A 114086-nucleotide genomic window follows, 5' to 3' on the forward strand; every position below is an offset into this window, starting at 1 on the left:
CACCAACGTCTTCGGGTGGGCAATGCCCGGTGGCTTCGAGGAGCATCGGTTTTTCTTCCCCAATGGCAGGGAAGACGCGTTCGATTTTGATACTGTGTTCCCAGCCGTCGCCAAAGTCATAAAGATACTTAAACGATTTCGCACCAGTATCCTGAACTGCCGATAGCAGTGAGACCTTGCGTGCATCAATGGGACCGTCGCCCCAACCCTCATCAGGCAAACCAAAACCGACATCACGCATGCGGAATTCGTAAAGATGACTGTTGGTCCAGCCCATCGCCGCCTGCAGGATTTCGTGCAACCGACTGAGCCTGATGGAGAATGGCACGACAACGCGCCGCATTACTGTCGGCTCGACATGATCGAGGGTGACCTTCAGACGGACAACGGAAGCAGCCATCGTCAAGCCGCCAGTTCGACGTTTGCTGCCGATGCCTGTTTCCAGTGCCATGGCAGCAACTCGTACAGGCGTGAGACAGGATGGTTGGCAATGCGGGCGAAGACATCGGCCAGCCATGCTTTGGGATCGACGTCGTTGAGACGGCAGGTCATGATGAAGGTGAGCATGATAGCGGCACGATCCGCCCCGCGCTGTGATCCGGCGAAGGTCCAGTTCCGGCGTCCCAATGCGATACCTCTCAGCGCTCTTTCTGCGGCATTGTTCGTCAGGCAAATTCTGCCATCCTCGAGAAACAGGGCAAAACCTTCCCAGCGTTTGAGCATGTAATCCATGGCTTTTGCCACATCGGACGAACTGGACAACGTAGCGCGCTCCCGTATCAGCCATTGATGCATATCCTCGAACAACGGCTTGCTCTTCTCCTGTCGCACTTTCACGCGTTCTTCAGCACTTAATCCGTTGATCTGGCGCTCAATGTCGAACAGAGCATCGAAACGTCTGACGGCCTCAAGTGCAATCGGCGAGATTGGTTTGCCATTTCGCTTGCGATCCCGCGCACTCTTTTCAATATCGGCCAACTCAAAGAATTTCCGCCGTGCATGCGCATGACAAAAAGCAAAGGTAATCGGCACCTCTTTCCTTTCGGCAATCGCAATTGGTTCAAACCCATTGTAGCAGTCTGTCTGCAAAATGCCGCCATAGCTGGCCAGATGCCTCTGCGGATGTTCGCCACGCCGATTACTCGAAGCATAATAGACCGCCGCCGGTGGTGCCTCGCCCCTGAATGGCTGATCATCGCGTACGTAAACCCATATGCGCCCAGTCGTACATTTGCCTTTCGCACGGATTGGAATGGTGGTGTCATCGCCATGAAGCCGCTCAGCGGCAAAGACGTGGCTCTCAAGCAGCTCGAAGAGCGGCATCAGAGCGGACGTTCCAAACCCGACCTGATCGGCCAGTGTCGAAGTCGACAGATCCATTCCTTCACATTTGAACCGCGTGCTCTGGCGATTGAGCGGAATGTGCATGCCAAACTTGTCGAACAGAATTGTTGCCAGCAGTTGGGAGCCGATAAAACCGCGTGGCGTGACATGAAACGGTGCAGGCGGCTGGCTGATTGTCTCGCAGTCACGACAAGTGAACTTCTCACGCACCGTCTCGATCACCTTGAAGCGGCGTGGAACCTCTTCCAGCGTCTCAGTGATATCCTCACCCAGCTTCGACAGGCGCGAACCACCACAACAGGTGCAAACAGTCGGCGCAGCAATAACAAGGCGCTCACGCTCGATATTCTCTGGCCACGGCTTGCGCACGGGCCGCTTACGCGTGAATGAACGCACGTTCGATGCTCTGGCGCTCGCTGCCTGCGCGGCAATCTCATCTTCACTCGCCGCCATCGCCAGCTCTTCGAGTTGCAATTCCAGTTGATCAAGCAGGCGTGCCGTGCGCTCGGAACGCTGACCGCGCAATTCGCGCCTAAGCTTTGCGATCTGCAGTTCCAGAGCCGCGATCAGGGCATCACTGTCGGAAAGCATAGCCTGCGCATTGGCGGCTTGCGCTACAGCCAAATCGCGTTCAGCCTGCAAAACCTCGCGTTCACAAAGCAGCGCCAAATAGGCGCTGGCAAGATCATCAGGAAGGTCGAATGGCTTTGGATTCATAAAGTTATTTGATCAGAATCCTGCAATATTTTCAATGGAATAATGCTACCCAACCTTCGTCGGTCGCCATGTTTCCTGCGGATTGCGCCAATCAATTCCTGACAGTAAATAACTGAGCTGTGCAGGTGAGATCGCAACAGCGCCACCTTCTGCAGAGGGCCAGATAAATTTGCCACGCTCAAGTCGTTTTGTCAGAAGGCAACTCCCCTGGCCGTCATGCCAGATCAGTTTTATCAGATCACCCCTGCGCCCTCTGAAGCAAAACAAATGGCCACCAAGTGGATCGCGCTTCAGCACTTCCTGCACCCGAAGCGATAATGATGGAAAGCCACAGCGCATGTCCGTATGGCCCGTGGCAATCCACACCCGTACATTCTGACCTGAAGGAAGTGTGATCATCAAAGGCTCTCCAGACCACGGATAAGGCGAACCAGAAGATCTATATCCACGCCATTATCGACGATAACCCGGCGACCATTTGCGCAGATAACCTCAAATCGCCCACAGCGAGCATCCTGCGGAGCGGGGTGGCATTGAGGCGCGGTCGCCTCTATTCGCACCGGGATAAAACCCGTCGCTGAATTTTCTCCATGCCAAATTCCAAAAGCACCTTCACGCGCCAGTTTGCGCCATGAAAATAATTGCGCGGGAAATAAACCGTGGCGTCGAGCCACAGTCGTAACGCTGTCCCCGCAACTATAGCTCTCTTCGACAATCTGCCGTTTCGCTGTCGCGCTGAAACGACGGCGTCGACCTGTGCCTACAATCTCAAGTACGTTCAATTCAGTATAAGTCGTATCGCTGCTCATACGACCTATAATCAGAACAACAATAAGACATCACAAGGCGGTCTTCGGCGGATACGTACTGATCTGAGTGCGAACCAGCTTTCTTACTGGCGCAAGCAGACGCGTGATGGCCGTCTGATCTTGCCAGCAGAGTTGATGCCGTCGGTGCCAGATGCGGACGATTGTGAACCCGCCTTTGTGCCGCTATCGATTGCGGATGAGCCAGAGATGTCTGCGGCAGCCTCGTTGATGCCAGAGACGATGGCCGCGCCAGCAGGGATTGTGACGATAGAGATAGGTGCCGACCTCGTGGTGAAGGTGCCGGGTGATGTGTCTGTGGATCGGGTTGCGGCTCTGGTTGGTGCAATGCGGGGTCTGGCATGATTATCGCAGGGCAACGATTGCCAATCCTGATTGCGACGCGTCCAGTGGACTTTCGCTGCGGTCATCAGGCTCTGGTCTTGATGGTGCAGACTGAACTGAAGCTTGATCCGCATTCCGGGATCACGGTGATCTTCCGGTCGAAGCGGGGAGATCGGCTGAAAATCCTGGTATGGGATGGCACGGGACTGGTTCTGACCTATAAAATTCTTGAAAACGGCAGCTTTGCCTGGCCCAGGGTGCAGGACGGGACGATGCGTCTTTCAAGGGCTCAATATGAAGCTTTATTTGAAGGTCTCGATTGGCGTCGAGTGATTGCGCAGCGCGTAACGCCGCCCTGTGCTGCGGGATAAGCTGTACCTCTGTTTTGTCATTGTTTTATTTGGTTTTTATGCTGCGACATAACCGCCAGATCGCGCAGCAGATAGGGATAGATTTTATGACCAGGCGCAGGCTTCGAGGTGTTTGGTCGACGGTAGATCGCCTCAATGCCCATCTTTTTCATCAACGTGGTAACATGCAACCGCCCAACCTCAAGCCCTTCTCCCTTTAAAAGTCCTTGCAACATCCGACTTCCCGCGAATGGATATTCCAGATGCAGTTCATCAATCCGCCGCATCAGTGCCAAATCGTCATCTGATACCGGGCGCGGTGAATAGTAAACACTACTGCGTCCGCCCTGAAAAAGCTACAAACTCCATTGTTTTCAGGGGTTTCCAACGGGTTTGAAGTATTGCAAACTGCAAGAAACTGCGCGCTGACTGCTCAATTTCTGGTGTTTTTCGATGCGTCCGATCCGTCCATCTTCCGGCAAGCATGACCTTTTCCGCGACCGCCTTGACGCGATGATCAACATGAAACATCCGTTGGTGAAGCTTGCCGAGGTCATCGACTGGGCCGGGTTCGATCAGGCGTTTGGCGGCTTCTACCGACCGGTCGGTCGTCCCGCGAGACCGACGCGGCTGATGGTCGGGCTGCATTATCTGAAGCACGTCCACGACCTTTCCGACGAGGAAACGGTCGCCCGCTGGGTGGAAAACCCCTATTGGCAATTCTTTTGTGGCTTCGAATTCTTCCAACACGAGATGCCAATCGATGCTAGCACGATGACGCGATGGAGAAAGCGTATCGGGCCCGACGGGTTGCAGGACATGTTGAAGGCCAGCGTTGAGGCGGCTCTTAAGACAGGAACGGCTAGGCCGACATCGTTGGAAAGGATCAATGTCGATACGACCGTGCAGCCCAAGGCGATAGCCCATCCGACGGACAGCAAGCTTTATCTGAAGGCGCTGCAAATGCTGGTCCGTCAGGCAAAGAAGCACGGCATCGCGCTCAGGCAGAGCTACACACGGCTGGGTAAGGCGGCGGCGATACGCATCGGCCGTTATGCTCATGCCCGTCAATTCAAACGCATGCGGCGCGAACTGAAACGTCTGCGCACCTTTCTGGGCCGTGTTCTGCGTGACATCGCCCGCAAGATCACCGGTAATGCCGAACTGGAAAAGGCCTTTGCCCGGCTGTTCGGCCTTGTCGAGAGGTTACTCTCGCAAAAGCCGAAGGACAGGAACAAGCTTTATTCATTGCATGCCCCCGAGGTCGTCTGCATCTCAAAAGGCAAAGCCCGTACACCTTACGAGTTCGGATGCAAGGTTGGAATCGCAGCGACCAACCGGGAAGGACTGGTGCTGGCTGCCAGGGCGTTCGAAGACAATCCTTATGACGGGCATACGCTGTCGCGCACCGTCGAGCAGGCTGTTGCCACGGGCGGCGTCAAGCCAGATCGCATCTACGTTGACAAGGGCTATCGCGGTCACGATTACACCGGTCCAGCTTCGGTGATCATTGCCGGAAATCGGCGCGGGCTGACGCCGACCATGCGCAGGGAACTGAAACGACGATCAGCCATCGAACCCACCATCGGTCATATGAAGTCCGATGGCAGGCTGGACCGCAACTTCCTTCTTGGGCATGCTGGTGATACCATCAATGCGCTGCTCGTGGCCGCAGGACACAATCTGCGTCTCATTCTGGCAAAGCTCGCCCTTTGGCGTGCTTTCTTCCTGGTAACCATCACCGTTCTCATGGCGAAAGCCGATACTTCTTCACATCTTCCTAAAGCCCGAAGTTCAATGGCTTAGCCGTTATTCAGCGTCGACTACTGCGGCTAAAGCCGAGAAGCTTCGCCTGTCGTGTGATCGAAAGCTTGTGCGCGCGGTCAATCGTAACGTCCCGATTGCTACCGCCTTTTGCAACAAGGCCTCGTGGCATAAGACACGTGCTTAACGACGTCGTTAGCGACATGTCTTATGTGAGGATTGGATGCGAGTTGAGGTTCTTGGCGCGGAACGGCGTCGTCGCTGGAGCGATGAGAAGAAACTGGCCATCGTTATGTCGGTTGGGATCGGCGGTGCGACGGTCACGGATGTGGCGCAGCGCTACGATGTGACCCGCCAGCAGATTTACACATGGCGACGAGGACTGAAGAAGAAGGGGCTTCTGCTCCCCTCGCGGGAAGCCGTATTTCTTCCTGTTGATATGGATAGTGAGCAGATCACTTCCGGGGTTGGCGATGATGTCGATGCTTCATCCTCAATGATTGAATTGCACTTGCGCTGCGGTCGCAGCCTTCGTTTCACGAGCACGCTGGAGGATACGGTGCTGACGCGGCTGATCCGGACGGTGGAACAGGCATGATTGGACCGGGCACCGGCGTACGGGTTTACCTTGCCTGCGGCGTCACAGATATGAGGAAAGGTATTGAGGGCCTTTCGATGTTGGCGCAGGATGTCTTGCGCCAGAAGCCGACAGGTGGAGCTGTCTTCGCCTTTCGCGGGCGGCGTGGTGATCGGGTGGCCGACGGCGAAAGAAGGTGTTGCGCATCTGACGCATGCACAGCTTTCGATGCTGGTAGAAGGGATTGACTGGCGTCGACCGGCATGGACTTCCGCGCCTGGCAGAATGGGGTAAAGCTTCTGTTTTTATTAGGGAATCCCGCAAAGTTTCTGGTGCTTCCGACGCAAATCAGCTATGTTTGCGGGCATGGAAACAACGCCGTCGGACATTCAGGATGAGCTATTGGCATTGCGCGCGCTCGTCGCTGAACAAGCGGCGAAACTGAGTGCACAAGAAGCCGAAGTCACAAAGCGCGACACCATTATCGACCTTTTGCGTGCACAGCTGGAATTGCTTCGGCATCGCCAGCATGGCGCTTCTTCAGAAAAGATAGACCGCAAGATCGGGCAATTCGAGCTGATGCTGGAGGAGATCGAGGCTTCACGCGCTGAGGCTGAAGCCCATTCTGGAAAAACGCCTTTACCGGAGCTGGATAAAGCGTCCGAAAAGCCGAAGCGTATGCGCTGTCCTGACCCGGATCCAGAGCCATCCAAAACAACGGCTTGAGGAACTGCTGCCGTGGCAGTGGACACCAGTGAAAGAGCTGCAGGAGGCCGCGTGATGGCACGCTCAAGGTTCATCTATACGCTGAATGAAGTCTCCGTCATGATTGGCGAGAACCTCGAATTAATCGAAGAAGTAACCGCCAATTCCGACAATATTGCCGAGGGCGAACTCGTGTATGTCTGCGACGGCAGCGAAGATGGTACAAAAGGCCTGACCGAAGATGGGATTGATGACCTTCAGAGCCTCCTCGCAGATATAAGGACATGGGATGGTGGGATCCGCGAATTCCTCCTCGATCAACTATGCGATCCCGAAATGATCGAGCGTGTCATGGAAGATGAGGCTAAGCGAAGCCCATAGCCTGCACATCTCAACCAAGCGAAAATCCTTTCGCTGGACGCTTACGAACTTTTTTGGGGTTTCGATCATTCGTACGCATGCGGGCAAGACCTTAGGACTATGTTGTCTGCGAAGCTCCATCATGCGGCGACCGCGTGTCGACCGCGAAGGCGACCATGCTCCTGGGAAACAGTTCTATAGCCTCAAGCGTAAAGGCTCATCAGAAAGAAAAGGGCTTGCCAAATGGCCAACGATTGACGACACAATGGTATTGGTATCTTGAACGGGGCGGGGGGCCTTCGAGCAGTGCAGTGGATCGTTTTCCCTGCGGAACGCGACGGCCTTCTTCGCTCGGGAGAAAATTAGAAAATTTTAATACCGTGAGTTCGATAAAAGATCATTGCAGACTGGATAAATATCTTTATATGCCAAAAGCCCTTCTTTGAGGCGTGACCGCCTGCATGAACTACTCGAACTGTCGGCACGTAAGCTATGTTCGCAATCTTGCACACCCTCAATGAGAGATCAAAATCCTCAAAGTACAAAAAGAAATTATCACTGAAGCCTCCTGCTTGTCTTAGAACAGTGCTTCTGAAAAACATGAAGCACCCGCTTACAATGGGGGGATTCCAATAAACAGCGTTCTGTGTTTCATTTTGCATCTCATAGTGCGCTAATCGCGCAGAAAAAAGAGAGCGTACTGATTGGGGAGCAAAGCCTCTAAGTATGAGGTCAAATGCCGCTGGGTATCGTTTGCATAAATATTGCTTTTGCCCATTAGGCCAAACTGCGTGCGGGCTCAACAGGCCGCAGTTTTTATTGGCTCTCATGAATGTTATGGCATTGATTAGTGCATCCGGACTTAGTTGGATATCAGGATTAAGGATGAGGTGAAATTCCCCCAAATGCCGTATCGCGAGATTGTGGGCGCGGCCAAAGCCGATATTTCCTTGACCCTGAATTAGTTTGATGTGCGACTCTGCGTAGCCGCTTAGCAAAAATGAGACAACTTCGTTGCTAAACGAGTTGTCTATAATTGTGATTGAGAAGGTTTCGGGCGCAAGCTTGCGCAATGCGGTTTTCAGACTGTCCAGAGTTTTTTTAAGTTCATCAAAATCGGGATTAAATGTAACAATTGAAATCGTTAGCAATGGCTGCTTATTGCTTTGGGGGGCTGCAGCTAAAACATTATAGGTCATTCTTTGAATTCTCGGTTGGCTAAATAGGCCGGGCGTTGTCAAAACGATGCCATCATATTAGGCATACTACGCGATTATATGAACGAAACAAAAGAAGTAAGACGGTAGGAGCTGAAATCGCATGAAAGGGATTATTCTCGCTGGGGGTAGTGGTACGCGGTTGTTGCCTTTGACAATCGCGGTCTCAAAACAGATTCTACCGATTTATGACAAGCCCATGATTTATTATCCGCTGAGCGTGCTTATGCTCGCGGGGATTCAGGATATCCTCGTCATTTCGACGCCGCACGACCTGCCTCTATTCCAGAAATTGCTTGGCGATGGTCGCGAGTTTGGAGTGAATTTTTCCTATGCCGAACAGGCACACCCGAACGGGTTGGCGGAAGCTTTCATTATTGGTAGAGAGTTTATCGGCGATGATAGCGTTGCAATGATTCTCGGCGACAACATTTATTTTGGTGACGGTCTTTCAAATCTGTCGCAACTCTCCTCCCAGCCCATGAAAGGTGGAACTGTTTTCGCTTATCGGGTGGATGATCCGCAACGCTATGGGGTGGTGGAATTTGATAGCAAGACTGGACAGGCAATATCAATTGAAGAGAAGCCGGGAAAGCCGAAGTCTCATTGGGCAGTCACAGGGCTTTATTTTTACGACAATCAGGTGGTCGATATTGCACGTTCGATCAAGCCGTCCACCCGTGGCGAACTTGAAATCACCACGGTGAATAACGTGTATCTCGAACGCGGAGAACTGAACGTTCAGCGCTTTGGTCGGGGCTATGCTTGGCTCGACACGGGAACGCATGACAGCCTTCATGAAGCATCCTCGTTTGTCCAAACTATTGAAAAGCGCCAGGGCATCAAAATCGCTTGCCCAGAGGAAATCGGTCTGGATAAAGGGTGGCTGAGCAGTGAAGCTGTGCTCGAACGCGCAGCCAAGCTTGGTAAAACTGAATATGCTGCGTACCTTCGTCGTCGTGTTGCAGAATTAGGAAAAGATTGATGCAAGTTCGTCCATTAGGTTTAGACGGCGTATTCGAGGTCAGTCCGCGTAAATTCGGCGATGACCGTGGCTTCTTTTCTGAGACTTATAATGCGAAGGCATTTGCCGAAGCTGGCATTAATCTGACTTTCGTTCAGGACAATCATTCTTATTCGACCGCCAAGGGCGTTGTGCGTGGGCTTCATTATCAGTTGCCGCCATTTGCACAGGACAAACTGGTGCGTGTTACGCGTGGTGCAATTCTGGATGTCGCTGTCGATATCCGCAAAAGCTCGCCAACATTCGGGAAGTGGGTAGCGCTGGAAGTTTCCGCCGAAAAGTGGAACCAGATTCTGGTGCCGAAGGGCTTTGCACACGGCTTCATGACACTCGTTGAAAACACCGAGGTCATCTACAAGGTCACGGATTACTATTCGCCGGAGCATGATCGCTCTATCCGTTTTGACGATCCGGCTATCGGTATTGAATGGCCACTTCCTTCTTCAGGCGTCCAGCTTTCTGACAAGGACCAGAAGGCCTCGCTTTTTGCTGACGCAGAAGTTCTTGCTTGAGGAAATGATATGAATATTCTCGTTACCGGTGGAGCAGGGTTCATTGGTTCGGCCGTCTGTAGACATCTGGCTTCTGATCCGAAGGTCAATGTCGTCAACCTTGATAAGCTAACCTATGCGGGTAATCTGGCGTCTCTCCGCCAGATCGAGAACCACCCGAATTACAGCTTTCTTGAAGCCGATATTTGTGACGACACGAGCGTTCTGGAAGCTCTGCGCGTCCACGAAATCGATGTGGTTATGCATCTGGCGGCGGAAAGCCATGTAGACCGTTCAATCGATGGTCCGGGAGCATTCATCGAAACGAATATCGTCGGAACGTTCCGTTTGCTCAATGCGGCACTTGCTTATTGGCGAGAACTGCCAGAGCTGCGTAAGTCGAACTTCCGCTTCCACCACATCTCGACTGATGAGGTGTTTGGCGATCTGCCTTTCGATAGCGGCATTTTCACCGAAGAAACCCCCTATCAGCCGTCTTCGCCTTATTCGGCTTCGAAGGCTGCGTCAGATCATCTGGTGCGCGCCTGGCATGAAACCTATGGCTTGCCGGTGGTGCTCACCAATTGCTCGAACAATTACGGACCGTTCCATTTTCCGGAAAAGCTGATCCCGCTTGTCATTCTTAACGCGCTCGATGACAAGCCGTTGCCGGTTTATGGGGCAGGGGCAAATGTCCGTGATTGGCTCTACGTCGAGGATCATGCGCGCGCCTTGGCGCTCGTTGCAACAACGGGCAAGCTGGGCGAAAGCTACAATATCGGCGGGCGTGCGGAGCGTACCAATCTGAGTGTCGTTGAAACGATTTGTTCCATTCTCGACAAGAAGCGGCCTCGCGCAAACGGCAAGAGTTATGCTGATCTGATAACCTTCGTGACAGATCGACCCGGCCATGACCGTCGCTATGCTATTGACGCTTCGAAGATCGAGCGCGAATTGGGCTGGAAACCACAGGAAAGTTTCGAGACGGGATTGGAAAAAACCATTCAATGGTATCTCGATAATGCATGGTGGTGGGAACCGATCCGCAGCGGTACATATGCTGGCGAACGTCTGGGTAGCACGTCAGCAAAAGAGGCCAAGGCATGAAAATCCTTGTGACCGGGCGGGAAGGGCAGGTTGTTCAGAGCCTTCTTGAGAAGGCAGTTCAACGTCCCGATCTAGAAGTGATTGCGTTGGGTCGCCCGGAACTGGATCTGTCAAAGCCGGACACGGTGCATAGTGCCATCACGGCGATCAAGCCCGACGTCGTCGTGTCCGCCGCCGCATACACTGCGGTGGATCTAGCCGAGGATGAGCAGGAACTTGCGTTTGCGGCGAATGCCACTGGCGCTGAAGCAGTTGCCGAAGCTGCCAAGGCCTGCGGTGCTCCCGTCATCCATCTGTCGACGGATTATGTTTTTGCGGGCGACGCTGACGAACCGTACGTTGAAACGGATGCTACCGGACCTCGCGGTGTTTATGGAAGCTCCAAGCTGGAAGGCGAGCGTTTGGTTGCACAATCCAATCCGCAACATATCATTATGCGGACGGCGTGGGTCTATAGTCCCTTTGGCAAGAATTTCGTCAAGACGATGTTGAAGCTCGCAGAGACGCGAGATGTTCTCTCTGTTGTTTCTGACCAATGGGGTAATCCGACCAGTGCTCTTGATATCGCCGACGCGATTATCCGGGTGGCGGATCAATTGGCGGCTACGCCAGACTTTTCAGCTTATGGTGTTTACCATCTGGTTGGTACGGGCGATACAAACTGGAGTGGCTTTGCGCGCGCAATATTTAGTGAAAGCGCTACGCTCGGCGGACCGACCGCGAATGTTACAGATATTACGACAGCCGATTACCCGACCAAGGCTACACGTCCTACTAGTTCAAGGCTGTCGACTGCTAAATTCCAGGAAGTATTTAGTTGGTCGGTACCTCATTGGCAATCGTCACTACACGATATGGTGGTCAGATTAGTTTAGTATTTTAAAAGTATTCTTCCTGCTCTTACTGATACTAGTCGAGGCACCGCACTTCCAGCGCGCCGATGTCGTAGGTCGTATTGCCGTCGCCGGGATCAACTCGCAGTTCGGTGCCGAAACCGTCATGGCTATGTAGCAACACGTAGCTCTCAGATCGGCCACTATAGGTGATGGTTTTGGACCGAGTCTCATTGTAGCTCGGGTCCGACGGTGTTTGGTAAAAAACTTGGAGACGATCCGTTCTGCTTGTGAATAAACGAGTTGCAACCTGAATAGTTCTACAAGCAGCCATTTCATCTTTTTGATCAGTGATATCTATAAAAACCATAGGATCTGGTCCCGCGCTCAGATTGAGGCGACCAGAACGCCACGATGCTGAGGCATTTTCTACACGGATGCCATTTATATTGAGAGAAAATAGAGTGGGCTCTGGCGAATCAATTGGAATAGGCTTGTGTCGAATCTTTTCGGCTACGAGATTACTGCCACTTGGGGTTCTAGCCAGACGAACCATGACGACGCTCGCTGCATCATCGATCATAACCGAACCCACAGCTGGCCACACAGGCAGATCTTCCATTAGGTCAATATATTTGCTTTGAGTATCCAGGCTCCCGGCCTGTATATTATCGAAACCGAGAATGGTGAGATAAGGTATGATTCGTTTGGGGTTGCCTCCGTCCCAACCGAAAAAAGATCCGCCGACAGTCGACGATGGCGGTACAGGATAGATTGATTTCTGTTCGATGCCCCCATAAATAACCAGATCGTATTTGCGATCTCGGCTGAAAGTTGGTGATGACATACTGATCCGGTCATACAATCGGGAAGCAAGTAACTGGTCACTGAGGCCAGTGAAGTGACTCGAAGCGGACATTGAATTTGAGAAGACTAGAAACTGGAATATCCCGACCGAAATGGCCATGATGGACGTCAATCGGACAAAGCTCAGTCTGTTGTGCAACGCCAGATAGGCGAAGCACCAGATTACAAAAGGCGCGCTGACAACTGACCTAGTCGGTAAATCTTTTGACACCAGGTCAATGACAAACGGGCTAACTATCAGCATGGATGATAGAAGAAGAATCGTAATTTTATTTGTTAGTGGAGTGTTCCACACGACCGATGCAAGGCCTGCTGCTCCAAGAAATAGAATAGCGGGAACCGACCAGATCAACGTAAGGTATAGATGATTCTTAAACCCATAGATGCCTTGCAAATGTACAACTGCATTTTTCACGACCGCCACAGGATCTGTTAAAAGTGCATCCAGCTGCAGAAACTGATCTACATATTCAGGTTCTATACCCAGAATCGAGAGGAATGTGCGGTCCAGAACTTTGTAAATGCCAAACGATAAAATTAGGCATACCCCCAAGGCGAGCAGGTCTTTTGTCGTGTCTACTTCACGAGTATCAGCACGAATTGCTCTGAATATGAGCACGCCGATGCCAAACGAAAGCATGAGGAACAAGAGTGATTGATATATCGAAACAGCGAAAGCAGCGGCGCAGGCCGCAATCATCACAGCGGCAATTCGCCAGTGAAGTGATCGGTGATGTCGCTGGTATAGAATCCAAATGGCAATTGAACTAAGTGCGACTCCAAACCCTACAGCCGCAGCATTGGAATAAAACTCGATAATAAAGACCCATGTAGGGTACCCGCAGAAAATCCCAAAAGTTACTGTCTGGGAAAAAGACAATCTCCCAATTTTAAGACCCGCGCTCTCTAAAAAAATGACATAAGCGACGACTAGGCCAAGTCCAAAAAGAGCGGCTGGTAGAAACGGAAGGGTAGGTTGTGGAAAGACGAACCTTTCGAACAGATAGGCGCCCCACCGGCCCTGCTGTGCCCAAATAGCTGCAGAACCCGGCGTCAAATGTCGAAAAGCGGCAAGTTCTTCATCGATTGACAGCGGAAAGGAGGCGAGCTCAAAGAAATACATAACTGCGAATATCAGCCACAGTTTTGCGATTGTACCTGATGTAGCTGACCACGCTCTTATTAGGTCATTCTCCAAGGTTACTGGGGGATCACTTCTTCCTGTCGTAGCTTTCGATTCATACATTTCTGAAAATCACGATTTTAAATTGAGCCAGCATATTAAAGACAGAAGTCATTATTGACAGTACGCGCCTCGATAATCCATATGACAAGCAATTACAAGGATACTTGGTTGGAAAAATGGAAATGTTGCCAAGCATACCGTTCAACGATTTGGGGCGGCTGTATAATCGCTTTCGACCCGACTTGGAAGAGGCCGTTTTGCAGGCCTGTAGGTCGGGGTGGTGGTTGAATGGTAAACACGGCAAGGAATTTGTAACGCGGTTTGCACGATTTGTAGGTGTTCAACACTGCATGTTGGTAGCAAACGGAACGGATGCTCTCGCGCTTTCCTTGAGAGCTTTATCCAGTTCGTGCGCGCACCGGGATGAGGTGGTAACTGTTGCAAACGCCGGTGGATACACCTCAACCGCTTGCTATCAGAACGGTTTAACACCGGTTTATGTAGACATAGTCGCCGAGACTCAGTTGGTCGATATTGAGCAAGTGATGACGGCTCTAAGCGAAAAGACTTTGGTGGTTGTGGCCACTCATTTGTACGGCGGTGCCGTCGACATTCCATCGCTTAGAAAAAAACTAGATGGCGCTGGCTATGGGCACGTGACAATTCTGGAAGATTGTGCCCAGTCGCATGGAGCAACCTTCAACGGTGCATTGACAGGCTCAATGGGCGATGTCGCCACCTTTAGCTTCTATCCAACGAAAAATCTTGGGGCTATGGGGGACGGCGGCGCAATCTTGACGTCGGATAGTAAACTCGCCGAGTTGATTGCCAGTATTCAGCAATATGGATGGGGGAGGAAGTATGAGATTTGCAATGCTGGTGGGCGAAACTCTCGAATGGATGAAATCCAGTCTGCCGTCGTGAACGTTCTTTTACCCGAGTTGCAGAATCTCAACGATGAACGAAGGGCGATCTTAAAGCGGTACAAAGGAAGCTCAGCTTCCGGCCTTCGGTTCATCGAGGGGGGGCGTGGGTCGGTGGCGCACCTCGCAACTCTTCTCACAGAAAATCGCGACGAATTTCGTGCGTTTTGTTCAACTCGAAACATCGCAACAGAGGTGCATTACCCCATTCTCGATTGTGATCAGCCAGGATGGTTAAATCTTCCCAAGCGTCTTCCAGATCACGGGCTTCCAGTATCTTCAGAAAGTTCGAAAAAAATCGTGTCACTACCCTGTTTTCCAGGAATGACCGAAGCCGAAATTAGCCACGTTGTTCAGGCCTTGAGTGATTGGAAGAAATGATGCCCAATTTTTCGTTGGTCATTCCTGTCTATAGAAATGAAGAGAACATACCTTCTTTGATGGAGGCGCTTTTGTTCCTTCACTCAACTTTAGACAGTCTAGAGGTTGTTTTGGTTATCGACGGATCGCCCGACAATTCTGGTCATCTGTTGAAGGAAGCGGTCAAAAAAACTGATCTGAACTACAAAATCATCTTTCATAGCCGCAACTTTGGTTCCTTTACGGCTATTCGCACGGGCATGGAGATGGCGACAGGCAAATTTGTTGCTGCGATGGCAGCAGACCTGCAAGAGCCACCTGAACTGATCCTGCAGATATTTTCGCTCCTCGAAAGCGATGAATCCGACGTCGTTTTTGGCCGACGAGTAAGCCGAAATGATCCTTTCGTAAGTCGCGTTCTTTCGTCCTTCTTCTGGAAGGCGTATAGAAAGTTTGTGTTTCCCGAAATGCCTAAAGGGGGGGGTTGATATATTTGGGTGCAATCGGTTGGTTCTTGACACTATATTATCCTTCAAAGAACCGAACAGTTCGTTAGTGGCTCAATTGTTTTGGGTGGGCTTTCGCCGTACATTCGTTCCATACGTGCGCAGGCCGAGGTTGCTAGGAACGAGCGCGTGGAACTTCTCCAGGCGTTTCGAGTATATGATGGACAGTATCCTATCCTTTACTGATCTACCAATCATGATGGCGCTCTGGCTGGGGATTATGGGCTGTTTCGTTAGTTTGGTATTCGGTGCATTTGTTTTCTTTGCGCGTATAACCAGTTACCTGGAGGCCGACGGATATTCATCCATAGTTCTTCTTATTCTGTTCACGGGATCATTAATTCTTACGGTCCAAGGCATCCTTGGGTGTTATATTTGGCGGATAGCTGAGAACACCAAGCGCCGTCCATTGCGTGTTATTAGTCATATAGTTGAGGGTGAAAAATAATGGACGGCGGCAAAACATTTTTCTTGCACAAGAACGCCATTTGCGAGAGCGAAGCGGTTGGCGACGGTACGCGTGTGTGGGCCTTCGCGCATGTCCTTTCTGGTGCTGTAATCGGGAAAAATTGTAACGTATGTGATGGTGTTTTTATTGAGAATGATGTCGTGGTTGGCGATGATGTGACGATAAAGTGCGGCGTCCAATTGTGGGACGGTTTGCGGATTGGTGATCGTGTTTTCATAGGCCCTAATGCAACCTTCGCGAATGACCGCTTTCCGAGATCTAAAGAATATCCCCAGAAATTTTTGCAAACGTTTGTGGAAGCCGGGGCCTCTATCGGAGCCAACGCTACAATTCTACCGGGAATAAGAATCGGACGAGGGGCCATGGTCGGGGCAGGGGCCGTAGTAACGAAGAACGTCCCGGCCCACGCTGTCGTTGTGGGCAATCCTGCTGTTATAGTAGGGTATCAAACCGCGACGCAGCCAGAGGCCGCCACCGCTGTGGCAGCAAGCCCCGGTGCTGAGATTGGATCGAAAGTGAGACTAGGCGTTGGTGATTGCGAGCTAAGGCGGCTTCCTCATTATTCGGATACTCGAGGCGATCTTGTCCCGATAGAATTTTCTAATGACCTCCCCTTTGTTCCCAGCAGGTCCTTTCTCGTATACGGTGTTCCAACTAACAAGGTCCGTGGCGAACACGCTCATCGTATTTGCAGTCAATTTCTAGTGGCCGTGCATGGGGGGGTGTCTGTGGTTGTAGATGATGGGACCGCTCGGGCCGAGGTATCATTGGCCGATCCTACGGTTGGTCTTTTTCTTGCTCCGGGTGTTTGGGGTATTCAGTACAAGTTTGATACCGATACAGTGCTCATGGTCATGGCATCACACCCTTATGACGCCTCCGATTATATCCGAGATTATGATGAGTTTTTGTCGTACGTCGCGGGGCGCGACATTGACTGAGGGTATTACAAGCGATGCCAAGCGTTTCGTGTTCGCGGGGGTTGTCAATACAGCCCTAACATCGGTAGTCTACGTTTTGGCACTCATGATTGTGACTCCTACTGCGGCCTATACTATCGCGTGGATTCTAGGGCTTATTTTCGTTGTTCTTGTGTATCCTGATCGTGTTTTTATTGGTGGAAGCACTCGAGCGAAGGCTAGGTTACATCTGGCATTTTCAACAATTGGGATCTTCGGGTTGGGTGTTCTCGTTCTTCGTCTCCTCGTCTACGCGATGGCTATGCCGCTGCTAGCGTTCGTGCTGACCATCATCGTGACCACTACGGCAAACTTCTATTTGGGGCGCACTATTTTACGCCACAAACGTTAGAGTGCCGATCTGTCTCAATCAGGTCGAAATGCGCTCCAAGGTCCCTAGAGTTTTCGCAAGTGATGGGGAAGCGATCTGTGAGGCAGCTGCGCGCATAATTATGCGCATCGTTGCAGGCAAAAGTCAGGGAAACAGGCTGTAGCGACGGTATTCAAATTACATGTATCGCTTAATAATGTCCGCTTAAAAGCACCCTTGACGCCGTGCGCCAACTGTAGCACAAACCTATGACACATTTGGCAAATGTGAAAAAGTGATTTATTGAAATCATTGAGGAATTTTGTCTGGCTGGGAATCCAAGCGTCTCGGCGGGCAAAAAACACGCTGCTCGGTAACACTCACGAACGTGACAATTTTATTGCCATTGGAGCATCATGCCAAACTCAACAGCAATTGTTAACGTAGACGACGTTAAGGATTTGAAATTGCCTGCATATACGGATTATCACCAGCAATAAGGTGCATATGATTGCACCATTGTGGGGATGATGGTTTTCATGTTCACATTATAAGATGACAAAACTTTTGAGCTGGGGGCGCTCGCAGGGGCGGTCTCTTCGACATTGGAAAAGATCTGGCGGAAAGCATGAGCGGCACATCGCTTAAATTTGGCACAAGCGGTCTTAGGGGACTGGCGGACGAACTGAATGGTTTGCCCGCTTATGCCTATTCCCTTGCTTTCGTCGGAATGCTGTCGGAAGCCGGAAAGCTGCAGAAGGGTGCCAGGGTCTTCGTCGGTCGCGATCTTCGCCCGTCCAGTCCGGCAATCGCAGCACTCTGCATGGCAGCAATCGAAGATGCCGGATTCCAGCCAGTGGACTGTGGCGTTCTGCCGACCCCGGCACTGAGCTATTATGCGATCGCGCAGCAAGCGCCAAGCATCATGGTTACTGGCAGCCATATCCCGGACGATCGCAACGGGCTCAAATTCTATCGCGGCGACGGAGAAATCGACAAGAACGACGAGAGCGCAATCAGTGCCGTCTATGCCGCTCTGCCTGAAAACCTTGCCTTTCGCCATCTGAATAATGCGCACCATAGTGATGATGCGATCGACAGCTATGTGAAGCGCTATGTTGGTTTCGTGGGACCTCAAAACCTTCAGGGGTTGCGGGTTGGTGTCTATCAGCACTCGTCTGTGGCGCGTGACCTGATTGTCCGTATCCTGAGCAAGCTCGGAGTCGAAGCGATACCGCTCGGTCGATCCGATGTGTTCGTGCCAGTCGATACGGAAGCCCTTCGTTCCGAGGATATCGAGCTTCTTGACCAGTGGGCAAAGGAAAGTCGTTTCGACGCTATCGTTTCCACCGATGGGGATGCCGACCGCCCGTTAATCGCGGATGAGAAAGGGCGTTTCGTTCGGGGTGATCTTGTGGATGCAATTACGGCGAGCTGGCTCGGCGTAAAAACGATTGTGACGCCAGTGACGTCCAATTCCGCTCTTGAAGACAATTTCGAGCGGGTCATCAGAACACGGGTGGGGTCGCCCTATGTTATTGAAGGCATGACGCAGGCCATCGACGAGGGCATACAGGCGGTTCTCGGTTTCGAAGCCAATGGTGGCGTGTTGCTGGGTACTGATACCAGACGGGACAATCGCACATTGACTGCGCTTCCGACCCGCGATGCGTTGCTGCCAATTCTCGGCTGCCTTGGCTCCATCAAAGAGCTTGGGAAACCATTATCTGAAATCGCAGCCCGCTTTCATTTCCGTTTTGCTCTTAGCGACAGGCTTCAGAATATCCCGCAGGAAAAGAGTCTCGCATTCTTGTCCCGGCTCAAAAATGACATGGGACGAAACGAACTGTTTGAGATGGATGATCCGATTGTTCGGTCCGAAACGATCGACGGTGTAAAACTCTTCTTTCATTCAGGCAACGTAATCCATTATCGCGCTTCCGGTAACGCGCCGGAACTGCGATGCTATGTGGAAGCTTCAGATGAGAGCCAGGCAGCGAAGCTTCTGGATACGGGACTTGCCATCGCCCGCAACGCAACGAAGGACAACTGAGCAATGAGCTTTATTCCTGTCATTATCAGCGGCGGTTCCGGTTCCAGATTATGGCCGCTTTCGCGCGATGCGCACCCGAAGCCATTCATTGAGCTGCCCGATGGCAGCACCCTGATCGGCAAGACTTACAAGCGCGCGGCCCAGCTCGACGGTGTGGACCACATCCTCACAGTGACCAACCGTGACTTCCTGTTCCTGACACTTGATGCCTATGCAGATGCGAAGGCGCCCAAAGTCGACAATGTGTTTCTGCTGGAGCCGCTCGGGCGCGATACAGCACCCGCAGTTGCCGTTGCCGCGCTCCATGCCGCAGCGACTTACGGCCTGGATGCGACATTGCTTGTCATGCCCGCCGATCATCTGATTGAGGACGAGGCGGCATTTGCTGAGGCGGTATCAAAGGCCCGGCAGATGGCGGAAACCGGCCGTATCGTCACCTTCGGTATCGTCCCGGATCATCCGGAAACCGGGTTCGGTTATATCGAGGCCGAAGGCACCGACGTGCTACGCTTCGTCGAAAAGCCTGACGCACTAACCGCACAGGCATATGTCGAAAGCGGCCGTTACTTCTGGAATTCAGGCATGTTCTGTTTCACAGCCGGAACCATGCTCGCAGCAATGCAGCATTTCGCGCCGGAAATCTTCAATTCCGTGCAGGCTTCGCTCGAACATGCCCGACGCGGCGTCAACGGTGAGACCAAGACTGTAGAAATCGCAAAGGACGATTTTGCGGCGGCTCCTGCTATTTCCATCGATTACGCGATCATGGAAAAGGCCGAAAACATTGCCTGCATTCCGGTGTCCTGCGGCTGGTCTGATATCGGTTCCTGGGCAGCGATGGCCGATCTCATCGCGCCGGACGATGAGGGTAATCGTCTGCGAGGCGAAACGGTTATAGAGGACACAACCGACAGCTTTGTCTTGTCCGAAACCCGGCTGGTCAGCCTTGTCGGTGTTCATGATCTGCTTGTCGTGGACACGCCTGATGCGTTGCTTGTAGCTCATCGCGACAAGGCGCAGGAAGTGCGCAAGGTCTTCAACAAGCTACGGGCAAACGGCCATGAAGCAGCCAAGCTCCACCGCACGGCCCATCGCCCATGGGGCACCTATACGGTTCTCGAAGAAGGTGATGGCTTCAAGATCAAGCGGATCGAGGTGAAGCCCGGACGTCGCTTGAGCCTTCAGGCACATCATCATCGTTCCGAACACTGGATCGTCGTTTCCGGAACGGCGAAGGTCACCAATGGCGATCGCGAGATTCTGCTCACGACCAATCAGTCGACCTATATCCCTTGCGGCTTCCGCCACCGGCTGGAGAATCCGGGCATTCTACCGCTCGTTCTCATCGAGGTGCAAAGCGGCGAATATCTGGGTGAAGACGATATCGTGCGTTTCGATGATGTCTACGGGCGCACATAGGGCCGTCTGACCGGTAGGAAATAGGAGCGGGCTGAACTAATTCGGGAACCATTCGCCGTCGCGGATGTTTGCCTTAACATGCCCAGCAAGGAACAGGACCCGGCTACCGATCTGATCGGTATGCCGGTCATCGACTTTCAAAAACACGCCCTTTTTTTCGATGTGGACGGAACACTGCTCGATATCGCTGCCAATCCCGATGGCGTTATCGTTCCAGTTGGCCTGCAAAAATCGCTTTCGCTCATTTCCGAGCTGCTGTCCGGTGCAATGGCACTGGTCACGGGCCGGGCAATTGCGTTCATTGAAGAACGCTTTCCCGATTATCGCGGCCCCATAGCCGCGTTGCATGGTGCCGAGTTCCGGCACGCATCCGGGTTGGTTGAGCTGATCGAGCCGGACGAACATTTTTTGATTGCAAAGGATTTTCTACGACAGGCTGCACTTCGCGTCAGCGGCTTTCTCGCCGAAGACAAGGGTAGTGCGGTTGCCCTTCATTATCGCGCCGCGCCAGAAAAAGCCGATCTGGCACATGATCTCGTCGGGAAGGCACTGAAGCTCGCCGGGCCGGGCTGGATCGTGCAATCAGGCAAGATGGTTTTCGAGCTGCGCCCGGCAATCAGCGACAAGGGTGCTGCCTTGCGCCGCTTCATGGAAGAAGAGCCATTTGCGGGAAGGGTGCCGATCGCATTCGGCGACGACCTGACAGATTTACCGATGCTTGGCGCGGCGCGCAAGCTTGGCGGTACAGCCGTCGTGATCGGCCGTGCGATCGACCATCCGGGCGCAGCCAGACTGGCAAGCCCGGGTGAGCTGTGGCTTTGGCTTTCTGGGATCGTGAATGAGAATAATACTGAAAGGACTTGACGTATGGGCCGACTGATCGTGGTCTCCAATCGTGTTCCGTTGCCTGATGAGCAGGGCAAGGCGCCTGCGGGCGGCTTGGCAGTTGCGTTACAGGCTGCGCTCAGCGAACGCGGCGGTATTTGGCTCGGTTGGTCCGGAAAGACACTTCCCAATCGCCAAACACAGGAACTGGCGATCCGCGATGTGGGCTCCATTCGCTACGCGCTGCTCGATCTCCACAAGAAGGATATCGATGAATATTATGCCGGCTTCGCCAACCGCATGCTCTGGCCGCTCTGTCATTATCGTCTCGACCTGATCGATTACACGCGCAAGGACATGGCGGGATATTTCCGGGTCAATCGCTTGTTTGCGAAGCATCTTCTACCGATGATCGAGCCGGAGGATGTGATATGGATTCACGATTACCATCTCATTCCACTGGCCGCCGAACTACGCAATCTCGGTGTCACCAATCGCATCGGCTTCTTCCTGCATATTCCCTGGCCTCCCGCTGATATTCTATTCACGCTGCCCGTGCATGAAACGATCATGCGTGGCCTTGCTTCATATGATGTGGTGGGCTTCCAGACCGAGAACGACGTCGATAATTTCATCGGCTGTCTGCGGCGGGAGAAAATCGGCAAGCGTCTCGATGACAACGGTCTGTTCGAGGCTTTCGGACATCAGTTCCGTGCCGAGCGCTTTGGCATCGGTATCGAGACAGCCGCATTCGCCGAGATAGCGAACAAGGCCCAACGCCATCCGACGGTAAAGCGCATGCGCGACAGCATGCTGGACCGCGATCTTATCATCGGTGTCGATCGGCTGGATTATTCCAAGGGCATCACCAACCGAATGGAAGCTTTCGAGCATTTTCTTAAGGTCGATGCCGGCAATCGTGGCAAGGTCACTTTCCTACAAGTCACGCCGAAATCCCGCTCCGAAGTGCCAGAGTACAAGGACATGCAACGCGCGGTGGCGGAACTTGCCGGGCGAGTGAATGGTGCGAACGCTACCGTCGACTGGACACCAATCCGTTACATCAATCGCTCTTTGAACCGGGAAGTGCTGGCAGGGCTATATCGGCTTGCCGCTGTTGGACTGGTTACGCCGTTGCGCGACGGCATGAATCTTGTCGCCAAGGAATATGTCGCCGCACAGGATCCCGAAAATCCGGGTGTGCTGGTTCTGTCCCGCTTTGCCGGTGCCGCACAGGAACTGGACGGCGCGCTTCTGGTCAACCCCTATGATACCGAGGCGATGGCTTATGCCATGGCGCGCGCACTTGCTATGCCGCTTGAGGAACGTAAGGAGCGGTTTGAAGGCATGATGGCTTTTCTGATCACCCACGACGTCAATCACTGGTGCGATGACTTTCTGGACCGTCTTTCCCCTGGTTGACGGGTTACGGTTTGACATCGCCGAGTTTGGCGGCTTCTTCCGCAAGATGTACCGTATAATCGAAGTTGCCCATATCTGACGATAACAGCGGGGCTTTTATCTCACGAGCCTCCTTCGGCGACACGCCAAAACGAGCCTTGAATGCCCTGGTAAACTGTGCGCCGTCATGAAATCCGCAGCGATAAGCGATTTCCTTGAATGACACGTGTCTGCTACGCTCGCCGACCAGAATGCGATAGGCATGATCGAGCCGCTTCTCACGAATGATTGTGGCAATACCACCCTCTGTATCAAATGTCCGGTAAAGGCGTGAGCGAGAGACGCGAAGATTCTGGACGATGAGATTTGGCCCCAGCAGAGGATTGAACAGGTTATCGTCGATATAGGCGAGGATGCTCTTGCGCATGGGAATATTGACCGGAAGGTTCCGTATATCTTCTCTGTCAACGCCGTTGATGCCTGCACCAAGCAGTGTCAACATTGCTTCCTGCGCTGATTTTGCTTCGGCCTTGCCCAGTTTGCCGGTCAACGATTGCAGACTATGGAGATAATCAAAAAGCAGTCGCGTGAGGGGAGCATTCGCTGACAAGATAAGGCCGTGCAAATTACGCCAGCCTACCATCCTCTCCAGTTCATTGCGGGGTATTGTTACTGTGATGCGCGAGCCGGCGGATGCCTGGCTCTCCACGGTCTGTGTCAGATCGATAATAACGATATCTCCGGGCTTTGCCACGACATCGACCCCGTTGAAATCGCCGCGTAAACTGCCTGCTGTAATAAGCTGCAGAACGTAGTGATCAAGCCCACCCTGTGCGATGAGTTTGCGTGTGCGTGAGTAGTTCTGGGTGTTGAAGGAAGTCGTTCCGACATGGAAAGTCCCGAGAGCGCGAGCAGCAATTGTTCCAGAAAACTGGTACTTCCCGTTCTCTGCCACGATTTCATATATGGGTTTGATTGCAGATCGCCAAAAATCATTGCGAAGCTTGTCGTCGACCATGTCGGTCGAGATTGAAATCTCATTAGCCATCACAAGTCATTCAGTCCACGACAGGTTGTTGATATGAAATCGCACGATGTGTGAAATATTGATAGCATGTATTATTATCAATATTTTTGGTTAGGTGCATATTTTATGCATTTTTGTACTTGAACAAATAAATTCTTTTGCATGGGGTTTTGATTTTAGCTAGCCACCCAAAGCGTATATTATTAATCTCTAATATAACTGAAACCTCCCGATTTTGACTTATAAACTCAACCCTGTTGGAACTATCACCATATGTTGTCTGATGCCGAACAGGAACTATTCTCGATAGAATGCCAGAATAGAACTTCTGCTTGTTCGCAGAAGTTTGAACGTCTCGTACAGGGGGGCGCTGTTGAACGCTTGGATAAATCTTCTATCTTTGGTTTCAGTTTGAAGATGTCCCGAATGGCCTTGTCGGTACAAATGGAGCCGGGTTGGGGAGGCGCTTTATAGTCGTGAGCCTGATCGACCTTTGGGCATTTGGCAGTGTTGTTTTGAAAGTGTTTCGATATGAGACTGTTTTTTACCGCTTTGGTGCTTGCCCTGATCAACTGCACCAGTGTTGCGACCTCGGCCGGATTAAACGGTGCTCTCGGAACCGAGTGTCGACGTATTCCCGTTCAGGGGACAGGTGCTTCCGACACGGTGACAAGGCCGTCCTGGGCCATGCCGTTATGGAATTCACCATCGGTTCCAGCCAGCCAACGGTCGCAACGTGCCATCGTCTATCCGCAGGCAGTGCCGTCGCCACAGCTTTACCGCTATGACTGTACGCCGACGCCCGCAGAACCGACTTCAGTTCCGCGGGCCGATTACAGCGGTCAGTAAGGGCTGTCGACCTTGCCCATCTCGACATAGACAGTCTTGATCTGGCTGTAATGAGCGAGTGCGGCGATGCCGTTTTCGCGCCCGATGCCAGATTGTTTGTAGCCACCGAAGGGAACTTCAACTGGCGTCAGGTTATAAGCATTGATCCAGCAGGTCCCGGCCTTGATCTGGCCGATTACGCGATGGCCGCGTGCGATATCGGCAGTGAACACACCCGCCGCGAGGCCGAACTCGGTATCGTTGGCGCGTGTGATCACTTCGTCCTCGTCGGAGAACTCCAGAACACTCATCACTGGTCCGAAGATTTCTTCGCGAGCGATGGTCATTTCGTCGGTCACATCAGTGAAGACGGTCGGTTCGATGAAGAAGCCTTTGTCGAAACCCTGCAGTTTCGGCACACCACCACCGCAAGCAAGCTTCGCCCCTTCTGCCTTGCCCTTTTCGATATAGGACAGAACCTTGTCGCGCTGTGCGCCGTTGACTAGTGGCCCCATCTGAGTTGCTTCATCCAGCGGATCGCCAATGCGAATCTTGCGTGTGCGTTCGACCAGCCGTTCGACAAAATGGTCGTGCATCTTCTTGTGAACGAAAACGCGGGTGCCGTTCGAGCAAACTTGCCCGGTCGAATAGAAGTTGCCGAGCATTGCGCCGCCGATAGCGCTTTCAAGGTCAGCGTCATCGAACACGATAATCGGCGACTTACCACCAAGCTCCATGGTGATGTGCTTCAGGTGTTCGCCCGCCTGCGCCATGATGTGCTTGCCTGTTGGTACGGAACCCGTCAGCGAGACCTTGGCCGTCAGGCGATGATTGACGAGCGCAGCACCGACATCGCCGAAGCCCTGCACGACATTGAACAAGCCATCGGGAAGCCCCGCTTCCTTGTATGCTTCCGCCAATGCAAGCGCTGAAAGCGGCGTGTTTTCGGACGGCTTGAAGATGAAGGCATTCCCCATCGCGAGTGCAGGCGCGGATTTCCACGCGGCGATCTGGATCGGATAATTCCATGCGCCGATACCGACGCAGATGCCGAGCGCTTCGCGGCGCGTATAGGCGAACGAACCGCCAAGCTCCACGAACTCGCCGTTGAAGCCCGAAATGATGCCGCCGAAAAATTCCAGTGCATCCGCGGCCGAAGCTGCATCCGCCACCAGCGTTTCCTGAAGCGCCTTGCCGGTATCAAGTGTTTCGAGCTTCGACAGCTTCTTGTTCTTCTCGCGCAGGATTTCTGCCGTGCGGCGCAGGATGCGCCCGCGCTCGACAGGTTTCAGCGCTGCCCATTCACCTTGCGCTTTCAGCGCTGCGGCATAAGCCGCCTCGATCACATTGGGTGTCGCCGAATAGAGCTTGGCAATTTCCTCGCCGGTTGCCGGATAGATGACCGGCAACGTCTTGCCCGCCTTGTCTTCCATGAATGTGCCGCCGATGAAATGCGAGGCTTTGGGTTGTGCTTTCATTGTTATCCCTTAAATTTTATCAGCGGTCGGAAACTTGCCAGCGCGGATTGATCCAAGGCTCCTGATTGGAGCACGCCAGCGGCGTACGGCCGAGAATATGATCGGAAGCCTTTTCGCCGACCATGATCGACGGGCCGTTGAGATTGCCGTTGGTGATGCGCGGGAAGATGGATGAATCCGCAACGCGCAGGCCTTCGACACCGATCACCCGGCATTCAGCATCAACGACTGCCATTGGATCGTCAACCGCACCCATCTTGCAAGTTCCGCACGGATGGAAGGCGCTCTCGACATGCTCGCGGATGAAATTGTCGATTTCATCGTCGCTCTGAACATGCGCACCGGGCTGGATTTCCGCGCCACGATAAGCATCAAATGCGGCCTGTCCGAAGATTTCACGAGTCAGCCGCACACAATGGCGGAAGTCGGCCCAGTCGTCTTCATGCGACATATAATTGAACTTGATGACAGGCTTTTCACGTGGATTGGCTGAGCGAAGCGTCACGCTGCCACGTGATTTCGACCGCATCGGGCCGACATGGGCCTGAAAGCCGTGCGACTGCGCTGCCGCCTTGCCGTCATAGCGGATAGCTACAGGAAGGAAGTGATACTGGATATCTGGATATTCCACACCAGCTTTCGAGCGCAGGAATGCTGCGGATTCGAAATGGTTGGTGGCACCGTCGCCGGTCTTGAAGAACAGCCATTCCGCGCCGATCTTCGCTTTCGAGAACAGGTTCAGTTTGGAGTAGAGCGTGATTGGCTGCGTGCATTCCTGCTGGATATAGACTTCCAGATGGTCCTGCAGGTTCTGGCCGACGCCGGGGCGATCGGCGACCACTTCAATTCCGTGTTCTTTCAGTTGTGCGGCAGGGCCAATGCCAGAGAGCATCAGGAGCTTCGGCGAATTGATCGACGAGGCGGCAATGATGACTTCACGCCGCGCACGGATGGTCGAGAAGCTGCGGCCCGCCTCGATCTCAACGCCAACCGCGCGCTTGCCTTCCAGCACGATCTTGCGTGCAAGGCCCTTGACCAGCTTGACATTCGGGCGCTTGAGGGCGGGTTTCAGATAGGCGTTGGCGGCAGACCAGCGACGACCGTTGTGGATCGTCTGCTCCATCGGGCCGAAGCCTTCCTGCTTTTCGCCATTATAGTCTTCGGTGACTTCAAAGCCCGCTTCGTGGCCAGCCTCTACAAAGGCATGGAACAGGGGATTGTCGCGTTTGCCGCGCTGGATATAAAGCGGGCCATTGGTGCCGCGCCAGCCTTCCTGGCCACCGCTCGAATTTTCCATCCGCTTGAAATAGGGCAGTACATCTGCATAGGCCCAGCCGCGCGCACCGCTTTCCGACCAGTGGTCGTAGTCGCGTGCATGGCCGCGCACATAGACCATGCCGTTGATTGAAGATGAACCACCAAGCACCTTGCCCCGCGGCGTTACAAGGCTGCGCCCGCCAATATGCGGCTCTGGTTCGGTCGAAAAACCCCAGTCATAGGTTTCCATATTCATGGGGAAAGAAAGGGCGGCTGGCATTTGGATTAACGGACCGACATCGGGCACGCCATATTCGATGACGATCACCGAATAGCGACCGTCTTCAGACAGGCGATAGGCCATGGCGGATCCGGCGGATCCGGAGCCGATGATGACGAAATCCGCTTCCATACTCATTTCTCCCCCATAAGCTGAACCGCGATGTAGTCTTCCACCAACGCAATGGCTGAGGCAGCATTGGGCGCATCGGCGCCAAGTGCGTGACGAATGTAGAGTCCGTCGATCATGGCACCTGCACCCTCGGCAATGCGGCTGGCCCGCTCGCGCGAGGTCAGCTGTTCAAGTGCGAAGACGAGGTTTGAATGCAGGCGGCGTGCATAAATGCGCAAGAGCCGGCGGGTGTCCTCCGACTGTTGTGCATGCACATAGAAGGTAAGCCAGGCGGCAATGGTTTCCTGCGCGAACTGCGATGCGGAAAAATTGACCGCAATGATGGCCGCGATACGTTCCTGCGGCGCCTCGGTCTTTCGGATGGCAGCGTTGAGATCCTGCCTCAGTTCGCGCAGCAGATGGCGCATCGTGGCCAGGATGAGCTTGTCCTTACCGCCGAAATAATGATGCGCAAGCGCTGGCGAAACACCCGCCTCATGCGCGATCTGCGCGACGGTCACGTCCAGCGAACCACGCTGGCCGATGGTACGAATGGCGGCATCGATCAACTCGCGCCGCCGCAAGGGCTCCATCCCGATCTTGGGCATAATCCTCGTCCGTTCTCAGTCTAACTGAGCGGTCAGTTTAACGTTGATTGACTCATCAATCAATAAAAACCGGATATGCAAATCATGCATTTGCCGGCGCAACAGCGGGCGGTCTGCATGACGGGGAGGCTTGTCGGGGAGGTGCCGACCGCTTACATTCAACTAATGAGCAGAGCTTTCACCAAAGAACAGGATGATGCACCGACCGACCTCGGCGAGCGCCCGGTTAGTCCGCATCGCAATCTCGTCACGCCGACGGGCTTGACGATGATCGAGGATGAAATCGCCCGGCTGCAGCGCGAGCTGGCGGACGCCAATGTCGCGGGCGAGCGTTCGGCGATTGCGCGTATCTCACGCGATCTGCGTTACTGGGTGGCGCGGCGTGAAAATGCCGAGCTTTCCGTTCCCGCTCCCGACAGCGATGTCGTGCGTTTCGGCATGACGGTAGATCTGGAAAATCTGGACGACGGCAAGGTTCGCCGCTGGACCATCGTGGGCGAGGATGAGGCTGACCCGTCAAACGGCAAGATTTCCCATGTCGCGCCCGTTGCCATTCTGCTGTTCGGCAAGCCGGTCGGCGATGTCGTGAAAATCAATAATGTCGAGTGGGAAATCGTGTCGCTGAAGATTGTTTAGTCTTCGTCTATAGCGACGGTATGGTCACGGAAAAACGCTGCTGCGCCGGCTTCATCGATTTCACTTTTCGAAACCATCAGGACGAGCTGGATAATGTCTTCTTGTACGGCCTCAAGACTGAAGCCGTTGAAATAAAGAAACAAGTCAGCGGCAGCCAGTCCAGTTCTCTTGTTGCCGTCCACGAAAGGATGGTTCTTCAGCACACCGAACAGATAGGCCGCCGCCAGATCGAAGATATCCGGATCGCCATAGGCTTCCTTTTGCAACGGACGCGCAAGCGCTGAATCAAGCAAACCGGAATCGCGAATACCCGCTGCACCACCATGCAGACGCAACTGCTCCTGATGCAGCGCTTCTATGAAAGCCCGCGAATGAAAGTCGATCATTGAGCGAGCACGCGATAAGCGGTCTCATATTTTTTCATCCGCTCTCGGGCAATCTTCATTTTCTTCTCGAAGACCTCCGGATCTTCCGTGCTCCTGGTCAGTCTCAGTCCATCCTTGTCTGCGGTCAGGACCAGAGTGTCGCCAGTTTGCACGTTCAACTGCTCCAGCATTTCCTTTGGGATGATCACACCGTCGGAATTGCCGATCTTGCGCAGGGTTACGTTCATGGCTGCTCTCCTATGTTATAACGCATGATATAACATGGTGCGCCTGCGTTGTCACCACAAGCTACAGCCAACCCTTTCGGCGGAAATAGTAAAGCGGTAGCAGGGCGGAGGCGATCATCAGACCAAGCGCCATTGGATAACCCCATGGCGATTGCAGCTCCGGCATGAAGGAGAAGTTCATGCCGTAGATGGAAGCCACTAGCGTCGGCGGCATAAAACCGACCGCCGCCACAGAGAAAATCTTGATGATGGCGTTCTGTTCTACCGAAATCAGACCAACGATCGTATCGAGAAGGAATGTGACCTTGTTGGACAGAAAATCCACATAGGCGGTCAGGGATTGCGTGTCGCGTTCCAGCGACTTGATCCAGCTGCGCGTTTCCTTCTTGCCGGCTGCGGGATTGTTGATGGCCGACAGATAGACCAGCATACGGCTGATCCCCGCCAGACTTTCGCGCATTCGCGAGAGAAATGTTCCCTGTCCACCGATCTGGGTCAGTATGTGACGGAAATCCTCCGTCGTCATCGGTCGCGCTTTCGGCTGACGGCGATAGATGGAATGCGAGGCAGCATCGATCTTGCCTGCGACACCTTCAAGAATGTCGGCGAGGCGATTCGTCGTGGCTTCGGTAATACCAAGCATGATCGACAGGCCCGAGCATTTGGGTGATATCAACCCGTTGCCCGGTTTGGTGGAGCGCAGGATATAGGTGCTGAACGATTTCGGATTGGCATAACGAACAGTGATCAGCCGCGAACCATGCAGGATGAAGGTGACGGGCGCCAGCTCCCGATGGTCGAGATCGACCGCGTGCAGGATCGGCACTGTGAGATATTGGGCGCCGGTTTCCATGTAGAAGCGGCTCGATTCCTCGATTTCCGTCATGTCTTCGCGGGTGGGGATCGAAATGCCCATCCATGCTTCGACAATACTGTCTTCATTGACGCCAGGAGCAAACAGGTCGATCCAGATAACATTTTCTGGCAGCGGAGTGCCGGGCTCGACTTCCACTTGTTCGAGGTGGTCTCCGGAAAGGCTGTAAAGTGTGATCATACTGGCACCTGAAGTCTGGCCCGAAATCTCGAGCGGCTGGATTATGGGGCACTGTGCGCGAAAATTGTTAACGGAATGCGGCAGTGGTTTCCAGCCCGCAATCAGCTTTCTTCATGACGGTTGACAGCTCCATTACATAGGTCTAATTCATCAAGTCATCAGATGACTTTGGTGAAGATATGAAGGCGATATCCCGCAAGACTTTGACGGATTCGGCCACGCAGGCATTGCGAGGCGAAATCACGTCGGGACGCTGGACGATAGGCGATCAGCTGCCAAATGAAGCAGCACTCTCTGCAACGCTTGATGTCAGCCGCGGTACGGTACGGGAAGCCGTGCGTGCGCTGGTGGCACAAGGAATGCTGGAAACCCGGCAGGGGTCGGGAACCTATGTCCGTTCCACTGCCGACACGGCACGCAGCCTCGACCGCATCCGCCATACCAGCCTGCGCGACCGCTTTGAGACCCGGGCAGTTCTCGAAACGGAAGCCGCACGTCTGGCCGCCTTACGCATCAAGCCGAAGGGGATTGTGCATCTGGAGAAAATGCTGGCACAACGCGGCAATCGCGATGAACTCGACCGGGCAACTTTTGTGGCCCGAGACTTTGCCTTTCATGAGGCCATCGTCGCTGCCTCGGGCAACAGCGCCCTGATCGAGGTCTATGCTTTTTTCTCCGCCTCCATCCGCGAATCCATAGAAGCTACGCTCGACGGCGAACTGCCCGAGCCAAATCATGAGGCGCACCGCCAGATCGTCGAAGCCATCGCTTCGGGAGATCCTGACCAGGCCGGTGCAACGGTTCGCCGCTTCATGGCACCCCTGATTGAAGAACTTGAAAGGTTGCTGGCATCATGAGCCACACGAACACAGCCCTGTCGCACACGGCGGAAAACGAGGCGATGCTTCAGCCAGAGGCGCTGGTCGACGCTGAGGCGGACAGCGTTCCGCCGCCGCCAGTCCAGCGACCGCCAAGCAAGGCGATGCGCATTTTGCTGGGTCTGAGCCTCGTGCTGATCGCCGCCAATCTGCGACCGGTATTTTCCAGCGTTTCCGTGCTTTTGCCGGAAATCATCGATGCCACCGGCATGTCATCCGTTGCAGCCGGTATCCTGACCACGTTGCCGGTTGTCTGCCTTGGCGTCTTTGCGCCATTCGCACCACGGCTGGCGCAGCGTTTCGGCGCCGAACGCGTTCTGCTTTTCGTGCTGGTCGTGCTGACTGTCGGCACCGCCATTCGCGGCTTCGGTTCGTTCTATTCGCTTTATATTGGCGCAGCATTGGCCGGTGCCGCAATTGCTACTGGCAACGTGCTGCTTCCGGGCGTCGTCAAGCGTGATTTCCCGAAAACTGCGGCCATCATGACCGGTCTTTATACGATGGCGCTATGCGGCGGCGCTGCCTCCGCAGCCGGGTTCACCATTCCCATCAAGGGGATGCTCGGTGGTTCCTGGAACCTTGCCTTGGCTTTCTGGGCTGTTCCGGCGGCAATCGTTCTGCTGTTGTGGCTGCCGCAGGCCATGCGTGCGAAACACAATGTCGCGCATTCGGGTTTCAAGGTGATCGGCTTGTGGAAGGACAAGCTGGCATGGCAGGTGACCCTGTTCATGGGCCTGCAATCCTCCACCGCCTACATCGTTTTCGGATGGCTGGCGCCGATCCTGCGCGAACAGGGCCTGAGCCCGGCAGCGGCCGGCGGTCTGGTCTCTTTTTCGATCCTGGCTCAGGTCATCACCTGTCTCGCGGTACCGTCGATTGCTACCCGCCAGAAGAACCAGAGCCTGCTCAATGTCATTCTCTGCGCTTGTGCGGCCTTGCCGCTGATCGGCTTTCTCTATCTGCCGCTATGGACCTATTGGGGGCTGGCGGTCATTCAGGGCATCGGGCAGGGCGGTCTCATCGCCGCCGCCATGATGGTGATCGTGCTGCGGGCGCCGGACTCACACACGGCGGCGCATCTGTCCGGCATGGCGCAGTGCGTCGGCTATACGCTTGCCGCAATCGGCCCGCTCATCGTCGGGCTGATCCACAGCGCAACGGGCAGCTTTACCGCCTGTGGTCTTTTCTTCGCTGTGTTGGGGCTGGGGGCTGCCATCGCCGGATGGGGAGCCGGGCGCGCGCAACATGTAGGTGTGCAGGTAATCAAGGAATAGCAGCAACAAAAAACCCCGGCAAAACCGGGGTTTTTCTTTATTGTTGTATGAAGGCTCAGGCCTTTTCGTACAGTTCTTCGACGAATTCCCAATTGATGAGGCTATCGACGAAGGCCTCGAGGTACTTCGGACGCAGATTGCGATAATCGACATAGTAGGAGTGTTCCCACACGTCGACGCCAAGGATCGGCGTTGCACCGTGAACCAGCGGGTTTTCGCCGTTCGGGGTCTTGGAGATTTCAAGCTTGCCGTCCTTGACCGACAGCCAGGCCCAGCCTGAACCGAACTGGCCGACGCCAGCAGCGATGAAATCCGCACGGAACTTGTCGTAGCCGCCAAGATCGGACTCGATTGCCTTTTCAAGCTTGCCCGGCAGCTTCTTGCCGCCACCGTTCTTCTTCATCCACTTCCAGAACAGGATGTGGTTGTAGTGCTGGCCGGCATTGTTGAAGAGGCCCTGGTTCTTGCCGTAGCTTTCCTTGACGATCTCTTCCAGGCTCTTGCCTTCGAGGCCGGAGCCTTCGAGCAGCTTGTTGCCGTTGGTGACATAGGCCTGATGGTGCTTGTCGTGATGAAGTTCAAGCGTCTCGCGCGACATGAAAGGCGCAAGGGCGTCATAGTCATACGGCAGGGCGGGCAGTTCGAAAGCCATTGGAAACTCTCCTCTTTTCTTTGAGCTTACATGGGCAGCTTGCGGGCGGGCCGAGCAGATGCTGCCTCAAAACTTGCGTGCGGAATCTACATAGGCCGCATCGGTGCGGGCGGCAATGGCGTGAATGAGCAATTTAGTTTCAAGACAATGAATTATTATTGAAATCACAGTAGGATGGCGCAATTCTAGATTTTATGCTTCGCGATGCGTGGCGGACCCTCACAGGAGGAAACGGTGTCCCACAGTTCTTATGTCTTCGACGCTTATGGCACATTATTCGATGTCCATTCGGCGGTGCGGCGACATGCAGACAAAGCCGGGCCGGACGGTCGGGCATTTTCCGAACTGTGGCGGGCCAAGCAGCTCGAATATTCCTGGGTGCTCAGCCTGATGGGTGCCTACAGCGATTTCTGGAAACTCACCGAGGAATCACTCGATTTCGCATTCGCGCGCTACCCGTCCGTTGATCCGGCACTGCGCAATGACTTGCTCGATGCCTATTGGAAGCTCGATTGCTATCCGGAAGTGCCCGCTGCTCTCAAAAGCCTGAAGGAGAAGGGCGCACGGCTTGCGATCCTTTCCAATGGTTCGCCCGCCATGCTCGAATCCGCAGTCCGTTCGGCAGCGCTCGACGTCCTGCTGGACGACGTGATTTCGGTTGATGAAGTCAGGAAATACAAGACTGCCCCGGCTGTCTATGAGCTCATCACCCTGCAATGGCGGCTTTATCCTTCCGCGATCTCGTTCCAGTCCTCGAACCGCTGGGACGTGGCAGGGGCGGTGCGGTTCGGCATGCGCGGGGTCTGGATTAATCGAACCAACCAGCCCGACGAATATAAACAGTTTGCTCCGGCACTGATTCTGCCAAGCCTCCAGTTGCTTGATTGAGTTCTCACTAAAATTTGAACTTGCCGGGTTTATGGAAAGCTGGCTCCTGCACCCAAAATTGTGTCGCGGCTGCAACACGAGCCATGCTGGTGGGCTTTCGCCACGTTTAGGCCGCATTACGAACGGGCGTACGCCACATTTTTCGGGCGTTTTCCGTGCAACCAAACACCGGAAGCAGCCGTTTACGGCCTTTTCGATGGCTCACTGCGTATCTGCCACAATTGGCCGGGTCGCAATTCGTTAACCCTGAATGTGTATCTGTAACTCCTCCCGTCACTAAACTGGTTTTCATATGCAAACGACCCTTACCCGCCGTTCCTTTCTGACGGCAATGACAGCAACAGCGGCCGCCGGTCTGGCCGGTTGCGCTCAGTTGGGGCAGAATGTTCCAATCATTGATGTGGATCAGTCGGGCAACCCGATCAACCGCACCCCGCAGGCTAATGTCGACTCTTCCTATGGCGGATGGGCGCAGATGTATGCCGCCGTCGAGGATGGCGGCTTCCAGCTTCCGGCAATTCCGATCCAGAAGATGGACAAGCGCTTCCTGCGTCAGGTTGTGCAGGATCCAACAGGCGAACTGCCTGGTACATTGGTCATCGATACGGCCAACCGCTTCTGCTATCTGGTCCTCGAAAACGGACAGGCAATGCGCTACGGCGTGGGCATCGGCCGCGAAGGTTTCGCTTGGTCGGGTCGCGCTGTGATCCAGTACAAGCGCCAGTGGCCGCGCTGGACCCCACCGGATGAAATGGTCGCCCGCCAGCCGGAACTGGTGCAGTACAGCGCCAGGAACGGCGGCATGGCTCCGGGCCTCAAGAACCCGCTCGGCGCCCGCGCCCTCTATATTTTCCAGGATGGCAAGGACACGCTGTACCGCCTGCACGGCAATCCGGAATGGTGGTCCATCGGCAAGGCGGTCTCGTCGGGCTGCGTGCGCTTCCTGAACCAGGACATCATCGATCTATATGATCGCGTTCCGGCGAAGTCGCCGATTCTCGTGATGTAATAGCGATTGTCTGAACGACAGATTGCAAAAGCCCCGGACAGCTGGCTGTCCGGGGCTTTTTCCATTGTGCCGCGCGCCAACTTGCCGCCGCATTGAAAATAAGTCACTTTCCGCGCGGACAAATCGTCGGAACAAGGGGAGGGAAGTCATGTCCGAGGAAAAAGCCACCAAGGAAGTCGTGAAGGGCCCTGCATCCTATTTCCCGTCCATCGAGAAAAAATACGGGCAGCCTGTCCAGCATTGGCTTTCGCTGATCGAGCAGCGAAAGGGCGACAAGCATATGGAAATCGTCAACTGGCTGAAGTCGGAATTCGAGATGGGGCATGGCCATGCCAATGCCCTTGTCGCCTACGCCCTCGCCAAACCGGCGAAGGCGTGACACTGGCACTTTCTACCGTTTGAAGCCGCCGAGAATGCCGCGCACAAGTGCGCGGCCAAGCGAATTACCGACCGAGCGGACAACGGACTTCATGGCCGTTTCCGCGACCGTCTGGCGACCGGAGCGGCGACCAGTACCAAGTGCGGTGCCGACGAGATCGCCAAGGATACTACCGCCGCCTTCTTCCTCTTCCTTGGTCTTTTGCTGGGCTGCTGCAGCATTCTGCGCCTTGCGGGCCAGCATTTCGAAAGCGGAATCGCGATCCAGTACCTGATCGTACTGCCCGGCAACCGGGCTTGCGGCGATGATCTTCGCGCGTTCTTCCGGCGTCAGCGGGCCGATACGCGATGAAGGCGGGCGCATAAGCGTGCGCTGCACGACTGAAGGCACCCCCTTGGCTTGCAGCGTCGACACCAGTGCTTCGCCAGTGGCGAGATTGGTGATCGCCTGAAACGTGTTGAAATCCGGGTTCGGACGGAATGTATCGGCTGCCGTCTTCACGGCATTGGTTTCGCGCGGCGTATAGGCGCGAAGCGCGTGCTGCACGCGATTGCCGAGCTGCGCCAGAACGGTTTCCGGCACATCGAGCGGATTCTGCGTCACGAAATAAACGCCGACACCCTTGGAGCGGATCAGGCGCACCACCTGTTCGACACGGTCGACCAGAGCCTTCGGCGCTTCATCGAAGAGAAGATGGGCTTCATCGAAGAAGAAGACGAGCCGCGGCTTATCGGGATCGCCGACTTCCGGGAGTTCCTCGAAGAGTTCCGACATCAGCCAAAGCAGGAAAGTGGAATAGAGCCGCGGGCTCATCATCAGCTTGTCGGCAGCAAGCACGCTCACTACACCGCGCCCGTCGGTCGTGGTGCGCATCAGGTCTGAAATCTTGAGCGCTGGTTCCCCGAAGAATTTCGAGCCGCCCTGCTGGTCGAGGACCAGAAGCGAACGCTGGATCGCACCCACCGAAGCCTTGTTCACATTGCCGTACTTGCCCGAAAGTTCTGCCGAGCGCTCCGCCATTTCGGCGAGGATGGCCTGCAAGTCCTTCAGGTCCAGAAGCAGCAAGCCTTCTTCGTCCGCCAGGCGGAAGGCGATGTTCAGCACACCTTCCTGCGCCTCGGTCAGGCTCATCAGGCGCGACAGGAGGAGTGGCCCCATTTCGGAAATGGTGGCGCGGACAGGGTGTCCCTGTTCGCCGAAAATATCCCAGAAGATCACAGGCGCGGCGCGCATTTCGTACGGATCGAGCTTCACTTCCGCTGCACGTTTGAGAAGGCCGTCATTTTGAACGCCGATCGCGCCAATGCCGGAAAGATCGCCCTTGATGTCGGCGCAGAAAACCGGAACGCCAGCCGCTGAAAAGCTTTCGGCCAGAACCTGCAGCGTGACCGTTTTACCCGTGCCGGTCGCGCCGGTGACGAGACCGTGCCGGTTGCCGTATTTCAGCGCTAGATATTCCGGCTGCTGGTAGGAGTCGTCAGGCTTGCGGCTCGCGCCAAGAAAAATAGCGTCTTCGGCAGTCATCAGGCAGCTTGCTCCCTCTGTTCAACTATAACTTATGATATAGAGCAAAATCCGGCCGGAGTGAAACGAGGATCGGTAAGATTATGCCGGATCGCGGCCCTCAACGCGCAGGATAGCCGTTTGGGTGCGCCGGAATAGCTTCCAGATAGGCGGCAATGGCATTGCGGTCGGCTTCGGCAAGGTGAGCCATGTTCGCAACCACATCGGTCATAGATCCGCCGAGCGAATCGAAATCCGGGGTAAAGCCGCTCTGCAACGCGTAGGAGATGTCTTTCCCGCTCCAGGCGCCGATGCCCGCTTCATCCGGCGTGATGTTCGGCACGACGCCTTTTTTCCCGTCACTGCCGGTTTCAGGCGACAATGCTCCGGCGAGCCACTTGCTTGTGTCTACCCCCCCAATCGCATTGCGCGGTGTGTGACATTCGCCGCAATGGCCAAGGGCTTCAGTCAGATACTGGCCGCGCTTCACCTGATCGGAAGCATTTGCGATTTCCACCGCAGGCTGGTCGGACAGGTAAAGCTGTTTCCAGAGGCCGAGCCCCCGTCGGACCGTGAAGGGGAAGGAAAGCTTGTGCGGCGCTGCGACATTATCGGAGGGCGGCAATGTTTTCATAAACGCAAAGAGATCGGCCACATCCTGCGGCTGCATTTTGGTATAAGAAGTGTAGGGGAACGATGGATAAAGATGTTCGTCCTGCTTGCCGACCCCCTTCAGCATCGCATTGGCAAAGTCCTGTATGGTCCATGTGCCGATACCTTGCTCTGACGGGGAAATATTGGGCGCGATGAATGTCCCGAAATCTGAAACCAGTTCATGTCCGCCTGCCAGAACCTTGCGTGCATCGCCGGAGGCACCTGGCGCGGCATGGCAGGAGGCACAGCCGCCTGCCCAGAAAACCTGTTCGCCCTTGATGGGATCGCCCGGCTTCATCGCGTCCAACACGGTCGCGTCCACCTTCTGCGGAGCGGTCAGAATCCAGAAGGCAGCGGCTCCAAGGACGACCACGGCGCCTGCGGCATATGCCAGTTTTCGGACCATTCCATCTGTTCCCGTGAGGCGGTTCCAGGACGAGCCAGACCGCTCTTATGACCGTTATTCAGCGTGACAGTTCCAAAGTACAGATGCACTGGAATTGCACCGCACTTTTGCTGCAAATTTTTTGCACACAGAGTGTTTCCGTTCGGTGTGCTCTCTGTCAACAGCGAAGATCAGTTCTTCTTGACGCGATAGGCTTGATGACAGGAACCACAATTGGCGGCGACCTGCTGGAAGGCTGGCTTCAGCGCATCAAGATCCTGCGGTTTGGCAGCCAGTGCCGTAGCGGCGTCGGTCCGGAATTTTTCGACGTGCTTGACGAAGTCGTCTTTGGTTTCCCAGATTTTCGGCGAAGCTTCAGTATCGCCCTGATCCGAACCGGCCGGGAACAACGCATCCACATCCAGCTTCTTGGCATCGGCATCGATCTTTTCCAGCGCAGCAAGTGCGGTGGTGGCGTCGAATGGCTTCTCACCCTTGATCATCGGAGCAATTGACCCGACTGAGCGTCCAAGGTCCTTCATGATTGCCTGACGATCTGCGGTGACGTCAGCCTGTGCTGCGCCGGCGATCAATACAGCTGCAGAGCTGATAGTCAGGAAAAACAAACGCATGCGATCCTCCGCATTTAAAAATTGAACAGACTTCGTCCCTTGGTTCAAATATCCGATACAATCCGGGGCATTGCAATCATTGCGTCGGTTAAATCCCCAGTGCAGCAAGTATCATCCTGAATTTATAGGGATTATTACATAGGCTTCACGTTATCGTGAAAAACATGACTTAAATACTATTGTTTTATACTGAGCGGTGTCATTATTTGTGCCGGTATACTCGGTTGGGTAGCCCAAAACAAAAAGGCCCCGGAAACCGGGGCCTTTTCGAGCATGTAAAGTTTGATCAGACGAACTGGCCGAGGCCCGGAATTGCACCGATGACGGCATCAACTGGTTCGTCACCAGCCTTTTCCTTGGCAAAGCGGATGGTTTCCTTGGCAACGCCGGAAATTTCACCCATGCCCAGACCAGCGCCCATGAGCTGGGAGCCGAGACCCATCACGCCGCCCATCAGGCCGGACAGGAAGCCGCCGCCCTTGACCTGCGCGATTGCTTCTTCAGCGCCGGGGAATGCTGCCAGAAGCTTCTGGACTTCCGCTGCCGGGCCTTCCTTCTGCAGGAAGGCGAGGATCATGCCGACTGCCTTTTCTGCCGTTGCCGCATCGATGCCAACTTTGGAGGTGATGCGTGCGATCAGTTCTTCCATGGAAACTCTCCCAAAAATCTTACGTTTACGTAATATGCATTCTCGCCTTCGCTTTGCAAGCCGCCATGAGCGAAAATATTAGAGCATGATTCCGAAAAGTGGGAACCGGTTTTCGGATAAAATCATGCTCAAACAAAAACTTGGAGCGAAACGACGATACACTTACAAACATCCCGCTCTTGGAGAATATGTCTCGTGATGTGACGAGATAATTACGCTGTTCGAATTTCCTGCAATTCGAGTTCCTCGATCATGACCTGCCGCATGACGAATTTCTGGATTTTGCCGGTCACGGTCATCGGAAACTGATCCACGAAGCGGATATGGGCCGGAACCTTGTAATGCGCGATGCGCTGCCGGCAATATTCAATCAGTTCTTCGTCGGAAAGCTGGCCATCGTTGTGCAGCTTGACCCAGGCACAGATAATTTCGCCGAACTTGCGGTCGGGAATACCGAATATCTGGACATCGCTGATCGCGGGATGGGTGAAGAGGAACTCTTCTATCTCGCGGGGATAGATGTTCTCGCCGCCGCGAATGATGAGATCCTTAATGCGCCCGACAATGTTGCAATAGCCTTCGTCGTCTATCGTGGCGAGGTCTCCCGTGTGCATCCAGCCAGCATCGTCGATGGCGCCAGCTGAACTTTCCGCATCGTTCCAGTAGCCGCGCATGACGCTATAGCCGCGCGTCAGCAATTCACCCTTTTCGCCACGCGGTACCACCTTGCCATCCGCATCGACGATCTTCACCTCCAGATGCGGATGGATGCGCCCGACGGTGGAAACGCGCCGCTCCACAGGGTCAGTCGTCGAGCTCTGGAAACTGACCGGGCTGGTCTCCGTCATGCCATAGGCGATGGTGATTTCGCTCTGGTGCATCTCGCTCACCACCCGCCGCATCACTTCGATGGGGCAGGGCGATCCGGCCATGATGCCGGTGCGCAGGCTGGTGAGGTTGAAACGGCTGAATTCCGGGTGATCGAGCATCGCAATGAACATTGTCGGCACGCCATGGAGGCCGGTGCATTGCTCCTCTTCAACGGTCTGGAGCGTCACGAGCGGATCGAAACTGTCGTTTGGAATTACCATGCAGGAACCATGGGTCACACAGGCAAGATTGCCGAGCACCATGCCGAAGCAATGATAGAACGGCACCGGGATGCAGAGCCGGTCCTGTTCGGAAAGTTGCATCGCCTCGCCGACGAAAAACCCGTTATTGAGGATATTGTGGTGGGAGAGCGTCGCACCCTTCGGGCTGCCGGTCGTGCCACTGGTGAACTGGATATTGATGGGATCGTCAAATTGCAGTTCTTCGGAAAGCTGCGCAAGTTCTTGCCCGGTGACTTCGTCGCCGGATTGGGTGACCTCGTCGAAATTCAACATGCCCGGCGTCTGTTCCGCACCGAGCCGGATCACGCATCGCAGATTGGGAAGCCGCTCGGACATCACATGGCCGGGCCGGGCTTCATCAAGTTCAGGCACGATGCTGCGCAGAATATCGATATAGTTGCTGGTTTTCAGTGACGGCGCGAGGATCAGCGCCGCGCATTCGACTTTCCCCAGTACATATTCCAGTTCATGCGCCCGATAGGCCGGGTTGATGTTGACAAGGATCAACCCCGCTTTTGCGCTGGCAAACTGGGTGAGAATCCATTCGAGATTGTTCGGCGACCAGATGCCGAGACGTTCGCCAGGGCGTAGCCCGATGGCGAGGAAGCCTTCGGCAAGCTGGTCGGTCAGTTGTCTGAGTTCGGAATAGGTCAGCCGGATATTCTGGTGCCGGACAATGACGGCAGGACGTTCGGGATATTTTTCCGCGATCTGGTCAAGATGCCGACCGATCGTATTGCCAATGAGAAGCTTGTCGCTCGCACCATGTACATAACTGGCCTGCTGCATTTCCGATCCTCCTAAACCGAAGATGACGCCCGAAGGCGATGCATCAAGTGATGGGAGGATGCCATTCGTGAGGCTTCGTGAAAACCGCAGTTTTTAAGTTGACGTTCAGCGCTTGGTGCAGCGCACCAGAGTGGCGGCACCGGCATTGGTGTATTTGCTCTGCATCGTATAGAGCCATCCCTTGCATTCAGACATGCTGCTGAAGCACCGGACGCGGTCGATCGCAACCAGACCGTCACCGCCAGTGATGAAGGGCGAGTCGTCCACGCCGCTGAACTGACCGACGATGATGCCGCTGCCTCGTCTCGGCACGTTACAGCGCTGGCCTGCATATTCGCTGACATCCTTGCGTACCTGCGCTTCAGCCGACATCGGCAGTGCAACAAGACCGGAAACCGCAAGCGATGCGGAAGTGAGGCAAACAGCAATGACCTGACGCAACATCGGTCTCTCCTTAAGAAGAATAGATGTAAAACAATATTATAAGTGAAATAGCGCGGTCTTCCAGAGCATGTCTCCCGAAAGTGGGAATTCGTTTCGGGATAAAGACATGTGTAAAATGAAGGAAGCATCGCACCCTTAAAACCTGGATGCGATGCTTGTTGTAAAGGATCAGAGTACACTGCCCGCCTTGCCTGCCACCTTGAGTGCGAAGGCATAGGTATAGGCGACTTCTTCCAGTCGCGAGAAGCGACCCGACGCGCCGGCATGGCCCGCATCCATATTGATACGGAACAGAACCGGATGGCTATCGGTCTTCAGTTCACGCAGTCTGGCGACCCATTTGGCAGGCTCCCAGTAAGTGACACGCGGATCGGTAAGACCTGCCACGGCCAGAATGGCCGGATAAGCCTGGCGGCTGACGTTGTCGTAGGGCGAATAACCGGCAATCGTCCGGTAATCCGCTTCCGATGTGATCGGATTTCCCCATTCGGGCCATTCCGGCGGAGTCAGCGGCAAGGTGTCGTCCAGCATCGTGTTCAGCACGTCTACGAACGGGACTTCGGCGATGATGCCGCCGAATGCTTCGGGCGCCATATTGGCAATCGCGCCCATCAGCATACCGCCTGCGGAACCGCCTTGGGCAACGATGCGGTCATGACTGGTGAAGCCTTCGGCGACGAGGTGGTTTGCAGCAGCGATGAAGTCGGTGAACGTGTTCACCTTCTTGTCTCGCTTGCCGTTTTCGTACCAGGCAAAACCCTTGTCCTTGCCGCCGCGGATATGGGCGATGGCATAGACGAAGCCGCGATCCACGAGCGACAGCCGTGACGTGCTGAAGCTTGCGGGAATGGTGATGCCATAGGAACCATAGCCATAGAGCAGGCAGGGTGCCGAGCCGTCGAGCCTCGTATCCTTGTGGTATAGCAGGGACACCGGCACCAGTTCGCCGTCCGACGCCGTGGCAAAGACCCGACGCGTAACATAGTCCTGGGCGTTGTGGCCGGAAGGAACTTCCTGCGTCTTCAAGAGCTTCCGCTCCCGTGTCCGCATATTGTAGTCGAAGAGCTGTTCCGGCGTTGTCATGGACGAATAGGAGAAGCGGATCACATCCGTATCATATTCGGCGCTGCCATGAAGTCCGAGCGAATAGGCCTCCTCATCGAATGCGATGGCATGTTCCTCGCCGCTTTCGCGATCGCGGATCACGATGCGCGGCAGGCCGTTATCGCGTTCCATCCAAACTAGATGATGCTTGTAGGCGGAGTGCGACAGGATCAGCCGTCCCGGTTTTTCCGCCACAACCTCTACCCAGTTTTCCGGCTGCGGCGAGGCGGCAGGCGCCTGACAAATCTTGAAATCCTTGGCGCCGCCTGCATTGGTCAGGATGTAGAAGACATCACCGCCCGGCGCGATGTCATATTCCGTGCCGGTCTTGCGCTCCATGACGAGCTGCGGCTTTGCCGCCGGATCGTTGGCGGGAAGGAGCCAGCATTCCGATGTTTCATGGTCGTGAATGTCGATAAAGATATAGTCGTCCAGCGCCGAGCCGCCGACGCCGAGGAAAAAGCCTGGATCTTTCTCTTCATAGATCAACGGATCATCCGATTGGTCCGTGCCGACCTTGTGATAGAATACTTTGGATGGACGGTGGTTCTCGTCGAGACGCGTATAGAAGAAGCCCTTGCTCTCCGCATCCCACGCGCCGCCGCCATTCGTATCGGTGACGATGTCTTCAAGGTCTTTCATAGAAGACAGATCACGGACTTTCAGCTTGTAGAATTCCGACCCCTTGTCGTCATATCCCCAGATCAAAAGCTTGTGATCCGGTGCATGATCGGCCGATGCAAGGCGGAAATAGGCCTTGTCCTTGCCTTCGACATCGCCGTCGAGAAGGATGGTTTCCGCGCCACCATCGCGCGGTGTGCGAATGAAATAGGGCTGCTCGCCACCGGTGCGATAAGACACGCCATAGGCGAAAGGGCCATCCTTGGAAGGAACGGAGGAGTCGTCTTCCTTGATGCGCCCGCGCATTTCGGCAAACAGGCCTTTCTGCAGCGCTTCCGTGTCCTTCATCAACGCTGCCTGATAGGCATTCTCTGCTTCCAGATGCGTGCGGATTTCGGGGGCCAGCACCGATGGATCCCTGAATACTTCCTGCCAGTTATCTGCGCGCAACCAAGCATAATCGTCGGTGCGTGTGATCCCGTGACGAGTGTCATTGACCAGATGCTTGGCTGCATGCGGTGGTTGAAGTTGGGAGGAGCTTTGAGACATCCACAATTCCGATGAAAACTGTTTCAATTTGCTGCAAGGCCGGTAAGCCGTGCCTTCTGGCGGGTGATAGTGATATTTATATAGTTGGCCGAAGTGGCGAAAGCGAGTTGATTTCGTTGAAATATATTTGAGCAATGCCTTTTTGAGGCCCGATTCTGTCGCCAAAAGCTACCTAGCGGAAACATGTTAGTCTTGGACTTCGTACAAGAAAACTTGAGGGAGAAAACTATTGCTAACGCAGTTCGAGCAAATTAAAGGAAGCACGGCTGTGAACTGCAGCTTCATCCATATCCTTCAATAAACGGCAGGGGCGGCAACGCGAACACATCGCGATTCAAAGTTTCCCCATCTTAGTAAGGTTGAGTTCGAGTTTTTCTATTTGATGATTCAAGAAGAAAGACTTGTTGTTAATGTAATGTGGTTTGACAATTCTATTGCAAATGACATTATCAACTGGTATTCGCAGCCGGGAACGGATGGGGCAGGGCTTAGGAATACGTAACGACGATGGCAGGCGGGGATCTCCAGTCGTCGATTACGCAACAATAAGAAGTAAAAAGGAAATACAATGGAAAATCTGGACACGCACGACGAAAGCGCGGAACTGCTTCTGAGCCTTACTGCAGACGTTGTCGCCGCATATGTCGGCAATAATTCGATTCGCGCTGGTGAACTGCCGCTGCTGATCGCTGAAGTACACGCTGCTTTCAAGCGTCACGTCGAACGCGAAGAAGCGCCTGTCGTTGTCGAGAAGCCGAAGCCTGCCGTCAATCCGAAGAAGTCGGTTCACGACGACTACATCATCTGCCTCGAAGACGGCAAGAAGTTCAAGTCGCTGAAGCGTCACCTGATGACCCATTACAACATGACGCCGGAACAGTACCGCGAAAAGTGGGATCTCGACCCGAACTATCCGATGGTCGCTCCGAACTACGCTGCTGCTCGCTCGCGCCTGGCTAAGAAGATGGGCCTGGGCCGCAAGCCTAAGGACGCTTAATCGCTCCGACTGTCGAGCGGACCGCGCTTTGCAGTGTCTGTTCTGAGAGCTTTATAGAAATGGCCAGTATCGTTGAGCTTACGCTCCTAGATGCTGGCCATTTTGTTTTGGATTTGAGCACGTCCGGAAGCGCATGGTCTTTTCAACCAATCCGGTCGAATGCTTGTTTTAGTGCAATGTGCCTGTTCAGGTCATAACTCCAGTGACCGCACATTCCTTTCAGGCGCTCCCTTTCCATGAGACGCGTCAAACGCCGTTTGGTCCGTTCCTTCTCTTCCAGCGGGGCCTTGAGAACTTCATCGAGATCGATGCCGGCGATGATCTGCAAGGCAATGCGTTGCATTGCGGTCCGTTGATTCTGTTTTTGCCGGGCAAAAAATAGTGTGCGGGCTTGCTTCATATCCGCGTCCATGGCGATCATTCCTCATTTCTTGATGCGAATGAGCATGAGCCACGCAAAATGTCGTTGGATAATATTCCTAGATTCTTTCTGATTTTTCTGTAAAATGGCCATCAAACGCGATGGATTCAAACGCGTTAATGCCCGTGTTGGCAAGGCTTTAGCCTATGTTTGGGCTGTCGAAACTAACCGCAGACAGCAATTCCTTCTACGAAACTTATCCACACTTGCAATTTTCTAGGTATAAGAAGATATTCCTATTCTGGCGAGGAAAGATGAATGTCTTTGGAACTATCGGATGTCATTCATACACGGGCGGAAGCTTTCGAAGCATTGAAGTTGCTTGCGGTGCGGCATGGGCGAAGCCTTAACCTTGGAAGGGTGGAGGGTGTCGCCGACCGGTCACGGGAGCGGCAGAACATAGCGCTATGCGATGCCCTTATTGATTTGCTGGTGACTGTGTTCGGTGTTTCCGGCGCTGAATTGCGGTCACCGCTGCGGTGCAGGCGAGAGGTGGCGCGTTTGCGGCAGATCGGCATGTATGTCGCGCACACGGCTTTCGGGCTGGCCATGCGTGAAGTGGCTGCCGGATTTGCGCGAGACCGGACAACCGTAATGCATGCCTGCCATCTGGTGGAGGACATGCGCGACGATACGGAGTTCGATGCGATTGTCTCGACATTCGAACGCATTGCGCAAAGTGCTTTCACGGCCTGGAGGTTTGCGGCATGACCACCCAATTGTTAGCGTCCGAAGCGAGAATTATGCGCTTTCTGAAAAATGGCGGCTGCGAGGTTCAGGATTCCATTCGCGCTTCGCATGTCTTGCTTGCAACGGATCAGGTGACCATCGCTGCTTCCCGCGCCGAACTGGAGGCCATGCAGAAAAAGGGATTGCTGTATTGGAATGAGGAACGGCTTGTTTCATCGCAGCCCACTATCAACCGCGCAAAGGAAGGCGGCAAGCCGTTGCGCAACCCGGCAAGAACCTTGCAGACGATTTACTATGAGCAGGGCGAAAAGATTGAGATCAATCCAGAGGAATCGCCTCTTGCGATGCTCTACAGGCGCAAGAATGCGAATGGTTCTTCCTTTATCTCGGAGAGCGAGTTCCTTGCCGGTGAAAGGCTGCGGGCCGACTTCACACGCGGATCGCTGATGCCGTCCGTCACCATGCGCTGGGACACCAGTGTTGGCGGCGGGCGCAGCGGGCCGGGCGGCATGGCAGAGCTGACCGATATCGCGCTGGCCAGCCGCATCCGCGTCGAGCGGGCGCTGGAAGCAGTCGGGCCGGAACTGAACGGCGTTCTGGTTGATGTCTGCTGCTTCCTGAAAGGGCTTGAAACCGTGGAACGTGAGCGGCAATGGCCCGTTCGTTCTGCCAAGATGCTGCTCAAGTTCGGTCTGGCCGCGCTGCACCGGCACTACAATCCTCAACTCGAAAAGGAGCGGGGCAGAGGCGCTGTCCTGCATTGGGGAACAGACGACTACCGGCCGCAAATGCGTCCGCAGAATATGTGAGGTGGCGCACTCATTGACACCTTTCCGGAGCGGGGCTATCGCCTCTTTCTCAAAGGGACTTTGTGTCCGTTGGGGAAGTGGGGAGAAATCACATGAATTCGGTACGGGATCGGCTGGAAAGCATCCTGTCGCGTCTGGAAGCGCGGACAGCAAGCGAACACGTTTTCAGCAAGGTCTATGCACAGCAGGCGCGCGCTGAGGCTGATGCCGCCGATGCGCGTCTTCGTGATGGGCGCGCCCTTGGGCCGCTCGACGGGCGCATTGTTTCGATCAAGGATCTCTTCGATGTTGCCGGAGAGCCGACGCTTGCCGGTTCGGTTATTCGCCGCGATGCTGCCCCGGCGACACAGGATGCCAAGATTGTCAGCCGTCTGCGTGATGCGGGTGCGGTCATTGTCGGCAAGACCCAGATGACGGAGTTCGCCTTCACGCCGGTCGGCCTCAATCCGCATTACGGCGAGCCGGGCAATGCGATTGATCCGACGCGCGTTCCGGGCGGATCGTCGTCGGGTGCGGCAGTTTCGGCAGCTGAAGGAACAAGCGAGATCGCCATCGGTTCGGATACCGGGGGATCGGTGCGCATTCCGGCAGCGCTGAACGGCATTGTCGGCTTCAAGCCGACCGCCCGGCGCATTCCGCTCGACGGTGCGTTTCCGCTGGCGCCGTCGCTCGATTCCGTTGGTCCGCTGACCAGGACAGTAGCCGACGCCATTATAAGCGATGCGATTATGGCAGGCGAAACGCCGGTGTTGCCGAACGCCTTGCCGCTGAAGGGTCTGCGCATTGCACTGCCGAAAGGCTATCTTCTGGCCGATATGGAGCCGGACGTCGCAAAGCAATTCGAAGCAACGGTTGCGCTTCTTGAAAAGGCAGGAGCGATCATCGCCGATCTGGAAGTCGACGATCTGATCCAGCGCCTGCGTGAGGCAACCCGCGTTGGCTCCATCGCCGGGATCGAGGCAAGTCATATCCACGCATCGACCTGGCTTGGCGATCTTGACGCCAATGTCGATATTCGTGTGAAGCACCCGCTGTCCGTCCGCGTCAAGGTTCCGATGGAAACCTATCGCGGGATCATGGAAACACGCGCAACGCTTGTTCGGCAAATGGACGAGCGCCTGAGCGGCTTCGATATGTTCGTAACGCCCGCTACGCCGATTGTTGCGCCGACGATTGCTTCGGTCAGCAATGACGAGGCTGAATATGACCGTGTGGAAGGGCTGCTGCTGCGTGATACGCAGGTCGGAAACCAGTTCGACCTGTGCAGCATCACCGTGCCCATGCCGGGCATGACACTGCCGACCGGCTTCATGCTCAGCGCGCGCGGCGGCACGGATAAAAGGCTGCTTGCCGCAGCCTTGTCGGTTGAGAAACTCTTAGAGCCTGAATCAAAAAGCGGCATGTGAGTGCGAAAATGGTGATTTTCGAGTACCGGAGCGCAATGTACTTTTGGTACATGAGCACCGGAACGCAGGTAAATTGCCATTTGCAGCCGCACAGGGCGACTTTTGGAACGGGTTCTTAGGCTGATTCTTTCGCCAGCTCTGCTTCACGACGGATGCGTGCCACCATGGCGCGCAGGCCGTTGGAGCGCTGCGGCGTCAGATGTTCATCGAGGCCGAGCTTTTTCAGAATGGCTTCCGGGTCCACGGCGAGAATTTCTGAAGCCTTGTGGCCGGAATAAAGCGCCAGCACGATGGCCACCAGACCGCGCACGATATGCGCATCGGAATCGCCGAGAAACTCGATGACCGGATCGTTGCCGTCTTGCGGAAGCGTCTTCAGCCAGACCTGGCTGACGCAGCCCTGAACCTTGTGTGCAGCGTCGCGCGCATCGTCAGGATAGGGCGGCAATTCCTTGCCGAGGTCGATGACATAGCGATAGCGGTCTTCCCAATCGTCGAGAAATTCGAAATCGGACATGATGCTATCGATGGTCGTGGTCATAATACTCGCCTGAAAGAAGTTTCTTGCCGCTTATATAGTCATGAAACGCTGCAAGGTCACGGAAAACTCGAGCGCACCCAGCTGCGTGTCTAAAAAAGCTTTAGCGTTGAATTGAACCAGTCGGGCGACGGTCCAGTGCGCGCAGGGCTTCGTCCCGCGAGGTCGGGATGGGAATGCCGATTGCGGCCTGCACAGGGGTGGCGGCTGCCGGTTCCACTTTTGCAGGCGGTTGCGGCTTGGTGCCGAAACGATCACTCAGATATTCGAGGGCCACGCGGCTTCCTTCCAGAAGGCCGCTCCCGGCGCCGGAAACAAGCGAGGTACCGTTCTGGCAGAAGGATGGGTTGTCGATGCACAGCTTGCCCAGTTCCACGGCGGTTTTGCCATTAGCGAGAAGCTGATCGATTGAATCCGGCTCCCGCTTCGTCTCGGCAATGGCTGGCTTCTCCTGCGGCTTGTTTTGCTCATCCGCAGGGAAGAAGCGCGGCATCACGATGAATGCCAACGACAACCAGAAAACGGATTTGATGAGAAAACGGATCATTGCCATCTTGCGGTTGCGTGCCTTCGGTTTGCGTCAATGTCGGATGAATTGGAAAAGATTCCGTAACTGTTCGGTTTATTGGAGCGCATCGCGAAAAGTGTGAAACGGTTTTCGGACAAGATGTGCGTCATGGTAAAGCTTTTGAACGTCAAAATTGTGCCGCGGCTATGGTTTCGCCACCTGATCGCTACTCTCTGTTTACCATAGGCAGAAAAGCAGACCCGGCGCGTCACTTATCCGCTTTGGGCGGTTTCGTTTTATCGTTTCTTTAAAGCCTCGGCTGCAATCTGTTGCTGGCTGGGAGAGCGTCGTCACGGCGAACGGTTTTCCGGTTTTGACAATGCAAGAGTATCGAGTGAGTACGGCACGTTGAACGCCATTCTTTTGAAAACAGCCGAGACCGTCCGCATGAATGTGCAGGCGATCAGCCGTTTTTACGAACGTTTCTGCCGCCATTGGGTATCCAGTCCCGATGCGGCCTCCATACGTGTTATCGGTTCGGTCATCACCGCGCCGGTCCTGCTTTGTGCGGCCGTGCTCGCTTCGGGTGTGACACCGGGCTTTACGGAATTTGCGATTCTTGCAGCAAGCTTTGCAGGCGTCGCCATGATCCTTTGCGCGCTGTCGCTGATGGGCGTCGCCGCACCTGTTCTGGCTGGCCTGAACTTCGCTGCCTATGGCGTGGGTCTTGCTGCCATTGGCGCTTTTTCTCATGGCAATGCGGTTTTGTGGTTGATGGCGGCTGGTCTGCCGCTTGAAGTCTGGTTTGCGACCCGCAAGCCTGCCGCCGCAGTAGCAGGCGCTGCATTCGCGGCCATGATTCTCGGCTATTTTGCGACGGCAAGCGGTGGCGCCATTTCCGGCGGCAGCTATGTGTCCGTCGCTGTTCTGGTACTTTATGCAGCAAGTCTTGTTGCACGTGGTTACGCGAGCGCCGCCAAGCCCGCGCAGATCAAGGTCACCGCGCCGCAAGTCGCAGTTGCTGCGGGTGACCTGCAGTTCAGCCTCGATTCGGATGGCGTGGTTGCCTCGGTCGATATGAATTCGGCAAAGCTTCTGGGCGTACAGTCCAAAATGCTGGAAGGCACGGCGCTCATCGACCGTGTTCATGTCGCCGACCGTGTAGAATATCTTTCGCTTCTGGCCGATCTTCGCGCCGGTTCCGCTTCCAGCAAGATCGATGTGCGCCTGCGTTCCATCGAAAATGGCGATACGGTCTTCCGCACTTATCGTCTCGAAGGTGCCGCAAGCGCTCGCGCTATCACGCTCGTTGGCCGCTCGCTCGAAGGCGAGCAGAAGCTTCTGGACGAGATTGCAACACTGAAAGCAGAGCTTGAATCGGAGCGCATCGGCAAGGGCCGCCTGCTTGCAGCCGTCAGCCATGAGCTGCGCACGCCGCTCAATTCGATCATCGGCTTTTCCGACATGCTATCGCATGAAATGGGCGGCAAGCTGGCCAATGAGAAGCAGCGCGAATATGCGGGCCTCATTCACCAGTCCGGCCATTACCTGCTGGAGCTCGTGAATGCTGTTCTCGACAATTCGCGTCTGGAAACCGGCAATTACAGCATCGACCCGCAGAACTTCGCTTTCCGTGACGCGGCTGAAATGTGCACTTCTGTCATGCTGCCGCAGGCTGAAAAGAAAGGCGTTGCCTTCTGCCACCGCGTCGGCGCAGGCATTGGTGAGCTGGTAGCGGATCGCCGCGCCATTCAGCAGATTCTGCTCAATCTGGCCGGTAATGCGGTGAAGTTCACACAAAGCGGCGGCTGCGTCACCATCGATGCAAGCCGCGTGATGGCGAGCGGACGCGCGATGCTGGAAATCAGCGTGTCGGATACGGGCATCGGCATCGAGCCGGAAGATATGCAGCGCATCGGCACGCCATTCGTGCGCGCCGACAATAACTATACGCGCGCGCAGGAGGGAAGTGGCCTCGGACTTTCTGTGGTCAAGGGGCTGGTGGAACTGCATCAGGGAAGCATGCAACTCAAGAGTTGCCCCGGCGAAGGCACGATCGTCACGATCCGCCTTCCGGTGGCAGGCCCGCAGGTTGTCATGGGAGAAGACGAATATCAGGAACTTGGCACGGTGATCGACATGCACCGTCACCAGGGGGAAAGGCGTAATGACTGGCAGAACGACGAAGACAACAGCCAAATCCGGGAGCAGAAAGATGCGCAAACCCGCAAAACGGCGTAGTCTCGGCTTGCGGCTCCTCCACTTCTTCTTCACATCGGCTTCGGCACTTGCAATTGCTGCCGGAGATTTCATCGTGCGCAACCCCGTCCTGACTGGCGGGGCAACTGCGTTTCTGGTGGTGATGAGTTTCGTCTCGGCTAATGCGCTCTGGTATCAGCCGGAGGCGCACAAGGCGGTATTCTTCAGCACAAGACCGGACTTTGTGTTCAAGCCGACTCCACGTGCAGTCCTGCCTGGCACGGCGGCGGCAAGTGACAATGCCCCGAAGTCCACCGAGACCGCCTCTGCCGAACCTGCAAACAATGAGACTGCCCAGCCGCTGGAAGCCGCGAGCCTGTCGGCGGACCGGCTGAACATGAGCGCATCGGTTGATGACATGCTGCCGGCACTTGCGCCCAATGCCGATCTCGAAATCGCACGGCTGCAGCAACGTCTTTCGACGCTTGGAATTTACAAGGGACCGGTGGATGGTTTCACCGGGCCGCAGACCCGCGAAGCGGTGGAACGCTGGCGCGCTTTGCAGCAGAAGCTCGGCGTGCAGGAAGCAAATATTCCGGCGCAGTTGCAGGCCGATGCCCAAAACAGTGCCCCGGCTCAGGACGATGTTGCCAAAGTCATCGAGGTAGCAGTTCCGACGCCGCGCCCGCAGCCCGCCGTTTTGAAGACGGAAACAGTTTCAAAACCGAAACCCGCTCTCGCTTCCTATGAAAAGCCCGCGCCGAAAAAGCAGGTGGCGGCAACGCCCGCCGTGCAATCGGTGAAAGTGAGTTCGCAGGATATCATCCGCGTACAGGCCGGGTTGAAAGCATTCGGCAATGACACCGTGCCGGTGAACGGACAGCCGGGCAAGACGACACAAGAAGCGGTGCGCGAATTCCAGAAACTGTTCAGTATGCCGGTAACCGGCGAAATCGATGCGACGCTCATCACCAAGATGCGCGAGATCGGCCTGATAAGCTGATGGGTTTCCGATGCGCCTGACATCCGACTTCTGGGTTTCGGCTTTGATCCGCAATGTTCAGGGCGAGGGCGGCTTTGCCTATCTTGCCCGTCGCGGATCGCCGGAGGCGGGCGCAATCTTCATCAAGGTAAGCTCACGCTTCGGCACCTGCGATCTATATTCGCCTGCGCCGCAAACTTCTTATGAAGAAGATAATGACGGCGAGCGCATGTTCCTGCGCATTCTGCACGATGCCGATGACATGGCGGCAAGTGACCGTATGGCGCGGGAAACCCGCTTCGACCCCGACCTGTGGCTGGTCGAACTGGAAGATATAGCCGATGCGTCGGCACTGTTCTCGATTTCGCAGGACGGAGAAGCTTTCTAAAACTTCTTCCTGATGAACTCTATTTCACCAATCGCTGAAGCGACGGGTGATCGGAATTGGCGGCGTCGGCGAGTGGCGTATCGTCCTCGGCCATTTCACGCAATTTCCCACGCAGCATGGCCGACATGTCTTCCGCCTTCCAGCGCCGCACGAGCGCCATCGCTTTTTCGCGGTCGATGGAGCGATAAATATGCACAAACTCACGCAGGCTGTCGCGGTTGGTGTCGATAGGCCCCAGAATGGCAGTCATGACGAGATAGCATTCTGCAGGCGACAATCCGAGCGCCTTGAGTGCAATCGGCAGATGCGAATCCGGCCACTGTCCGATGATCGCGTCGGACCGTTCAAAGGACAGGTCTAGCGTATCGGCCAGCGCATTGCGGAAAAACTGGCTGTCGATCAGCAGTGCGGTATCGATGAGATGCTGTGAGCCGGTAGTTGCGCCAGCCTCGAAGAAAGGCTGTTGCAACGCGCGTGCCAGTCGTTCGGAACTGTCTTCCTTCATCAGCGGCGCTCTGGCCGCAGAAAGGTCGGGTACATCCGGCCTTTCGAGCGGTTCGGCCTCGATATTGGCGAGATTTTCCTGAAGGGTCAGCGTGCGATCGATGACCGGATCGGCGAAACTGCGCAGCACGCCTTGCAAAAGAACGTCACCGGACTGGCGTCGCGCAATGGCGCGCGCATGGGCAAGACCGTTCTTGCCGATGATCTCGATGAGGTCGGAAGGGCGCAGAAGGGGAGAGCGCAACAGGATCGGTGCGGAGATTTCGACGGGGTCGTCGGCCAGCGTCAGAATGAGGCGGCGCGGTGCGTCTTCCAATTGTGCCAGCGCATTGGCTGCATGACGCTTGCCGCGGGTGGACGCGCATTGCAGTAGCGGCATGGCGAGATCTTCAAGCTGTTGCATGTCCTGCCGTCCGGGGCGCGTGATACCCGCGAACGCCGAAATCGCGGCCGCCAGAAGGTCGTCCGCCTTGCTGCTCCCCGCTTTTGAATTCGACGGGCTCCGGTGGCCTGAAATATCCTCCAGGGCGCGGAACTGATCATTTGTCACGCAGAATACTCCGGTAGGCACACAACTCACCCGTCCCAAATTGCAGATCGCGCATCCGGCAGCAGCCGGTTAATGCGGAAGTGCTCCCCGCATGGGTCGGTATTCCGGATAGTAGCGTTGAAGCCTTAGCAACTCATTAACCGTGCCATAAAGAAACAGCATTTGGCTGGGGTAATGCCTGACGACTTTTGGGGCAGGCAATTAGAGCCCTTCAAACGGAGCGCATTCCGCCTCCGCAAAGAAGCGCTGCACTTCCGTGTTCCACGTCGCGTCAGGCACGAAAACGCGCAGCACGGCGGCACCTTCGCCGATATTCTGCTCAATCAGGATGGAACGTGCATCGGCTTGCGAACCATCCGAGCGCAGACTTGCCATGCCGATGGGATCGGCAAGGATCAGATCGAGCTTGCGTTCGTTGGAAACGCTGTCGTTGAGGCTATAGAGATTGTCTCCGTTGGGCGCATAGATCGAGAGCGACCAATAGGGCACATTTGCCCCGGTCGTGATGTGCACGGGACCATCGGCAAGATCGAAGCGACAGGTGGCTTCCTGTACCAGCGGGTCGCTGTCGCTGACCGGGCCGGTCTTTTCGTCCAGCCTGTGGAAACGGTATGGCTCGCTTCCGGTTTCGATCCGCGACCAGGCGTTCTTGTCGGAATAGAAGGGAACGAGGAAAAGAACTGCGATATGCACAATCGCGGCACCGACGATGCCGAGGAGAACGAGGTGGAGAATTCTAGCCACGGCACGCCCCCTTGTTTGCACCCGGAACACGGGTGAGACCTGGCATCACCAGATCGGAGAGGCCGGAGGATGATGCCGCAGGCGTATCATAGAGCGTCATGACAAGAACGAAATCGCCGCTTCCTTCCACTGGCAACCAGTTGCCGGAAGCTGCATCGGGGCCGATGGTGATCGTGACGCTGCCGTCATCGTCATAAAGCACTTCGCGGGAATGCAGCGCTGCCTGCAGTCCTTCGCGCGGCGGGATCGGTTCGAGATCAGGTGAGGCGGGAAAGACAGTCCAGAATCGGGCCGGTGGCGTCAAGCCACTCTGGCGATAGGTGCAGCCGCGCCGGAGGGTGCGCCCGCTATTGTCGCTGCGCGCATAGAAGGGCAGGCCTTCAGCCGTTCCAAGCGCCAGATAGGCTTTGCGAGCAGCCCGAGCCTTGGAATAGGGGTCGGCATCGGGTGTGCCTGCCGCCGGATAGGCGCTCCAGACCCCGACACGAAGTTCTCCGAAACCCTCAAACCGGTCGAGAACCTTGTCGACGCTCCAGATGCCGCCGCCAAGCGCCAGCACAAGCACAATCGCCGTGTTGAATATCCTTTTGAACATCGCCCCTCAGAGTACCGATATTTTCGTGCGTTCGGCGATCTTAGGCAGAGGCGGAGCCGCAAGGAAGCGGTCATGCAGTTCTTTGATAACTTTTGTCGACATGGGCGAGAGTATGCGCGGCGGTGCTGCCATGGTTTCTTCCGGCTTGGCATTTGCCACTTGCGGCTCGCTCTTCTTGGGCGGCGCCGGGAAAGGCGGAGTAACGCCGGGTATTGGCTTCAACTCGATATTCTGGTGCGCGTAGGCCATCATGCGCTGCCAGGCCATGGCTGGCAGGATGCCGCCGGTCAGGTCTTTCATCGGCGTGAAATTATCATTGCCGAACCAGACAGCCGCCGTGAAATTGCCGGTGAAGCCGACGAACCATGCATCGCGATAGTTCTGTGTCGTGCCGGTCTTGCCACCGACCCGCGTCATCGGCAATGCCGCCCGGCGTCCGGTGCCGCGTTCGGGCACCTGCACCAGCATGGAATTCATTTCGAGTGCGGCCTTTTCCGACAGCGCCCTGTGCGGCTTCGGTGCATCGCGACCAAAGTCCCACAAAACCTTGCCTTCCGACGAAACGATCTGCGTAAATGCATGACGGTTACCGGCCATGCCCGCATTCGGAAACACGTTGAAGCCGGTGGCCTGATCCATCACCGTCATTTCCGATGTGCCGAGCACCATGGTCTTGTGTGACGAGATCGGCGATTCCACGCCCATCGCCTTGGTGAGGGCTACGATGGGGGCTGTGGTCAGATAATCGCGCGCCAGCCGCACCGGTACGCTGTTCAATGAACGGACAAGTGCGGTCGTCAGGTCCACACGACCGGCAAAACTGCGGCCGTAATTACGAGGCGACCAGTTACCCCAGCTGATCGGACCATCCGAAACGATGGTGCTGGGCGTCAGGCCCTTTTCCATCGCTGCCGCGTAGACATAGGGCTTGAAGGACGAACCGGCCTGCCGCAATGCCTTGGTGGCGCGGTTGAACTGGCTTTCGCCGTAGTCCCGCCCGCCAACAAGCGCACGGACGGACCCGTCATTGGCAATGACCACGGTCGCAGCTTCTGCAGCATTATAATCCTTGCCGAACTGGCGCAGATGATACTCCAGTGATTCCTCTGCCGCCTTCTGCAGGTTGCGGTCGAGCGTCGTGCGCACGATCAATGTGTGCTGTGGAATTTTGGCAGCGACCTTTTTCACCTCCTCGAAAGCCCAGTCGAGGAAGTAATCCGGGCTCTCATTCTTGGCGCGGTCGATGACGCTTGCCGGATGACGGCGTGCAACGGCCACTTGTCCGTCGCTCAGGAAGCCGCTTTCAACCATGTTGGAAAGCACGACATTGGCACGCGCACGCGCTGCGGGCAGATTGACATGCGGCGCAAACTTGGCGGGCGCCTTGAAAAGGCCGGCCAGCATTGCGGCTTCTGCCAGCGAGACATCCTTCACGCTTTTGCCGAAATAGAATTCCGAAGCGGCAGCGATACCGAAGGTTCCGCCGCCCATATAGGCGCGGTCGAGGTATAGCTGCAGGATCTCCTTCTTGCTGAGATTGCTTTCCAGCCAGAGCGCGAGGAAGGCTTCCTTGATCTTGCGTTCGATGGTGCGCTCGTTGGAGAGAAAAAGGTTCTTGGCAAGCTGCTGCGTGATGGTCGAGCCGCCTTGCACGACACCATTGGCGCGCATGTTCTGGCTGAGTGCGCGGGTCAGGCCCCAGAAATCAATGCCGTAGTGGTCGAAGAAGCGCCGGTCCTCAGTGCCGAGCACAGCCTTGATGACGTGATCCGGCAATTCGTCGATGGGCACGGCCTGACGATGCAGAATGCCGCGCTGGCCGATTTCATTGCCGTAGCGATCGAGGAAGGTAACGGCATAATCGTCCTGCGCGCGCCAGTCCTTCTTGGTTTCCTCGAAGGCTGGCAGGGCGAGGACGAGCATCAACACCGCACCGCCAACGCCGAGCGTAAACCCTTCATCGAGAACTTCGACCACGAAACGCCGGAAGCCGCGCACGCGAAAACGCCGTGAGAAAATGGTGATATTTTCCCACCACTCGCCGAGATTGTAGCGCAGGCTGTAGAGAGTGGAATCGATCCATGCGTCAAGCCCGATCAGGCGCGATGCCCTGAAGGGTTTGCGCTTCTCGCTTTCGGGGTCTTTATCTGCCGTTTTACGCATGAACACTGACTTCGGCATGGTTGGTTTCGGAGAAAGGCGAAATTACCGTTCCATCATAGCAGATAAATAAGCCACACCTCATGTGAAATGGTTAAGGCGCTCGCAGCTTTTTGGCGTCAGGAATAAAATCAATTATAGGAAAATAATCCTTGACTGCGTAACGCTGCTTTGCTAGGTTTCATATACAATCAAAGAGTTCTGACTAATCAGGTTTATCTCCCTTCGACGCATGCAAACATCACCCTGAAAAGCTGTGGAGGCTTTTCAGGGTGATGTCTTTTGAGGCCACTGGTCGAGGATAAAGTTTTTGCCGCAAAAATCGTAATGAGACATTGGCCAATTTGGGTCTTCTTCTCTTCGGACAACGAAAAGATGATCTCGCGCCGCGCCGCAAGTGCAACAAAACTCCCGATTAAACTCATGAGGCGGAGTTCAGTGGGGCAGTACACTTGCGGAGTAGTTTTCATAGACAGAAAAAATGCGATGCGGTTGGCATCTGGTTCTGCAACATGAAAGGAAACCATCATGATTGACCTTAAGGATGCAATATTTACCTCTGAGGTTACGTGGATCTGGTTCGCCAAGATGGCGGGTGCAATGGCAGGCTCTTTTATGTCGCTCGCCTATATGGCTCCGCGAGGAAAGCGAGAAGCTGCGATCCGTTTCGCGGTCGGCGTGATCTGTGGCATTGTTTTCGGTGGCGCAGCGGGCGTCAAGATTTCAGAAGTATTGGCTCTTGGAGGATTGCTTGGCCGGGAGGAACTGATGTTGATAGGATCCGCGGTTACAAGCTTGGCGGCGTGGTCGGTTCTCGGGGTTTTTCAGCATTTGTCCGAACGACTGAAACATGCGCCTATACCCGGGCTACTTCCTGAAGAAAAAGAAAGGATGACGAATCCTGACGATGGATGAAATCGTAAAATACTGTTCTCGGCGTTCAAGGGGAGTTTGGCAGCCACCTTTCGGGAATCAAGTGTCCCCCTAGCTGTTTTGCTATAGAGGAAGCAAAAAGCAGTCAGACCTAGACACTTGTCGATATGTCAGAAGACAGACCGATCTCGTCCATGGCATTCCTGTTTAGTGTTGTATGGGTCTGGGCAAGGAACGGACATGTAGGTTCAGTCGTCCTCCGCATGTCGACAATAATTCCCCAGAAAGAAAGGCTCATTGGTTGAAATAGAGGATGGCCTTGGTCGATCCTGGTTCAACTGGTTTCGTTTCGTTTCGTTTCGTTTTTTAATCATTCTCTAGTGCTTCCGGAACCGCAACCGTCTTGATCGATCAGGATGCTTTAACGGATATTCTGCTACAACAGGTGACCGCAATTGTCGGAATTGTTACGGTATTCGGTCGTATAGAAGGCACTTCACGCATTTCATAATTTCACAAAGCGTGATAGTCAGGGGCTGAATTTTCCTTTGGGCCCGGAAGAGGAATGGTTGTTCATGCATCGTTCAGCTGTGGGGCGCTATATAAGGCGGCATGATGAAACAAAATTCTGCACTCAAAGTTTTCGCGCTTCTAGCGGTTAGTATTGGCTTGCTGCCGGTCGATGCCGGTGCCTTGCCGATGACTGCGCCGCAGAAATCCAATCTCATTGTCGCTGCCGCCGGAGATTGTGCGGCGGTCGGCGAACAGGTGGCTGCCCAGCAGGGCGGTCAGCTTGCCAAGGCCACCGCCACGACTCAGAACGGGCGTCCCATGTGCGTGGTCGTGGTGCTTGTGCCAGGCCGCGATGGCGAGCGTCCACGCCGCGTTGAAGTGGCTGTTCCCGCTCAATAACTACAGCTTTTGCCGCTGTTTTTCGTAGATTGAGGGAGAATGTCCGCTTGCGTATCCTGATCGTTGAAGACGACAAGGACCTGAACCGGCAGCTTTCCGAAGCAATGGCTGCTGCCGGTTATGTGGTCGACCGTGCCTATGACGGCGAGGAAGGGCATTATCTCGGCGATACGGAGCCCTATGATGCTGTGGTGCTCGACATCGGCCTGCCACGTATGGATGGCATCAGCGTCGTGGAGCGTTGGCGGCGCAGCGGGCGTACAATGCCTGTTCTCATGCTTACGGCCCGCGATCGCTGGAGCGACAAGGTTGCCGGTATTGACGCCGGAGCCGACGATTATGTGGCCAAGCCCTTTCATATCGAGGAAGTGCTTGCGCGGTTGCGCGCGCTGATCCGCCGCGCTGCGGGACATGCTTCGTCGGAACTCGTCTGCGGGCCGCTCTATCTTGATACGAAAACGTCGAAGGCAAGTGTCAACGGCGTTGCGCTCAAGCTTACCTCGCACGAATATCGGCTTCTGTCCTATCTGATGCACCATATGGATGAGGTGGTCTCGCGTACTGAACTGGTCGAACATCTCTACGATCAGGATTTTGACCGCGATTCCAATACGATTGAAGTCTTTGTCGGTCGCTTGCGCAAGAAAATGGGTGTCGACCTGATCGAGACCGTGCGCGGCATGGGCTATCGCATCCGCTCTGAAGAGGGCGGGGACGAAACGAAAGGCGATGACAGCTGAAGCTTCTTAGCGTCTTTCCTCCGCTACGTTCGCTCGCAGTCCGCGTCGTTACTCTTTCGACGATCTGGGTCATCGTGGCACTTGTGGTGGTGGCGACTTTCATCGGCTCACTTTATGGCGAAGCTGCGCGCAGCAATTTTGAACGCCTGTTGACCGCCCACCTGTTCAGTCTGGTCGGTGCCGTCAGCACGTCGGGCGAGGGCTCCTTGCAGGGGCGCCCGGAACTGGGCGAATTACGCTATTCCAGCCCGCTCTCCGGTTGGTACTGGTCCGTCGATCCCGTCACGCCGAACCTGACCGGAAAATTGCAATCGCCATCGCTGATAGGGCGCATCGTACCGGAAATGCCGGTCTCGCAGGCACCCTTCGACAGTTCCTTCATGCGTAGCTACACCTTGCCCGGCCTCAACGGCGAGGAGCTCTTCATCGTTGAAACCGAAGTGGTTCTGGATACTGCCAATCGCGTTGCGCGTTTTCGTGTCATGGGCAATCTCAGCGAGGTTCTGAAGGAGATATCCGATTTCAGAACCAGCCTCGCGACCTATCTGGCGATTTTCGGCATCGGCAGTATCCTCATCAATGCCGCTGTGATCCTGTTCGGCCTGCGTCCGCTCGACAAGGTGCGTCAAACGCTGGCCGATATTCGCGAGGGACGTTCGTCCAAGCTCGATGCGTCGCTGCCTGTCGAAATTGCGCCGCTCGCCAGTGAAATGAATGCGCTGATCGAAAACAATCGCCGTATTGTCGAACGGTCGCGAACGCAGGTCGGCAATCTCGCCCATTCTCTCAAAACTCCGCTTTCCGTGCTGGTCAATGAAGCACGGAGCATGGGTGGTGAACATGGACGCATTGTTCAGGAACAGAGCGAGGCGATGCAGGTGCAGATACAGCACTATCTGCAGCGCGCGCGCATTGCCGCGCAGCGTGACAGTGTGGTGTTCCGTACACCTGTGACGCCGGTTCTCGAACGCATGCAGCGCGTCACGGCGAAACTCAATCCGGCTTTCAGCGTTAACTTCAGGAATGAACTGCCCAATGCGGTCTTTGCTGGCGAAAGGGAAGATCTGGAAGAGATCGTCGGGAATCTGCTGGAGAATGCGGGCAAATGGGGCCGCAAACGTATCAATATCGGGCTTGCCCCTATTTCTGGGGAGCAACGGCAGTTTGAAGTCCTGATAGAAGATGACGGTCCAGGTCTGGCATCAGACAATATCGAGGCAGCGCTGAAGCGCGGCAGCCGCGTCGATGAAACAAAACCGGGAACGGGGCTTGGGCTGGCAATCGTGCAGGATACCGTTCGCGAATATGGCGGCAGCCTGCATCTGGGCAAGAGTGCGTTTGGTGGATTGGGTGTTCGGGTCGTGTTGCCGCTGACGGAAGATTGAAGGTTGTTTTTGGTCGAAAGCCAACTAGAAGATAAACTGAAAAAGTCACATGCCGATATAGTGTGCATGCTAATTGTTCATGAAGGCCGGTTGTTATGATGATGGTATCCAGGTTTTCTCACCCAGTTTCAGTCGCTTCGATGATGCTTGCCGTGGCGCTCGCATTGTCAGCCTGTGGCACGACCGGCAAGGGCACTGGTCTTGCTTCGCTGGGCGGTGGTTCTACGGAACAGAAGCCCGAAACCAGCCTGTTGACGTCTCTTGGAAACGGTCTCCTTGGCAGCGCCGCAAATCAGCTGAACGCAGCCGACCGCAAGAAGGCCCTTGAGGCTGAATATCGTGCGCTTGAATATTCACCGGCAGGCAAGGCCGTATCCTGGAGCGGGAGCGGGTCGAATTCCGGCGACGTGACGGCGGCGCAGCCTTATCAGGTCGGCTCTCAGAATTGCCGCCAGTATTCGCACAGCTTCAACATCGGCGGGTCGCAGCAGACTTCCCGTGGAACAGCATGTCGCAATCCAGACGGCAGCTGGACTCCTCTGACCTAACTCTCGCGTCCTACCTTTGCGGCGAATTGCCCTAGGTAGCAACTTACTGCAGGTAGTAGTTGGTTTTTCCCTTGGCTGCGCTTAAGTCGTAGCCATGGGATTCTGGCTTATTGCAGCATTACTGACATTGGCAGCCACTCTGGCTGTTTTGTTGCCTCTCACGCGGCGCAAGCAGGCATTCTTGCCCGCTGAAAAGAACGATCTTGAGGTCTATCGGGATCAGTTGCGCGAGGTCGAAGCCGACGCTGCACGCGGCATGATCGACCCGCAGAGCGCCGAACAGGCACGCATCGAAATCTCGCGTCGCATTTTGAATGCTGAAAAGTCCGGCAAGGAAGCTGCGGAAGCCGCGGGCAAGGCAGTGCCGGGCCGGATGCTGGCTTTCATCGCCGTGCTTGCAGTGCCGCTGATCGCCTGGGGCATCTATCCGCTTTTCGGCAAACCTGACATGCCTTCCATGCCGCTCGCCGAACGGCTTTCGGCCAGTGCGGATCGCGGCTCTGTCGATGAACTGGTAGCGCGTGCCGAAGCGCATCTGGCGCAAAATCCGGGCGATGTGCGTGGATGGGACGTGCTGGCGCCGATCTATCTGCGGCTTGGTCGCGCCGCTGATGCCGTCAATGCCTATCGCAGCTCCATTCGCATCGCCGGTGAGAATTTCCCACGCGTTTTGGGATTGGGTGAAGCACTGGCAACCGCTTCGGGCGGCACCGTGACCGCCGAGGCTGAAGGCTTTTTCAAGAAAGCTGCCGATCTCGAACCGAATGATGTTCGCCCGCAGTTCTACCTCGCACAGGGCGAGATGCAGGACGGTCGTATGGATATAGCCGCCAATCGCCTGCAGGCGTTCCTCGACAAGGCGCCGGCCGATGCGCCGTGGCGCGGTCAGATCGAACAGGCTATCGCCCGGCTTCGTAACCCTGCTTCCAACGGTGAACAGCAGCCGAAAGGGCCGACAGCGGATGATGTCGATGCCGCTTCGTCGCTCAGCCCGGAGGACCGGCAGGCGATGATCGAAGGCATGGTTCAACGTCTTGATGAAAGTCTTCGCCAGAATAGTGGGGATGTCGAAGGCTGGAAGCGTCTCGTGCGCTCCTATATGATCCTCAACCGTCGCGATGCAGCGCTGGACGCTCTCAATCGCGGCATGACAGCCCTTCAGGGCGAAAGCCGGACGAACTTGCAGAGTTTCGCAGCCGGTCTTGGACTGGAGACAGGGAACGCACAAAAATGAGCGCGACCGCAGAAGACAACGCACGTGGTGCCAAACCGGCGGGTAATTTTGCCCGAACCGTCAGCCAAAGAAAGCGCAAGCGCCTGTTCCTGATCGGCGGCGCACTGGCGGTTCTGGCCGTAGCGGTTGGATTGATGCTGATGGCCTTTAGTCAGGACATTCGCTTCTTCCGTACACCTGCCGACCTGACGGAACAGGATATGGCCTCCGGCTCGCGGTTCCGTCTCGGTGGCCTCGTCGAGGAAGGGTCCGTCAGCCGCGAGGGCAGCGAGCTGCGCTTTACAGTGACCGATACGATCAAGACCGTGAAGGTCGTGTTCGAGGGTATTCCGCCTGATCTCTTCCGCGAAGGGCAGGGCGTTGTCGCCGAAGGGCGCTTCGGAGACGATGGCGTGTTCCGCGCCGATAATGTGCTGGCGAAGCACGATGAGAATTACGTTCCCAAGGACCTTGCCGACAGCCTGAAGGAAAAGGGCGTCTGGGAAGGCAAATAAAAACTAGGGCATTTCGTATCGGACCGGTGGTCCGATACGAAATGCTTGATGGAGACTGCAGATGAGTGTCGAGATCGGCCATTTCGCTCTGGTTCTGGCACTGGCCCTGTCGATTGTCCAATCGATCGTGCCGGTGGTTGGTGCGCATCGCCGGGATACGCAGCTCATGTCAGTCGCGGCGCCGACGGCAATTGCAGTCTTCGCGTTGATCTGCCTTGCATCGGCGGTGCTTGTCCATGCCTATGTCGTGTCGGATTTCTCGGTCCTGAACGTGGTTGAGAACTCGCATTCGCAAAAGCCGCTCCTCTACAAAATCACGGGCGTCTGGGGCAATCACGAAGGCTCAATGCTGCTGTGGGTGTTCATTCTCACCTTTTTCAGTGCGCTGGTCGCTGCATTTTCTGGCAATCTGCCTGAAACATTGCGCGCCAATGTCCTTGCCGTGCAGGGCTGGATCGGTGTCGCATTTCTGGCATTCATTGTGTTCACCTCGAACCCGTTCACCCGCATTTTTCCGGCTCCGATGGAGGGCGGCGATCTCAATCCGATCCTTCAGGATATCGGTCTCGCGATCCATCCGCCGCTGCTCTATCTCGGCTATGTCGGTTTTTCGGTATGCTTTTCCTTTGCCGTAGCGGCACTGCTCGAGGGGCGTCTCGATGCTGCATGGGCGCGCTGGGTACGTCCGTGGGCCCTCGTGGCCTGGATGTTCCTGACTGGTGGCATCGCCATGGGTTCTTACTGGGCCTATTACGAGCTTGGCTGGGGCGGCTGGTGGTTCTGGGACCCGGTCGAAAACGCTTCGTTCATGCCGTGGCTGGTCGGCACCGCATTGCTTCATTCGGCTCTCGTGATGGAAAAACGCTCGGCGCTGAAAATCTGGACCGTGCTGCTTGCGATCCTCACTTTCTCGCTGTCGCTGCTTGGTACATTCCTTGTCCGCTCCGGTGTTCTGACCTCGGTTCACAGCTTCGCCACCGATCCGGGGCGCGGTCTTTTCATTCTGGCGATCCTTGCAATTTTCATTGGCGGATCGCTGTCGCTTTTCGCATTTCGCGTGCAGAGCCTGACGGCAGGCGGCATTTTCCACCCGATTTCGCGCGAAGGCGCGCTCGTCTTCAACAATCTGTTTCTGACGACCGCTGCCGCAACTGTGCTGATCGGTACGCTCTACCCGCTGCTGCTGGAAGTGATGACCGGCGACAAGATTTCCGTCGGCGCACCGTTCTTCAACATGACGTTCGGTCCGCTGATGATCCCGCTTCTTTTTGCGGTTCCCTTCGGCCCGCTGCTCGCCTGGAAACGCGGTGATCTTTACGGCGTGTCGCAGCGGCTGATGACAGCTTTCGCGCTCTCGCTTCTGGCTGCGGCGATCGTTCTGTGGAGCACATCGGCGAAATCGGTTCTCGCTGCCTGCGGTATCGGGCTTGCCGTATGGCTGATTTTCGGCAGCCTGACGGATCTTGTTCTCAAGTCTGGCATCGGCAAGGTATCCGCTGGCAAGGCAGTTGCGCGCTTCAAGGGTTTGCCACGTTCGGTCTTTGGCACGGCGCTCGCCCATATCGGGCTTGGCGTAACGCTGCTCGGCATTGTGAGCGTGACCACGTTTGGCACTGAGAATGTGTTGATCATGCGTCCGGGCGACACGGCCAAGGTGCAGAATTACACACTTCGCTTCGACGGCCTGCGCCCGCTGACCGGTTCGAATTTCACCGAAAACCGGGGCACTTTCACGCTGCTCGATTCCAGCTCGCGCAGTCTCGGGCAGATTGAGCCGTCCAAGCGCTTTTTCCCAGCACGCCAGATGCCAACAACTGAATCGGGCATCAAAACCCTGTGGTTCAGTCAGGTCTATGTCGCGCTTGGCGATGAACCGGGCGATGGATCAGCCGTCGTTCGCATCTGGTGGAAGCCTGACGTGACACTCATCTGGTATGGCGCTCTCGTGATGATGGTGGGTGCGCTGTTTTCCCTTGCAGATCGTCGCCTGCGGGTTGGCGCACCTTCGCGCAGTCGCAAGTCCGCGTCGAAAGAAGCGGAGGCCACAGCATGAGAAAGCACTCGGCATTTGCGGCGCTCCTGCTCGGTGCTGCTCTGGCTATTCAAGGGACGGCGGCGTTCGCAGTCAATCCGGATGAAGTCCTGTCCGATCCGGCGCTTGAAAAGCGCGCCCGAACCATTTCCGGCGAACTGCGCTGCATGGTCTGCCAGAACGAATCCATCGACGATTCCAATGCCGAGCTTGCCCGCGATCTTCGCGTTCTCGTCCGTGACCGGCTGAAAGAAGGCGATAGCGACGAACAGGTCATGGATTTCATCGTCGACCGTTACGGCGAATTCGTGCTTCTGAAGCCGCGTCTCAATGCGCGCACAGTGCTTCTGTGGGGCTTTCCTGTCGCCGTGCTTCTGATCGGTGCGGTCGCGCTGGTTGTTGCCTTTCGCGGACGCAAACAGGCAGGCGAAGCGCCTAAACCGCTCACCGAAAGCGAAAAGGTGGAACTCGCGCGTCTGCTGGACGGAAAATAAGCGCTGGTCGCCTGCGGTTGTTATTCGTAACCTTACGAAACTTTCATGTTGTGGAAACGGAGCGGTAAGGTAGCCCTGACTATCTTACGCTCTATAAAGGTTTCACAGGTCCACGTTTCCTGAAGGATCAGGGACGGCCGGATTGCTGCTCGTAAGGAGAAATAAATGTCCAGAGCCAGGATTTCCAACTATCGCAAAGGCGTTGCCGCGATTGCACTATCGGCTGTTCTCGCCGGTGGTTTTGTCGCGACCGGCCCGCTCGGTGCGCTCAATGACGCCCGCGCGGAAGCCGTGCAGGTAACGCCACCACCGCAGGCTGCGGGTTTTGCCGATCTTGTTGAGAAGGTTCGTCCGGCTGTCGTCAGCGTTCGTGTAAAGAAGGACGTGCAGCAAACTGCTGATCGCGGTGGCAGTGGCCAGTTCTCGGGCCCTCCCGGGTTTGATCAGCTTCCGGACGATCATCCGCTGAAGCGCTTCTTCCGTGATTTCGGCATGGACCCGCGTGGCGATGCACGTCCCGACGCTCGTCCGGATCGCCGCGGCCCCGGCAAGCGTGGCCCGCGCCCCGGTCATGAACGTCCGGTCGCTCAGGGTTCCGGCTTCTTCATTTCCGAAGACGGCTATGTCGTAACCAACAATCACGTCGTTTCCGATGGCGATGCATATAGCGTTGTCATGGATGACGGCACGGAACTTGACGCGAAGCTGATCGGCACCGATCCGCGCACAGATCTGGCCGTGCTGAAGGTCAACGATCCGAAGCAGAAGTTCACCTATGTTGCATTTGGCGATGACAACAAGATTCGCGTCGGCGACTGGGTCGTGGCTGTCGGCAACCCGTTCGGCCTTGGCGGCACGGTGACGTCGGGTATTGTATCGGCTCGTGGCCGTGATATCGGCGCCGGTCCTTACGATGACTTCATCCAGATCGACGCGGCTGTGAACAAGGGTAATTCCGGTGGTCCGGCCTTCAACCTGTCTGGTCAGGTGATCGGCATCAACACCGCCATCTTCTCGCCTTCGGGCGGCAGCGTGGGCATTGCCTTTGCAATCCCAGCCTCGACCGCGAAGCAGGTTGTTGACCAGCTCATCAAGAAGGGCTCGGTGGAACGTGGCTGGATCGGTGTTCAGATTCAGCCGGTGACGAAGGATATTGCTGCTTCGCTCGGCCTTGCCGAAGAGAAGGGTGCAATCGTTGCGTCGCCGCAGAAGGACGGTCCTGCTGCCAAGGCGGGCATCCAGTCCGGTGATGTGATCACGGCTGTCAATGGCGAAACCGTGCAGGATCCGCGCGATCTGGCACGCAAGGTTGCTGGCATTGTTCCTGGCGAAAAGGCGGCACTCACCGTCTGGCGCAAGAACAAGGCCGAGGAAGTCGATATCACCATTGAAGCGATGCCGGGCGATCTCGGCAAGGCAGCCAGCGCCTTGGGCGACAATGGCGGTGGTCAGAACGAGACCCTCGACTCCTATGGCCTGACCGTGACCCCGTCCGAAGACGGTAACGGCGTAGTGGTAACCGATGTCGATCCCGACAGCGATGCCTCCGATCGCGGTATCCGTTCCGGCGATATCATCATGAGCGTCAATAACCAGACGGTGAAGAGCGCCAAGGATATCAACAACGCCATCAGCGAAGCCGCCAAGTCGGGTCGCAAGGCAGTGCTGCTGCAATTGCAGAGCAACGATCAGAGCCGCTTTGTGGCCCTGCCGATCGATCAGGGATGATGACCGGCAGCCCCTTAAGGCTCTGAGCAATTCGATGCCAGGCGGTTCTCCGCCTGGCATCGCCTTATCATCAAACGGTATTATAAGTAGCGCCATGAAGATTCTCGTTATTGAAGATGACCGCGAAGCGGCCCGCTATCTGGAGAAGGCCTTCACCGAGGCCGGACATTCCGCCGATATCGCCGGAGACGGCGAAACCGGCTATACGCTGGCCGAGAATGGAAGCTACGATGTCCTCGTAGTCGACCGTATGCTGCCAAAGCGCGATGGCTTGTCCGTCGTGGCTGGTCTGCGCGCCAGGGGTATGGAAACCCCGGTCCTGATCCTTTCCGCGCTCGGCGAAGTGGATGACCGCGTCACGGGCTTGCGCGCCGGTGGTGACGACTACCTGACCAAACCCTATGCATTTTCCGAACTGTTGGCTCGCGTCGAGGTCCTGCAGCGTCGTTCCAGCCCGCGTGAGGCGGACACGATCTACCGCGTCGGTGATCTGGAGCTTGACCGGCTTGCGCATACTGCGCGCCGTCAGGATGTAGATATCACGCTTCAGCCCCGCGAGTTTCGTCTTCTCGAATATCTGATGCGCCATGCCGGACAGGTCGTCACGCGCACGATGTTGCTTGAAAACGTCTGGGATTATCACTTCGATCCGCAGACCAATGTGATCGACGTGCATATCTCGCGGCTGCGTTCGAAAATCGAGAAGGGCTTTGACGGTCCACTGCTTCATACTGTGCGTGGCGCCGGTTACATGTTGAAGGCAGGGCGAGCGAAACAATCTGCAGCCGCCAAGGTGGATTGATGAGCCGCTTCTCAGCGCTCATGCGCACAACCGCTGTTCGACTATCAACGCTCTATCTGCTGCTCTTCATCGTGGGTGCGATAGCGTTGGTTTTCTACATGACCAATTTATCGGCCTCCATGCTGGCAGCGCAGACCCAGCAGTCGCTGGGCGAAGAAGTCGGCAGCATCGGCAAAAGCTATGCGCGAGGCGGCATCCCGCAGCTCGTGCGCACAATCGACTATCGTTCACGCCAGCCAGGTGCTTACCTCTATCTGGTGGCCGACCCGACGGGCCGCATCCTTGCAGGCAATGTTGAAAGCGTAGAACCCGGTGTTCTGGACACCGATGGCGTTATCGAGCGCGGGTTCAAATATCGGCGCTATGGCGAGCAGGGAACAGAAACGGAACATCGCGCCATTGCAGTCGTGATTGCCTTGCCGAACGGCATGCGGCTTCTGGTCGGTCGCGATCTGGGTGAACCAGAACGGTTCCGCGATGTTATTCGCCAGTCGCTGATGCTGGCGCTGGGCATCATGGGTGTTGGCGCGCTCTTGATCTGGCTGGTAGTCGGGCGCCGTGCATTGAAGCGCATTGATGAGGTTTCGCGGGCGTCGCAGCGCATTATGGATGGCGATTTGACAGGGAGGCTTCCGGTCAATGGTTCTGGTGACGAGTTCGATCGCCTGTCAAGCAATCTCAATGTCATGCTCGGCAAAATTCTGGAACTGAACGAGGGGCTGAAACAGGTCTCCGATAATATCGCACATGATCTTAAAACGCCGCTGACGCGTCTGCGTAACCGCGCGGAAGAAGCTCTTTCCGGCAAGAAGGCGGGGCCTGAATATCGTGAAGCGCTTGAAGATATCATTGGCGAGTCGGATCAACTGATCCGGACCTTCAACGCGATCCTGATGATTTCGCGTCTTGAAGCAGGTTATTCGTCCGAAAGTCTGGAGAATATGCCGGTAGCGCCGATCCTTCGCGACGTGGCCGAAATGTATGAGCCCGTTGCCGAGGACGTGGGCGTGAACCTGACACTTGGCGATCTCGATGAAGTTGCGCTTCATATCAATCGCGAACTGGTCGGGCAGACGATTTCCAATCTCGTGGACAATGCAATTAAATATGCCGGTGGCGATGAGCGGACCGCGACCGTGAGTCTTTCGATGGAACGTGATCCGAACTGGGTCCGCATCATCGTTGCCGATAACGGTCCCGGTATTCCTGAAGAAAAACGCGAACAGGCAACGGAACGTTTTGTCCGTCTTGAGGAAAGCCGCACACAGCCCGGCTCGGGACTCGGTTTAAGTCTTGCCAAGGCTGTGATGAAATTGCACGGTGGCGCACTTCGTCTTGAAGGCAATGATCCGGGCCTGCGCGCCGTGCTGGAGTTCCCGTTGCCATCGGACAAGGTCGAATAATGGCGTGACTTAAGAGGGGATCATGGCGGCAGAAAACGCAACGGCACTATTCTTCGAGAGAGAGATTCGTGCTTTGACGCCGCTTGATCCCCCAAGGGCGGAAACCTTTCTGGCCGACCTTGCGGTGCGCGCCGGAGAAGAGGGACTTACAGGTGTCGTAGCCTTGTTAAAAAAGGCAGAAGCTGAAAGTTTTTTCTCCGCCGTTCTCGATCTTTCTCCATTCATTCGCGAAGCGCTGATCCGTCATCCGCGTATTCTTGATCGCATCGTCGCCAAAGCGCCGGAGGCTGCACTACAGGATATTCTGGCGGAAATCTCCGCCAGTGCTGCGAGCGCGGACGTGACGGAAGCCTCCCTCATGACCAGCCTGCGCGTTTTGAAACGCGAGGCGCATGTCCTGATCGCACTTTGTGATCTCGCTGGCATTTTCAATACGGAAGCAACGACAGGCTGGCTCACCGATCTGGCCGAGGCCTGCACCGGCGCTGCCATCCGGTTTCTGCTGCTTGACGCTGATAGTGCGGGCAAGATCAAACTTCCTGACCGAAACCAGCCCGACAAGGACAGTGGCTGGATTGTTCTCGGCATGGGCAAGTTCGGCGCGCGGGAACTCAATTACTCGTCCGATATTGATCTGATCGTCTTCATCGATGAAACCAGACCGGCTATCGGTGATCCGTATGAATGCGTCGAAACTTTTTCACGGCTGACGCGCCGCCTTGTCCGCATCCTGCAGGACCGTACCGGCGATGGCTATGTCTTCCGGGTCGATCTTCGCCTGCGTCCCGACCCCGGTTCCACGCCGCTCGCCATTCCTGTCGGTGCAGCACTTCATTATTACGAAGGGCGCGGCCAGAACTGGGAACGGGCAGCCATGATCAAGGCCCGTCCCGTTGCGGGGGACCGCGAATCCGGGAAGCAGGTGCTGGCGGAGCTCTCCCCCTATGTTTGGCGCAAGTATCTCGACTATGCTGCCATTGCAGACGTGCACTCGATCAAGCGCCAGATTCACGCCCACAAGGGCCACGGCGATATTGCCGTGCGCGGGCATAATGTGAAGCTCGGACGCGGCGGCATCCGCGAAATCGAATTCTTCGTTCAGACGCAGCAGCTCATCGCTGGCGGACGATTTCCCGAATTGCGCGGCAACCAGACGGTGCCGATGCTCGCACGACTGGCGGAGCAGGGCTGGATCACTGAGAAGGCGCGCGATGCCTTGGCAAAGGAATATTATTTTCTTCGTGACGTCGAGCATCGCATCCAGATGATTGCCGATGAGCAGACGCATATTGTGCCGGAAGACGATGAGGGCTTTGCGCGTGTCGCCCATATGATGGGTTATGCCGATCCGGCGGCCTTTTCCGATGTTTTTCTCGATGCGCTCAAGGTCGTTGAAAGGCACTATGCGGCCCTGTTCGAGCAGGCTCCCGAACTTGGAAGCTCATCCGGCAATCTGGTCTTTACCGGCGATGTGGATGATCCGGGCACGCTGGAGACGCTCGTATCCATGGGCTATGAACGCCCGAGCGATATGTGTCGCGTGATCCGCACGTGGCACTTCGGGCGTTATCGTGCCACACAATCGGCAGAAGCGCGCGAGCGTCTGACCGAGCTTACGCCCGCTCTGCTCAAAGCCTTTGCCGAAACCAAGCGTGCGGATGAAGCGCTCTTGCGTTTCGATGGGTTTCTAAAGGGCTTGCCCGCGGGCATCCAGCTGTTCAGCCTGTTGCAATCCAATCCCCGTCTCCTGAACCTTCTGGTTATGATCATGAGCGCCGCACCTCGGCTTGCTGAAATCATCACCCGTAACCCGCATGTTTTTGACGGTTTGCTTGATCCGGCGATTTTCTCGGAAATGCCGACACGCGCCTATCTGGAAGAACGCCTTCGCGTGTTTCTGGGACCTGCGACCGATTATGAGGAAGTGCTGGACCGGCTGCGCATCTTCGCTGCCGAGCATCGCTTCCTGATCGGTATCCGCTTGCTGACGAGCGCCATTGACGGAGTTCGCGCTGGTCGCGCATTTTCCGATCTGGCCGAACTGATGATCGGTAGGGCATTCGAGGTTGTCGAAGCCGAACTGGAGCGACGCCACGGCAAGGTTAAGGGCGCCAAGGTGGCTCTTCTGGCTATGGGCAAGCTCGGCAGTCGTGAACTCACTGCGGGTTCCGATGTGGATCTGATCTTGCTTTACGATCACGACAAGGAGACGGACGAATCCGATGGCGAAAAGCCACTGGCTCCCTCGCAATATTATATCCGCTTGACCCAGCGGCTCATTGCGGCACTTTCCGCGCCAACGGCGGAAGGCGTGCTCTACGAAGTCGATATGCGGCTGCGCCCTTCCGGCAACAAGGGGCCGGTTGCGACCCATATCGAATCCTTTGGCAAATATCAGCGCAGCGAAGCATGGACATGGGAACATATGGCCCTGACACGCGCGCGCCCGATCCATGGCGACGAGGCCTTTATGGATCACATCAGAAGCGAGATTGACGAGGTTCTTGTCGCCCCTCGCGATGTGAAGAAGATTGCCAAGGATGTGCGCGAGATGCGCGACCTCATCTATCAGGAAAAGCCACCTGCCGATGATTGGGATTTCAAGCTGAAGCCCGGTGGCATTGTCGATCTGGAATTCATCGCTCAGTTTGCCGTGCTGGCCAACAAACTCGACCGGAAGCCGCGTCCCTTGGGTACAGAAGAAATCCTGTCAGCCCTCGACCCGTCCTTTGCTGATCCGGCGCTTGCCGATAATCTTGTCGGCGCCCATCGCCTTTATACCAATCTGAGCCAGACGATCCGTCTGTGTCTTGGAGGCGATGCCAAGCGTGAAGAATTCATACCTGGCATGATCGACCTGCTATGCCGTGCGGCTGACATGCCCGATATAAAACGTGTCGAGCATCACCTGGCGGAAGTCGCCGTTGAAGTGCGGACAAGTTTCGAGAAGCTTTTGAATATTTAGAGCAGTTCCGGCGACTCCGTTTTAACTGGAACAGCTCTAATCAGGCCGCGTGGATTTCCGCACCATGCCCAACGTGACCGCGCTTGCGATCAGGGATGCAGACCGAAACCACGGTGCCAACGCCTTCGGTCGAGCGAATGCGAAGCCAGCCGCCGTGAAGCTCGGCAAGTGAACGGGTGATGGCAAGTCCGAGACCGGAACCGGTATGGGTCTTGGTGAACTGGTTTTCCACCTGCTCGAAGGGCTGGCCGATCTTCTTGATTGCCGATTTCGGGATGCCGACGCCGGTATCCTGAATCGTCATGAAAAGAGCCGAGCCGGTCTTGCGTGCCCGCACCGTGATCTGTCCGCCATAGGATGTGAACTTCACCGCATTGGAGAGAAGGTTGATCAGCACCTGCTTGATCGCGCGCCGGTCGGCATAGAGCTGCATTGCTTCTTCAATGCGCGTATTGACCGCAATATTCTTCTCATCCGCCTGCAGCGAAATCATACGTACCGTTTCATTTATGAGCGGGCAGAGATCGATCTGCTCACGGTCCAGCGAGAAATGGCCGGCCTCGATCTTCGACATGTCGAGAATATCATTGATGACGTTGAGCAGGAAGTTGCCGCTCGTATGGATGTCGTTGATATACTCCTCATAGCGGTCGGAACCGAGCGGACCGAATGTGCCTGCCTGAATCATTTCCGAGAAACCGATGATCGCGTTGAGCGGCGTACGCAGCTCATGGGACATATTGGCGAGGAATTCTGACTTGGCACGGTTCGCAGCCTCGGCGCGTTCCTTTTCCTGACCGTATTTGCGGGCAAGTTCGGACAGCTCACGCACGCGGTCCCGTTCGCCTTTGCGCGCAATCGACAGGTCGTGAATAGTCGCCATCAGGCGGCGTTCGCTGTCGACCAGACGTTCCTGATGCAGCTTGAGCTGGGTAATGTCGGTGCCGATGGAAACAAGCCCGCCATCTTGCGTGCGGCGTTCGTTGACCTGAAGCCAGCGTCCGTCGCTGAGCTGACGTTCGAAGGTCTGGCCACCGGCGCGATTGTGTTCATTGGCCATGCGGCGCTCGAAGGTGAACGGGCGCGTATGGGCATCGACCTCGTTGCGCGGCACGCCGGGTTTCAGCGTCCAGACGGGAAGGCCAGCATATTCACTGAACTTGGAATTCGCCATGACGAGGCGATTGTTGGAATCCCACAGGATGAAGGCCTCAGAAATGTTCTCGATGGCTTCGCGGATGCGCATGTCGGCTTCGGCCGTCTGTTGCGCAAAGCGGTGCTGTTCGCTGACGTCGAAAGCAATGCCGACCAGATGAAGATCGCCTTCGCTGGCGATTTCGGCGCGAACGCGCATCCACACCCATGAACCATCGGCATGGCGCATGCGGAAGACGCGGTCAACGTGCGAGATATCGCCTGCGGCAGCCTGTTCGGCGATGGAATAGAGATCGCCATCTTCCGTGTTGATGATTGCAGCCACATCGCCGAAAGGCAGAACTGCATCCTGCGCTTCGTAGCCCAGCATCTCATACATGGAGCGCGACCAGTAAATGCGACCGCGTGCCATGTCCCAATCCCACAGGCCGCAGCGACCGCGCCCCAGCGCCAGATCGATACGGCGCTGGATCTGGCCGGAAAGGTCGTCGGCCTCGCGAGCTCGCGCCGCTTGGCTGAAATAGGCGTAAAGGATGGCGAACATCACGCCGGTTGTGCCTGCGAAGAGCGTCACATTGAGCGACACTGCCCGGCGCCATTCCGCAAAGATCGTGCTTTCCGGTTCGACGGCGATAACGGAATAGGGCAGGGTCATCGGCTTGGACAAGGCGCCGAAAGCCGGTTCACCTTGCAGCATGACTTTCAGCACGCCTGCACGTTCTGCAAACAGGAATAGCGGCTGCGCTTCGGTAAGGATCGTATCGACCGGCTTGCCGGACAGATCGGATATCGGGCCGGATATTGCGACCACGGAGGATTGCGGGTCGATGACGGCAAGCGTCATGCCGGACGAGGACAGGCCACGCGAACGAAACTCGGCTATTGTGTCCTGAATATCCTTCGCGGCGATCTGTGCGCCCGCGTCGGTGCCGTTAGCAACACGTTCGATCATCTGTGCAAGATTGGCGGTTGCAGCCGACAGAAATGCCTTATGCTGTTGCTCGATATCTTCCCGCCACGCCAGCATCGAAAAGACGCGCGCTACGCCGAGAATAATCAGAAAGATAATGATGAGCGCTGGAACGAGGCGTCGCAGGATAGGCTCGATTGAGATGAACTTGCCATAGGCCGGACCAGCAAGAAGACTGACATGGCCCGAAAGCTTGCCTTTCCTTCTTTTCCGACCGGATTCGCAATGCGTCCCCGCCGGCGCGCCATACGCGTCGGTGCTCGCCATATAATGGTCCCTCGTGAATTCCCTGCGAGTGAAGTGATTCGGAATACGCCACCTCCGAATGTCATCAATGAATCAAAAGTGATTCGCGCTGTCCAGCGAATTCGTTAACGAGGCGTAAAAATCGGGGTTTTCATCAGCCGATTTATTCATGAATCTCAAGCTCTTAAGTGGAATCGATATTGCATCTGATTCGCCTAAAGGCATGAAAAGACTCACGAAAGCTGACTGTCCACCGCCTCTGCGTTCATCAGCATGAAAAGGCTCGTTCCGATTGCCGGTTAAGCAGTCGGAGCGAGCAAATCATCAAGTCGATCAGGATAGGTCGCGAATCAGGCGAGAGTGCGGTCCACGATATCGCGCAGGTCGGTAGACAGTTTGCCCGCGCCCGAAATACGCGCCAGCGCTGCCCTTGCATGTTCGCGGCGTGTATCTTCGAGCGAACGCCAGGAGCGAAGCGCCGTCAGAAGCCGTGCGGCAAGCTGTGGATTTTCCGGATCGATGGACAGGATCGTATCTGCAAAGAACTCGTAGGCTGCACCATCCTTGCGGTTGAAGCCGGTTGGATTGGATGCGGAGAACGAACCAATCACCGAGCGGACGCGGTTTGGATTGTCGAGCGAGAAGAGGGCGTGTTTCGTAAGATCGCGCACGGCCTGCAAGGCTTCGTCGCCGGGACGGCTCGCCTGCACGCTGAACCACTTGTCCATCACAAGACCATCCTTGCCGAACTGGCGTTCGAAACTTGCCAGTGCGTCCTTTGCCTCGTTCGTATCACCAAAGCGGTGTACCAGCACGGCCAATGCCGCGAAGCGGTCGGTCATATTATCCGCATTGGCGAACTGGCTGGTGGCCCGTTTCTGGTTTTTCTCGTGACGGCTCAGATAATCGAGCAGCACGTTCCGCAAGGCACGTTTGCCTGCCGCGCCTGCATCTGGCGAGAAGGCGCCGTCCTGTTTCAGGGCATCGTAGAGCTTGGTGAAATCGCCAGCATAACGGGCGGCAATGGCGTCCACGAAGTGGTTTCGGCTGGCGAGGATCGCATCCGGATCGACATTGCTGCCCATTTCGCGCGCGATGTCGCTTTCGCTCGGCAGCGTGAGGCAGAGCGCGCGGAAGGCTGGATCAAGCGTTTCGTCGGAAGCAACGTTTCCGGCAAGTTCGATGATTTTATCGTCAACCGCCGGTGCATGACCGCCGCGAATACGCTTGGCGCCTTCGAGCAGAACCTGGTTGAAAATTCCGGTCAATGCTTGCCAGCGCGCCACCGGATCGCTGTCGTTCAGGGCCAGGAATGCGCGAGCATCGTCGGATAGGGGCGCCGACAGGTTTACGGGAGCAGAGAACCCGCGCAACAGCGACGGAACAGGGCGTTCCTTGATGCCATGAAAGACGATCGTTTCGGACGGACGATGCAGATGAATAACGTCGCCGCGCACGTCCCCACCTTCGACGGATGTTGGAACCATATCCTCGCCGTCAGTTCCGATAAGGCCGAAAGCTATCGGGATATGCATCGGCTTCTTGACTGTTTGTCCGGGCGTTGCCCCCAGCGACTGTGCCAGTTCAATCGAGAAGGTTTCCTTCGCAGCATCGTAGGAGAAAGCAGCTTCCACCTTCGGCGTTCCGGCCTGATCGTACCAGAGCGCGAACTGTGAAAAGTCCTGACCGGAAACATCGGCGAAGACCTTGATGAAATCCTCGATAGTTGCGGCTTCCCCGTCATGGCGCTCGAAATAGAGGTCCATACCCTTGCGGAACAGCTCAGGCCCAATGATCGTGCGGATCATGCGCACGCCTTCCGAACCTTTTTCATAGACGGTTGCCGTATAGAAATTGTTGATCTCGCGATATTCGCGCGGGCGCACGGGATGAGCGAGTGGTCCGGCATCTTCGGGGAATTGCTGCGCCTTGAGAATTTTCACTTCGGCGATGCGCTTAACCGGGCGCGAGCGCTCATCGGCGGAGAATTCGTGATCGCGATAGACCGTCAGGCCTTCCTTGAGGCAGAGCTGGAACCAGTCGCGGCAGGTGATGCGGTTTCCGGTCCAGTTATGGAAATATTCATGTGCGATGACCGCCTCGATGCCCGCATAGTCAACGTCGGTAGCGGTTTCAGGGTCGGCCAGCACATATTTGTCGTTGAAGACGTTGAGCCCCTTGTTCTCCATCGCGCCCATGTTGAAATCGGAAACGGCAACGATGTTGAAGACGTCGAGATCATATTCGCGGCTGAACTTTTCTTCGTCCCAGCGCATGGAGCGTTTCAATGCATCCATCGCGTAGAGGGCGCGGCCTTCCTTGCCATGCTCGACATAGATCGCCAGATCGACCGGTTTTCCTGACTTCGTGGTGAAGTGATCCTTCACGACGCCGAGCGATCCGGCAACGAGCGCGAAGAGATAGGATGGTTTTGGGTGCGGATCATGCCAGATGGTGAAATGCCGGTCCGGCGTGCCTTCGACCGATCCGCTCTCGACCGGATTGCCGTTGGACAGAAGAATAGGAGCGGCTTGTTCGTTGGCGTCAACCCGTACGGTATAGACTGACAGAACATCCGGGCGATCATAATAATAGGTAATGCGGCGGAAACCTTCTGCCTCGCACTGCGTGCAATAGACGCCGCTTGAACGATAGAGGCCGGATAGCTGGCGGTTGGTGGTTGGATTGATTTCCGTCACGACTTCAAGCGTGAAGCGCTTGCCTTCCGGCAGGTCGCTGATTTCGAGCTGATCGGGCGTTGCGATATAGCTGTTGTCGGCGAGTTGCTTGCCGTCGATGGCGATGCTGACGAGTTTCAGTTCGTCACCATCGAGAATCAATGGCGTACCAGCTGCAGTGCCATCGCGACGCTCAATCGTGAGGGTCGCACGGACGATGGTTTTTTCCGGTTCCAGGGAGAAGTCCAGTTTCGTCTCGGGTATGGCGTAAGGGGTCGGACGGTAATCTTCGAGACGAAATGTCTGGCCGGTTTCAGTACGCATAGCGAAACTCTCTCCCTGAACTCTCATTGAACTCACGATGATAGATTGGTACCTAAAATTGCCGCCAAGGGAAACTCAATTCCAGAACAACCAACTGGCCTTTTGTGGCCGGAGCATTTCCAGCAAAACTGCGAAGCGTCAGCGCGGGGAAATCAGTTCACTGGATTGATTTCCATTCCCGCTTCGATGCGTCGGATAATGCGACAAAACAAACGACAGGCGCTTTGCCAAATAATTTTCAGCTTGAACCTTGTGCTACTGGTGCTGTGTCACAAACAGGAATAAGAAAACAGGCGCTCGAATACTTTGGGCGAACCTGCGTTTCATGTTTTAAGGAATTGCGTTGTGAACGCTCATGCGAGCGCGCCTGTCGAGGCTGCCCATCTTGAAACGAACCCGATGCTCGGCATCGGTCTCAAAATCGCTTCCGTTGCTGTTTTTGTCGCCATGTCCACCTTGCTGAAAGCAGCTGAAGGCGTGCCTGTCGGACAGTTGATCTTCTTCCGGTCGTTCTTCGCAATCTTCGCTATATTGCTCTATCTGGGGTGGCGCGGGCAGCTTTCTGGCGTGTTCCGCACCCAGAACGGTTTCAGCCATTTCTGGCGCGGACTGGTGGGTGTCTGTTCCATGTCGATGAGCTTTTTCGCTCTCACCAAGCTACCGCTGCCCGAAGCAATCGCGATCAACTACGCTTCACCACTGATTACCGTCATCCTTGGTGCGGTCATCCTGCATGAAGTTGTGCGGTTTTATCGCTGGAGCGCGGTTCTCATCGGGCTTGGTGGCGTGATGGTTATCATCTGGCCGCGGCTGACAGTGTTTTCCGGCGGTAGCATGGGGCATGACGAGGCCATGGGTGCGTTCGCCGCTCTTGGTGCGGCTATCTTGTCTGCGGTGGCGATGATGCTTGTACGCCGCCTCGTGCAGACGGAACGCACCTCGACCATCGTGATCTATTTTTCCATATCCGCGAGCGTCATCTCCTTGGTGAGCTTTCCTTTTGGCTGGATCGTGCCGAACTGGTCGCAGCTTGCCATGCTGGTCGGTGCTGGTTTTGCCGGGGGCGTCGGCCAGATTCTTCTGACCGAGTGCTATCGCCATGCGCCGATGTCGACGATTGCTCCCTTCGAATACACGTCGATGCTGCTGGGACTAGCCATCGGCTTTCTGCTGTTCGGCGATATTCCGACCTTCGAAATGCTGGCCGGTAGCGCCATCGTCATGGCGGCAGGCGGTTTCATCATTTACCGCGAGCACAAGCTTTCGATTGCGCCCCACAAGGTCAACGCACCGCAGACGCAATAGAATTCAGCTTTGACCGGGTGTGCCTTCTGCACGGGGATCGAGCTGCATGGTCTCCGGCGTGGACTGGCCGTCCGGCGTATGGAATTTGTACTCGGTCTTCTGGTCGCTGATCGCCGGGCGCTCGAAGCGGCGGATACGCCAGAAGGCATGCAGGCCGTATAAGCCGTAGGCGATGGCCATGGTTACGAAGAAGCCCGATGCGCCAATCATATCCATCAACGGGCCGGAAAGGGCAGGCCCGATGACACTGCCCACGCCGTAAATAATCAGCAACCCGCCGGAGACCTTCACGAATTCGCTGGCATCTGCGTAGTCATTGGCGTGAGCGACGTTGAGGCTGTAGATCGGATAAATCACCGAACCGAACAGAAACATCATCGCGTAAAGCGCATAGGGCGAGGTGGGGTAGAACAGCACCATCACCATCGACAAGGCAAAGCCGATGACACCGGCGATCACCATGACATAGCGACGATCGACAAAGTCCGATCCCCGTCCGAGCGGGTACTGGAAGATAGCGCCACCGATCATGGCGCAGGCAAGCATTGTGGCGATGCCGAAGGTGGAGAGGCCATTCATCTCACCGTAAATCGCGGCGAGGAAGTTCCAGGTACCTGCAACGATACCTGCAATCAGCGAGCCAACAGCCGCAGCAGGTGACCGTCGATAAAGTCCCTTCAAATCGAGCGAAACCTGCGTCAGCGGATTGGGTGACTGCGCGCTTGAAAGGGCGGTTGGAAGCAGTGCGCTTGCATAGATGATGGCACAAATGATGAAGAGCGTCTGCGTTCCCGCATCGCCGAACGGCAGGATGTACTGCCCGCAGAGCAGGCCGAGCATGGTGATGATCATATAGATCGAAAAGATGCGACCGCGCGTTTCATTGGTTACGCGCTCGTTCAGCCAGCTTTCAATAATCATGTAGCTGCCTGCGAGCGAAAAGCCCGCAACGCCACGGAAGATCATCCATGCGACAGGATTGACGACCAGTGCGTGGAAAAGCAGCGCCATCGAAAGCAACGTCGCAAGCGAAGAGAATACGCGCACATGCCCAACGCGCCGCACCAGATGCGGTACTACAATGCAGCCGATCGTGAAGGCGAGGGAATAGCTCGTACCCATCCAGCCGATGGTCGTGGTCGACCAGCCTTCCATGCCGCCCCGCAGGGGCAGAAGAATACCCGCAAGGCCACCGGCGAGCAGCATCAGAAAGGTGCTTGCAAGCAAAGCGGCTATGGGCAGGAGCTGGCCAGCCATGAAAAACTCCACAGTGAAATCCCATGGGGAAACTGAATTTAGGGCTACTTGTCGCCGAAAGGCGGTTTGGCAAGCGGCGAAATAGAACTAGTTTGCGGCATGTTGGTGACAGTGCCGTCTGCGTCGCCTGCCGATGCCACTGAACTAAAAAGATTTCAACTCATCAATTCGGCCAATTTCAGCTTCACAGCCAGAAAATCGCGCCATGCAAAACGCTTTTGTGCCGGTGTCCTGAGAAGATATGCGGGATGCAGGGTCGGCATGACGGGAATTTCGAGGCCGTTGGGCGTACGATGAATTTTCCAGTTGCCGCGCAGGCGCAGGATGCCTTCCGTCGCGCCGGTGAGGGCCTTGCCCGCAGGACCGCCCAGGGCAACCAGAACTTTTGGTGAGGCAAGCTCGATCTGTCGTTCGATGAATGGCCGACAAAGTTCCGTCTCAAGCGGTGTCGGCGTACGGTTGCCGGGCGGACGCCACGGGATCGTGTTGGCGATGTAGACGCTTTCTCGCTTCAGGTCGATGGATTCGATCATGCGATTGAGAAGCTGTCCGGATTTTCCGACAAACGGCAATCCTTCCATATCCTCATCTCGTCCGGGCGCTTCACCGATGAACATGATGTCGGATGACGGATCACCATCGGCGAAACAAAGGTTCTTCGCCGTGAATTTCAGGTTGCAGCCGTCGAATGCCGCAAGCTTCTCCCGCAATTCTTCCAGCGTTGAAGCCTGTGCCGCCGCTTCGCGTGCGAGCGCAATCTGCGCCGTATCGGGAAGGTCGGCTGCGGCTTGCACAGGCTTGCTGGTGGGGGCGGGGGCCGGCGCTGGGCGCGGTTGTTGCTGCCGGGCGCGCTCAGGTGAATTCGGCATCTGCGCGGTTGGCTGCGAAGAGGCAGGGCGTTGAGGCTCTGCAAACCGGTCTATCGGCGTTTCGGAAAGCGGCATGTCAATGCCTGCCTCCGCATAGAAGCGGAGCAAACCTTCAATATCCAGCGGTTCGCGATTATCAGCCATTATCTACCTCACCTCTGAGGTGGCGAATTTTGCAGGTGAATGCAAGAGCCCGGTTTAGATTTAGGGTTCGTTTGGCCTGTTAGTGACAGTTCATACCCTGTTTGATGCGCATATAGCCAGGCAAGGTGCGAACATGGTCCTGACATGACACGAGGACATGCTTCTTCTACCATCACAAACAAATCTTCATCGCGGCTTCTTGAATGGAATGAATTTGACGTTTACGTTAAGGTAAATCAATTTGAGGACGTAGGACGCCTGTTTTGGACAATTGGACGCATTTGCGGCAGTCTCCAACTCTGCGACAGGGTAAGGCAGAATACGGGGAAACGGCGATCTTTTCGTACCGCCAGTGCTGACGGGCAGTCGGTTCATGGGTATTCGCGATTAGATCATGCACAAAAACAATTGGATGCGTCGTCTGGGCTACCTTAGTGAGAAGACGATGTTACACCGGACGGAGGGATGAATGTCTGAAGCCCCAGAATATGCAAACCAGGAGCTTCCCGAACGCGAGAGCATGGAATTCGACGTTGTGATCGTCGGCGCAGGCCCTGCGGGCCTTGCTGCGGCAATCCGTTTGAAGCAGGCGAATCCAGAGCTGTCCGTCGTCGTCCTCGAAAAGGGCGGGGAAGTCGGCGCGCATATTCTTTCCGGCGCTGTCGTTGATCCGGTAGGTATCGACCAGCTTCTGCCGGGCTGGCGCGAGGAAGAGGGGCACCCTTTCAAGACGCCGGTTACTGCCGATCATTTCCTCGTGCTGGGGCCCGCAGGTTCAGTACGCCTGCCGAATTTCGCCATGCCGCCTCTGATGAGCAATCATGGCAATTACATTGTGTCTCTGGGCAATGTCTGCCGCTGGCTCGGCACCAAAGCCGAAGAACTTGGCGTAGAAATCTATCCGGGTTTTGCAGCAACCGAGGTGCTCTACAATGACGAGGGCGCGGTCATCGGCGTCGCCACTGGCGATATGGGCGTCGAGCGCGACGGAACGCATGGGCCGAACTACACGCGCGGCATGGCGCTGCTCGGCAAATATACGCTGGTCGGCGAAGGCGCGCGCGGCTCGCTTGCCAAGCAGCTGATCACCAAGTTCAAGCTCGACGAAGGCCGTGAACCGGCGAAATACGGTATTGGCCTCAAGGAACTATGGCAGGTTGATCCTTCCAAGCACAAGCCGGGTCTGGTCCAGCACTCCTTCGGCTGGCCGCTCGACATGAAGACGGGCGGCGGCTCGTTCCTTTATCATCTGGAAGACAATATGGTTGCGGTCGGTTTCGTGCTGCATCTCAACTACAAGAACCCGTATCTGTCGCCGTTTGAAGAGTTCCAGCGTTTCAAGACGCATCCGGCCATCAAGGATGTCTTTGAGGGTGGCAAGCGTCTTTCCTATGGCGCACGTGCGATTACCGAAGGTGGCTTCCAGTCGGTGCCAAAGCTGTCGTTCCCGGGTGGAGCGCTCATCGGCTGCTCGGCTGGTCTGGTCAACGTGCCGCGCATCAAGGGCAGCCACAATGCGGTTCTTTCCGGCATTCTCGCTGCCGACAAGATCGCCGAGGCAATTACCGCAGGCCGCGCCAATGACGAGCCGGTCGAGATCGAGAACAATTGGCGTTCAAGCCTGATCGGCACGGATTTGAAGCGGGTGCGCAACGTCAAGCCGCTGTGGTCGAAGTTCGGCACGATTGCCGGCGTGGCGCTCGGTGGTCTCGATATGTGGACCAACCAGCTTTTCGGCTTCTCTATCTTCGGGACGCTGAAGCATGGCAAGACTGATGCGCAGTCGCTTGAGCCGGCTGCAAAACACGCGAAGATCGATTATCCGAAGCCGGATGGCGTTCTGACCTTTGATCGTCTGTCGTCGGTGTTCCTGTCGAACACGAACCATGACGAGAACGAGCCTGTGCATCTTCAGGTTCGCGACATGAAATTGCAGCAGACTTCCGAACACGACGTATTCGCTGGTCCGTCGACGCGTTACTGCCCTGCGGGTGTTTATGAATGGGTGGATGCCGACGGCAACTCCGCAGCGGATCCGCAGGCAAAGGATGTGCGGTTTGTCATCAACGCTCAGAACTGCGTGCACTGCAAGACTTGCGACATCAAGGACCCGAACCAGAATATCAACTGGGTACCGCCACAAGGCGGCGAGGGACCTGTTTACGTGAACATGTAATGTTTACGTGATGACACGAGAAAAAGGCGGTCTGGGACCGCCTTTTTTTATTGCAGCATGACGGACTGCGTTTCCGGTTCTTCTTCATCTGGCCGAACGGGTGGTGGAACGGAAAAATCGAGCCGCACTGGCAGATGATCGGAACCAGCATCTTCGCGAGCTGAAACCTTCGCCCCTCCGATTTCAGGGCTTACGAGTATCTGATCAATCGGCAGGCCGATGTAAGGAGCGAGCTTAACAGGCAGTAGGTGCGTCATCCACGTGCCGCCAATACCGGTCATATGGCGGGTGCCGGAGGCACGTTCGACGCGGCGAACGGCATTGCTCCACGGCGCTGCATTGAAGTCACCGGCGACGACCAGAGGACCTTTCAGCTTCTGCAGTTCCGGTTCGATGTAGCGGAGTTGATAAGGCTGCCAGCGCGGCCATGGCCATGAAAAGTGCAGTGCTGCGACATGCACGGTCGTTCCGCCGAAATTGATCGGTGCAATTGCGAGCAAACCATCGCCGACACAGGCCGTCTGTGCATCTTCGCTGAAAGGCCGCTTCGAAAGGATGCCCACGCCCCATGTGTTGGGATCGTCAGCACAATTGAGATGGTAGGGATAGGAGCCCTGGAGAATGGTGAGCCACTTGGTCCATTGGTCGCTTGCTTCCTCATAGGTGATGACGTCCGGCTTCTCCCGCGCGATCATCTGGAGAATGCGTTTCGGCTCGGGATTGTCTTCGCGTAAATTGATCTGGACGAGACGGTAGCGTGCGCCGCCTTGTTCCTGCGCATGGGCGCCCGTGGAGCCGCTCAGGAAATCGCGTGCAGCACCAACAGTCGTGCTTAGAGCCATGACGGCAAAGAGTAGCAGCATCGCCGCCTCACGCCGCATCTTGGTGAAAAGCAAGGGAATGGTCAGCACTGCCAGCAGGACGGACAGATGAGCTCGAAAATGCGAAAAGGAGTCGAGAGCCGGGTGCACCGCTCCAAGAAATCCCAGCACGAGCGGAACCGACAGCGCGACAGCAGCCAGCAGCAACAGGAATGAAAGGTTTTCACGGCTTTTCGACATGAAATGCCTCTAGCTATCGAATACGGCGCGATGATGGAGGTGAAGGCAATTGGGAAGTAGGGGAATAAGGCAGTATGTTAAGAGCATCATCTGTTGCTAACCAACATATCGCTCTACTGCCTTACTACCCTATTCCCCTAGCGTCACTGAAAAGCCGTCTCGTAGAAGCTGCGAAGCTTGCGGGAATGCAGCCGCTCATCCGGCATGGCCGCGATTTTTTCCATCGCGCGGATGCCGATGCGCAGATGCTGCGCCACCTGCCGCTTGTAAAATTCGGTCGCCATGCCCGGCAGTTTCAGTTCGCCGTGCAGCGGCTTGTCGGAAACACAGAGCAGGGTGCCGTAAGGCACACGGAAACGGAAACCATTGGCCGCAATTGTCGCTGACTCCATATCAAGTGCGACAGCACGCGCCTGCGAAAGGCGCTGCACCGGGCCGCGCTGGTCGCGCAGTTCCCAGTTGCGATTGTCGATGGTCGCGACCGTACCGGTACGCATGATCTGTTTCAAATCATAACCTTCCAGACCGGTGATTTCCTCAACGGCCTCTTCCAGCGCAACCTGAATTTCCGCAAGCGCTGGCAACGGCACCCAGACAGGCAGATCGTCATCGAGAACATGGTCTTCGCGCATATAGGCGTGCGCCAGAACATAATCGCCGAGCTGCTGGCTGTTGCGCAGGCCAGCACAGTGACCAAGCATCAACCAGGCGTGGGGGCGAAGCACCGCAATATGGTCGGTTATGGTCTTGGCGTTGGACGGTCCCACGCCAATATTGACCATCGTGATGCCCGAATGGTCGGCCCGCTGCAGGTGATAGGCTGGCATCTGGGGCAGGCGGGGCAGAGGGCTGCCACTGCTTGGCTCGGTCTCGCCCGCGCGGGTGATCAGATTGCCCGGTTCCACAAACTGTTCATAACCGCCACCGCCTTTTGCCATCAGATCGCGGGCATAGGCGCAGAACTCGTCCATATAAAACTGGTAGTTGGTGAACAGCACAAAGTTCTGGAAATGCGCCGGGCTTGTCGCCGTGTAGTGCGCCAGCCGATGCAGCGAATAATCGACGCGCTGGGCTGTGAATGGCGCAAGCGGCATCGGTTCGCCTGGTGCAGGCTCAAAGTCGGCATTGACGATCTTGTCGTCGGTTGCCGCCAGATCGGGCACATCGAACAGATCACGCAGGGGATGTGTGAAGGCGTTGGCGACGGATGCCTCGACATAGGTGCCTTCCTTGAAGGCAAAATGGATCGGGATCGGCGTCGAAGATTCTTTCACCGTCACGGTCACGCCATGATTGCGCATGAGGAGACGAATCTGCTCGTTCAGATAATGGTCGAACAAATCGGGCCGTGTGATGTTTGCGGAATAATCGCCGGGCGTCGAGACATGGCCATAGGCCAGTCGTGAATCCACATGCGCGAAGCTGGACGTGGACAGGCAGATTTCGGGATAATAAGCGCGATAGCGCTGTGGTGGAACCTCGCCGCGCGCAACCTTCTCGAACGCATCGCGCAGGAAGGCGGTATTGCGATCATATAGTTTTTGCAGGGCGGCAACCGCCGCTCCGGCGTCGTTGAAAACCTCCGGGTCAACGGTGGGAGGTGTTTTGATCTCGGTCAAAAATGGATGTTCGATTCGCTGTGTCATGGCCTAGTGTCGTGATCTCGAAGTTCGCCTGTGTTTCGATATCGTAGTCGTAAGCGAACTTCGAGATCGAAACGACACTAGGAAACCAAGCTGCTAGTGTCCTTTTGATTCTGAAATTTGCATCTCGCTTGATATCATTCTCAATGCAAATTTCAGAATCAGGACACTAGTATAGCAAAACCGATGACCGTTACATGACCCAGTTTATGCGGCGCGCTGCAGGCTTACATAAAGTACGAGGCCGACGCCGCTCATCTGGGAATGCTGGCCGATCTGTGTATAGGCAAAGGTCGCTGCCGGACCGGTGAAAATGGCTGTGAAAAGGAAAACCCGAAGGGCGATTGCGGCTATGGTCCGGGTTCTTTTCATGGCCGCTCTCCGACAGGCTTCTGGGTGAATGCGGAGACAGGTCCGATTACCGGCTGATCCCGATATAGGTTGTACCTCTGGTCAACGAAAATGCTGGCGACAGCGGCAAAGCCAGCGATCATCAGGCAGACAATTGTTAAACGCCGAAGCATACCGGTTGGCCCCCAAAGCCGTTCTGATTTCTGTTCTCCCTCGTCAATTTAGCCATTGCGCCTGAACCCTCCCTGAGAGCGTCGTTCATGCGGCGTTCAAAAATATTGATGTTCCGTTTATTGCGGCGTGTGGCTCTTGTGCCTGCTCGAAAGGGACTTATGTTTCCCATCATTGGAACGCGGGAACATGTCCCGCTCAACGTCAGGATCAGCGGGAGAGAGCCCATGGCCGAACAGACCAAGCCCATCGAGTTGTATTATTGGCCGACACCGAACGGCTTCAAGATCAGCATCATGCTGGAAGAGCTGGGCGTTCCCTACGAGGTCAAGTATGTCAATATCGGCAAGGGCGATCAGTTTCAGCCGGACTTTTTGAAGATTGCTCCTAACAACCGTATGCCCGCCATCATCGATCCGGAAGGACCGGACGGCCAGCCGATTTCGGTGTTCGAGTCCGGAGCAATCCTGCAGTATCTCGGGCGGAAGTTCGGTAAGTTCTACCCGACCGACGAACGCAAGCGCGTCGCAGTTGACGAATGGCTGATGTGGCAGATGGGTGGCCTCGGCCCGATGTCCGGGCAGGCCGGGCATTTCCGTGTCTATGCGCCGGAAAAGGTTCAGTACGGCATCGACCGCTATACCAACGAGGTCAACCGTCTCTATGGTGTGTTGAACAAGCAGCTTGAAGGCAAGGAATACATTACAGGCGAATATTCAATTGCCGACATGGCTTCGATCGGCTGGATCAATGCCTATAAGAACTACGACCAGAACCTGGATGACTTCCCGAACCTGAAGCGCTGGCATGAGACAATGAATGCGCGTCCTGCGGTTCAGCGTGGTCTGCTTATCGGGAAAGAAGAGCGAGAAAAATCCAATCTGGCGACGGACAAGGAAGCCCAGAAAATTCTCTTTGGCCAAAAGGCACGTTGAACAAACGCTAAAAAGAAAGGGCAGCTTCGAGGCTGCCCTTTCTTATTCTGGATGCCACTGGATATTACTGGCGCGTGAGGCTCTCGCTCTTGCAGATCAAGCCGCCCATCACGCAGCCAGAGAGTGAAAGCGTGTTGCCCTTGACGCTGGCTTTGCCGGTATAGGTTTTGCCCTCGTCGAGCTTATTGACCTCGCCCTTGTAGCTGCCGCCCGTGCCTGACATCGTGCCGATGGACTTGCCTTTGTACTCGCCGGTCTGCACCGTACCGCAGAACTTGTTGGCGCCGCAGGACGCATAGCTGATGATCGTGCCGTTCGGGCGCTTCCACGTGCCGACGATCCCTTCGTCGGCAAGGGCAGGGGCGGCAAAAGTGGCTGCTAGCGTCATTCCAAGAATAAGTGTGCGGATCATTCTTTCCTCCCAAATCGCCGCCAGTCCCGGCTTTGCCGGTCGCAACGATGAAACCGCTGTGATGCGCTTTGAAGTTTGAGACAGAAGCCTCCTCGACCATCCGTCAAACTTACGCAAACGTAAACGTAAACCAGTTTTTGGCGAAGCGGAAGAGGGATATTTGTGTCTCGCCTGGCACCTGAAATACTGCCCTTTTTACACACACAGCCGCTTTCGAATGTTGTCTATAGTTAGCAACTGGTTTCGTTCGACCGTGCGGATTTGAATCGAATTTTTGCAAAAATCCAGCAATCGGCGGCACTTGCATGTTTAACAAAATCCCAAGTTTACCCCTTGTTCGGATTTTGTTGGTTGCTCGTTAAGCATCTGGTTTAACGCGCATTTCAACCCTTTCCCGTAGATTTGAGAGCATGAACGGAACGACAGAGACGGCAGTTTCAAAGCAGTGAAATCAGGCTTTGAAAATAAAGACCGGACGGTTCTCGGGATTTAACAGGGACAGAGAAAAATGGCACAGTTTCAGAGCTTCTCGAATACGCACAACGCAGTCGCACAGGACCGCATTCTTCTGGAAATGGGCATGAAATTTGCCATCGGCCGTGATTGCGAGATCGACGTGGTGGAAGCCCACAAGTGGCTGAACATTGCCGCCATCCGCGGTAGCGAGAAGGCCGCCCGTATGCGTAATCAGGTGGCAGCGACGATGAGCAAGGGCGAACTGGCAGCAGCGCTGCGCGGTGCGCGTGAGTGGATGACCGCCCACTGACTGACAAGATAGTCGTTATGAAAAAAGCCGCCTTCAAGGCGGCTTTTTGTTTTCTCAACTTATACCGAGATACCGGCCCGGTTTGTGGTTGATTGCGATGATGAGGTTCATGGCAATCGCCCCGATCAGGGAAAGAACCATGTTTTCCCACGGGATAAAGAACAGCGAGATCAGCATGATAAGGACATCGAGGCCGAGCTGAAACCAGCCGGCTCTTATCCCATAAGCGTCCTGCAGATAGAGCGCCAATATGTTGACGCCGCCGACGCCCGAGCGGTGCCGGAAAAGTGCCAGCACACCCATACCCATCAGGGTGCCACCCATGAGTGCTGCGAAGAGCGGATTGACGCTTGAGAAATCGACACTCATGGGCATCAGTCGAGCAAAGCCCGACATCGTGGCCACGGCGACGAAGGTTCTGATAGTGAACGCCCAACCCATTCGACGCAGGGCGAAATAATAGAATGGCAGATTGATCAGGAAATAGAGCAATCCGAATTCCGTGCCCGTTGCATACTGGATGAGAAGGGCGATACCAGCAGTACTGCCGGTCATCAGCATAGCCTGACTATAAAGCGTAATGCCGAGCGCAATGAAGGACGTGCCGATCAGCATTGCCATCGCATCTTCATAGAGGCGGTGACGGTCGATTGCGGCAGCTTTCGACGCATCGATGAGCGGGGCGGCGTTATCAGCGATATCGGCCACGTGGAAACTCCAGAACAGCGAGAAGCCGGTAATCCGGCAAATAGATTACGGTGCCGGACTGAATTCCGGCTTGTCATGCATTCGCGCTGTGCAGAGGGTTGGGTCAAAGCACGCGGCGTCAAGTCTTGGGAGACGGTTAAATATAACAGCCGTTTTGACGCTTCGCACGGCTTGAAAGATTGTTATTTCACGGTCGTGTTTGTAGATTTATCGCGATTGCGAAGGCTGTTTGTTTTGATTTATTTCGTGCGTCATCTGCGCGAGGAAGCGTTTGACGTCATGCGGGCTGCGCAAATGACGCTTGGCGAGATGCTGAGGCGCACTTTCCAGAAAGGCCAGTGCGCGAATGCGACCGTTCTTGCGATAGCCTGCCACCCATTTCAGGAAGTCCCAGTCGAAACGCTCCACACAACCTTCCGCCATATCCGGGCGTGAGCGTCCGTAATGGATTACGGTTCTTTTGAGTACGCGCCACAGGCGACGCACAGTCGATATATCGAGAAAAACGAGCGTATCGGCTCGCGATGCACGATAAATCATAGTTTCGCTATGATTGCCTTCGAATATCCATGTGTCCTGATCTGCTGCTTCGTTGGTGAGACGGCTGATCTCGTCACGCGGGCGCATCGTCCAGCACGGCTGCCAGTAGAGGGTATCGATATGAATGACCGGTAAACCGGTAATCTCGCCGAGCGCACGTGCCAGGCTTGATTTTCCCGAACCGGCGCCGCCTATGATCATGATCCGCTCTATCACCTGCATCGTCTCCGGATTTTAACTCTGTTCGAATAAAAATCGGACATGAGGCAGGAAGTACTATAATTTTACTTCATGGCACCTGCATGACCATAACGAGCAAAGAAAGCCCGTTAGAAAATTTGTATTGGAGCTGAAGGTAATATTGACCAAATGATTGACAGTCAACTTTGCGGAGCGCAATGTTGGCGTATAAACGGAACGGGTCAGAGCAACAATGACATCTACCGTTCCTCTATATTAGTAAGATCGCAAGGCGTAAAAGTGCCGAGTGATCGAAAGAGCTGCATTCGATAGGGAGTGACAAGATGTCAATTCGAACCATCACCGCCATGGCCGGCACAGCCATCATCATGAGTGCTGCTGCATTTGCCTTTTCATCGCCTGCTAATGCGCTGACGATGAAAGAATGTAGCGCAAAATATCAGTCTGCCAAAGATGCTGGCACGCTTGGTGACATGAAGTGGAATGATTTCCGCAAGGCGCAATGCGGTGATGATGCAGATGCTGCCGCAGCACCGGCAGCTCCAACCAAAAAGGCAACCAAGAGTGCAGCCGCCCCTGCCGCAGACGACAGTGCCAAGGGCCTGACAATGAAGGAATGTAGCGCGAAATATCAAGCTGCCAAAGATGCTGGCACGCTTGGCGGCATGAAATGGAACGATTTCCGCAAGGCGCAATGCGGTGCAAATGCCGCCGCAGCTCCTGCACCTGCTTCTCCAGCTAAGAAAACGGCAAAAAGCACTGCTGCTGATGACAGCGCCAAGGGCTTAACGATGAAGCAGTGCAGCGCCAAGTATCAGGCGGCAAAAGACGCTGGTGTTGACAATGTTGCAAAATGGAACGATTTCCGCAAGGCTGAATGCGGACCGGGTGCAGATCCAGTTGCCTTCAGCACCGACGGTACCAGTGAACCAGCTGCCCCAACGGTTGCGGCGCCCAGAGGCGTCAAATTCCCAACGGCAGTTTCTGCAAAGTTTTCGAATGAATCAGCTGGCAAGGCTCGTATGCACACCTGCCTCGAGCAGTATTATAGGCTGAAAGATGCCAATGCATTGGGTGGTTTGAAGTGGATACAAAAAGGCGGCGGTTACTACAGCCTCTGCAATGCACGCCTGAAAGGCAATTCCTGATCTGATCAGGACTATTCGAATAAGAAGGGGCCTATTGGCCCCTTCTTATTTGGTTCGTGAGAACCAGCCCGCGACCGCGACTGCGAGCCAGCCAAGTATCATCAACGATCCACCTGTCGGCGCGGCCATTGGAAAGAGCCGGTCGCCTATCATATCACGCATGAAGAGGTCGCCGCAGAATAAGGCGAGACCGATCACAAGTAATGCGCCGCCCAGATAAGCGGTACGGCTGAAAGGTACAATGAGAGATAGGACCAGAAATGCGGGCGCATGGCCGAGGAGCAGGGGAGCGATGTTGCCCAGATGGTTCTCTCCACCATGGGCGGCTCCCGCATAAGCGGCAATTGCAAGGGCACCGCACAGTCCGGCAAGCGTGCTGAAAAGAATGTTGGGATACTGGCTATCGGATCGAATCTGCATCTATGGCTCCACCGTTCAGGCAGTTTCACGAGTATCTGCGTGTTTGCGCGCATCCTCCAAAGCGGCGGGTAGGGCAGCTTCAAAGAGATCGAGCTGCTCATCGATGCCGACGCTCACGCGAATACAGCGGTCGAGAACCGGTGCCCCGGGTTTGCGCACGAAGATGTCACGCGCGATTAGCTCGTTGAGAACTGCTGTGGCGAATGCTCCATCCTTACCGCAATCGACGGCAACAAAATTCGTGGCAGATGGGACGGTTGTAAGGCCGTTCGCCTCGGCAATTGCTACAATGCGGTCTCGCCCGGTAATTATTTTAGCGACCACATCGCGTAGATATGCCTGATCCTTGAGGGCCGCAATAGCTGCTGCCTGCGCAAGACGGTTCACTGCAAAATGATCGCGAATCTTGTCGAACGATTTGATGGCTTCGGCGCTGCCGACAACATAACCACACCGGATTCCTGCCAGACCGTAGGCCTTGGAGAAAGTGCGCATTCGCAAAATGTTCGGACGGTCGGTTTCAAAAGGCGGGAAGGCGGACGCAGGCCCTGTTTCGCAATAGGCCTCATCCAGAATGAGCATGATGGTTTCCGGAACGCGCTCGATGAAAGATTGAATATCCGAACCCGCATGCCAGCTTCCCATCGGATTATCCGGATTGGCGAGATATAAAATCGCAGCATTCTCTTTGCGTGCGGCATCGAGCAGGCCATCGAGATCCGATTTGTCGTTGATATAAGGGACAGTGACCAGTTCTCCGCCATAACCCGCAACGTGGTAATTGAAGGTTGGATAGCCGCCCAGCGAATTAATGACCCTGTCACCTTCCTGAACATATTGCCTGACTACCAGCCCGAGCAAGGCATCGACACCTGCTCCCGGCATGATGTTTTCCGGCTTTACGCCGTGATGCGCAGCTATAACCTGACGCAGTTCGTAATTTTCAGGGTCGCCATATTTCCAGATTTCGTTCGCCTCGGTCTGAATAGCTTCCAGAACAGACGGGGCTGGTCCAAAACTGCTTTCATTCGCGCCGACCCGTGCCTTGAAAGGCTTTCCGCGCTGTAGCTCCAGCGTTTCGGGGCCGGTAAAAGGAACAGTAGAAGGTAAGCTTGCGACGAGTGGTGTAAGGCGAGGCGATCCCATGGCGACTTCCAGTCGATTCTCAGTCCATCAACGTGTGAGGAGGGCAGTCGAAGAGCTGGAGAAAATCTTAGCCACCTACGCCTGTCCCGCTGGGAAAGGCATAGCAACTTGTACCGACTAGTGCCATCACAATGATTCTAGTCGATTGAACAACGTGAGCGAACGATCCGACTTGAGGCCGTCAATCAAGTTAATCGATAAGGTTCTGCAAAGTGAAACTATCCGGGTCAGAACCCGAACATCTGCACGCCTCAGGGGCGCGTGCGCACCGTCGGTGTCTCATAACCAGAAGCCCAACTCGCAGTACCGGAGCCATCAAAAACACCTCTTGATCTGATTAAACCAGATCGGCGTTCCAAGCATTCAACCAAATGCGCTCTTGTCCGAAACCGGTTTATCTGTTTCGGGATGCGCTTTAGTGGACTTCGAGCACTTTCACGCAAGAATCGAGATCATGTGTCGCCAAATGGGCGTAACGCATGGTCATCTGGAGTGTCTGGTGCCCCAGCCACATCTGAACACGACGGATATCGATCCCGCCCCGGACGAGACGGGATGCGCAAGTATGACGTAGGATATGCGGAACGACCTGATCGTCCGTACCAAGACCGACTTCCATCTTCGCTTCATTCCAGATCTGGCGGAACCGGACCTGATTGAGCATGGAGAAGGGGCCTTTGAGCTTCTCATGCGAGATATGTGCTGCCTTGCGGGCGCGGCGGGTGAGGGGGACAGTGCGGCTGCGATTCGATTTGGTGAGCCAGAACGTTACCCGCTGATCCTGGATATCGTTCCAGGTGACACCGATCGCTTCTCCAAGGCGGCAGCCCGTGTCGACAAGGAAAAGAGAAAGCCTATAACTATCTTCACAGCGCGACTTGATCGCGGCGAACAGGCGTTTTTCTTCCTCATATTCAAGGAATCGAATACGTCCTACACGCTCCTTCTGCCGGACGAATTCCGGTAGATTGAAGATATCTCCCATTTTGTGCGCCTTTCGCAGCAGCTTGCTCAGCGCAGCCATCTTTCTATTGATGGTTGCATTGCTGTTGCCACGCTCACGAAGCGAACCGATGACGGAATCAAGCATTTGCTGATCGAAACCTGAAAAGCGTTCGCCCTTCAAAATCTCATCAATCTCGCCTAGAAACGACTTCACATTATACTTGTGTGATCCATCATCCCACAGGATGTTGATATATTTCCCCGTCAGTTCCGCCACTGAAAACTGCTCGACAAGCCGGTGGTTCGGACTTTTGCTGGATGTATACTTTAAGTTGTAGTCGACTATCGGCGCAAACTTGTCGCCCGTGTCGATCTTCGTTTCCCCAACGACGTTCATTGCACGCCCCCCTTCTTCTTGTAGGACGTACAACTAATGAAATAATTCCCGGAGCACAAGATAAGTGAGCTAACTTTATGCGGAGACATGATTAGACCTTTCTAAAAGACCATGTTTGCCCCCAGCTTTCTGTCGTCCCCGAATTCCCCTCGTTTATCGATCCTTTTCGAAATTCCCTGTTCGAAAGGATCGTGTCACTTAATCGTAAGCGGTGTTTCAAATGGATGAGCGCCAACGGTTTCCCGTTGGCGCATTTTTTCAACGTCGTTCTTATTAGAACGAGCGCTGGAAGCGAAGCATGCCCTGGAATGCATCCTTGGTAACACGCAGAGGATGGTCATCGTCCCAGCGGGTGTAAGAGACTTCAGGCGTAATGGTGAAGCCCGGAACCAGCTGATAGGCAACGTTTGCGGTAACTGCGGTCTTGCCCCAGTCTTCGTATGCAGCCTGCACATTGATGACAGCCTTTTCAGAGGCCTTGTACTTCAAGCCACCCCAGACGGCCCAGTCACCGCCCCACTGACCGTACATCTGATCGTCAGACTCTTCCGAGGAATAACCAGCCTGTACCCAGACAGAGAACTGGTCGGTGAGGTTTACGTCACCGCGAACTTTAGCCGCCCATTCTTCAATAACGGAGTCATAAGCAACTACAGCTGCGATCGCACCCCAGCCACCGGCATACTTCACGCCACCAACAACGTGCGGAACATAATCGTTGACAACGTAGCCTTCGCCGCCTTCTTCCAGAGCAACAGTTGCCGAGAAGCCGTTGCCGCCAGTGAAGGTGTAAGAAATTTTGCCAGTACGATAAGCACCTGCAGCTACAACATCGTCGTTGATGACATCGCCAAGATAGCCAGTGAACGTATGGAACGACGATTCGTCGAGACCTACGCGAAGGCCGCCCAGTTCGATGTAAGCGAATTGCAGCGTGGTCGACTGACGATCAGCACCATAGCCTTCAAAACCGGTGTCACCGAGATTGCCTGGAACGGCATCCCACTGAAAGCGGTTTTCGGTAAACGTACGAAGAGTACCCAGTTCCGTTTCAGTCGCAGTATGCGTGCGCAGTGCGAAACGTGCACGCTTCACCCAGCCACCCAGTTCAACGCCGGAGTAGGCATCATCGCCACCCTTTACGTCGTAACGAACGTAACCGGAAATACGCAGGCAGGTTTCGGTGCCTGGGATGTAGAAGTAGCCGGCGCCGTAAGCATCGCAGACGCGGACATATTCAACGGCTTCTGGCTCTGGCGCGACGATTGCGTCGGCAGCCTGAGCGCCGGAAGCTGCAACCAGAGCTGCAGCGGAGCCAAGGAGAAGGCTCTTGATGTTCATTTCTGACCTCCAGTCAAGAATCGAAGGCTTCTGCAATAAATATGTATTTTCAACGGGTTATGGAGTTTGCGGATTCAAAACTCAAAAAGTCAGCAAATCGGAAGTGATCCGACATGCGTCGAAAACGGTGCGTAAAAGCACGGAATCGCATATCGCGAGGCAATCTGGATCTGATTGTTGTGAAGAGATTTGCTTGAGGCAGCTGGCGGAGAGGATGGGATTCGAACCCACGAGACCCTTATGAGGTCTACTCCCTTAGCAGGGGAGCGCCTTCGACCACTCGGCCACCTCTCCGGTAAGGGCGAGATAGCCGGTACGCTTTGTCATTTCAAGCGAATTGCGCGCCAACTGGTAAAATTTCCTGCGAATTATCGCACTTTATATATACGCAATCAGGAATATGCGTGGAATCGGCCGCTTTCACCAGGCATCGGCAGCTTCAATCAAGCTGTATAACGAGAAAGATTCGCACCCAAATCAGCTAATGTGGCAGTACGCGACGGTGCTTTGACATATTCTCCGCTCGGTGCGCGGAAAGTCATGGATTCGTGGGCTGAAAACCGCGACGATGCCAAATATCGCGTGTTTGCAAGCGTTAAGACCCGTTAATTCGCGTTCACTCATGTTAATAAACCCTAAATAGCCCACCCTGAAATGGGCAATTTCGTGTCTTTTCTGCAACAACCCTCCCTCATAGAAGCACCAGAAAGGTTGGGAGAGTGTATTCGATGTTGAAACGAAGGAACGGGCGAGTATCTTCACATCCAGAAGAAGGAGCGCTTCGGGGCGACTTTTTCAAAAGGGGATGGGGACAGGTTGTCCTTCAGCCAAATCAGAATGCCCAGACCCATTTTTAACTTTGACTGGAGGTCAGAAATGAACATCAAGAGCCTTCTCCTTGGCTCCGCTGCAGCTCTGGTTGCAGCTTCCGGCGCTCAGGCTGCCGACGCAATCGTCGCGCCAGAGCCAGAAGCCGTTGAATATGTCCGCGTCTGCGATGCTTACGGCGCCGGCTACTTCTACATCCCAGGCACCGAAACCTGCCTGCGTATCCATGGTTATGTTCGTTACGACGCTTCGGGCGGTGATCGCGTTTACGCTCGTACGCCTGGCGATCTGGACCGTGACACCTGGGGCAAGAACGCCCGTGCAACGCTCCGCTTCTCGACCGCTTCGGAAACCGAACTCGGCACTCTGAAGACCTTCACCGAACTGCGTTACAACTGGAACGGCGGCGGCGACGGCGAAGAAGACGCATACGGCTCGAGCGAAAACAGCTCGCTGCGTTATGCTTACATCCAGCTCGGCGGCCTGCGCGTTGGTCTCGATGAATCGGCCTTCGTAACCTTCCCTGGTTACCTCGGCAACGTCATCAACGACGACGTGATCCTCGCTGGCGGCTACCGCACCAACCTGATCAGCTATACCTTCACCGGCGGCAACGGCTTCTCGGCCATCCTGTCGCTCGAAGAAGGCGGCAACGGCGACTCCGACGTTGACGTAACGCTGAACGACTACACGCCGCACATCGTTGGCGGTCTGAAGTACGCTGGTGGCTGGGGCTCGATCGCAGCTGTTGCAGCTTACGACGCTCGTAACGAAGAGTGGGCCGGTAAGGTTCGCGGCGACGTTAACATCACGGACCGTTTCTCGGTTTGGGTACAGGGTGGCTACAAGTCCAACGACGACGAATACTTCGTCGAAAATGGTACCGGCTACACCTACCGCGGCATCACCAGCTTCTACGGCACGTGGGGCGGCGACTGGGCTGTCTGGGGTGGCGCTGCATTCAAGGCAACCGAAAAGGCTACCTTCAACCTGCAGCTCGCTTACGACGACACCAAGACCTTCGCAGCAACCGCAAACGTTGCTTACGAACTGGTTCCTGGCTTCACGATCACCCCGGAAGTTTCCTACACCAAGTGGGATGACGAAAACATCAGCCTCGACGGCGAAGATGCTTTCCAGGGCATGATCCGCTTCCAGCGCTCGTTCTAATCCCTCTGGGATTGTTCAAAAAGAACCCGGCAGCATCGCTGCCGGGTTTTTTGTTTGCCGATTTTTACGTTTGTGATCTTGCCTTTGCGGAAAACTCGGTCTTTCTACGAATAGAAAGCGGGACGTGTTCGCCGCTTTACATCCGATGATTTCCAGCGTGGAGACGCTACGATATGTTCAAATGGTTTTGGCCCGGTGTAACGTGGACCGCAGCGCTGACAGCGCTTGCGCTCTGGTTTGGTGCAGACCGGGTCGAGATGGACATCGCAACACGTACTGGCGAAGCACTCACTCCTTTCATATGGACCGGCTTCGACGTCGATGGTCGCGACGTCACGCTGAAAGGCATAGCGCCCGATCCAGAGATGCAATCCGCTGCGCGGGATGCGCTTGAAAAGGTGAGGGGTATTCGGGAGATCGCCGACCTGACGAGTGTTCTGCCGCTCGTGTCACCCTACCAGCTACAGATAAAGAGAAGTGCCGACGGCATTGTCCTGTCTGGTTCAGTACCGGACAACGACGTTAGAGACCGTATCATGACGATGGCCGAAAGCGCGGCTCCTGGCGTTCCGCTCGATGACGAGATGGCTGTAGGGCGAGGCAGTCCCGCAAACTTTGTTGATTCGGTGGAGTTTGCTTTGCAACTCGTTTCTGACCTGACGAAAGGGGAGATCGAGATGTCCGATCTCAATATCTCGATCAAGGGCGAGACTGCAGACAATGCCAGCTATCGAAAGATACAAGCCCAATTGGACCAGCCGCTGCCCTTTGGCCTGAAATTGGAACGAGCCGAAATTCGCGAACCGTAGATTAAATCGCGGCGAGGGCTGAGCAGATTTGGATCCTCATCCCCCGTTAGTTTTCTGTTCGGAATTGACAGTCCGCCTGTTCGGGCCTTTCCTTTCTCTTTATGAATAGGCATAGCGGATCATATCTTCCGTTTCCGGAACAGAAGGCGGACCTGACAATGCTTTATCTAGCCTTATCGTTTTGGCCGGTTCTCGTTGCAGCGGTTCTTATCGGTGCGGGCGTGGGCTGGTTGACCGGTCCGAAGTAGTGGCGGCAAATTGGGGCGGGGAAAATTGACGGCGAATATGTTCGTCGGGTTTGAGTAATTTGGAGTACGAGGAAACCATATGCCGTTGCTGATTGTTCAACTGGCTGTTCTTGTCGCCATCGCTTTCGTTATAGGCTGTCTTTTGGGCCGGTTCGTGCGGCGCAGAGGTGCGTCGATGCCAGACCGTGAGCGCACGATCATTGCAGCGGCACATGCTACATTGCCTGTCGATCAAAAGCCGGAAGCGGTGAAGCAGACCAAAATATCGGAGAAGGTTGCAGAACCCAAGGCTTCGCCCCAGCCGAGCGAACCAGAGAAGCCTCAAATGAAAGCCGTGCCGGACGCGGAAGTCGTCGGAAACTGGCCTTCGCAAACGGAAAAGCCGGACGTGAATACAGAGCCGGATCAGGATCCGGGACGTCCAGAGATTCTGGATGCTGCACGCCTTGGAAAGCCTGATGATCTCACAGTCATCAAGGGTGTTGGCGGGGCAGTTCAGGGGCTACTCAATGGGATCGGCGTGTTTCACTACGACCAGATTGCCAGCTGGAACGATGACGAATCACGCTGGATCGAACGGAGTATAGGTTTTCCACGCCGCGTGGAGCGCGAAGATTGGATCTTACAAGCCACGAAACTGGCGAATGCAGCAAATAAAGCCAGCGCAAGGAAATCGGAAAAGCCCGGCAAAACAGCCGCTAAACCAAAATCGCAACGGACAAAAAAAGCAGGCGAATAGCCTGCTTTTTCATTTCAGAGCATTTCCACCATCTCAATATAAGCGCGAGATGTTTTAGAGCATGTCTCCCAAAAGTGGGAACCGGTTTTGGGATAAAGACATGCGTGAAAACAAAGAGATAGAGCGGTTCTAGCGACTTCGTTTTAACCGGAACCGCTCTAGCGGCGACCGTAAATCAGATCGGTCTGTATATCCGCACTTCCGGTCAGGCGGGCCTTATAGACTTCGTAGTTTTCCATCACGCGCTGAACATAGTTGCGTGTCTCGGAGTAGGGGATACGTTCGATCCAGTCGACGACCTGATCGATAGGCTTGCCACGTGGATCGCCATATTTCTCGACCCATTCGGATGCGCGGCGAGGGCCTGCATTGTAACCGGCGAAGGTAAGAACGTAAGACCCATTGAAACGGTCAAGCTGCTCGCCGAGGAAATGGGCGCCAAGCGTCGCATTATACCCTGCATCCGTCGTGAGGCGTGGCGCGGAGAAGCTCATGCCGTTGCGGGTCGCCACGCTTTTGGCCGTTGCTGGCATAAGTTGCAGCAGACCGCGTGCGCCAGCTTTTGAAACAGCGCCGACGTTGAATTCACTTTCCTGCCGGGCAATAGCATAGGCTAGAGCCTTACCTGATCCGCTTATATTGGCATTGGCGGGAATTGCGCCAAGCGGATGCGAGAGAGCACCAACATCAAGACCTCGCAATGCAGCATTTTTGCCGACGCGCAGCGCCAGATAGTGGTTCTCGTTGCGCTCGGCCATGACCGCCAGCAGAGCCAGTTCGCCGACACTGTCGAGTTCCTGCGAAAGCTGATTGTAGAGCGTCGTTGCGCGACTGCTATAGCCGACCTGTTCCAGCCGCTTGATTGCCTGCACGGCGGGACGGCCCGCAAACCGCGCGCGATCCGCTTCCGTTGGTCTTGGATAGATAAGCTCAGGTGCTTTTTCGCTCAGTTTGGCTGCCGAAAGCTGTCCGTAAAATGTTGTGCCGAAATGGGCGGAGCGGCGATAATAGTCGCGCGCATCGCCACCGCTACCTGCTTCGGCCGACCGTCCGAGCCAATAGAAAGCACGAGACGCCGAAATCGGACGCGAGGAGATTTCTGCGATCTTGGCAAAATGTGGCGCAGCCGTCTTCGGCTGGTTCAGGGCGCGCAGTGCATACCATCCGGCATGGAATTCCGCTTCTGCGGCCATTGTGGGCGATTCGGCGGCGTGGGCCGAAACCAGCTTGTAGGCGAGCTGCGGTTTGCCAAGGTCGAGCAGTTCCCGTGACAGGATGCGGCGTTCGACCCACCAGGCATCCGGATCGACAAGCGCCGACGCCTGACGTGGTGCCTTGAGCATGAGGTCTGTCGCCTCGTTATAGCGTTCGGCGCGACGCAGATAGCGAATCTTCAGGAACTGATAGGCGGCGTTTCCCTGCCACGTGCGGTCGACGTCCGCTATCGCCTTGGCGGCATTCGGAGACTTCTGTGCTACTGCCGCAAAAGCGTTGTAAAGCGATTGGGCCTGTGCCGGACCTGCAAGCAGTTTTGCGGACTGCATACGGTCATTATAAAGAGAACGCAGAATACGGCGCTGATGATCTTCGCGCGTCAGAACGTCAGAGAACTCCTTCAGGATCTTTTGCTCGTCATCGGCTGATAAGCGCTGTGTAGCCCACCATGGTGAAAGCAGTTCGCGCGCTTTGCCCGCATTTCCAGTGCTGACATAGGAGCGGGCAAGAAGAATCATGCCTTCTGTAGTCTGCGGGCGCGTATTGCCGAATGTTGCGATTACGGTCGCAGGAGCTGGATTTTCCTTGAACAAGGCCCGTTCAGAGTTACGGCGCAGAACCGATGTCCCCGGCCAGCCGCGCAAATCTGTTGCCGCCGCTGCAATTTCAGCGCTCGGCACACCATCAAGACCGGATGTCGCGATAGCCCACGTCAGAATCTGGCGGTCAAGCGAACCACGAGGCATCCCGTTGCGGAATGCGATAGCACTTGCCGTGTCACGGGAGGAAAGGGCATCAAGCCCGCTTTTCAGCGTTCCACCAATCGCTGCCGGGTTTTCCATGCGGCTGACTGCTGACGTCACGACCGGATCAGGCGTGGCCGGACGCGGTTTCGGTGTCACCAGATTCATCGGCGACTGGTGTGTCGTCGTCGGTGCAAAGGGACGCGCAAGCGGGGTGGGAACGCCGGACGGCAGCGAGGATTGGGCGAGCGAAATCACCGGCTGCAGAGTAACCGCAACAAAGCAACTCGCGAGGAGAGCTTTTCTTTTCAGGGATATCGCTGCGACTTGTTTTGACATTGGCTAACTAGAACAAAGACTTGGTTGATGTGCAATATGTTGTTGAAATCCGGCTTTTCTTAGCCCGGTTTTTGACTGGCTATTTCAATGATGAGGATAGGCTCAAGGAATGAATCTATCCTTAATAAAGCGTTATCGCTTCGGTGTTGCCGCATCTTGGTTGTTTCGGGCCGCCGATGTTTCTAAAGGCAATCGAGCGAATAGCCGGTGGAGCTTGGGGATCGCTTTAAATTTTGTCGCAAAACTGCCGTATTGCCCTTGTTTTGCCTGTATACCCCGCTTGCTCCACTCGTGTGGCAAGACTATTGTGCAACGCCTCAACCCGGTCAGAAGCCCCAGGGTGATCCCAAGCTGATCGGTGGAATGAGGTCCAGTCTTTCTTTTTTCAGGAGTTCACTAATGCTGAAGGGCTCAATTACCGCGCTTGTCACGCCATTCGATTCCGAAGGAGCGTTCGACGAGAAAGCCTTTCGCGCATTTGTAAACTGGCAGATCGAAGAAGGCACCAAAGGGCTCGTCCCAGTCGGCACGACTGGTGAAACACCGACCCTGTCGCATGACGAGCACAAGCGCGTCATTGAGGTTTGCATTGAGGTTGCAGCTGGTCGCGTTCCCGTGATCGCCGGTGCAGGTTCCAACAATACTGTGGAAGCGATCGAACTGGCGCAACATGCCGAAAAGGCTGGCGCTGATGCCGTTCTCGTCGTCACGCCTTACTACAACAAGCCGAACCAGCGTGGTCTTTACGAACATTTTTCGCGTGTGGCCCGCTCCATTTCGATCCCGCTCATCATCTACAATATTCCCGGTCGTTCGATCGTCGACATGACACCGGAAACGATGGGCGCACTCGTTCGCGATCACAAGAACATCGTGGGCGTCAAGGATGCGACTGGCAAGATCGAGCGCGTATCCGAACAACGCGCAACCTGCGGCAAGGATTTCATCCAGCTTTCCGGTGAAGACGCAACGGCTCTTGGTTTCAACGCCCATGGCGGGGTAGGGTGCATTTCGGTGACGTCCAACATTGCGCCGCGTCTTTGCGCCGAATTCCAGGATGCATGTCAGGCCGGCGATTTCTCCAAGGCACTCGAATTGCAGGATCGCCTCATGCCGCTGCACAAGGCACTCTTCATCGAGCCAAACCCGTCAGGCCCGAAATATGCGCTGTCGCGCCTCGGCCGCGTGGAAAATGCCTTGCGCTCGCCGATGGTGACTGTGGAAGCCGCGACGGCAGAGAAGATCGATCAGGCCATGAAGCATGCGGGTCTGGTCAACTGACCCGTCAAGTTTACCGCTTTCGCTGATTTTTACGCTCCCGTAGCTTCGGGAGCGTTTTCATTTCAGGCATTGCACATTATATGGTGCCATCATGAACAAGCCCAAGAATTCTCCTGTGCGCAAAATCATCGCGGAAAACCGCAAGGCGCGCTTCAATTTTGAAATTCTAGATACGCTCGAAGCCGGTCTCGTCCTGACCGGCACCGAGGTCAAGTCGCTGCGCGCCAATCAGTCCAACATAGCGGAGAGCTATGCGAGCTTTGAGAATGGCGAGTTCTGGCTTATCAATTCCTATATTCCGGAATATACGCAGGGCAATCGTTTCAACCACGAGCCGCGGCGCTTGCGCAAACTGCTCATCAGCAAACGCGAAATGTCCCGCCTGTTCAACTCGGTATCACGCGACGGGATGACCGTGGTGCCATTGAAGCTTTACTTCAATGATCGGGGTCGCGCGAAGCTGGAACTGGCGCTGGCGCGAGGCAAGAAGACTCACGACAAGCGCGAGACGGAAAAGAAGCGCGACTGGAATCGTGAAAAGGCTCGCTTGATGCGGGATAAGGGATAAAGATCAGCAAAGTATGAGAGCGCCTCAGGCGCTCTTTTGATTCAGATAGTCGCGTACATTCCGGAATACGGTTCGGAACATGGTATCCGTCAACCGCCCGGTATTGGTGTTATAGCGCGAGCAGTGATAGCTGGAAAAAATGCGCAGGCTGCCAATGTCGCTTGCCCGGTCGTGACCGAAGGGATGTCGCGCAACCGGCGCACCAAGTGCACGAACCGTCGATTGATGCGCAATCGTTCCCAGTGTGACGATTGCCTGCAGATTCCGAAATCGGGTCAGCATCGGCAACAGGAATTGTCGGCAATTGTTGATCTCGGCGCCGATGGGCTTGTTTTCCGGCGGCACGCAGCGCACCGCATTGACGATGCTGGCATCCAGCAGGCGCAAACTGTCGTCAGGACGAGCCTCGAACTTGCCAGTGGCAAAACCGAATTCACACAGTGTGCTGTAGAGCAGATCACCGGCATAGTCGCCGGTGAAGGGGCGTCCGGTTCTATTGGCGCCGCGCAAACCTGGCGCCAGCCCCACAATCAGGAGCCGAACATCGTCATCATGCGCTGGCAGAAACGGTGGAACCGGTGAATTATGCCACGAAGGCTCCTTGCGGCGCCATTCCTGCAGGAATGCGTGCAGCCTGGGGCAGATATCACAGTTGGGAGATGGTTCGGAAATCATGCCCCTGCATGAACCGGCTCGACGACGGCGTCAATAGCTGTCGTCGAGATCGTCATCCTGGCGGCGCGGTGCGCGTTCCGACGGATCGCGGCCAATCTCAGCCTTGAGCGAGACCAGATCGATGAAATGATCGGCCTGGCGGCGCAGTTCATCGGAAATCATGGCCGGCTGGGTGGTGAGGGTCGAGACAACCGAAACCTTGCGGCCCTTGCGCTGAAGTGCTTCGGCAAGTGAACGGAAATCGCCGTCGCCTGAGAAAATCACAAAATGGTCGACTGTATCGGTGAGCTGCATGGCATCGACTGTCAGTTCGATGTCCATATTACCCTTCACCTTGCGACGCCCGGTGGAATCCGTGAATTCCTTGGCAGCCTTAGTGACGACCTTGTAGCCGTTATAATCCAGCCAGTCGATCAGCGGGCGGATCGAGGAATATTCCTGATCTTCAACCAATGCCGTATAGTAATATGCACGAAGCAGATAGCCACGCTTCTGAAATGCCTTCAAAAGCTTCCGATAATCAATATCGAACCCCAGAGTTTTCGAGGCGGCGTATAAATTGGCGCCATCAATAAAAAGGGCAATTTTTTCACGAGAATCGAACATCGTGCAATATATCCACTCTACGGCCGGACGGGAGTGGACCGACGACCGCTTATCAGTTTGTTTTCTAAACGGCGGGTGGTATCAAATTTTACCAATGCGTTTATTGCCTTCTAAGGATATATCACAGAAAAACAAGCAACCATGGGTTGTTATTTACCTGCACAAAATTACCTATAAGGGAGTCTTGTCTCAGTAATCCCGTTCTGGCTTACAAAATATTGTGCCGTTTTGACGCGCCGCCGTGTTTTATCGGGTGAATCCATGAAATTGACGTTCTTTTGGCAGATTTCATGAGGTGAGGCACGAGCAATTCCGCTTTTGCTTGTAATTTGGCTCCACAAGCGTTATGTGGGGAAAATCCAATAAAGTTCGAGAAATGAAAGGGACCGCGCATGGCCCGCGTCACTGTTGAGGACTGCGTAGATAAGGTCGAGAACCGTTTTGAACTGGTTCTGCTGGCTGGTCACCGTGCTCGCCAAATTTCCCAGGGTGCACAGATCACCATCGACCGCGACAACGACAAGAATCCTGTTGTTGCGCTGCGCGAAATCGCTGATGAAACCCTGTCGCCAGATGATCTGAAGGAAGATCTCATCCACTCTCTGCAGAAGCATGTGGAAGTCGACGAGCCAGAAGCCGCTGCGCCTGCACAGATTGCTTCTTCTTCGGAAGAAGTTGCAGAAGGCATTGCAGACGCTGCCGAGGAAGATGTGGTTGCTTTCGACCGTATGTCGGAAGAAGAGCTGCTCGCCGGTATCGAAGGCCTCGTCGCACCAGAGAAGAACGACGACTTCTAATCGTCGTTCGAATTATTTCTCTTTAGTGCATGCGTCGCGACTTTCCAGTCGCGGCGCATGTTTTTATGCGCCGACGGTTTACACACTGACTGGTCGAGAAGTTTCTGAATGCTTGTTGCCGGTTAGAATGACCAGATGACGAGCGATTTCTGCCGGAAATTAATATTGTCGGCAGAAAATTAAGCCTAAACGTCGAGAACTATTCGATTTTCGGCGATTTTGGGTCACAATGCCCGGTATGTGTGCAGGTACAAGTACCGGTTTCGAAAGGGAGTTCTCGTAGATGATGCGCCAATATGAGCTTGTGGAGCGTGTTCAGCGATACAAGCCTGACGTGAACGAGGCGCTTCTCAACAAGGCATATGTCTATGCCATGCAAAAGCATGGCAGTCAGAAACGTGCTTCCGGCGATCCCTATTTCTCCCATCCGCTCGAAGTCGCTGCGATCCTCACCGATATGCATCTGGATGAAGCGACGATTGCAATCGCGCTCCTGCACGACACGATCGAAGATACGACGGCCACTCGGCAGGAAATCGATCAGCTCTTCGGCCCTGAAATCGGCAAGCTCGTCGAGGGACTGACCAAGCTCAAAAAGCTCGACCTCGTTTCGAAAAAAGCAGTGCAGGCGGAAAACCTTCGCAAGCTGCTTTTGGCGATTTCAGAAGATGTCCGCGTGCTTCTGGTGAAGCTTGCGGATCGTCTGCACAATATGCGCACGCTGGGCGTGATGCGGGAAGACAAGCGCCTGCGTATTGCCGAGGAAACGATGGATATCTATGCGCCACTCGCTGGCCGCATGGGTATGCAGGATATGCGGGAAGAGCTCGAAGAGTTGGCCTTCCGCTATATTAATCCGGATGCATGGCGCGCCGTGACGGATCGCCTGGCCGAGCTTCTGGAAAAGAACCGCGGCCTGCTGCAGAAGATCGAAAAGGACCTGTCCGAGATTTTCGAGAAGCATGGCATCAAGGCCAGTGTGAAGAGCCGCCAAAAGAAAGCGTGGTCGGTTTTCCGCAAGATGGAAACCAAGGGTCTCTCATTCGAGCAGCTTTCCGACATTTTTGGTTTCCGCGTGATGGTCGACACCACGCAGGATTGCTATCGGGCGCTCGGTCTCATTCATACGACGTGGTCGATGGTTCCGGGCCGGTTCAAGGATTATATCTCAACGCCTAAACAGAACGATTACCGGTCGATCCACACCACCATCATCGGTCCGTCGCGCCAGCGTATCGAGCTGCAGATTCGCACACGCGAAATGGATGAGATTGCGGAGTTTGGTGTCGCAGCCCACTCGATCTACAAGGATCGTGGCAGCGCCAATAATCCGCACAAAATGTCGACCGAGACCAATGCTTATGCATGGCTGCGCCAGACAATCGAGCAGCTTTCAGAAGGCGATAATCCGGAAGAGTTCCTTGAACACACTAAGCTAGAGCTCTTTCAGGATCAGGTCTTCTGCTTCACGCCCAAGGGCCGCCTCATTGCTCTGCCGCGTGGTGCGACGCCGATCGATTTCGCCTATGCCGTTCACACCGATATCGGTGACAGCTGCGTCGGTGCGAAGGTCAACGGGCGCATCATGCCGTTGATGACCGAACTGAAGAACGGCGATGAGGTCGATATCATCCGTTCCAAGGCGCAGGTTCCCCCTGCGGCATGGGAGTCGCTTGTTGCAACCGGTAAGGCGCGCGCAGCCATTCGCCGCGCGACCCGCTCGGCTGTTCGCAAGCAATATTCCGGGCTTGGCATGCGCATTCTGGAACGCGCATTCGAACGTGCCGGTAAGCCGTTCAGCAAGGATATTCTGAAGCCAGGACTTCCGCGTTTGGCACGCAAGGATGTAGAGGATGTGTTGGCCGCAGTCGGACGCGGAGAGCTGCCGTCCACCGATGTGGTCAAGGCGGTCTATCCTGACTATCAGGACACACGCGTCACATCGCAGAATAGTCCGGCGAAGACTGGCGAAAAGGGCTGGTTCAACATCCAGAACGCCGCCGGCATGATCTTCAAGGTGCCTGAGGGCAGTGAGGATGCAGCGAAGACCGATGCAGATGCCGTGGCGAAGCCCGGGAAAAAGGCGCTGCCGATTCGCGGCACCAATTCGGACCTGCCTGTGCGCTTTGCCCCGGAGGGGGCCGTTCCCGGAGATCGCATCGTCGGTATCCTGCAGCCCGGCGCCGGTATAACGATTTATCCGATCCAGTCACCTGCGTTGACAGCCTATGACGATCAGCCGGAACGTTGGATCGACGTGCGCTGGGACATCGATGATCAGATGAGCGAGCGTTTCCCGGCTCGCGTCAGCGTATCGGCCATCAATTCGCCCGGCTCTCTGGCGGAGATCGCGCAGATCGTGGCTGCCAACGACGCGAATATTCACAATCTCTCCATGGTGCGCACCGCACCGGATTTCACCGAGATGATTATCGATGTCGAGGTTTGGGACCTCAAGCATCTCAACCGTATCATTTCCCAATTGAAAGAAAGCGCGAGCGTCAGCGGCGCGAAACGCGTGAACGGATAGGACTAAGATGAACACCGAAGATGTGCTTGCCGTCTTCCGCGAAGCGGGAGCGATCCTTGAAGGCCACTTTATTCTTACGTCAGGCCTGCGCAGTCCTGTTTTCCTTCAGAAGGCGCGTGTTTTCATGCATGCCGACAAGACGGAAAAGCTATGCAAAGCGCTTGCAGAGAAAATCCAGGCGGCAGATCTTGGACCTATCGATTATGTGGTTGGTCCAGCAATTGGTGGCTTGATTCCCTCCTACGAAACTTCACGCCATCTGCGTGTTCCGTCGGTCTGGGTAGAGCGCGAGAACGGTGTGTTCCGCCTGCGTCGTTTCGATGTGCCGAAGGGCGCGCGAGTCGTTATCGTGGAAGATATCGTCACGACCGGACTTTCCATCCGCGAAACGATCGACTGCATGAAGGACCTCGGCATTGAAGTTGTGGCTGCGGCCTGCATCGTGGACCGCTCGGCGGGCAAGGCGGATGTTGGCACGAAGCTGATTGCTCTCGCCGAATATGAAGTTCCGGCCTATCCTGCGGATAAATTGCCGCCGGAGCTTGCTGCAATTCCGGCTGTGAAGCCCGGTAGCCGCAACATTTAAACAAGCACACCGACGGCTTTTGAAACGCTGCGGGGGACGATACACCCCTGCGGCGAAATTCCGCTTTGCGGGACGCGTTCTAGTTACCTATTTAAGGGGTAACTGCAAAAACGTTCTTCCAGCTTCCACAAACAGGGTTCCATCGTGAGTGTAACGCCTATCAGATTCGACCCCAGATCGCTTTACCGTGCGCCATGTGGGGTATGCGTGGATTGCGATGTCCGACGAACGGCGGTTTGTGCGGCACTTGACGACGGCGATCTCGGAGCTCTCGAAGCAATCATGACGTCCAAGCGTCTCGATGCCAATGAGCAGTTGGTGGAAGAGGGGGAGCCGAAGCGCCGTGTCTTCAGCCTGACCTCCGGCATGCTGCGAATCTACACATCGCTTCCGGATGGACGTCGGCAGATTGCAGGTTTCCTGTTCCCTGGCGACTATCTCGGTCTGGCTGACGACGAGACGTACTCTCAGTCTGCTGAAGCGGTCGTACCGTCGGTTTTGTGCGCCTTCTCCACCAGAGAGATGGATGATCTGATGGAGCGTTTCCCGAAATTGAAGGAGCGTCTGCACCAGATGACGCGGGCAGCTCTTCGCACGGCGCGTGACAATCAGCTGGTTCTCGGGCGCCTTGCACCGGTGGAAAAGCTTGCGAGCTTTCTTCTGGTGCTGTCCGCGCGGGCTGAAAAGCGCGGCGAGAAGCCGAACCCGGTGCATCTCTCGATGAACCGTACCGATATTGCCGATTATCTCGGCCTGACCATTGAAACTGTCAGCCGGAGCTTCACAAAGCTGAAGACTCAGGGGCTGATCCAGTTGCTTGACGCCAATACGGTTGAGATCCTGTCCCGCCGGTCTTTGGCGGCCGTTGCCGGAATGGACCCGGAAAACCTCTGAATTTAAGCTGCCATCCCTAAAAGCCGGGTGTATTTCCGTTGATTCAAATCAATGCAGCACCCGGCAGAACAGCCTATTCCTGATCATAGAGATTGATGCGATCCGTTTCAGGATTGCACGTTCAAAATGGGGAAAACAGGTGCTGTTGTGGCTGGGAATTGCAATATCGGCTGTCATGCATGCGGGCTTCCTTGCCGCATCATGCCGTCTTGCCCCGCGGAATGTCGCCCCGGTTCTGGTGTGCGCATATCCGGCAGGGCCTCGCCGGAGCGCCCGACGCTTAAGGTGGACGCGCTATGCATGAAGAAGCGATAAGACGCTACGCCGCGTTGGCGGTTCCCAGATACACGTCCTTTCCGACAGCTGCTGATTTCATGCCTGTGGGGGTCGATACGACTCATCGTTGGTTGCGCCAGATCGGGCCGGAAGAAAGCGTCTCCCTTTACATCCATGTGCCTTATTGCCGGCAGCTCTGCCATTATTGCGGTTGTCATGCCAAGATGGCGGTCCGCAACGACGTGGTCGAAAACTTCTGCACTTCTTTGCTCAGCGAAATCGAAACTGTCAGCAAGAGCCTGACAGCACGGCCCAGTGTCGTCCATCTTCATTGGGGCGGTGGTACGCCCTCAATTTTGAACCCGCGTCAGTTTACGAGCATTCTGGCCGCTCTGCGCGTTGCGTTCGATTTTGCGCCTGAGATGGAACACGCCATCGAGCTTGACCCGCGCACGGTTACCCCGCAGCTGGTGCAAACGCTTGCGCTCATGGGAGTCAACCGCGCCAGCCTCGGCGTACAGGATGTCGATGCCGAGGTTCAGAAAGCCATCGGTCGCATTCAGCCGATAGAAACGGTTGCTAAGGCTGCAACTCTGCTGCGGGAAGTCGGCATTGATCGCCTCAACTTCGATCTCATCTACGGCCTGCCGTTGCAGACCGTCGAGACATTGCGTGAGACTTGTGAAAAGGTTGCGGTGCTCAAGCCTGACCGTGTTGCCTGCTATGGCTATGCGCATCTTCCGCAGCGGCGCGCCAATCAGCGCCTGATCGATGCAAGCCTTCTGCCCGATGCTGACGAGCGCTTCGCTCAGGCACGTGTGGTGGCGGACAGCTTCATCGGTTTCGGCTACGAGCCGGTGGGGATCGATCACTACGCATTGCCGGATGACAATCTGGCGGTCGCTGCGCGCAATGGAACGCTGCACCGGAATTTCCAGGGCTATACGGATGATCGCTGCCAGACATTGATCGGTCTCGGACCGTCATCGATTTCGCAATTCCCCGGTGGCTATGCCCAGAATATCTCGGACGTGAAGCAATATTCCAAGCGGGTTGAAGCGGGCGACCTTGCAACGGTTCGCGGTTATGCCATGCGCGAAAGTGACCGTATCCGTGCCGGAATCATCACAGCCCTGATGTGCAATTTCCGGGTCGATCTGAATACAACGGCGCCGGGCGTGGAGTTTTCCGACGAGCTGGCCCTGTTGCGACCTCTGGTGGCTGACGGGCTTGTGGAAGTCCGCGGCGGTGTCATCAGCGCAACTAGCGACGGCAAGCCGCTGATCCGTCTGGTGGCGGCTGCTTTCGATGAATTTCGCAGGGAGACGATGCACGGCTTCAGTTTCGCCGTCTGAACTTGCGTTGGAACAAAGAGATAGAGCGGAAGATGCTCTATCAAGAGAATGCTGCTGCACCGGGCCGTCAAAAGGTCAGTAGCATGGGAGCACCGCCGTTGGGGGACGTGCGGTGCTCCACTATTTTGAGCACAGCCCGAGGAGCGTGAATTGCTTCTCGGGCTGTGCGTTTTCATATGGGTCAGGCCTTGCGGTTCTTTTCCAGCTTGGGCAGGAAAATCGTCAGCAAGCCGAGCAGCGGCAGATACGAGCAGATGGTGTAAACATACTCGATGCCCTTGTGATCGGCCACGATACCGAGGACGGCGGCTGCGATACCGGCCATGCCGAAAGCAAAGCCGAAGAACAGGCCCGACACCATGCCGACGCGTCCTGGCAGCAATTCCTGTGCGAACACCACGATTGCCGGGAAGGCCGAGGCGAGGATCAGGCCGATGATAACCGTCAGGATCGCCGTCATTTCCAGGTTCGCATAGGGCAGGGCCAGCGTGAACGGCAGGACGCCGAGGATCGATGCCCAGATCACCTTGCGCGCACCGATCTTGTCGCCGATCGGGCCACCTATGATCGTTCCCGCAGCTACCGCACCGAGGAACAGGAACAGAAGCAGCTGCGATGCCTGCACCGTCACGCCGAAATGGCTAATGGTGTAGAAGGTGTAGTAGCTCGTCAGGCTGGCCATGTAGATGTACTTGGTGAAGACCAGCATTGCCAGAACGCCAACGGACACCAGAACCTTGTTGCGTGGAAGCGGAAGGGTCTTGTCGGGCTTCGCCTTGCTGGCATTGGCAATCCGGTAGCGATTATACCAGTTGCTGACATACCAGAGCAGCATCATGCCGATCAGTGCGGCGACGGAGAACCACGACACGCTGATCTGGCCGAAAGGCAGAACGATGAACGCTGCCAGAAGCGGGCCAATCGACGAGCCGAAATTGCCGCCCACCTGAAACAGGGATTGCGCGAAGCCATGACGCCCACCCGAGGCAAGACGCGCCACGCGAGCTGCTTCCGGATGGAAGACGGACGAGCCGAAACCGACAAAGGCCGCCCCCAGAAGCAAGATCGAATAGTGATGTGCCGTTGCCAGAAAGATCAGCCCGACAAGCGTACAGCCCATTCCGAAAGGCAGGGAATAAGGCATCGGCTTGCGGTCGGTATAGATGCCCACGAGTGGCTGCAGGATCGATGCCGTCATCTGGAAAGTGAATGTCAGGAGGCCGATCTGCCAGAATGACAGGCTGTAGTTATCCTTCAGCATCGGATAGATGGCAGGAAGGAGCGACTGCATCATGTCGTTCAGGAAATGGCCCATGCTTGTGGCCAGAATAATAGCGAGGACAGTATTATCCGCGCCGCTGTTTGATGGCTGCTGTGCAGCACTCATGCTCATACTACTTCTCCGAAGATGAAAGCCGGTCTTCAGAGCCTGTTCCGAAAGTCGCCCTGTGTGGCTGCAAATGGCAATTTGTCTGCGTTCCGGTGCTCATGTAGCTTTCTCTGGTGCATAGTCTTATCCGAAAAGTCTGCAACTTTTCGGGACCATGCTTAGAAGTACATTGCGCTCCGGTACTCGAAAATCACCATTTTCGCACACACATGACGCTTTTTGATCCAGGCTCTCAGGCAAATTTCCTGCAGATACCATCCGAAAACAGGAAACAAGACCCTCAAGAAAATTACGG

General features: G+C 55.6%; 107 protein-coding genes, 1 tRNA gene and 3 pseudogenes. 61 read left to right on the forward strand and 50 right to left on the reverse strand.

Going from position 1 to position 114086, the window contains the following annotated elements:
• The 4 genes from FG152_RS05450 to tnpA (FG152_RS05465) form a co-directional block, all read right to left on the reverse strand.
• Positions 1-400: plasmid pRiA4b ORF-3 family protein (locus FG152_RS05450; RefSeq protein ID WP_498985704.1), on the reverse strand; the 400-nt coding region annotated here is incomplete at its 3' end.
• Positions 401-402: 2 nt separating this feature from the next.
• Positions 403-2061 carry an IS66 family transposase gene (tnpC, locus tag FG152_RS05455; RefSeq protein WP_498985438.1) on the reverse strand — a complete coding sequence of 553 codons (1659 nt, stop codon included), beginning with the start codon at positions 2059-2061 and terminating at the stop codon, positions 403-405.
• A 45-nt stretch (positions 2062-2106) separates the two neighbouring features.
• Positions 2107-2460 carry an IS66 family insertion sequence element accessory protein TnpB gene (gene tnpB / locus FG152_RS05460; RefSeq protein ID WP_025091528.1) on the reverse strand — a complete coding sequence of 118 codons (354 nt, stop codon included), beginning with the start codon at positions 2458-2460 and terminating at the stop codon, positions 2107-2109.
• Positions 2460-2828, reverse strand: a complete 369-nt coding sequence (gene tnpA, locus FG152_RS05465; protein WP_498985707.1) for an IS66-like element accessory protein TnpA — start codon at positions 2826-2828, stop codon at positions 2460-2462. Before tnpA (FG152_RS05465) ends, tnpB (FG152_RS05460) begins: the two co-directional genes overlap by 1 nt.
• On the opposite strand from tnpA (FG152_RS05465), the gene FG152_RS05470 reads away from it, so the two are divergent.
• Entirely contained in the window at positions 2721-3233 is a 513-nt protein-coding gene (locus FG152_RS05470) for a hypothetical protein (RefSeq protein WP_498985440.1), read from the forward strand. The genes tnpA (FG152_RS05465) and FG152_RS05470 overlap by 108 nt on opposite strands.
• Entirely contained in the window at positions 3230-3583 is a 354-nt protein-coding gene (tnpB, locus tag FG152_RS05475; protein ID WP_498985442.1) for an IS66 family insertion sequence element accessory protein TnpB, read from the forward strand. The genes FG152_RS05470 and tnpB (FG152_RS05475) overlap by 4 nt, the downstream gene beginning before the upstream one ends.
• A 50-nt stretch (positions 3584-3633) precedes the next feature.
• Here tnpB (FG152_RS05475) and FG152_RS05480 read toward each other — a convergent pair.
• Positions 3634-3903, reverse strand: a pseudogene (locus tag FG152_RS05480) (IS3 family transposase); the annotation flags it as partial.
• Between the two features lie 112 nt (positions 3904-4015).
• Between FG152_RS05480 and FG152_RS05485 the strand changes: the two are divergent.
• The 5 genes and pseudogenes from FG152_RS05485 to FG152_RS05505 all read left to right on the forward strand — a co-directional run bounded on the left by FG152_RS05485 (position 4016) and on the right by FG152_RS05505 (position 6989).
• Positions 4016-5368, forward strand: coding sequence for an IS5 family transposase (locus FG152_RS05485; RefSeq protein ID WP_498985444.1), 1353 nt, complete (start codon positions 4016-4018; stop codon positions 5366-5368).
• A 181-nt stretch (positions 5369-5549) separates the two neighbouring features.
• Positions 5550-5924, forward strand: a complete 375-nt coding sequence (gene tnpA / locus FG152_RS05490; RefSeq protein WP_498985446.1) for an IS66-like element accessory protein TnpA — start codon at positions 5550-5552, stop codon at positions 5922-5924.
• A 77-nt stretch (positions 5925-6001) separates the two neighbouring features.
• A complete protein-coding gene (locus FG152_RS05495) occupies positions 6002-6151 on the forward strand; it encodes a hypothetical protein (RefSeq protein ID WP_498985709.1) in 150 nt (49 codons plus the stop codon).
• A 118-nt stretch (positions 6152-6269) separates the two neighbouring features.
• A pseudogene (locus FG152_RS05500) lies at positions 6270-6596 on the forward strand (transposase domain-containing protein); the annotation flags it as partial.
• A gap of 87 nt (positions 6597-6683) precedes the next feature.
• The gene (locus FG152_RS05505; protein ID WP_498985448.1) at positions 6684-6989 is read left to right on the forward strand and encodes a hypothetical protein; all 306 of its coding nucleotides are present in this window, start codon (positions 6684-6686) and stop codon (positions 6987-6989) included.
• Between the two features lie 341 nt (positions 6990-7330).
• Here FG152_RS05505 and FG152_RS05510 read toward each other — a convergent pair whose 3' ends face one another.
• Positions 7331-8167 carry a glycosyltransferase family 2 protein gene (locus FG152_RS05510; RefSeq protein ID WP_498985449.1) on the reverse strand — a complete coding sequence of 279 codons (837 nt, stop codon included), beginning with the start codon at positions 8165-8167 and terminating at the stop codon, positions 7331-7333.
• A 121-nt stretch (positions 8168-8288) separates the two neighbouring features.
• Here FG152_RS05510 and rfbA point away from each other — a divergent pair, with 121 nt between their 5' ends.
• Genes rfbA through rfbD form a run of 4 tightly spaced genes read left to right on the forward strand, consistent with a single transcriptional unit; the run spans position 8289 to position 11682 of the window.
• Positions 8289-9170: a glucose-1-phosphate thymidylyltransferase RfbA gene (gene rfbA, locus FG152_RS05515; protein ID WP_498985451.1), complete on the forward strand. Its 882-nt coding sequence runs from the start codon at positions 8289-8291 to the stop codon at positions 9168-9170.
• Positions 9170-9721, forward strand: coding sequence for a dTDP-4-dehydrorhamnose 3,5-epimerase (gene rfbC, locus FG152_RS05520; protein WP_498985452.1), 552 nt, complete (start codon positions 9170-9172; stop codon positions 9719-9721). Before rfbA ends, rfbC begins: the two co-directional genes overlap by 1 nt.
• Positions 9722-9730: 9 nt before the next feature.
• The gene (gene rfbB, locus FG152_RS05525) at positions 9731-10807 is read left to right on the forward strand and encodes a dTDP-glucose 4,6-dehydratase (RefSeq protein ID WP_498985454.1); all 1077 of its coding nucleotides are present in this window, start codon (positions 9731-9733) and stop codon (positions 10805-10807) included.
• The gene (rfbD, locus tag FG152_RS05530) at positions 10804-11682 is read left to right on the forward strand and encodes a dTDP-4-dehydrorhamnose reductase (RefSeq protein WP_498985455.1); all 879 of its coding nucleotides are present in this window, start codon (positions 10804-10806) and stop codon (positions 11680-11682) included. Before rfbB ends, rfbD begins: the two co-directional genes overlap by 4 nt.
• Positions 11683-11716: 34 nt before the next feature.
• Here rfbD and FG152_RS05535 read toward each other — a convergent pair whose 3' ends face one another.
• Positions 11717-13753 carry a glucosyltransferase domain-containing protein gene (locus FG152_RS05535; protein WP_498985456.1) on the reverse strand — a complete coding sequence of 679 codons (2037 nt, stop codon included), beginning with the start codon at positions 13751-13753 and terminating at the stop codon, positions 11717-11719.
• 116 nt (positions 13754-13869) lie between these two features.
• Here FG152_RS05535 and FG152_RS05540 point away from each other — a divergent pair, with 116 nt between their 5' ends.
• From FG152_RS05540 to otsA, 8 genes are all read left to right on the forward strand, one after another.
• Complete coding sequence (locus FG152_RS05540; protein ID WP_498985458.1) at positions 13870-14997, forward strand: DegT/DnrJ/EryC1/StrS family aminotransferase; 1128 nt, start codon at positions 13870-13872, stop codon at positions 14995-14997.
• Positions 14997-15464 (forward strand): glycosyltransferase, encoded by a 468-nt coding sequence (locus tag FG152_RS05545; RefSeq protein WP_498985461.1) that lies wholly within the window; start codon positions 14997-14999, stop codon positions 15462-15464. Before FG152_RS05540 ends, FG152_RS05545 begins: the two co-directional genes overlap by 1 nt.
• 465 nt (positions 15465-15929) lie before the next feature.
• Entirely contained in the window at positions 15930-16892 is a 963-nt protein-coding gene (locus FG152_RS05550; protein ID WP_498985463.1) for a WxcM-like domain-containing protein, read from the forward strand.
• Positions 16885-17262, forward strand: coding sequence for a GtrA family protein (locus tag FG152_RS05555; RefSeq protein ID WP_498985465.1), 378 nt, complete (start codon positions 16885-16887; stop codon positions 17260-17262). Before FG152_RS05550 ends, FG152_RS05555 begins: the two co-directional genes overlap by 8 nt.
• Before the next feature lie 586 nt (positions 17263-17848).
• Positions 17849-19273, forward strand: coding sequence for a phosphomannomutase (locus FG152_RS05560; protein ID WP_151614438.1), 1425 nt, complete (start codon positions 17849-17851; stop codon positions 19271-19273).
• A 3-nt stretch (positions 19274-19276) separates the two neighbouring features.
• Complete coding sequence (locus FG152_RS05565; RefSeq protein ID WP_151614439.1) at positions 19277-20692, forward strand: mannose-1-phosphate guanylyltransferase/mannose-6-phosphate isomerase; 1416 nt, start codon at positions 19277-19279, stop codon at positions 20690-20692.
• A 78-nt stretch (positions 20693-20770) separates the two neighbouring features.
• Positions 20771-21556, forward strand: a complete 786-nt coding sequence (gene otsB, locus FG152_RS05570; RefSeq protein ID WP_151614440.1) for a trehalose-phosphatase — start codon at positions 20771-20773, stop codon at positions 21554-21556.
• Positions 21557-21559: 3 nt separating this feature from the next.
• Complete coding sequence (gene otsA, locus FG152_RS05575; RefSeq protein WP_151614441.1) at positions 21560-22939, forward strand: alpha,alpha-trehalose-phosphate synthase (UDP-forming); 1380 nt, start codon at positions 21560-21562, stop codon at positions 22937-22939.
• A 4-nt stretch (positions 22940-22943) separates the two neighbouring features.
• On the opposite strand, the gene FG152_RS05580 is transcribed toward otsA, so the two are convergent.
• On the reverse strand, positions 22944-23966 hold the full coding sequence (locus FG152_RS05580; RefSeq protein ID WP_498985466.1) for a helix-turn-helix domain-containing protein: 1023 nt from the start codon (positions 23964-23966) through the stop codon (positions 22944-22946).
• Between the two features lie 510 nt (positions 23967-24476).
• On the opposite strand from FG152_RS05580, the gene FG152_RS05585 reads away from it, so the two are divergent.
• Positions 24477-24794 (forward strand): hypothetical protein, encoded by a 318-nt coding sequence (locus tag FG152_RS05585; RefSeq protein WP_498985468.1) that lies wholly within the window; start codon positions 24477-24479, stop codon positions 24792-24794.
• Here the strand turns inward: FG152_RS05585 and betB are convergent.
• From betB to betI, 3 genes are read right to left on the reverse strand one after another with little or no spacing between them, the layout of a single operon-like run.
• Positions 24788-26251, reverse strand: coding sequence for a betaine-aldehyde dehydrogenase (betB, locus tag FG152_RS05590; protein WP_498985470.1), 1464 nt, complete (start codon positions 26249-26251; stop codon positions 24788-24790). The genes FG152_RS05585 and betB overlap by 7 nt on opposite strands.
• A 19-nt stretch (positions 26252-26270) precedes the next feature.
• Positions 26271-27920: a choline dehydrogenase gene (gene betA / locus FG152_RS05595; protein ID WP_036585846.1), complete on the reverse strand. Its 1650-nt coding sequence runs from the start codon at positions 27918-27920 to the stop codon at positions 26271-26273.
• Positions 27921-27922: 2 nt separating this feature from the next.
• The gene (gene betI, locus FG152_RS05600; protein ID WP_010661558.1) at positions 27923-28507 is read right to left on the reverse strand and encodes a transcriptional regulator BetI; all 585 of its coding nucleotides are present in this window, start codon (positions 28505-28507) and stop codon (positions 27923-27925) included.
• 165 nt (positions 28508-28672) lie between these two features.
• Here betI and FG152_RS05605 point away from each other — a divergent pair, with 165 nt between their 5' ends.
• Positions 28673-29143, forward strand: a complete 471-nt coding sequence (locus FG152_RS05605) for a GreA/GreB family elongation factor (RefSeq protein ID WP_029925347.1) — start codon at positions 28673-28675, stop codon at positions 29141-29143.
• Here the strand turns inward: FG152_RS05605 and FG152_RS05610 are convergent.
• The 3 genes from FG152_RS05610 to FG152_RS05620 all read right to left on the reverse strand — a co-directional run bounded on the left by FG152_RS05610 (position 29140) and on the right by FG152_RS05620 (position 30810).
• Positions 29140-29529: a type II toxin-antitoxin system death-on-curing family toxin gene (locus FG152_RS05610; protein WP_010661560.1), complete on the reverse strand. Its 390-nt coding sequence runs from the start codon at positions 29527-29529 to the stop codon at positions 29140-29142. The two genes, FG152_RS05605 and FG152_RS05610, sit on opposite strands and share 4 nt — an antisense overlap.
• Complete coding sequence (locus FG152_RS05615; protein ID WP_010661561.1) at positions 29526-29756, reverse strand: AbrB/MazE/SpoVT family DNA-binding domain-containing protein; 231 nt, start codon at positions 29754-29756, stop codon at positions 29526-29528. Before FG152_RS05615 ends, FG152_RS05610 begins: the two co-directional genes overlap by 4 nt.
• Positions 29757-29817: 61 nt before the next feature.
• Entirely contained in the window at positions 29818-30810 is a 993-nt protein-coding gene (locus FG152_RS05620) for a magnesium transporter CorA family protein (protein WP_010661562.1), read from the reverse strand.
• A 179-nt stretch (positions 30811-30989) separates the two neighbouring features.
• On the opposite strand from FG152_RS05620, the gene FG152_RS05625 reads away from it, so the two are divergent.
• Both FG152_RS05625 and FG152_RS05630 read left to right on the forward strand, forming a co-directional pair.
• A complete protein-coding gene (locus tag FG152_RS05625) occupies positions 30990-31667 on the forward strand; it encodes a FadR/GntR family transcriptional regulator (RefSeq protein ID WP_278376645.1) in 678 nt (225 codons plus the stop codon).
• A 44-nt stretch (positions 31668-31711) separates the two neighbouring features.
• The gene (locus FG152_RS05630) at positions 31712-32962 is read left to right on the forward strand and encodes a CynX/NimT family MFS transporter (protein WP_376786649.1); all 1251 of its coding nucleotides are present in this window, start codon (positions 31712-31714) and stop codon (positions 32960-32962) included.
• 55 nt (positions 32963-33017) lie between these two features.
• Here FG152_RS05630 and FG152_RS05635 read toward each other — a convergent pair whose 3' ends face one another.
• Positions 33018-33614: a superoxide dismutase gene (locus tag FG152_RS05635; protein ID WP_012092469.1), complete on the reverse strand. Its 597-nt coding sequence runs from the start codon at positions 33612-33614 to the stop codon at positions 33018-33020.
• Positions 33615-33848: 234 nt separating this feature from the next.
• Here FG152_RS05635 and FG152_RS05640 point away from each other — a divergent pair, with 234 nt between their 5' ends.
• The 3 genes from FG152_RS05640 (at position 33849) to FG152_RS05650 (ending at position 35890) form a co-directional block, all read left to right on the forward strand.
• On the forward strand, positions 33849-34502 hold the full coding sequence (locus FG152_RS05640) for a haloacid dehalogenase type II (protein WP_010661566.1): 654 nt from the start codon (positions 33849-33851) through the stop codon (positions 34500-34502).
• A gap of 292 nt (positions 34503-34794) precedes the next feature.
• A complete protein-coding gene (locus FG152_RS05645) occupies positions 34795-35511 on the forward strand; it encodes a L,D-transpeptidase (RefSeq protein WP_010661567.1) in 717 nt (238 codons plus the stop codon).
• A gap of 148 nt (positions 35512-35659) precedes the next feature.
• Entirely contained in the window at positions 35660-35890 is a 231-nt protein-coding gene (locus FG152_RS05650) for a DUF4287 domain-containing protein (RefSeq protein ID WP_010661568.1), read from the forward strand.
• A 12-nt stretch (positions 35891-35902) separates the two neighbouring features.
• Here the strand turns inward: FG152_RS05650 and FG152_RS05655 are convergent, their stop codons facing one another.
• The 7 genes from FG152_RS05655 to FG152_RS05685 all read right to left on the reverse strand — a co-directional run bounded on the left by FG152_RS05655 (position 35903) and on the right by FG152_RS05685 (position 44332).
• Positions 35903-37414, reverse strand: coding sequence for a helicase HerA-like C-terminal domain-containing protein (locus FG152_RS05655; RefSeq protein ID WP_043062643.1), 1512 nt, complete (start codon positions 37412-37414; stop codon positions 35903-35905).
• Between the two features lie 100 nt (positions 37415-37514).
• Positions 37515-38453 (reverse strand): c-type cytochrome, encoded by a 939-nt coding sequence (locus FG152_RS05660; RefSeq protein WP_029925337.1) that lies wholly within the window; start codon positions 38451-38453, stop codon positions 37515-37517.
• A gap of 170 nt (positions 38454-38623) precedes the next feature.
• Positions 38624-39064 (reverse strand): c-type cytochrome, encoded by a 441-nt coding sequence (locus tag FG152_RS05665; RefSeq protein ID WP_010661571.1) that lies wholly within the window; start codon positions 39062-39064, stop codon positions 38624-38626.
• Between the two features lie 286 nt (positions 39065-39350).
• The gene (locus tag FG152_RS05670) at positions 39351-39713 is read right to left on the reverse strand and encodes a DUF2267 domain-containing protein (protein ID WP_010661572.1); all 363 of its coding nucleotides are present in this window, start codon (positions 39711-39713) and stop codon (positions 39351-39353) included.
• Between the two features lie 212 nt (positions 39714-39925).
• Positions 39926-41614 (reverse strand): AMP-binding protein, encoded by a 1689-nt coding sequence (locus FG152_RS05675; protein ID WP_498985475.1) that lies wholly within the window; start codon positions 41612-41614, stop codon positions 39926-39928.
• 105 nt (positions 41615-41719) lie between these two features.
• Positions 41720-42058, reverse strand: coding sequence for a hypothetical protein (locus tag FG152_RS05680; RefSeq protein ID WP_010661574.1), 339 nt, complete (start codon positions 42056-42058; stop codon positions 41720-41722).
• 168 nt (positions 42059-42226) lie between these two features.
• Positions 42227-44332, reverse strand: coding sequence for a S9 family peptidase (locus FG152_RS05685; RefSeq protein WP_498985476.1), 2106 nt, complete (start codon positions 44330-44332; stop codon positions 42227-42229).
• A gap of 568 nt (positions 44333-44900) precedes the next feature.
• Between FG152_RS05685 and FG152_RS05690 the strand changes: the two genes are divergently transcribed.
• Positions 44901-45329 carry a Ros/MucR family transcriptional regulator gene (locus tag FG152_RS05690; RefSeq protein WP_010661576.1) on the forward strand — a complete coding sequence of 143 codons (429 nt, stop codon included), beginning with the start codon at positions 44901-44903 and terminating at the stop codon, positions 45327-45329.
• A 142-nt stretch (positions 45330-45471) separates the two neighbouring features.
• On the opposite strand, the gene FG152_RS05695 is transcribed toward FG152_RS05690, so the two are convergent.
• Positions 45472-45741, reverse strand: coding sequence for a cytoplasmic protein (locus tag FG152_RS05695; protein WP_213506044.1), 270 nt, complete (start codon positions 45739-45741; stop codon positions 45472-45474).
• Positions 45742-46014: 273 nt separating this feature from the next.
• On the opposite strand from FG152_RS05695, the gene FG152_RS05700 reads away from it, so the two are divergent.
• The 3 genes from FG152_RS05700 to FG152_RS05710 all read left to right on the forward strand — a co-directional run bounded on the left by FG152_RS05700 (position 46015) and on the right by FG152_RS05710 (position 48655).
• The gene (locus FG152_RS05700) at positions 46015-46461 is read left to right on the forward strand and encodes a helix-turn-helix domain-containing protein (protein ID WP_213506046.1); all 447 of its coding nucleotides are present in this window, start codon (positions 46015-46017) and stop codon (positions 46459-46461) included.
• Positions 46458-47249, forward strand: coding sequence for a DUF6456 domain-containing protein (locus FG152_RS05705; RefSeq protein ID WP_213506035.1), 792 nt, complete (start codon positions 46458-46460; stop codon positions 47247-47249). Before FG152_RS05700 ends, FG152_RS05705 begins: the two co-directional genes overlap by 4 nt.
• 92 nt (positions 47250-47341) lie before the next feature.
• Complete coding sequence (locus FG152_RS05710) at positions 47342-48655, forward strand: amidase (RefSeq protein ID WP_264812686.1); 1314 nt, start codon at positions 47342-47344, stop codon at positions 48653-48655.
• Here the strand turns inward: FG152_RS05710 and FG152_RS05715 are convergent.
• From FG152_RS05715 to FG152_RS05725, 3 genes and pseudogenes are all read right to left on the reverse strand, one after another.
• Positions 48591-48735 (reverse strand): annotated as a pseudogene (locus tag FG152_RS05715) (flagellar basal body P-ring protein FlgI); the annotation flags it as partial. The gene FG152_RS05710 and the pseudogene FG152_RS05715 sit on opposite strands and share 65 nt — an antisense overlap.
• 35 nt (positions 48736-48770) lie before the next feature.
• Complete coding sequence (locus FG152_RS05720; RefSeq protein WP_012092456.1) at positions 48771-49196, reverse strand: SufE family protein; 426 nt, start codon at positions 49194-49196, stop codon at positions 48771-48773.
• Positions 49197-49296: 100 nt separating this feature from the next.
• Entirely contained in the window at positions 49297-49740 is a 444-nt protein-coding gene (locus FG152_RS05725) for a hypothetical protein (RefSeq protein WP_029925325.1), read from the reverse strand.
• 369 nt (positions 49741-50109) lie between these two features.
• Between FG152_RS05725 and FG152_RS05730 the strand changes: the two genes are divergently transcribed.
• Genes FG152_RS05730 through FG152_RS05740 form a run of 3 tightly spaced genes read left to right on the forward strand, consistent with a single transcriptional unit; the run spans position 50110 to position 53270 of the window.
• Complete coding sequence (locus tag FG152_RS05730; RefSeq protein ID WP_010661583.1) at positions 50110-51942, forward strand: sensor histidine kinase; 1833 nt, start codon at positions 50110-50112, stop codon at positions 51940-51942.
• Positions 51917-52903 (forward strand): peptidoglycan-binding domain-containing protein, encoded by a 987-nt coding sequence (locus FG152_RS05735; protein WP_029376301.1) that lies wholly within the window; start codon positions 51917-51919, stop codon positions 52901-52903. The genes FG152_RS05730 and FG152_RS05735 overlap by 26 nt, the downstream gene beginning before the upstream one ends.
• Before the next feature lie 10 nt (positions 52904-52913).
• Positions 52914-53270, forward strand: coding sequence for a DUF1491 family protein (locus FG152_RS05740; protein ID WP_029925319.1), 357 nt, complete (start codon positions 52914-52916; stop codon positions 53268-53270).
• 19 nt (positions 53271-53289) lie between these two features.
• Here the strand turns inward: FG152_RS05740 and FG152_RS05745 are convergent, their stop codons facing one another.
• From FG152_RS05745 to FG152_RS05765, 5 genes are all read right to left on the reverse strand, one after another.
• Complete coding sequence (locus tag FG152_RS05745; RefSeq protein ID WP_010661586.1) at positions 53290-54324, reverse strand: DUF2336 domain-containing protein; 1035 nt, start codon at positions 54322-54324, stop codon at positions 53290-53292.
• Positions 54325-54525: 201 nt separating this feature from the next.
• A complete protein-coding gene (locus tag FG152_RS05750; RefSeq protein ID WP_010661587.1) occupies positions 54526-55068 on the reverse strand; it encodes a DUF1254 domain-containing protein in 543 nt (180 codons plus the stop codon).
• Complete coding sequence (locus tag FG152_RS05755; protein ID WP_264812694.1) at positions 55061-55663, reverse strand: DUF1214 domain-containing protein; 603 nt, start codon at positions 55661-55663, stop codon at positions 55061-55063. The genes FG152_RS05750 and FG152_RS05755 overlap by 8 nt, the downstream gene beginning before the upstream one ends.
• Positions 55664-55669: 6 nt before the next feature.
• On the reverse strand, positions 55670-57844 hold the full coding sequence (locus tag FG152_RS05760; RefSeq protein ID WP_029376303.1) for a penicillin-binding protein 1A: 2175 nt from the start codon (positions 57842-57844) through the stop codon (positions 55670-55672).
• A 194-nt stretch (positions 57845-58038) separates the two neighbouring features.
• Complete coding sequence (locus FG152_RS05765; RefSeq protein WP_498985479.1) at positions 58039-58353, reverse strand: hypothetical protein; 315 nt, start codon at positions 58351-58353, stop codon at positions 58039-58041.
• On the opposite strand from FG152_RS05765, the gene FG152_RS05770 reads away from it, so the two are divergent.
• The 13 genes from FG152_RS05770 to FG152_RS05830 all read left to right on the forward strand — a co-directional run bounded on the left by FG152_RS05770 (position 58352) and on the right by FG152_RS05830 (position 73433).
• On the forward strand, positions 58352-58738 hold the full coding sequence (locus tag FG152_RS05770) for a DUF6107 family protein (RefSeq protein WP_264812697.1): 387 nt from the start codon (positions 58352-58354) through the stop codon (positions 58736-58738). The two genes, FG152_RS05765 and FG152_RS05770, sit on opposite strands and share 2 nt — an antisense overlap.
• Positions 58739-59311: 573 nt before the next feature.
• The gene (locus FG152_RS05775) at positions 59312-59608 is read left to right on the forward strand and encodes a hypothetical protein (protein ID WP_010661592.1); all 297 of its coding nucleotides are present in this window, start codon (positions 59312-59314) and stop codon (positions 59606-59608) included.
• Between the two features lie 47 nt (positions 59609-59655).
• Positions 59656-60348 (forward strand): response regulator transcription factor, encoded by a 693-nt coding sequence (locus FG152_RS05780; protein WP_010661593.1) that lies wholly within the window; start codon positions 59656-59658, stop codon positions 60346-60348.
• 74 nt (positions 60349-60422) lie between these two features.
• A complete protein-coding gene (locus FG152_RS05785; protein ID WP_114048342.1) occupies positions 60423-61733 on the forward strand; it encodes an ATP-binding protein in 1311 nt (436 codons plus the stop codon).
• A 95-nt stretch (positions 61734-61828) separates the two neighbouring features.
• Positions 61829-62281: an RT0821/Lpp0805 family surface protein gene (locus FG152_RS05790; protein ID WP_012092444.1), complete on the forward strand. Its 453-nt coding sequence runs from the start codon at positions 61829-61831 to the stop codon at positions 62279-62281.
• Positions 62282-62375: 94 nt separating this feature from the next.
• Entirely contained in the window at positions 62376-63515 is a 1140-nt protein-coding gene (gene ccmI, locus FG152_RS05795; protein ID WP_043062632.1) for a c-type cytochrome biogenesis protein CcmI, read from the forward strand.
• Entirely contained in the window at positions 63512-64009 is a 498-nt protein-coding gene (gene ccmE / locus FG152_RS05800; protein ID WP_010661597.1) for a cytochrome c maturation protein CcmE, read from the forward strand. The genes ccmI and ccmE overlap by 4 nt, the downstream gene beginning before the upstream one ends.
• A 61-nt stretch (positions 64010-64070) precedes the next feature.
• Complete coding sequence (locus FG152_RS05805; protein WP_010661598.1) at positions 64071-66062, forward strand: heme lyase CcmF/NrfE family subunit; 1992 nt, start codon at positions 64071-64073, stop codon at positions 66060-66062.
• The gene (locus tag FG152_RS05810) at positions 66059-66535 is read left to right on the forward strand and encodes a cytochrome c-type biogenesis protein (RefSeq protein WP_114048343.1); all 477 of its coding nucleotides are present in this window, start codon (positions 66059-66061) and stop codon (positions 66533-66535) included. Before FG152_RS05805 ends, FG152_RS05810 begins: the two co-directional genes overlap by 4 nt.
• 165 nt (positions 66536-66700) lie before the next feature.
• Complete coding sequence (locus FG152_RS05815) at positions 66701-68263, forward strand: Do family serine endopeptidase (RefSeq protein WP_029925303.1); 1563 nt, start codon at positions 66701-66703, stop codon at positions 68261-68263.
• A 94-nt stretch (positions 68264-68357) separates the two neighbouring features.
• Positions 68358-69065, forward strand: coding sequence for a response regulator transcription factor (locus FG152_RS05820; protein ID WP_010661601.1), 708 nt, complete (start codon positions 68358-68360; stop codon positions 69063-69065).
• Positions 69062-70468, forward strand: a complete 1407-nt coding sequence (locus tag FG152_RS05825; protein WP_029376305.1) for a sensor histidine kinase — start codon at positions 69062-69064, stop codon at positions 70466-70468. The genes FG152_RS05820 and FG152_RS05825 overlap by 4 nt, the downstream gene beginning before the upstream one ends.
• A gap of 22 nt (positions 70469-70490) precedes the next feature.
• Positions 70491-73433 (forward strand): bifunctional [glutamine synthetase] adenylyltransferase/[glutamine synthetase]-adenylyl-L-tyrosine phosphorylase, encoded by a 2943-nt coding sequence (locus tag FG152_RS05830; RefSeq protein ID WP_498985482.1) that lies wholly within the window; start codon positions 70491-70493, stop codon positions 73431-73433.
• A gap of 40 nt (positions 73434-73473) precedes the next feature.
• Here FG152_RS05830 and FG152_RS05835 read toward each other — a convergent pair whose 3' ends face one another.
• Both FG152_RS05835 and pepN read right to left on the reverse strand, forming a co-directional pair.
• Positions 73474-75825, reverse strand: coding sequence for a PAS domain-containing sensor histidine kinase (locus FG152_RS05835; RefSeq protein ID WP_114048345.1), 2352 nt, complete (start codon positions 75823-75825; stop codon positions 73474-73476).
• Positions 75826-76154: 329 nt separating this feature from the next.
• The gene (pepN, locus tag FG152_RS05840) at positions 76155-78806 is read right to left on the reverse strand and encodes an aminopeptidase N (protein WP_331664403.1); all 2652 of its coding nucleotides are present in this window, start codon (positions 78804-78806) and stop codon (positions 76155-76157) included.
• 399 nt (positions 78807-79205) lie between these two features.
• Here pepN and FG152_RS05845 point away from each other — a divergent pair, with 399 nt between their 5' ends.
• Positions 79206-80111 carry a DMT family transporter gene (locus tag FG152_RS05845; RefSeq protein ID WP_275982702.1) on the forward strand — a complete coding sequence of 302 codons (906 nt, stop codon included), beginning with the start codon at positions 79206-79208 and terminating at the stop codon, positions 80109-80111.
• 3 nt (positions 80112-80114) lie between these two features.
• Here FG152_RS05845 and FG152_RS05850 read toward each other — a convergent pair whose 3' ends face one another.
• Entirely contained in the window at positions 80115-81368 is a 1254-nt protein-coding gene (locus FG152_RS05850) for an MFS transporter (protein ID WP_498985483.1), read from the reverse strand.
• Positions 81369-81523: 155 nt separating this feature from the next.
• Positions 81524-82381 (reverse strand): uracil-DNA glycosylase, encoded by an 858-nt coding sequence (locus FG152_RS05855; protein ID WP_105528956.1) that lies wholly within the window; start codon positions 82379-82381, stop codon positions 81524-81526.
• Between the two features lie 469 nt (positions 82382-82850).
• Between FG152_RS05855 and FG152_RS05860 the strand changes: the two genes are divergently transcribed.
• Entirely contained in the window at positions 82851-84557 is a 1707-nt protein-coding gene (locus tag FG152_RS05860) for an electron transfer flavoprotein-ubiquinone oxidoreductase (RefSeq protein ID WP_040129542.1), read from the forward strand.
• A gap of 47 nt (positions 84558-84604) precedes the next feature.
• On the opposite strand, the gene FG152_RS05865 is transcribed toward FG152_RS05860, so the two are convergent.
• From FG152_RS05865 to FG152_RS05875, 3 genes are all read right to left on the reverse strand, one after another.
• On the reverse strand, positions 84605-85618 hold the full coding sequence (locus tag FG152_RS05865; RefSeq protein ID WP_010661610.1) for an endonuclease/exonuclease/phosphatase family protein: 1014 nt from the start codon (positions 85616-85618) through the stop codon (positions 84605-84607).
• A gap of 143 nt (positions 85619-85761) precedes the next feature.
• Positions 85762-87264: an AMP nucleosidase gene (locus FG152_RS05870; protein WP_029925285.1), complete on the reverse strand. Its 1503-nt coding sequence runs from the start codon at positions 87262-87264 to the stop codon at positions 85762-85764.
• A 204-nt stretch (positions 87265-87468) separates the two neighbouring features.
• The gene (locus tag FG152_RS05875) at positions 87469-87633 is read right to left on the reverse strand and encodes a hypothetical protein (protein WP_167394052.1); all 165 of its coding nucleotides are present in this window, start codon (positions 87631-87633) and stop codon (positions 87469-87471) included.
• A 377-nt stretch (positions 87634-88010) separates the two neighbouring features.
• Between FG152_RS05875 and FG152_RS05880 the strand changes: the two genes are divergently transcribed.
• On the forward strand, positions 88011-88718 hold the full coding sequence (locus tag FG152_RS05880) for a glutathione binding-like protein (protein ID WP_433761819.1): 708 nt from the start codon (positions 88011-88013) through the stop codon (positions 88716-88718).
• Between the two features lie 64 nt (positions 88719-88782).
• On the opposite strand, the gene FG152_RS05885 is transcribed toward FG152_RS05880, so the two are convergent.
• On the reverse strand, positions 88783-89130 hold the full coding sequence (locus tag FG152_RS05885; RefSeq protein WP_010661613.1) for a DUF2147 domain-containing protein: 348 nt from the start codon (positions 89128-89130) through the stop codon (positions 88783-88785).
• Positions 89131-89638: 508 nt separating this feature from the next.
• On the opposite strand from FG152_RS05885, the gene FG152_RS05890 reads away from it, so the two are divergent.
• Positions 89639-89896: a hypothetical protein gene (locus FG152_RS05890; RefSeq protein WP_010661614.1), complete on the forward strand. Its 258-nt coding sequence runs from the start codon at positions 89639-89641 to the stop codon at positions 89894-89896.
• A 54-nt stretch (positions 89897-89950) separates the two neighbouring features.
• Here the strand turns inward: FG152_RS05890 and FG152_RS05895 are convergent, their stop codons facing one another.
• Both FG152_RS05895 and FG152_RS05900 read right to left on the reverse strand, forming a co-directional pair.
• Positions 89951-90604: a YitT family protein gene (locus tag FG152_RS05895; protein ID WP_404576332.1), complete on the reverse strand. Its 654-nt coding sequence runs from the start codon at positions 90602-90604 to the stop codon at positions 89951-89953.
• A 207-nt stretch (positions 90605-90811) separates the two neighbouring features.
• Positions 90812-91345, reverse strand: a complete 534-nt coding sequence (locus tag FG152_RS05900) for a P-loop NTPase family protein (protein ID WP_235691885.1) — start codon at positions 91343-91345, stop codon at positions 90812-90814.
• A 323-nt stretch (positions 91346-91668) separates the two neighbouring features.
• Between FG152_RS05900 and FG152_RS05905 the strand changes: the two genes are divergently transcribed.
• Entirely contained in the window at positions 91669-92493 is an 825-nt protein-coding gene (locus FG152_RS05905; protein WP_433761823.1) for an antifreeze protein, read from the forward strand.
• A 45-nt stretch (positions 92494-92538) separates the two neighbouring features.
• Here FG152_RS05905 and FG152_RS05910 read toward each other — a convergent pair whose 3' ends face one another.
• The 5 genes from FG152_RS05910 to FG152_RS05930 all read right to left on the reverse strand — a co-directional run bounded on the left by FG152_RS05910 (position 92539) and on the right by FG152_RS05930 (position 97036).
• Positions 92539-92913 carry a DUF423 domain-containing protein gene (locus FG152_RS05910; RefSeq protein ID WP_012092426.1) on the reverse strand — a complete coding sequence of 125 codons (375 nt, stop codon included), beginning with the start codon at positions 92911-92913 and terminating at the stop codon, positions 92539-92541.
• Between the two features lie 15 nt (positions 92914-92928).
• Positions 92929-94059 (reverse strand): pyridoxal phosphate-dependent aminotransferase, encoded by a 1131-nt coding sequence (locus FG152_RS05915; RefSeq protein ID WP_151614454.1) that lies wholly within the window; start codon positions 94057-94059, stop codon positions 92929-92931.
• A 415-nt stretch (positions 94060-94474) separates the two neighbouring features.
• Positions 94475-95401 carry a tyrosine-type recombinase/integrase gene (locus FG152_RS05920; protein WP_498985485.1) on the reverse strand — a complete coding sequence of 309 codons (927 nt, stop codon included), beginning with the start codon at positions 95399-95401 and terminating at the stop codon, positions 94475-94477.
• 273 nt (positions 95402-95674) lie between these two features.
• Complete coding sequence (locus tag FG152_RS05925) at positions 95675-96742, reverse strand: porin (protein WP_040129537.1); 1068 nt, start codon at positions 96740-96742, stop codon at positions 95675-95677.
• Between the two features lie 203 nt (positions 96743-96945).
• A tRNA-Ser gene (locus FG152_RS05930) sits at positions 96946-97036 on the reverse strand.
• Positions 97037-97618: 582 nt separating this feature from the next.
• Here FG152_RS05930 and FG152_RS05935 point away from each other — a divergent pair.
• The 3 genes from FG152_RS05935 (at position 97619) to FG152_RS05945 (ending at position 100536) form a co-directional block, all read left to right on the forward strand.
• The gene (locus FG152_RS05935) at positions 97619-98740 is read left to right on the forward strand and encodes a porin (protein WP_498985487.1); all 1122 of its coding nucleotides are present in this window, start codon (positions 97619-97621) and stop codon (positions 98738-98740) included.
• 173 nt (positions 98741-98913) lie between these two features.
• Complete coding sequence (locus FG152_RS05940; RefSeq protein ID WP_498985489.1) at positions 98914-99549, forward strand: BON domain-containing protein; 636 nt, start codon at positions 98914-98916, stop codon at positions 99547-99549.
• Between the two features lie 327 nt (positions 99550-99876).
• Complete coding sequence (locus FG152_RS05945; protein ID WP_498985491.1) at positions 99877-100536, forward strand: helix-hairpin-helix domain-containing protein; 660 nt, start codon at positions 99877-99879, stop codon at positions 100534-100536.
• A 158-nt stretch (positions 100537-100694) separates the two neighbouring features.
• On the opposite strand, the gene FG152_RS05950 is transcribed toward FG152_RS05945, so the two are convergent.
• The gene (locus FG152_RS05950; RefSeq protein ID WP_200892876.1) at positions 100695-102833 is read right to left on the reverse strand and encodes a lytic transglycosylase domain-containing protein; all 2139 of its coding nucleotides are present in this window, start codon (positions 102831-102833) and stop codon (positions 100695-100697) included.
• A 399-nt stretch (positions 102834-103232) separates the two neighbouring features.
• Between FG152_RS05950 and dapA the strand changes: the two genes are divergently transcribed.
• The gene (dapA, locus tag FG152_RS05955; RefSeq protein WP_010661626.1) at positions 103233-104114 is read left to right on the forward strand and encodes a 4-hydroxy-tetrahydrodipicolinate synthase; all 882 of its coding nucleotides are present in this window, start codon (positions 103233-103235) and stop codon (positions 104112-104114) included.
• Positions 104115-104205: 91 nt separating this feature from the next.
• The gene (gene smpB, locus FG152_RS05960; RefSeq protein ID WP_010661627.1) at positions 104206-104682 is read left to right on the forward strand and encodes an SsrA-binding protein SmpB; all 477 of its coding nucleotides are present in this window, start codon (positions 104206-104208) and stop codon (positions 104680-104682) included.
• 24 nt (positions 104683-104706) lie between these two features.
• Here smpB and FG152_RS05965 read toward each other — a convergent pair whose 3' ends face one another.
• Together FG152_RS05965 and FG152_RS05970 are read right to left on the reverse strand one after the other, a co-directional pair.
• On the reverse strand, positions 104707-105357 hold the full coding sequence (locus tag FG152_RS05965; RefSeq protein ID WP_010661628.1) for a uracil-DNA glycosylase: 651 nt from the start codon (positions 105355-105357) through the stop codon (positions 104707-104709).
• A 30-nt stretch (positions 105358-105387) separates the two neighbouring features.
• Positions 105388-105963 carry a LabA-like NYN domain-containing protein gene (locus FG152_RS05970; RefSeq protein ID WP_012092419.1) on the reverse strand — a complete coding sequence of 192 codons (576 nt, stop codon included), beginning with the start codon at positions 105961-105963 and terminating at the stop codon, positions 105388-105390.
• A gap of 392 nt (positions 105964-106355) precedes the next feature.
• Between FG152_RS05970 and rpoZ the strand changes: the two genes are divergently transcribed.
• The 5 genes from rpoZ (at position 106356) to hemN (ending at position 112401) form a co-directional block, all read left to right on the forward strand.
• Positions 106356-106760, forward strand: coding sequence for a DNA-directed RNA polymerase subunit omega (rpoZ, locus tag FG152_RS05975; RefSeq protein ID WP_010661630.1), 405 nt, complete (start codon positions 106356-106358; stop codon positions 106758-106760).
• Positions 106761-107043: 283 nt separating this feature from the next.
• Positions 107044-109290: a RelA/SpoT family protein gene (locus FG152_RS05980; RefSeq protein WP_010661631.1), complete on the forward strand. Its 2247-nt coding sequence runs from the start codon at positions 107044-107046 to the stop codon at positions 109288-109290.
• 7 nt (positions 109291-109297) lie between these two features.
• Positions 109298-109876, forward strand: coding sequence for an orotate phosphoribosyltransferase (gene pyrE / locus FG152_RS05985; RefSeq protein WP_010661632.1), 579 nt, complete (start codon positions 109298-109300; stop codon positions 109874-109876).
• A 144-nt stretch (positions 109877-110020) separates the two neighbouring features.
• Positions 110021-110770, forward strand: coding sequence for a helix-turn-helix domain-containing protein (locus FG152_RS05990; RefSeq protein ID WP_278375691.1), 750 nt, complete (start codon positions 110021-110023; stop codon positions 110768-110770).
• A gap of 296 nt (positions 110771-111066) precedes the next feature.
• Positions 111067-112401 carry an oxygen-independent coproporphyrinogen III oxidase gene (gene hemN, locus FG152_RS05995; protein WP_010661634.1) on the forward strand — a complete coding sequence of 445 codons (1335 nt, stop codon included), beginning with the start codon at positions 111067-111069 and terminating at the stop codon, positions 112399-112401.
• A gap of 181 nt (positions 112402-112582) precedes the next feature.
• On the opposite strand, the gene FG152_RS06000 is transcribed toward hemN, so the two are convergent.
• Positions 112583-113794, reverse strand: coding sequence for an MFS transporter (locus tag FG152_RS06000; RefSeq protein ID WP_010661635.1), 1212 nt, complete (start codon positions 113792-113794; stop codon positions 112583-112585).
• Positions 113795-114086: the final 292 nt, after the last annotated feature.

The organism is Ochrobactrum sp. XJ1 (assembly GCF_024701725.1).
Lineage (GTDB): Bacteria > Pseudomonadota > Alphaproteobacteria > Rhizobiales > Rhizobiaceae > Brucella > Brucella anthropi.

Excerpts from the sequence above, each read along its gene's own strand:
- FG152_RS05645 (WP_010661567.1), top strand. The coding sequence starts at position 34,795 with ATGCAAACGACCCTTACCCGCCGTTCCTTTCTGACGGCAATGACAGCA.
- FG152_RS05650 (WP_010661568.1), top strand. The coding sequence starts at position 35,660 with ATGTCCGAGGAAAAAGCCACCAAGGAAGTCGTGAAGGGCCCTGCATCC.
- rfbA (WP_498985451.1), top strand. The coding sequence starts at position 8,289 with ATGAAAGGGATTATTCTCGCTGGGGGTAGTGGTACGCGGTTGTTGCCT.
- ccmI (WP_043062632.1), top strand. The coding sequence starts at position 62,376 with ATGGGATTCTGGCTTATTGCAGCATTACTGACATTGGCAGCCACTCTG.
- FG152_RS05830 (WP_498985482.1), top strand. The coding sequence starts at position 70,491 with ATGGCGGCAGAAAACGCAACGGCACTATTCTTCGAGAGAGAGATTCGT.
- FG152_RS05665 (WP_010661571.1), bottom strand. The coding sequence starts at position 39,064 with ATGCGTTTGTTTTTCCTGACTATCAGCTCTGCAGCTGTATTGATCGCC.
- FG152_RS05540 (WP_498985458.1), top strand. The coding sequence starts at position 13,870 with ATGGAAATGTTGCCAAGCATACCGTTCAACGATTTGGGGCGGCTGTAT.
- FG152_RS05565 (WP_151614439.1), top strand. The coding sequence starts at position 19,277 with ATGAGCTTTATTCCTGTCATTATCAGCGGCGGTTCCGGTTCCAGATTA.
- FG152_RS05630 (WP_376786649.1), top strand. The coding sequence starts at position 31,712 with ATGCTTCAGCCAGAGGCGCTGGTCGACGCTGAGGCGGACAGCGTTCCG.
- FG152_RS05585 (WP_498985468.1), top strand. The coding sequence starts at position 24,477 with ATGAGACTGTTTTTTACCGCTTTGGTGCTTGCCCTGATCAACTGCACC.
- FG152_RS05885 (WP_010661613.1), bottom strand. The coding sequence starts at position 89,130 with ATGATCCGCACACTTATTCTTGGAATGACGCTAGCAGCCACTTTTGCC.
- FG152_RS05860 (WP_040129542.1), top strand. The coding sequence starts at position 82,851 with ATGTCTGAAGCCCCAGAATATGCAAACCAGGAGCTTCCCGAACGCGAG.
- FG152_RS05970 (WP_012092419.1), bottom strand. The coding sequence starts at position 105,963 with ATGTTCGATTCTCGTGAAAAAATTGCCCTTTTTATTGATGGCGCCAAT.
- FG152_RS05875 (WP_167394052.1), bottom strand. The coding sequence starts at position 87,633 with ATGAAAAGAACCCGGACCATAGCCGCAATCGCCCTTCGGGTTTTCCTT.
- FG152_RS05610 (WP_010661560.1), bottom strand. The coding sequence starts at position 29,529 with ATGATCGACTTTCATTCGCGGGCTTTCATAGAAGCGCTGCATCAGGAG.
- FG152_RS05935 (WP_498985487.1), top strand. The coding sequence starts at position 97,619 with ATGAACATCAAGAGCCTTCTCCTTGGCTCCGCTGCAGCTCTGGTTGCA.
- rpoZ (WP_010661630.1), top strand. The coding sequence starts at position 106,356 with ATGGCCCGCGTCACTGTTGAGGACTGCGTAGATAAGGTCGAGAACCGT.
- FG152_RS06000 (WP_010661635.1), bottom strand. The coding sequence starts at position 113,794 with ATGAGCATGAGTGCTGCACAGCAGCCATCAAACAGCGGCGCGGATAAT.
- pepN (WP_331664403.1), bottom strand. The coding sequence starts at position 78,806 with ATGCGTACTGAAACCGGCCAGACATTTCGTCTCGAAGATTACCGTCCG.
- FG152_RS05980 (WP_010661631.1), top strand. The coding sequence starts at position 107,044 with ATGATGCGCCAATATGAGCTTGTGGAGCGTGTTCAGCGATACAAGCCT.
- FG152_RS05965 (WP_010661628.1), bottom strand. The coding sequence starts at position 105,357 with ATGATTTCCGAACCATCTCCCAACTGTGATATCTGCCCCAGGCTGCAC.
- FG152_RS05855 (WP_105528956.1), bottom strand. The coding sequence starts at position 82,381 with ATGGCTGATAATCGCGAACCGCTGGATATTGAAGGTTTGCTCCGCTTC.
- FG152_RS05550 (WP_498985463.1), top strand. The coding sequence starts at position 15,930 with ATGGACGGCGGCAAAACATTTTTCTTGCACAAGAACGCCATTTGCGAG.
- FG152_RS05940 (WP_498985489.1), top strand. The coding sequence starts at position 98,914 with ATGTTCAAATGGTTTTGGCCCGGTGTAACGTGGACCGCAGCGCTGACA.
- FG152_RS05890 (WP_010661614.1), top strand. The coding sequence starts at position 89,639 with ATGGCACAGTTTCAGAGCTTCTCGAATACGCACAACGCAGTCGCACAG.
- FG152_RS05705 (WP_213506035.1), top strand. The coding sequence starts at position 46,458 with ATGACCACCCAATTGTTAGCGTCCGAAGCGAGAATTATGCGCTTTCTG.
- otsB (WP_151614440.1), top strand. The coding sequence starts at position 20,771 with ATGCCCAGCAAGGAACAGGACCCGGCTACCGATCTGATCGGTATGCCG.
- FG152_RS05905 (WP_433761823.1), top strand. The coding sequence starts at position 91,669 with ATGTCAATTCGAACCATCACCGCCATGGCCGGCACAGCCATCATCATG.
- FG152_RS05685 (WP_498985476.1), bottom strand. The coding sequence starts at position 44,332 with ATGTCTCAAAGCTCCTCCCAACTTCAACCACCGCATGCAGCCAAGCAT.
- FG152_RS05900 (WP_235691885.1), bottom strand. The coding sequence starts at position 91,345 with ATGATCATAGGCGGCGCCGGTTCGGGAAAATCAAGCCTGGCACGTGCG.
- FG152_RS05580 (WP_498985466.1), bottom strand. The coding sequence starts at position 23,966 with ATGGCTAATGAGATTTCAATCTCGACCGACATGGTCGACGACAAGCTT.
- rfbD (WP_498985455.1), top strand. The coding sequence starts at position 10,804 with ATGAAAATCCTTGTGACCGGGCGGGAAGGGCAGGTTGTTCAGAGCCTT.
- FG152_RS05560 (WP_151614438.1), top strand. The coding sequence starts at position 17,849 with ATGAGCGGCACATCGCTTAAATTTGGCACAAGCGGTCTTAGGGGACTG.
- FG152_RS05790 (WP_012092444.1), top strand. The coding sequence starts at position 61,829 with ATGATGATGGTATCCAGGTTTTCTCACCCAGTTTCAGTCGCTTCGATG.
- FG152_RS05865 (WP_010661610.1), bottom strand. The coding sequence starts at position 85,618 with ATGTCGAAAAGCCGTGAAAACCTTTCATTCCTGTTGCTGCTGGCTGCT.
- FG152_RS05545 (WP_498985461.1), top strand. The coding sequence starts at position 14,997 with ATGCCCAATTTTTCGTTGGTCATTCCTGTCTATAGAAATGAAGAGAAC.
- smpB (WP_010661627.1), top strand. The coding sequence starts at position 104,206 with ATGAACAAGCCCAAGAATTCTCCTGTGCGCAAAATCATCGCGGAAAAC.
- FG152_RS05535 (WP_498985456.1), bottom strand. The coding sequence starts at position 13,753 with ATGTATGAATCGAAAGCTACGACAGGAAGAAGTGATCCCCCAGTAACC.
- FG152_RS05605 (WP_029925347.1), top strand. The coding sequence starts at position 28,673 with ATGAGCAGAGCTTTCACCAAAGAACAGGATGATGCACCGACCGACCTC.
- FG152_RS05755 (WP_264812694.1), bottom strand. The coding sequence starts at position 55,663 with ATGTTCAAAAGGATATTCAACACGGCGATTGTGCTTGTGCTGGCGCTT.
- FG152_RS05910 (WP_012092426.1), bottom strand. The coding sequence starts at position 92,913 with ATGCAGATTCGATCCGATAGCCAGTATCCCAACATTCTTTTCAGCACG.
- betI (WP_010661558.1), bottom strand. The coding sequence starts at position 28,507 with ATGCCCAAGATCGGGATGGAGCCCTTGCGGCGGCGCGAGTTGATCGAT.
- FG152_RS05725 (WP_029925325.1), bottom strand. The coding sequence starts at position 49,740 with ATGATCCGTTTTCTCATCAAATCCGTTTTCTGGTTGTCGTTGGCATTC.
- FG152_RS05735 (WP_029376301.1), top strand. The coding sequence starts at position 51,917 with ATGCGCAAACCCGCAAAACGGCGTAGTCTCGGCTTGCGGCTCCTCCAC.
- FG152_RS05775 (WP_010661592.1), top strand. The coding sequence starts at position 59,312 with ATGAAACAAAATTCTGCACTCAAAGTTTTCGCGCTTCTAGCGGTTAGT.
- betA (WP_036585846.1), bottom strand. The coding sequence starts at position 27,920 with ATGGAAGCGGATTTCGTCATCATCGGCTCCGGATCCGCCGGATCCGCC.
- FG152_RS05670 (WP_010661572.1), bottom strand. The coding sequence starts at position 39,713 with ATGGAAGAACTGATCGCACGCATCACCTCCAAAGTTGGCATCGATGCG.
- FG152_RS05765 (WP_498985479.1), bottom strand. The coding sequence starts at position 58,353 with ATGATGGTTTCCTTTCATGTTGCAGAACCAGATGCCAACCGCATCGCA.
- pyrE (WP_010661632.1), top strand. The coding sequence starts at position 109,298 with ATGAACACCGAAGATGTGCTTGCCGTCTTCCGCGAAGCGGGAGCGATC.
- FG152_RS05615 (WP_010661561.1), bottom strand. The coding sequence starts at position 29,756 with ATGAACGTAACCCTGCGCAAGATCGGCAATTCCGACGGTGTGATCATC.
- tnpA (WP_498985446.1), top strand. The coding sequence starts at position 5,550 with ATGCGAGTTGAGGTTCTTGGCGCGGAACGGCGTCGTCGCTGGAGCGAT.
- FG152_RS05710 (WP_264812686.1), top strand. The coding sequence starts at position 47,342 with ATGAATTCGGTACGGGATCGGCTGGAAAGCATCCTGTCGCGTCTGGAA.
- FG152_RS05625 (WP_278376645.1), top strand. The coding sequence starts at position 30,990 with ATGAAGGCGATATCCCGCAAGACTTTGACGGATTCGGCCACGCAGGCA.
- FG152_RS05810 (WP_114048343.1), top strand. The coding sequence starts at position 66,059 with ATGAGAAAGCACTCGGCATTTGCGGCGCTCCTGCTCGGTGCTGCTCTG.
- FG152_RS05655 (WP_043062643.1), bottom strand. The coding sequence starts at position 37,414 with ATGACTGCCGAAGACGCTATTTTTCTTGGCGCGAGCCGCAAGCCTGAC.
- rfbC (WP_498985452.1), top strand. The coding sequence starts at position 9,170 with ATGCAAGTTCGTCCATTAGGTTTAGACGGCGTATTCGAGGTCAGTCCG.
- FG152_RS05660 (WP_029925337.1), bottom strand. The coding sequence starts at position 38,453 with ATGGTCCGAAAACTGGCATATGCCGCAGGCGCCGTGGTCGTCCTTGGA.
- FG152_RS05925 (WP_040129537.1), bottom strand. The coding sequence starts at position 96,742 with ATGAACATCAAGAGCCTTCTCCTTGGCTCCGCTGCAGCTCTGGTTGCA.
- FG152_RS05695 (WP_213506044.1), bottom strand. The coding sequence starts at position 45,741 with ATGGACGCGGATATGAAGCAAGCCCGCACACTATTTTTTGCCCGGCAA.
- FG152_RS05505 (WP_498985448.1), top strand. The coding sequence starts at position 6,684 with ATGGCACGCTCAAGGTTCATCTATACGCTGAATGAAGTCTCCGTCATG.
- FG152_RS05880 (WP_433761819.1), top strand. The coding sequence starts at position 88,011 with ATGGCCGAACAGACCAAGCCCATCGAGTTGTATTATTGGCCGACACCG.
- FG152_RS05495 (WP_498985709.1), top strand. The coding sequence starts at position 6,002 with ATGTTGGCGCAGGATGTCTTGCGCCAGAAGCCGACAGGTGGAGCTGTC.
- FG152_RS05805 (WP_010661598.1), top strand. The coding sequence starts at position 64,071 with ATGAGTGTCGAGATCGGCCATTTCGCTCTGGTTCTGGCACTGGCCCTG.
- tnpB (WP_025091528.1), bottom strand. The coding sequence starts at position 2,460 with ATGATCACACTTCCTTCAGGTCAGAATGTACGGGTGTGGATTGCCACG.
- FG152_RS05850 (WP_498985483.1), bottom strand. The coding sequence starts at position 81,368 with ATGGCTGGCCAGCTCCTGCCCATAGCCGCTTTGCTTGCAAGCACCTTT.
- FG152_RS05760 (WP_029376303.1), bottom strand. The coding sequence starts at position 57,844 with ATGCCGAAGTCAGTGTTCATGCGTAAAACGGCAGATAAAGACCCCGAA.
- hemN (WP_010661634.1), top strand. The coding sequence starts at position 111,067 with ATGCATGAAGAAGCGATAAGACGCTACGCCGCGTTGGCGGTTCCCAGA.
- FG152_RS05485 (WP_498985444.1), top strand. The coding sequence starts at position 4,016 with ATGCGTCCGATCCGTCCATCTTCCGGCAAGCATGACCTTTTCCGCGAC.
- FG152_RS05675 (WP_498985475.1), bottom strand. The coding sequence starts at position 41,614 with ATGCAGCAGGCCAGTTATGTACATGGTGCGAGCGACAAGCTTCTCATT.
- tnpC (WP_498985438.1), bottom strand. The coding sequence starts at position 2,061 with ATGAATCCAAAGCCATTCGACCTTCCTGATGATCTTGCCAGCGCCTAT.
- FG152_RS05740 (WP_029925319.1), top strand. The coding sequence starts at position 52,914 with ATGCGCCTGACATCCGACTTCTGGGTTTCGGCTTTGATCCGCAATGTT.
- FG152_RS05820 (WP_010661601.1), top strand. The coding sequence starts at position 68,358 with ATGAAGATTCTCGTTATTGAAGATGACCGCGAAGCGGCCCGCTATCTG.
- FG152_RS05620 (WP_010661562.1), bottom strand. The coding sequence starts at position 30,810 with ATGATCACACTTTACAGCCTTTCCGGAGACCACCTCGAACAAGTGGAA.
- rfbB (WP_498985454.1), top strand. The coding sequence starts at position 9,731 with ATGAATATTCTCGTTACCGGTGGAGCAGGGTTCATTGGTTCGGCCGTC.
- FG152_RS05635 (WP_012092469.1), bottom strand. The coding sequence starts at position 33,614 with ATGGCTTTCGAACTGCCCGCCCTGCCGTATGACTATGACGCCCTTGCG.
- FG152_RS05510 (WP_498985449.1), bottom strand. The coding sequence starts at position 8,167 with ATGACCTATAATGTTTTAGCTGCAGCCCCCCAAAGCAATAAGCAGCCA.
- FG152_RS05720 (WP_012092456.1), bottom strand. The coding sequence starts at position 49,196 with ATGACCACGACCATCGATAGCATCATGTCCGATTTCGAATTTCTCGAC.
- FG152_RS05680 (WP_010661574.1), bottom strand. The coding sequence starts at position 42,058 with ATGTTGCGTCAGGTCATTGCTGTTTGCCTCACTTCCGCATCGCTTGCG.
- FG152_RS05950 (WP_200892876.1), bottom strand. The coding sequence starts at position 102,833 with ATGTCAAAACAAGTCGCAGCGATATCCCTGAAAAGAAAAGCTCTCCTC.
- FG152_RS05770 (WP_264812697.1), top strand. The coding sequence starts at position 58,352 with ATGATTGACCTTAAGGATGCAATATTTACCTCTGAGGTTACGTGGATC.
- tnpB (WP_498985442.1), top strand. The coding sequence starts at position 3,230 with ATGATTATCGCAGGGCAACGATTGCCAATCCTGATTGCGACGCGTCCA.
- FG152_RS05920 (WP_498985485.1), bottom strand. The coding sequence starts at position 95,401 with ATGAACGTCGTTGGGGAAACGAAGATCGACACGGGCGACAAGTTTGCG.
- FG152_RS05845 (WP_275982702.1), top strand. The coding sequence starts at position 79,206 with ATGCTCGGCATCGGTCTCAAAATCGCTTCCGTTGCTGTTTTTGTCGCC.
- FG152_RS05690 (WP_010661576.1), top strand. The coding sequence starts at position 44,901 with ATGGAAAATCTGGACACGCACGACGAAAGCGCGGAACTGCTTCTGAGC.
- FG152_RS05915 (WP_151614454.1), bottom strand. The coding sequence starts at position 94,059 with ATGGGATCGCCTCGCCTTACACCACTCGTCGCAAGCTTACCTTCTACT.
- FG152_RS05835 (WP_114048345.1), bottom strand. The coding sequence starts at position 75,825 with ATGGCGAGCACCGACGCGTATGGCGCGCCGGCGGGGACGCATTGCGAA.
- FG152_RS05870 (WP_029925285.1), bottom strand. The coding sequence starts at position 87,264 with ATGACACAGCGAATCGAACATCCATTTTTGACCGAGATCAAAACACCT.
- ccmE (WP_010661597.1), top strand. The coding sequence starts at position 63,512 with ATGAGCGCGACCGCAGAAGACAACGCACGTGGTGCCAAACCGGCGGGT.
- otsA (WP_151614441.1), top strand. The coding sequence starts at position 21,560 with ATGGGCCGACTGATCGTGGTCTCCAATCGTGTTCCGTTGCCTGATGAG.
- FG152_RS05945 (WP_498985491.1), top strand. The coding sequence starts at position 99,877 with ATGCCGTTGCTGATTGTTCAACTGGCTGTTCTTGTCGCCATCGCTTTC.
- dapA (WP_010661626.1), top strand. The coding sequence starts at position 103,233 with ATGCTGAAGGGCTCAATTACCGCGCTTGTCACGCCATTCGATTCCGAA.
- FG152_RS05815 (WP_029925303.1), top strand. The coding sequence starts at position 66,701 with ATGTCCAGAGCCAGGATTTCCAACTATCGCAAAGGCGTTGCCGCGATT.
- betB (WP_498985470.1), bottom strand. The coding sequence starts at position 26,251 with ATGAAAGCACAACCCAAAGCCTCGCATTTCATCGGCGGCACATTCATG.